At 42.5% G+C, this 81,206-nt stretch carries 76 protein-coding genes and 3 pseudogenes (1 of these 79 running past the window's edge); 43 read left to right on the forward strand and 36 right to left on the reverse strand.

From position 1 onward, the window contains the following. Positions 1-102: the 3' end of a sugar porter family MFS transporter gene (locus AC07VD_RS10105; RefSeq protein ID WP_167559652.1), read on the forward strand. It extends 1,314 nt beyond the left edge of the window; the window shows 102 of its 1,416 coding nt (coding positions 1,315-1,416); its start codon lies beyond the left edge, outside the window; it ends in the stop codon at positions 100-102. Positions 103-203: 101 nt separating this feature from the next. On the opposite strand, the gene alr is transcribed toward AC07VD_RS10105, so the two are convergent. Then, a complete protein-coding gene (gene alr / locus AC07VD_RS10110; protein ID WP_021479223.1) occupies positions 204-1,388 on the reverse strand; it encodes an alanine racemase in 1,185 nt (394 codons plus the stop codon). Between the two features lie 463 nt (positions 1,389-1,851). On the opposite strand from alr, the gene AC07VD_RS10115 reads away from it, so the two are divergent. Together AC07VD_RS10115 and dutA are read left to right on the forward strand one after the other, a co-directional pair. Next, entirely contained in the window at positions 1,852-2,313 is a 462-nt protein-coding gene (locus tag AC07VD_RS10115; protein ID WP_003231652.1) for a DUF2691 family protein, read from the forward strand. Positions 2,314-2,342: 29 nt separating this feature from the next. Further along, the gene (dutA, locus tag AC07VD_RS10120; protein ID WP_003245820.1) at positions 2,343-2,777 is read left to right on the forward strand and encodes a dUTP diphosphatase DutA; all 435 of its coding nucleotides are present in this window, start codon (positions 2,343-2,345) and stop codon (positions 2,775-2,777) included. 600 nt (positions 2,778-3,377) lie between these two features. Here the strand turns inward: dutA and cotU are convergent. Continuing rightward, a complete protein-coding gene (gene cotU / locus AC07VD_RS10125; RefSeq protein WP_128737887.1) occupies positions 3,378-3,638 on the reverse strand; it encodes a spore coat protein CotU in 261 nt (86 codons plus the stop codon). Positions 3,639-4,041: 403 nt separating this feature from the next. Between cotU and AC07VD_RS10130 the strand changes: the two genes are divergently transcribed. Both AC07VD_RS10130 and AC07VD_RS10135 read left to right on the forward strand, forming a co-directional pair. Beyond that, on the forward strand, positions 4,042-4,206 hold the full coding sequence (locus tag AC07VD_RS10130) for a hypothetical protein (protein ID WP_003231643.1): 165 nt from the start codon (positions 4,042-4,044) through the stop codon (positions 4,204-4,206). Between the two features lie 274 nt (positions 4,207-4,480). Next, complete coding sequence (locus tag AC07VD_RS10135; RefSeq protein WP_217017853.1) at positions 4,481-5,320, forward strand: thymidylate synthase; 840 nt, start codon at positions 4,481-4,483, stop codon at positions 5,318-5,320. A 122-nt stretch (positions 5,321-5,442) separates the two neighbouring features. On the opposite strand, the gene AC07VD_RS10140 is transcribed toward AC07VD_RS10135, so the two are convergent. The 5 genes from AC07VD_RS10140 to tatAC form a co-directional block, all read right to left on the reverse strand. Next, positions 5,443-5,730 carry a hypothetical protein gene (locus AC07VD_RS10140; protein ID WP_119123060.1) on the reverse strand — a complete coding sequence of 96 codons (288 nt, stop codon included), beginning with the start codon at positions 5,728-5,730 and terminating at the stop codon, positions 5,443-5,445. A gap of 42 nt (positions 5,731-5,772) precedes the next feature. Beyond that, complete coding sequence (locus tag AC07VD_RS10145; RefSeq protein ID WP_124059904.1) at positions 5,773-6,492, reverse strand: YrpD family protein; 720 nt, start codon at positions 6,490-6,492, stop codon at positions 5,773-5,775. A 160-nt stretch (positions 6,493-6,652) separates the two neighbouring features. Further along, positions 6,653-7,009: a YoqO family protein gene (locus tag AC07VD_RS10150; RefSeq protein WP_494721734.1), complete on the reverse strand. Its 357-nt coding sequence runs from the start codon at positions 7,007-7,009 to the stop codon at positions 6,653-6,655. 245 nt (positions 7,010-7,254) lie between these two features. After that, complete coding sequence (locus AC07VD_RS10155) at positions 7,255-7,479, reverse strand: hypothetical protein (protein WP_015483277.1); 225 nt, start codon at positions 7,477-7,479, stop codon at positions 7,255-7,257. Positions 7,480-7,653: 174 nt separating this feature from the next. Then, on the reverse strand, positions 7,654-7,842 hold the full coding sequence (gene tatAC / locus AC07VD_RS10160; protein ID WP_003231634.1) for a twin-arginine translocase TatAC: 189 nt from the start codon (positions 7,840-7,842) through the stop codon (positions 7,654-7,656). Positions 7,843-7,920: 78 nt separating this feature from the next. Here tatAC and AC07VD_RS10165 point away from each other — a divergent pair. Continuing rightward, positions 7,921-8,079: pseudogene (locus tag AC07VD_RS10165) on the forward strand (hypothetical protein). 16 nt (positions 8,080-8,095) lie between these two features. Next, positions 8,096-8,494, forward strand: a complete 399-nt coding sequence (locus AC07VD_RS10170; protein ID WP_009967329.1) for a YndA family protein — start codon at positions 8,096-8,098, stop codon at positions 8,492-8,494. A gap of 64 nt (positions 8,495-8,558) precedes the next feature. On the opposite strand, the gene AC07VD_RS10175 is transcribed toward AC07VD_RS10170, so the two are convergent. Then, on the reverse strand, positions 8,559-8,993 hold the full coding sequence (locus AC07VD_RS10175; RefSeq protein ID WP_129092438.1) for an SRPBCC family protein: 435 nt from the start codon (positions 8,991-8,993) through the stop codon (positions 8,559-8,561). Positions 8,994-9,298: 305 nt separating this feature from the next. On the opposite strand from AC07VD_RS10175, the gene AC07VD_RS10180 reads away from it, so the two are divergent. The 9 genes from AC07VD_RS10180 to pghL all read left to right on the forward strand — a co-directional run bounded on the left by AC07VD_RS10180 (position 9,299) and on the right by pghL (position 18,268). Continuing rightward, positions 9,299-9,487, forward strand: a complete 189-nt coding sequence (locus tag AC07VD_RS10180) for a hypothetical protein (protein WP_088326101.1) — start codon at positions 9,299-9,301, stop codon at positions 9,485-9,487. A gap of 296 nt (positions 9,488-9,783) precedes the next feature. Next, a complete protein-coding gene (locus tag AC07VD_RS10185) occupies positions 9,784-11,346 on the forward strand; it encodes a spore germination protein (protein ID WP_129092439.1) in 1,563 nt (520 codons plus the stop codon). Positions 11,347-11,375: 29 nt separating this feature from the next. Then, on the forward strand, positions 11,376-12,467 hold the full coding sequence (locus AC07VD_RS10190; RefSeq protein WP_129092440.1) for a spore germination protein: 1,092 nt from the start codon (positions 11,376-11,378) through the stop codon (positions 12,465-12,467). Continuing rightward, complete coding sequence (locus tag AC07VD_RS10195; RefSeq protein ID WP_129092441.1) at positions 12,457-13,671, forward strand: Ger(x)C family spore germination protein; 1,215 nt, start codon at positions 12,457-12,459, stop codon at positions 13,669-13,671. The genes AC07VD_RS10190 and AC07VD_RS10195 overlap by 11 nt, the downstream gene beginning before the upstream one ends. Before the next feature lie 145 nt (positions 13,672-13,816). Beyond that, the gene (locus AC07VD_RS10200) at positions 13,817-14,623 is read left to right on the forward strand and encodes a hypothetical protein (protein WP_129092442.1); all 807 of its coding nucleotides are present in this window, start codon (positions 13,817-13,819) and stop codon (positions 14,621-14,623) included. A 4-nt stretch (positions 14,624-14,627) separates the two neighbouring features. Beyond that, the gene (locus AC07VD_RS10205; RefSeq protein ID WP_024573200.1) at positions 14,628-15,245 is read left to right on the forward strand and encodes a DUF4166 domain-containing protein; all 618 of its coding nucleotides are present in this window, start codon (positions 14,628-14,630) and stop codon (positions 15,243-15,245) included. Beyond that, positions 15,242-16,882 carry a YndJ family protein gene (locus tag AC07VD_RS10210; RefSeq protein WP_129092443.1) on the forward strand — a complete coding sequence of 547 codons (1,641 nt, stop codon included), beginning with the start codon at positions 15,242-15,244 and terminating at the stop codon, positions 16,880-16,882. The genes AC07VD_RS10205 and AC07VD_RS10210 overlap by 4 nt, the downstream gene beginning before the upstream one ends. A gap of 87 nt (positions 16,883-16,969) precedes the next feature. Next, complete coding sequence (locus AC07VD_RS10215) at positions 16,970-17,284, forward strand: hypothetical protein (RefSeq protein WP_003245621.1); 315 nt, start codon at positions 16,970-16,972, stop codon at positions 17,282-17,284. A gap of 225 nt (positions 17,285-17,509) precedes the next feature. Then, the gene (pghL, locus tag AC07VD_RS10220) at positions 17,510-18,268 is read left to right on the forward strand and encodes a gamma-polyglutamate hydrolase PghL (RefSeq protein ID WP_129092444.1); all 759 of its coding nucleotides are present in this window, start codon (positions 17,510-17,512) and stop codon (positions 18,266-18,268) included. Positions 18,269-18,294: 26 nt separating this feature from the next. Here the strand turns inward: pghL and AC07VD_RS10225 are convergent, their stop codons facing one another. Further along, entirely contained in the window at positions 18,295-18,744 is a 450-nt protein-coding gene (locus AC07VD_RS10225; RefSeq protein WP_003245454.1) for a YndM family protein, read from the reverse strand. A 206-nt stretch (positions 18,745-18,950) separates the two neighbouring features. Here AC07VD_RS10225 and fosM point away from each other — a divergent pair, with 206 nt between their 5' ends. Continuing rightward, entirely contained in the window at positions 18,951-19,385 is a 435-nt protein-coding gene (gene fosM, locus AC07VD_RS10230) for a FosM family fosfomycin resistance protein (protein WP_024573196.1), read from the forward strand. Beyond that, positions 19,294-19,636 (forward strand): annotated as a pseudogene (locus AC07VD_RS10235) (hypothetical protein). The gene fosM and the pseudogene AC07VD_RS10235 overlap by 92 nt, the downstream one beginning before the upstream one ends. 286 nt (positions 19,637-19,922) lie before the next feature. Here AC07VD_RS10235 and lexA read toward each other — a convergent pair. Further along, the gene (gene lexA, locus AC07VD_RS10240) at positions 19,923-20,540 is read right to left on the reverse strand and encodes a transcriptional repressor LexA (protein WP_024573195.1); all 618 of its coding nucleotides are present in this window, start codon (positions 20,538-20,540) and stop codon (positions 19,923-19,925) included. Positions 20,541-20,689: 149 nt separating this feature from the next. Here lexA and yneA point away from each other — a divergent pair, with 149 nt between their 5' ends. The 6 genes from yneA to AC07VD_RS10270 all read left to right on the forward strand — a co-directional run bounded on the left by yneA (position 20,690) and on the right by AC07VD_RS10270 (position 25,051). Beyond that, positions 20,690-21,007: a cell division suppressor protein YneA gene (gene yneA / locus AC07VD_RS10245; protein ID WP_003231598.1), complete on the forward strand. Its 318-nt coding sequence runs from the start codon at positions 20,690-20,692 to the stop codon at positions 21,005-21,007. An 18-nt stretch (positions 21,008-21,025) separates the two neighbouring features. Beyond that, positions 21,026-21,679, forward strand: a complete 654-nt coding sequence (locus tag AC07VD_RS10250) for a YneB family resolvase-like protein (RefSeq protein WP_024573194.1) — start codon at positions 21,026-21,028, stop codon at positions 21,677-21,679. Positions 21,680-21,742: 63 nt separating this feature from the next. Continuing rightward, positions 21,743-21,976 carry a DUF896 domain-containing protein gene (locus AC07VD_RS10255; protein WP_024573193.1) on the forward strand — a complete coding sequence of 78 codons (234 nt, stop codon included), beginning with the start codon at positions 21,743-21,745 and terminating at the stop codon, positions 21,974-21,976. Positions 21,977-22,144: 168 nt separating this feature from the next. Further along, positions 22,145-24,148, forward strand: a complete 2,004-nt coding sequence (tkt, locus tag AC07VD_RS10260) for a transketolase (protein WP_003231593.1) — start codon at positions 22,145-22,147, stop codon at positions 24,146-24,148. 152 nt (positions 24,149-24,300) lie between these two features. After that, a complete protein-coding gene (gene sirA, locus AC07VD_RS10265; RefSeq protein ID WP_003231591.1) occupies positions 24,301-24,747 on the forward strand; it encodes a sporulation inhibitor of replication protein SirA in 447 nt (148 codons plus the stop codon). 85 nt (positions 24,748-24,832) lie between these two features. Beyond that, positions 24,833-25,051: a YneF family protein gene (locus tag AC07VD_RS10270; protein ID WP_003221221.1), complete on the forward strand. Its 219-nt coding sequence runs from the start codon at positions 24,833-24,835 to the stop codon at positions 25,049-25,051. Between the two features lie 73 nt (positions 25,052-25,124). Here AC07VD_RS10270 and ynzD read toward each other — a convergent pair whose 3' ends face one another. Next, positions 25,125-25,298 (reverse strand): aspartyl-phosphate phosphatase YnzD, encoded by a 174-nt coding sequence (gene ynzD, locus AC07VD_RS10275; protein ID WP_010886518.1) that lies wholly within the window; start codon positions 25,296-25,298, stop codon positions 25,125-25,127. Between the two features lie 219 nt (positions 25,299-25,517). Here ynzD and ccdA point away from each other — a divergent pair, with 219 nt between their 5' ends. From ccdA to AC07VD_RS10290, 3 genes are all read left to right on the forward strand, one after another. Beyond that, entirely contained in the window at positions 25,518-26,225 is a 708-nt protein-coding gene (gene ccdA, locus AC07VD_RS10280; RefSeq protein WP_063335412.1) for a cytochrome c-type biogenesis protein CcdA, read from the forward strand. Positions 26,226-26,313: 88 nt separating this feature from the next. Further along, positions 26,314-26,676: a response regulator gene (locus AC07VD_RS10285; protein WP_185184383.1), complete on the forward strand. Its 363-nt coding sequence runs from the start codon at positions 26,314-26,316 to the stop codon at positions 26,674-26,676. A gap of 78 nt (positions 26,677-26,754) precedes the next feature. Beyond that, a complete protein-coding gene (locus tag AC07VD_RS10290) occupies positions 26,755-27,246 on the forward strand; it encodes a CcdC family protein (protein WP_072174017.1) in 492 nt (163 codons plus the stop codon). A 30-nt stretch (positions 27,247-27,276) separates the two neighbouring features. Here the strand turns inward: AC07VD_RS10290 and yneK are convergent, their stop codons facing one another. From yneK to sspO, 4 genes are all read right to left on the reverse strand, one after another. Further along, positions 27,277-27,705: a DynA interaction protein YneK gene (gene yneK, locus AC07VD_RS10295; RefSeq protein ID WP_003231580.1), complete on the reverse strand. Its 429-nt coding sequence runs from the start codon at positions 27,703-27,705 to the stop codon at positions 27,277-27,279. 233 nt (positions 27,706-27,938) lie between these two features. Further along, a complete protein-coding gene (gene cotM, locus AC07VD_RS10300; RefSeq protein WP_015251997.1) occupies positions 27,939-28,331 on the reverse strand; it encodes an outer spore coat protein CotM in 393 nt (130 codons plus the stop codon). Between the two features lie 80 nt (positions 28,332-28,411). Further along, positions 28,412-28,558: a small acid-soluble spore protein P gene (locus AC07VD_RS10305; protein WP_003221237.1), complete on the reverse strand. Its 147-nt coding sequence runs from the start codon at positions 28,556-28,558 to the stop codon at positions 28,412-28,414. Positions 28,559-28,588: 30 nt separating this feature from the next. Continuing rightward, complete coding sequence (gene sspO, locus AC07VD_RS10310) at positions 28,589-28,735, reverse strand: small acid-soluble spore protein SspO (RefSeq protein WP_003244839.1); 147 nt, start codon at positions 28,733-28,735, stop codon at positions 28,589-28,591. A 227-nt stretch (positions 28,736-28,962) separates the two neighbouring features. Between sspO and acnA the strand changes: the two genes are divergently transcribed. The 7 genes from acnA (at position 28,963) to AC07VD_RS10345 (ending at position 33,798) form a co-directional block, all read left to right on the forward strand. Further along, positions 28,963-31,692, forward strand: coding sequence for an aconitate hydratase AcnA (gene acnA, locus AC07VD_RS10315; RefSeq protein WP_003231573.1), 2,730 nt, complete (start codon positions 28,963-28,965; stop codon positions 31,690-31,692). A 71-nt stretch (positions 31,693-31,763) separates the two neighbouring features. Beyond that, positions 31,764-32,276 carry a redoxin domain-containing protein gene (locus tag AC07VD_RS10320; RefSeq protein WP_024571428.1) on the forward strand — a complete coding sequence of 171 codons (513 nt, stop codon included), beginning with the start codon at positions 31,764-31,766 and terminating at the stop codon, positions 32,274-32,276. An 80-nt stretch (positions 32,277-32,356) separates the two neighbouring features. Then, positions 32,357-32,482 carry an FbpB family small basic protein gene (locus tag AC07VD_RS10325; RefSeq protein ID WP_003244964.1) on the forward strand — a complete coding sequence of 42 codons (126 nt, stop codon included), beginning with the start codon at positions 32,357-32,359 and terminating at the stop codon, positions 32,480-32,482. A 64-nt stretch (positions 32,483-32,546) separates the two neighbouring features. Continuing rightward, a complete protein-coding gene (gene sspN, locus AC07VD_RS10330) occupies positions 32,547-32,693 on the forward strand; it encodes an acid-soluble spore protein SspN (protein ID WP_003231569.1) in 147 nt (48 codons plus the stop codon). A gap of 36 nt (positions 32,694-32,729) precedes the next feature. Continuing rightward, complete coding sequence (gene tlp, locus AC07VD_RS10335) at positions 32,730-32,981, forward strand: small acid-soluble spore protein Tlp (RefSeq protein ID WP_134982967.1); 252 nt, start codon at positions 32,730-32,732, stop codon at positions 32,979-32,981. A gap of 85 nt (positions 32,982-33,066) precedes the next feature. Next, the gene (locus tag AC07VD_RS10340; protein WP_017696516.1) at positions 33,067-33,483 is read left to right on the forward strand and encodes a YbgC/FadM family acyl-CoA thioesterase; all 417 of its coding nucleotides are present in this window, start codon (positions 33,067-33,069) and stop codon (positions 33,481-33,483) included. Positions 33,484-33,498: 15 nt separating this feature from the next. Further along, positions 33,499-33,798: a hypothetical protein gene (locus tag AC07VD_RS10345; RefSeq protein ID WP_021479774.1), complete on the forward strand. Its 300-nt coding sequence runs from the start codon at positions 33,499-33,501 to the stop codon at positions 33,796-33,798. A gap of 30 nt (positions 33,799-33,828) precedes the next feature. On the opposite strand, the gene AC07VD_RS10350 is transcribed toward AC07VD_RS10345, so the two are convergent. Then, on the reverse strand, positions 33,829-34,116 hold the full coding sequence (locus AC07VD_RS10350; RefSeq protein ID WP_003231562.1) for a HesB/YadR/YfhF family protein: 288 nt from the start codon (positions 34,114-34,116) through the stop codon (positions 33,829-33,831). 87 nt (positions 34,117-34,203) lie between these two features. Next, positions 34,204-34,785: a glycerol-3-phosphate 1-O-acyltransferase PlsY gene (plsY, locus tag AC07VD_RS10355; RefSeq protein WP_003231560.1), complete on the reverse strand. Its 582-nt coding sequence runs from the start codon at positions 34,783-34,785 to the stop codon at positions 34,204-34,206. 169 nt (positions 34,786-34,954) lie between these two features. Between plsY and AC07VD_RS10360 the strand changes: the two genes are divergently transcribed. The 3 genes from AC07VD_RS10360 to parC all read left to right on the forward strand — a co-directional run bounded on the left by AC07VD_RS10360 (position 34,955) and on the right by parC (position 40,152). Continuing rightward, the gene (locus tag AC07VD_RS10360; protein WP_003245606.1) at positions 34,955-35,362 is read left to right on the forward strand and encodes a CoA-binding protein; all 408 of its coding nucleotides are present in this window, start codon (positions 34,955-34,957) and stop codon (positions 35,360-35,362) included. Between the two features lie 398 nt (positions 35,363-35,760). After that, entirely contained in the window at positions 35,761-37,728 is a 1,968-nt protein-coding gene (gene parE, locus AC07VD_RS10365; protein WP_003231552.1) for a DNA topoisomerase IV subunit B, read from the forward strand. A gap of 3 nt (positions 37,729-37,731) precedes the next feature. Continuing rightward, positions 37,732-40,152, forward strand: coding sequence for a DNA topoisomerase IV subunit A (gene parC, locus AC07VD_RS10370; RefSeq protein ID WP_217017862.1), 2,421 nt, complete (start codon positions 37,732-37,734; stop codon positions 40,150-40,152). Positions 40,153-40,198: 46 nt separating this feature from the next. Here the strand turns inward: parC and AC07VD_RS10375 are convergent, their stop codons facing one another. Both AC07VD_RS10375 and AC07VD_RS10380 read right to left on the reverse strand, forming a co-directional pair. Further along, positions 40,199-40,324, reverse strand: a complete 126-nt coding sequence (locus AC07VD_RS10375; RefSeq protein ID WP_003231548.1) for a hypothetical protein — start codon at positions 40,322-40,324, stop codon at positions 40,199-40,201. Between the two features lie 25 nt (positions 40,325-40,349). After that, on the reverse strand, positions 40,350-40,703 hold the full coding sequence (locus AC07VD_RS10380; protein WP_003245190.1) for a hypothetical protein: 354 nt from the start codon (positions 40,701-40,703) through the stop codon (positions 40,350-40,352). Between the two features lie 510 nt (positions 40,704-41,213). Between AC07VD_RS10380 and AC07VD_RS10385 the strand changes: the two genes are divergently transcribed. The 3 genes from AC07VD_RS10385 to AC07VD_RS10395 all read left to right on the forward strand — a co-directional run bounded on the left by AC07VD_RS10385 (position 41,214) and on the right by AC07VD_RS10395 (position 44,742). Next, complete coding sequence (locus AC07VD_RS10385) at positions 41,214-42,611, forward strand: alanine/glycine:cation symporter family protein (RefSeq protein WP_130572418.1); 1,398 nt, start codon at positions 41,214-41,216, stop codon at positions 42,609-42,611. A gap of 302 nt (positions 42,612-42,913) precedes the next feature. Continuing rightward, positions 42,914-44,413: an endo-1,4-beta-glucanase EglS gene (gene eglS, locus AC07VD_RS10390; protein ID WP_124059919.1), complete on the forward strand. Its 1,500-nt coding sequence runs from the start codon at positions 42,914-42,916 to the stop codon at positions 44,411-44,413. 65 nt (positions 44,414-44,478) lie between these two features. Then, positions 44,479-44,742 (forward strand): YnfE family protein, encoded by a 264-nt coding sequence (locus tag AC07VD_RS10395; protein WP_003231535.1) that lies wholly within the window; start codon positions 44,479-44,481, stop codon positions 44,740-44,742. 266 nt (positions 44,743-45,008) lie between these two features. On the opposite strand, the gene xynC is transcribed toward AC07VD_RS10395, so the two are convergent. Both xynC and xynD read right to left on the reverse strand, forming a co-directional pair. Further along, complete coding sequence (gene xynC / locus AC07VD_RS10400; RefSeq protein WP_217017865.1) at positions 45,009-46,277, reverse strand: glucuronoarabinoxylan endo-1,4-beta-xylanase XynC; 1,269 nt, start codon at positions 46,275-46,277, stop codon at positions 45,009-45,011. 132 nt (positions 46,278-46,409) lie between these two features. Continuing rightward, on the reverse strand, positions 46,410-47,951 hold the full coding sequence (xynD, locus tag AC07VD_RS10405) for an alpha-L-arabinofuranosidase (RefSeq protein ID WP_217017867.1): 1,542 nt from the start codon (positions 47,949-47,951) through the stop codon (positions 46,410-46,412). Between the two features lie 600 nt (positions 47,952-48,551). Between xynD and AC07VD_RS10410 the strand changes: the two genes are divergently transcribed. The 3 genes from AC07VD_RS10410 (at position 48,552) to uptA (ending at position 50,567) form a co-directional block, all read left to right on the forward strand. Continuing rightward, entirely contained in the window at positions 48,552-48,998 is a 447-nt protein-coding gene (locus AC07VD_RS10410) for a GtrA family protein (protein ID WP_046381058.1), read from the forward strand. 6 nt (positions 48,999-49,004) lie between these two features. Then, on the forward strand, positions 49,005-49,898 hold the full coding sequence (gene galU, locus AC07VD_RS10415; protein WP_014479952.1) for a UTP--glucose-1-phosphate uridylyltransferase GalU: 894 nt from the start codon (positions 49,005-49,007) through the stop codon (positions 49,896-49,898). A gap of 72 nt (positions 49,899-49,970) precedes the next feature. Further along, positions 49,971-50,567 carry an undecaprenyl phosphate transporter UptA gene (gene uptA / locus AC07VD_RS10420; RefSeq protein WP_003231529.1) on the forward strand — a complete coding sequence of 199 codons (597 nt, stop codon included), beginning with the start codon at positions 49,971-49,973 and terminating at the stop codon, positions 50,565-50,567. 48 nt (positions 50,568-50,615) lie between these two features. Here the strand turns inward: uptA and nrnB are convergent, their stop codons facing one another. From nrnB to ppsC, 15 genes and pseudogenes are all read right to left on the reverse strand, one after another. Then, positions 50,616-51,815, reverse strand: a complete 1,200-nt coding sequence (nrnB, locus tag AC07VD_RS10425) for an oligoribonuclease NrnB (protein WP_021479781.1) — start codon at positions 51,813-51,815, stop codon at positions 50,616-50,618. Positions 51,816-51,984: 169 nt separating this feature from the next. After that, the gene (locus AC07VD_RS10430) at positions 51,985-53,520 is read right to left on the reverse strand and encodes an acyl-CoA carboxylase subunit beta (RefSeq protein ID WP_348710365.1); all 1,536 of its coding nucleotides are present in this window, start codon (positions 53,518-53,520) and stop codon (positions 51,985-51,987) included. 10 nt (positions 53,521-53,530) lie between these two features. Continuing rightward, complete coding sequence (locus tag AC07VD_RS10435) at positions 53,531-54,313, reverse strand: enoyl-CoA hydratase (protein ID WP_494721735.1); 783 nt, start codon at positions 54,311-54,313, stop codon at positions 53,531-53,533. Between the two features lie 20 nt (positions 54,314-54,333). After that, positions 54,334-55,233, reverse strand: a complete 900-nt coding sequence (gene ldeG / locus AC07VD_RS10440; RefSeq protein WP_017696501.1) for a hydroxymethylglutaryl-CoA lyase — start codon at positions 55,231-55,233, stop codon at positions 54,334-54,336. Between the two features lie 14 nt (positions 55,234-55,247). Then, the gene (locus tag AC07VD_RS10445) at positions 55,248-55,469 is read right to left on the reverse strand and encodes an acetyl-CoA carboxylase biotin carboxyl carrier protein subunit (protein ID WP_014476962.1); all 222 of its coding nucleotides are present in this window, start codon (positions 55,467-55,469) and stop codon (positions 55,248-55,250) included. Between the two features lie 14 nt (positions 55,470-55,483). Then, the gene (locus AC07VD_RS10450) at positions 55,484-56,818 is read right to left on the reverse strand and encodes an acetyl-CoA carboxylase biotin carboxylase subunit (RefSeq protein ID WP_024573041.1); all 1,335 of its coding nucleotides are present in this window, start codon (positions 56,816-56,818) and stop codon (positions 55,484-55,486) included. A gap of 9 nt (positions 56,819-56,827) precedes the next feature. Next, the gene (locus tag AC07VD_RS10455) at positions 56,828-58,477 is read right to left on the reverse strand and encodes an AMP-binding protein (protein ID WP_494721736.1); all 1,650 of its coding nucleotides are present in this window, start codon (positions 58,475-58,477) and stop codon (positions 56,828-56,830) included. A gap of 43 nt (positions 58,478-58,520) precedes the next feature. Further along, positions 58,521-59,663, reverse strand: a complete 1,143-nt coding sequence (locus AC07VD_RS10460; protein ID WP_024572330.1) for an acyl-CoA dehydrogenase — start codon at positions 59,661-59,663, stop codon at positions 58,521-58,523. A 90-nt stretch (positions 59,664-59,753) separates the two neighbouring features. After that, a complete protein-coding gene (locus AC07VD_RS10465) occupies positions 59,754-60,059 on the reverse strand; it encodes a DUF5367 family protein (protein WP_213379429.1) in 306 nt (101 codons plus the stop codon). Continuing rightward, positions 60,049-60,216: a hypothetical protein gene (locus tag AC07VD_RS10470; RefSeq protein ID WP_032680566.1), complete on the reverse strand. Its 168-nt coding sequence runs from the start codon at positions 60,214-60,216 to the stop codon at positions 60,049-60,051. Before AC07VD_RS10470 ends, AC07VD_RS10465 begins: the two co-directional genes overlap by 11 nt. A 108-nt stretch (positions 60,217-60,324) precedes the next feature. Continuing rightward, positions 60,325-61,857 (reverse strand): glycoside hydrolase family 10-like protein, encoded by a 1,533-nt coding sequence (locus AC07VD_RS10475; protein ID WP_024572328.1) that lies wholly within the window; start codon positions 61,855-61,857, stop codon positions 60,325-60,327. Between the two features lie 135 nt (positions 61,858-61,992). Continuing rightward, positions 61,993-62,385, reverse strand: a complete 393-nt coding sequence (locus AC07VD_RS10480; RefSeq protein WP_015251983.1) for a DUF1360 domain-containing protein — start codon at positions 62,383-62,385, stop codon at positions 61,993-61,995. Between the two features lie 107 nt (positions 62,386-62,492). Beyond that, entirely contained in the window at positions 62,493-66,332 is a 3,840-nt protein-coding gene (gene ppsE, locus AC07VD_RS10485; RefSeq protein ID WP_494721737.1) for a plipastatin non-ribosomal peptide synthetase PpsE, read from the reverse strand. Positions 66,333-66,339: 7 nt separating this feature from the next. Continuing rightward, on the reverse strand, positions 66,340-77,139 hold the full coding sequence (ppsD, locus tag AC07VD_RS10490) for a plipastatin non-ribosomal peptide synthetase PpsD (RefSeq protein WP_494724394.1): 10,800 nt from the start codon (positions 77,137-77,139) through the stop codon (positions 66,340-66,342). Between the two features lie 25 nt (positions 77,140-77,164). Continuing rightward, positions 77,165-81,206, reverse strand: a pseudogene (gene ppsC, locus AC07VD_RS10495) (plipastatin non-ribosomal peptide synthetase PpsC); the annotation flags it as partial.

The following is an 81,206-nucleotide window of genomic DNA, read 5'->3' on the forward strand; positions in this document are numbered from 1 at the left end:
TTCATGCCGGAAACAAAGGGGCGTACACTTGAAGAGTTAGAAGAGCATTTTCGTTCTCGACACGATCATAATACTCCTGAACAATCAGTTATTGAGGTATAAATATGTTGAAAATCTCTCTTCTTATAGGAGGGATTTTTTTAGTTTCAGAAAAAACAAGATCCCTCTGGTAGAGGGATCTTGATTCAGCATTTTAAGATGTTCTACACGTATAATACTGGAGTTGATACTTTAAAAATCTCGCCATCTCTTATATAAAAACGAGGGATGCGGCGGCTTAATGTAGACACGACTTCATAGTTAATCGTATTGAGCATTTCAGCCACTTCATCAACGGAAATCTCGGCTCCTTTTTGCTTACCGTAAATCACGACTTCTTCTCCTTGTTTACCTTCACCGTTTTCTCCTAAACTGACCATGATCATATCCATTGTTACTCTTCCCGCCACTGGCACTCTTTTTCCGCGATGAAGAACAAACCCGCGATTGGAAAGGGCACGAGAATAGCCGTCAGCATAGCCAATCGGGAGTGTAGCAATTACTTCATTAGGTTCTGCGACGTATGTAGCACCATAGCTAACGGTTCGGGGTTCTGTCCGCATGGTTTTCACATAAGCGATGCGTGCCTTTAAACTTAACGCAGGTTCAAGCTTAACGAGATTTAGTTGTTTAATATAGGCTGAAGGATATAAACCATACAAGCCGATACCTAAACGGATCATATCAGCGCTAAATTCCGGAAATGCGATAGCTGCAGCAGTGTTGCACATATGCACGGTGGGCAGCTCAATCCCCTGTTTTTTTAAAAAGCTGAGAAAACTGATGAATTTTTCGTGCTGCAGCTTTGTGAGTGTTGTGTCCGGTTCATCAGCTGTCGAAAAATGTGTGAAAATCCCTGTCCATCTGAGGAATTTACTTGCCTTTAAGGCTTTCACTACTTCTAAAAGTTCTTCCTTTGTGCGTACACCTAATCGTCCCATGCCGGTATCCACGTTAATATGAATGGCCAGCCGGTTAGCACTCGCTTCTTTTTCCAATATCTCGTTTGCTTCTTTCATCCAATCAACCTGGAATGCTGATAATGTTATATTCCAAGCTGCTGACTTCTTTACACAACTAAGGGATGTAAAACCAAGCACAAGGATAGGTGCTGTAATCCCAGCTTTTCGTAAAACGATTCCTTCCTCCACACTGGCAACAGCGAGCTCACTCGCCCCGTGTTCCAGTGCATGGCGTGCCACTTCTATAGACCCGTGACCATAACCGTTCGCTTTTACGACAGCCATAATTTTGCTCTTATGTGGAATATGACGGCGGATCGCTCGCAAATTCTTTTTAACGGCATCAAGATTGACTTCGATCCAAACTTCTCGGCAAAGCTTTATCATCAACGCTTCCTTCCTTCTTATGGATTATAAATACCACCTATTTCCGCAAGTAAATGTTAATTGTTGGATGATTCGATCTTATTTTATTCAACTTTATTTGAAATCATTCAACAGCAAATCCATGTGATACGAGAAGGTGCCTATCAATGTTCGAATAATAGCAAGTACGGGATACATGAGGCTTGTAAGTGGGGTGTTAATGGGTACGGCGACCGAGGATTACAAAAATGATTATTTGTTTTGGGACATTTTTTTCTAAGGGTAGATGATAACGAGAAATCTAATCAGGAAATACTTACCGTTGTTATGAACATTGGAAGAACCTTTTAAATGAGAAGGGCTGAGGAAATTCTGTAAAAAGATAATCGGTTGAAAAGGCAGTCGATTCCTTGTTCCATAAACCTAACATTAGAGTATATAATTAAACTCGTATTCACAAAAATCGTTTAAGTAAGGGGTATACATGAATAGGGGAGTTAGTTTTCAAATACCGAATGAATATGGAAATTTTCTATGGAGAATACTGCAGCCGGTAGAAATAGCTAATTATAGGTGGCAAACGAGTGGGGAATCTTATTTTGTTGTAGAAGGAGAGCTCGATGATGAGGAGCTTTTTCATGACTATGCAATTGTTGAAGGGGCAGTTTTTGAGCAACAATTAAAAACGAATCAGTACTATACCATTTTTGTTGAACTGAAAGCATTTCCATATGGAAAAATGGTTAATCAAGTCAATATATATGAAGAGTTTGCTGACAGTGATTGCGAACTTGTCCTTTTGATAGCAGATAATAGCTACGTTTCGATTTACTGTAAAAACAAAAAAATCATTGAAAAACTGTACTTCAATGCTTTACAGAATGATTTTGAAGACGTTCAATTTATAACTGATGAAAATGACACAAGAACAAGCCTTACTGTATGATAGTCAATAAAAATTAAAGGAGCTAGTACATGACAATGCAAATTAAAATCAAGTATCTAGATGAAACACAAACAAGAATCAGCAAAATTGAGCAGGGAGACTGGATTGATCTTCGGGCAGCTGAAGATGTAACAATCAAAAAAGATGAATTTAAGCTTGTCCCATTAGGTGTTGCAATGGAGCTGCCTGAAGGTTACGAAGCACATGTCGTCCCTCGTTCAAGTACATACAAGAACTTTGGCGTTATTCAAACAAATTCAATGGGTGTTATCGATGAGTCATATAAGGGAGACAACGATTTCTGGTTCTTTCCTGCTTATGCATTGCGTGATACTGAAATTAAGAAGGGTGATCGTATCTGCCAGTTTAGAATCATGAAGAAAATGCCGGCGGTTGAATTGGTTGAAGTCGAGCATTTGGGAAACGAGGATAGAGGAGGACTCGGTTCAACAGGTACGAAGTAAACAAAATAAATCCTTGGCTGTCTTCATACTGTGTGATTGATCAATGGAGGTTTCAGCCAAGGTGCATATAAATATTATGTATAAAATGAATATTTTAATACGAAGGATTTAATTAAAAACAAATTTTAAAAAGGGAAGTTTTGAAAAAGTGAAATAGTAATAACTAAAGTCGATAAAGAACCTAAAGATGTCAAAGAAACAATTTTTCTGGTGCTTTGCTTTTTTGAAGGTTTACTTAGCTCGTGGATAACTGCCCCCCATAAAAGCATGGATGCTAAAATTATAATACTTATATACATATAGATGCTCCTTTTATTATATTTACAGTTTTTACATTTTTATCAATTTTACCACTTTAGGATTGAGTTGTCGATGAAACAAGCATCTCTATAAAGAAATACTTTTATCTAAATTTTTATAAATAGGGGAAGGCAACTAAAAACTAGTAATGCCACTAATAATAAGCCAAGTTAAATGACTTGTGTTCATTAATAATTGAATTTACAGCAGCCATGAGCACAAAAAAATCTGAGTTCGTCGATAAATATCATAAAAAAGCCCCCGGTATGTCGTCGGGGAATAAATAGACGTTTAAGAGATTTAGTAATGTTTTTTATATGATTCGACAAAATCATAATAATGATCATCGTCATCATGATACTTTTTTTCGTAATGATAATCGTGATCATCGTAATACTTTTTATCATGGTCATCATACTTTTTGTCGTAATCATAATGTTTTTTATCATGATCATAATACTTGTCGCAATCATAATGCTTCTTATCATTGTCGTAATACTTTTTGTAATATGTTTTTTTCCAAGTGTAATACTCTTCTTTATATTTTTTATAATAACCCAATTAAATTCCTCCTTTATGTTATTCGAATTTAATTTATGAAGTTTAAATGATATGGTATGGTCAAATGAAATAAGAATTGTAAAAAGAGGCTGTTTAAAACACTTTCTGAAAAACAAAACGGATAGCTGTTTATGAAAATAAGAGCGAGAGAGAGCACTCAATCACTGTAAAATAATAGTAAAGTGTATAGAGAGATTAGTATACGTAAAAAGGGACTTTCTCATTGAAGAATATTTGAACGTTATGGTTAAGATTCAAGAGCTCTATGATGTAATTTTTAACACTGCTTTTGAAGGATTTAGAGTTAGACATCAAAAACAAACAGCAAAACCGGTTAGAAACAGATCATATAAGGAATGAACTGCTGCCAAATATCATAAAAAAGTTGTTAATGATCAAATGAATGAAATTAGAGAGAATTTATTTTAAAGAAAGCCCAATTGCACATGGACAAATGACAATTGATATTGAGGTAAAATACAATGCATTAAATCAGAAAAAGCTATTGGAGGATTTAATGTGTTTAGACAATTTCCAATTTGGTATACACAAACACCTGACTATTTGAATTTTTATGTGCCGCAATATCAAACCATTTCTTATAATCCTCAACAATGTTATCAACGGTGTATGTACCAAACTGGCGGTAACTATGAGCTATGTGACAGACTATGTTATGGAGAAATACAGGTGTAAAAGAGGGGGGATTAACTCCTCTTTAAACACACAGTGATTGGAATAAGAATCTCATTTTATCTGCAAGTGCTTAGTATTTGCGATAATATTGCATTCGTAATAAATTATGCTTAGCAACTGAAAATGAAAGAAGGATATGAATAGTCATGACGCAATTCGATAAACAATACAATTCAATTATAAAGGATATTATCAATAATGGAATCTCAGACGAAGAGTTTGATGTAAGAACCAAGTGGGACTCAGATGGAACACCGGCACATACTCTAAGTGTAATGAGTAAGCAAATGAGATTCGACAACTCAGAGGTTCCGATTTTAACGACAAAAAAGGTTGCCTGGAAAACAGCCATTAAAGAGTTGCTCTGGATTTGGCAGCTGAAATCTAATGATGTTAATGATTTAAACAAGATGGGCGTACATATTTGGGATCAGTGGAAACAAGAAGACGGCACCATCGGACATGCATATGGATTTCAGCTGGGGAAGAAAAACAGAAGTCTAAATGGAGAAAAAGTGGATCAGGTAGACTATCTTCTTCATCAATTGAAGAACAACCCGTCTTCACGCAGACACATTACAATGCTGTGGAATCCTGATGATTTAGACGCAATGGCCTTAACGCCATGTGTATACGAAACTCAATGGTATGTTAAGCAAGGTAAGCTCCACCTCGAGGTAAGAGCACGGAGCAATGATATGGCGTTGGGGAATCCATTCAATGTATTCCAGTATAATGTGTTGCAGCGCATGATTGCTCAAGTGACTGGTTGTGAGCTTGGTGAATATATCTTTAACATTGGGGATTGCCATGTGTACACACGTCATATAGACAATTTGAAAATTCAAATGGAAAGAGAACAGTTTGAAGCACCTGAACTATGGATCAATCCTGAAGTGAAAGATTTTTATAACTTTACCATTGATGATTTCAAGTTAATCAACTATAAACATGGGGACAAGCTTTTATTTGAGGTAGCGGTTTAATGCTGCCTTTTTATTGTGCAGTGAATAGATAGCAGGTATCCTAATTTCATTAAGCAATCTGGAAGATGAATAAAAATTGAAGGACAAACACGTATAATACATAAAAAAGATTAACTCTACAGTTAATCTTTTTTATTCAGAAGAAAATATCCTAACTTTGAAACTAAATACAAAGTAAAAGCAATCATTACAGTTCTAGATATTACAATTCCATGAATAGCTAGATCATATCCAGCAGGTATCAACGCATTTGTATTACACATAAAATATATAGATATTAGAAGTGCTACAATAACTAAAATCATTCCAAAAAGACTTGTTTTTTCATATTTCATACCAATTTCCACCCTTATTAAAGTTAGGTTTAAACAAAAGAGCTGAAGAAACGAACTATGACCAGTATGCTCCAAGGAAAACCGCCAGACAATGCTGGCGGCTTTTTGCTGCTTCGTTTATTTATTAACAGAGATCGTAACGTTATTTCCTGCAACAGAAACCTTTGCGAAATCCTGTGTATCTACCACAGGAGTGACGGCTTTATTGTCGATTGTGATGTTGTTAAAAGATGTCGAAAAGGTTGCTTTGATCGCATCACGCTGGCTTTCATACGAAACAGCCGCGGTAGCAAGGGTTTTCCATTTTGAAATCGTGCCGATGTTGGTTCCTTGAATTTCTGTGATAATCCGTCCGGTGTAGCCGTCATTGTTCGTTCCCCAAAGGGTCATGCGCGTATTGCCGCTTAAATTTTTATAGATTGTCATTTGGACTGTGCTTCCAGGGCGGAAGCCTTTATTGTATGTGAATTTGTCTTTTCCTTCGATGTACGTTTCTTCATTTTTGGACCCCACCTTCATGAGGGGCTTCCAGACGTTGTATTGTTTGCTGTACTGAAGCCCGATATCGGCCTCAGTTCCGCTTGTTGCCCTAAATCCTGAATAAATATAAGGAGTAGAGACCGTATCATATTTTACAGTGTCAGGAAGATTGATTTTAGCTGTAAAAACGGCGCCTGTACTATTCAGATAGGCGCGGCCGCCGATTCCCTTAGGCAGCTGTGATGCTGCTTTTGCGACTTGAGCATCTGCCTCGGGCAAGCCTGGTATACCTGATGGAAGTGTTCCGAAAAGAATGGCTGTTCCTACTGCACCTGCAATCAATACTTTTTTCACCAAAATTCCCCCTTTAGATAGTGGTTTCGCCATTTATTATACCTTATTTTGGAACTGGATTGATGTATATAAATAGACAAAATATTTCATTTTGAATGAAGTAAGGGACGAAACGGTTCGCCAATCTGAAAGCTATATACCTTTATCAGAGGAAAGAATGAGATCAAAATCGTTTTAACCGATTTGAAATTTTCCTCAAAATAAAAGTACAAATGCTTAAAGAAACGATTATTAAAAGGAAGCCCGCTATCGTTTCCCAGCCTGTAAAAAAGAGGTGACGTTTCATCAATGTCTGTCCTTGTAAAATGATAAAAGCACAGATACCGACTAAGAAAAGAAAACAAATACTTAGGATTGCTAACGCTTTACGTGAGTATGTTTTCATTTCATCTTTAAAATACAGCAATACGAAAACAAAGCAGATAACATTGGCTATTGTGCTTATCACCTCAAAGCTTTTCATGACAACTGATATAAATAGACAAAGTAAAATGAGATAAAATACGATGTTTCTATACAAAAAACCTCTCCTTTTATGTAGGATCCTCAAAGAGTTTATAAAAGTTTCTTTGTAACTGCAATAAATTGAATGCGCTCACTTATGAACTAACTAAACTATGTACTAAATATTCATTATTCTTTTTTAGACTCAGTCACCAAGGTTTTCATAGAAAGGGAAGCTTCAGAAATATACATATAGTGCACAAACAAAAAAGACCCGGCAATAGCCGGGGGAAAGTAAAAACGAGGAGATGTTAATGGCGTTTAGTAGTGTTTTTTATGCTTTTTATACTCTACAACATAATCATAGTCTTTTTTATCGTGATCATAATATTTTTTATCATAGTCATCATATTTTTTGTCGTAATCACAGTCATAATATTTTTTATCATGGTGGTCATAGTATTTTTTATCATATTCGTAATACTTCTTATAATACGTTTTTTTGACCGTATAATACTCTTCTTTGTATTTTTTGTAATAACCCATATATACTCCTCCTTTATTTTTACTACGCTTTATTATACGGCGAGTAGATTTTGCGGCTTGGACAGTTAAAATCATAGAAGGAAAAAAGGGCTGTCCAAATGATAAAAAAAGAAAGATGACACAAAAATAAATCAAAATAAAGAGCCGATTTTTCATCGGCCCAAACGATTTATCCTACATTTGTTTATCTTCTTTGTTTTCTGAGTCATTTTTTCTGATATCCTGAGTCAGTCCGCTTGTTGCTTGTTTAAATTCTGATAAGGCTTTTCCTGCTGCACGGCCAAGAGCCGGCAGTTTATCAGGCCCAAATACTAAAAAACCCACAAACAAAATAACGAGTATTTTTGTGAAGCTTAATTCCATATCCTTTTCCCCCTGATTGAAGTACAACCTTTTAAACAAATTATAAGAGATAGCAGTACAAATGGGAATGCATTTATTTTGAACATTTTAAAACCAGACAAAGACGGATTCATAAAACGGCTGCTGCTGAATATAATGTCCAATGCCACCTGCCTAAGAAGCAGGGAGGCAGGCTGGATCAATTATGTAGCTCTGCCGGAAATGATACAAACGTATCTGCGGCTATCATTGAAATAGAGGAGTGGTGTAGCTGATGAGATTCACTAAGGTAGTTGGATTTTTGTCTGTTTTAGGGTTGGCTGCGGTTTTTCCATTAACGGCACAAGCAGAAAAAGCCGGAACTGCGGGGGCTGGAGAGTGGGATAAGTTGGGGACTTACACATATACTTACTCAAGTCCGACGGTATACTCAACCGGAGGAGATTTTAGAGTGTGCCTTTCAGGAAGCACACCTTTTTCTGTTTCACTGCACTTATATGAGGATGATCCCGGTGACAATCCTGATGATTATGTAGGGGCAAACTATTTTTCACCCGGAGAATGCCACACATTTGGCAGTATTGGAAAATTTGTAGATGGGAGCAATAACAAGGCCGAGTTCTTTGTTACCGATTACTCTGGTAAATCTAAAACTGTTACGTTTTATGATTGATGGACTCAAATTGTGAAGTATAACCCTTGGAAAAAAACAAAAAAGAGAGATACCTCTCTCTTTTTTATTCTTCGACAGCCTTACGAAGCCGTTCATTTACAATGCCAGTCCAGCCGCCATCCATCTTACCGCGAACGACGGAGCTTTTCTCGTTTGCTTTGCCGATCACTTCATTCGGCTCTTTCCAGCCGCTGTGAATAAGGGTAAACCCTGTCTTTTCCCCCAAGTCTTCTAATTGAAAGGTAACGACCCATCCTTCTGTATCCCATTTAAAAGAAAGTTCAGTTGGAGCTTGAACAGCCAAAACTTTACAAGGGGACGGCCCAAACGGCGATTGTAAGTGAAATTCTTGTCCTTCTTTGAGCTGAAAGTCATTGGGCATAAACCACTTGGCAATGCCTTCTGAAGTAGAGACTGTCTCCCAGACTTTCTGAATGGGAGCCTCCAGGGTAATGCTTTTTGTAATATCCGGTAATGCATTTTCGTTGTTTTGAGCCATTTCGTTTACCTCTTGACATATGATGTTTTTTTCAATTCAATCATATAATAACTAATAAGATCATGTCCATAGCGTGCATTATTTATGCTAGAGCTGCTGTTGAACAGCGTGTCAGTCGCCAGTCTGATCTGTGAATGGGAGAATTCTGCATGCGCGAAAAAGAGAGAGGTGTATGTTGTCATTTCGTTCATTCTTGTTTGCAGCCGCAACTGCTATGTTTGAACCGGAATTCCTGTTCAGGCAATTTATTTTGCGATTTTTGTTTTAATAGTAAATGTGCCATTTTCTAAAACAGGAGGTTTTTTATGCTTGGAAAAATCAAAGCAGCCATTGATAACAGTCCAGGGAAGCCGGCCAGAATTATAGTTAGTGAAAAAGTGTTTCAGCAATTAGAGGAAGAAATGCGCTTTGTTTACGTATCCAAACCGAAAACGATAATGGGGATTCCTGTGGAAGTTTCAGATCAGGCAGAAAGCTTCAAGCTGGAATTGTAGTTTATCCCAGACTGCTAAAAGGCTCATTTTGTGTTTAATAATGCAAAATGGTCAGGTTGATTTCTTTGGAAAGCATGATGAAATGTTCATCATGCTTTTTTTATTGAGAAAAAAGACGAACATAAAAAATAGGTATACGGGAAAAATAATCCTATTAGAGAGAGGGGAAATGACAGATGGATAACATGATATCAACACTTACTGATTGGAATGTGTGGTTTCAAGCGTTAGTTGTATTTCTCGTTCCATATGTAATCTATAAAGTGTTTACTTGGATTCATGTATAAGAAGGTGCAATGATGAGGTGGCGGAACAATCAGTACAAAACACAGAAGCAGCATAAATCAGATTATTCTACAGCTGAAAAGCAGGATCAGGATGTGTTAACCGGTAACATCGGATACGACTTAGAACATGTAAAAAGAAAAATAGGACATAACGGGGACGTTCATTTCCGTGAGCTTGAAATCACTCAATTACATGTGAAAGCTGCATTGATCTTTGTTGAAGGACTGTCTGATCAGGACTTGATTAATAAAGGACTATCAGTGTTAGTCATGAATCAACCTAATCAGGTAAGCGATGAAATTTCTCAATCCAGCAAAGGTATTTTAACTTCGAAACAGATAAAAAATCAAATCGTATCAATCGGTGATGTCATAGAATCAGAGAAAATCAGTGATATCGTGTTGAATGTTTTCATGGGTTCGACAGCGCTTCTCATTGATGGAATACCGCAGGCCTTTCTTCTGGGAACTGTAAAAAAACAAAATCGAAGTATCGAGGAGCCGCTTTCAGAAGCGCTTGTCAGAGGGCCGCGCACAGGCTTTACAGAAGAGTTGAGTACGAATACAGCTCTTTTGAGACAGCAAGGAAAAAATGATCAATTAACATTGCAGAGATTTGAAGTAGGATCACGATTAAAAAAGGATTTAATCATCGCTTTTATGAATGACATTGCAGATCCAAAAGTAGTCGGGGAAGTAAGAAAAAGAGTGAGAGGGATTGAGATCGATCATTTGCCGGAGTCAGGCTACGTTGAACAGTTAATTGAGGATAATTATTTGAGCCCGTTCCCGCAAGTACAGAGTACAGAACGTCCTGATCGCGTCATAAGCGGATTAATGGAAGGAAGAGTAGCCATTCTGCTTGACGGCACTCCGTTTGCTTTGATTGTTCCAGTCACTTTCAGCATGATGCTTCAATCGCCTGAAGATTATTATGAACGGTGGTTCCCGAGCTCGCTCATCAGATTGCTGAGGTTCATCGCAGCAATGATAACGTTATTTGCACCCGCTTTATATATATCATTTATTTCTTTTCATCCTGGGTTAATTCCGACCAAGCTGGCGATTTCAATTTCCGGGACGCGCCAGGGTGTTCCGTTCCCATCCCTCATTGAAGCCTTATTTATGGAAGTCGCGATCGAAATTTTAAGAGAAGCGGGGCTTCGTCTGCCAAAACCGATTGGACCCGCAATTGGCATAGTTGGCGGATTAATCATCGGGGAAGCAGCTGTGCAGGCGGGGATTGTCAGTCCAATCATGGTCATTGTTGTTGCGCTCACAGCAATTTCTTCATTTGCCATCCCGCATTATAGCACAGGTATAGCACTTCGGATGCTTCGGTTTGGCGCGATGTTTTGTGCGGCGGTGTTTGGATTGTTTGGAGTCATTATGTATTATCTGCTGCTAAGCAGCCATGTCGTAAAGCTAAAGAGCTTTGGTGTGCCATACGCAAGTCCGGCAGTGCCCTATCACTTAAAAGATTGGAAAGACTTTGTTATCAGAATGCCTCTTTTAGTCATGAAGCGCCGGCCTAAAATGATGAATACAGATAATACAAAACGGGTGAAGTGATGAACTCGACAGGATGGTGATAAAGTCTCATGTTCAGCCCAACCAGTAAAATCACAACCGCTCAGGCAACGATTATCATCATTAATTATATGCTTGCTGCCGGAGTTCTTACGCTCCCTCGGACAGTAACAGAACAAACACAATCTCCTGATGGATGGATTTCAATTTTATTAGGCGGGGTCCTAGCGGTAATAGCCGGGATGATTATAGTTAAATTAAGCCAGCAGTATCCTAAGGAGACCTTTTATGAATACTCCCGACATATTGTAGGAAAATGGCTCGGGCATCTGATCAGTATTGTTTTTATTGCTTATTTTCTGGCACTCGGTGCATTTGAAGTCAGAGTCATGTCCGAAATCGTGGATTTTTTTCTCCTCGAAGGGACACCGTCTTGGGCCATCATTATGACAGTTCTTTGGATTGGGCTTTATTCAATTACACAAGGCCTAGATCCGATTGCACGGCTTTTTGAAATGATTTTTCCGATTACGGTCATCATCTTTTTAACGATAGCCCTCATGAGTTTAGGCATATTTGAAATCAACAATTTGCGCCCTGTATTAGGAGATGGAATCATGCCGGTTCTCAGAGGAGTAAAGACAACGAACCTTTCATTTACATGTTCAGAAATTATGCTCATTTTAGTAGCATTTATGAAAAAGCCGAAAAATGCGGTGAAAGCGGTTGTGATTGGGACAGGCGTTGTGACCAGTTTTTATATGATTACGCTGATTATGGTCATCGGTGCACTATCAGTTGAGGGAGTTGTGACGAGAACATGGCCGGGGCTTGATCTGATGAGAAGTTTTGAAATACCTGGTTTAATATTTGAACGGTTTGAATCATTTCTGCTTGTGATTTGGATTATGCAGCTTTTTGCCACGTTTATTATCACTTTTTATGCAGCTTCCCTGGGAGTCTCACAGGTTTTTAAAAAGAAACCCCTTTCATGTATGTTTGGGCTGCTTCCTGTTATTTATATCCTCTCTTGCATGCCGAAAAATGAAAATGACGTCTTTATATTGGGCGATACGGTCAGTCATATCGCTTTGTATATATTTGGCGCTTTGCCGATTTTGCTGTTAGTCATTTCGAAATGGAGGAAAAGAGGTGAAAAGTAAACTAAAACGTCAATTGCCTGCTATGGTCACGGTATGTCTGCTGATGATTTGCGTAACAGGATGCTGGAGCAGCCGGGAAATAGAAGATCTGGGTCTCACATTCGCTATCGCAATTGATAAAGGAAAAGAAACGAACACTGAAAAAGAGTTAAAAGAAGAGGGCGGGAGCTATCCGAAAAAAGACAACATTACGCTGACCTATCAATTTGTTAATGAAAAAGCGGCAGGCGCGGGCACAAGCGGGGGAGGCGGTAGCGGACAAGGAGCGCAAAAAGCGTATATTAATATAAGTGAAACAGGGGATTCATTACAGCAGATCGGAAGTGAGGTTGCATTAAGACGGGACCGAGAAGTGTTTAGCCCGCATTTAAAAGTTGTTGTCATGAGTGAAGATGTGCTGCACACATTTCCTATCGACGAAATGCTGGATCAATTTTTTCGTGATAATGAAATCAGGCTAAGCTGTCTTGTTTTATCTGCTAAAGGGGAAGCAAGAGAAGCTCTCCAGCTGAAAGAGAACGGAGAAATTCCGGCTTTTCGGCTGATTGGATTAGGTGAAAATGAACATAAGGTTTCCAAAATTCTTCCCCCTGTGACACTCGCGAAACTAATTGGAAAACTGCATTCTGGCAACAGTTTTTTGCTGCAAAATGTGGTCGCGGCGAATGGAGCGATCAAGTATTCCGGAGCAGCTGTAATCAACGGAAAATCGAAAAAAATGATCGGCACCTTAAATGAATATGAAACTGAGGGGATTACATGGATTAGAGGGGAAGGAAAAGGCGGAGTTGTCAAAAGTCATGATAAAAAGAGCCAACAGACGTTAGCGTACGATATCAATAAAATCAAAAGCAAAATTCAGCCAGTCGTAAAAGGGACGGATATTTCATTCCATGTCGATATTGAATCAGAAGGCGATTTGGTTGAAAACTGGAACACAAAAGAGGCGTTGGACACCCAGTTTATAGATCGTCTCGAAACGACTATTGAAAACGAGGTAAAGAAAATAGTTGGTCAGGTATTAAAAAAAATTCAGCATGATTATAAAGCAGATGTTGCTGGTTTTGATGAATCTTTAAGACTTACATATCCTCACTTATGGAAAAGGGTGAAAAATAACTGGGATGACACCTTCAGTAAAGCCGACATCACATACAGTGTGAACGTCACAATTACTCATTACGGCACGGTTAAAACTCAGTAATGAATCCCAAGGAAGAGAAGGAAACCTCTCTTCTTTTTTTATGCATTTTTTAGGATAAAGATACTTTTTTTGGAGAGATATACACTTTTCAAATCGACCAATATGCTAATATAGGAATTGCTTGAAATAGAAGGGAGGAGGGGCTGTGAGGCAGAAACCGATTTATGTAGAAATCGAAATGAAATCTGATCTGGATACACTCTGGGAATATACACAAAACCCATCACTGCATACGGAATGGGATCTCCGGTTTTCAAATATCACGTATTTGAATAGACAGCCATGCGAAAAACAGAGGTTTCTTTACGAAACAAAAATAGGCTTTGGATTAAAGGTGTCAGGTACTGGAGAAACCGTCGGTGTTTTCAACAAATGTTCATCTGAGAGGTCTTCTTCACTGGCTTTTGGCTCTGATCATCCATTATCTCTGATTCGGCATGGAAGCGGCTACTGGAAGTATATACAGAGAGAAAATGGGAAAATGACGTTTTTAACACAGTACCAATACAAAACAGCCTACGGACTGCCGGGAAGATGGATCGATCGTTTATTATTTCGGCCGCTGCTTGGCTGGGCGACTGCCTGGAGCTTTGATGCATTAAGGCTTTGGGTTGAGCAAAATAAACATCCGAAGCGCTTCATTCGATCCTCTATCATCTATGTGTTCATGTGTCTGTTTTTCAGCCTGTTTTGGTTCTATCAAGGCTTTGCAGGTGTTGAGACAAGCATATTGGCAGGAACAGCGGAGATAGGCTTAGCTATTTTGTGGCTGATTCCTTTAAAAAGAAAATGGATCATTCATGGTGTCCAGGCTTGTATCTTTGCGGGGTTTGCTTGTCTAGGTTCCGAAATATTCATGTGGGTTCTGTTGAGTGTGTTTTCCGCAGCAAGCGGCGCTCTTAGCCTGCAGCTCCCCAGTGCCAGGCGCACAAAACGAAAGAGAAAGAAGTGACATTGTGAGTTCGATTTATGAAAAATCAATTATTAACTATCATTTGCTGCATCCCAAGCTGCGGAAACGGTACCAATTAGACGGGTCTCAAACATTCAGCGGGACGGGAACGATGTCAGAAATAAGCGGAGGCTCTTTTCTGGTTAGAATGCTGTTAAAGCTGGGTGTTTTTTTCAGATGCTTCTTTTCAGAAAGAGGCAAAGACATTCCATTTACAATACAAAATAGAACTTGTCTTTTGAAATCGCAACATACAGGAATAGAATGGAATCGTACATTTTTCTTTAAAGGCAAAAAACGTTTCTTTGACGCGATAATGATATATGACGAGAAAGAAAATAGAATACTTGATTTCTTCGGCAAACCTCATCTGCTGCTGTCTGTTTTGACGTTCGAGGCATCTCATGACGGCTCTCTTACGATCACATCGGGAAAGCAATGGCTATTGATATGCGGAAAAAGAATCCCGCTGCCGAAATGGCTGACCGGTACATCCGAAGTTTGCGAAACGTTTGATGAAAAAAAGAATTGTTTCACCATTGAAGTGCATGTGCAAAATACAATTCTTGGCACTCTTTTCTTTTATAAAGGAACGTTTCAGGAGAAAGAGAGAGAATCATGAAACGAAATGGCATAGTCAGTGCGCTTTGTTTTATAGGATTTCTTGCAGCGGAAGCACCGGATATTTCAGTGGCAGAGGCACTCGTTTTGTTATCCATTCTATTTTTCGTGCCGGGAATTTTTCCTTTTGTTTTTCGTCAATCTCCGGTTCGTGCTGCTCAGTTTATGGAATATGGGCTAATCCAGTGCTACCCTGTAGCCGCATTCTTTGCAGTGTTGGCTCTTGTGACGGAGGTTGGAGTTTTCGCACTTATCTGGTGGATGTACACAGTTTTTATTGCATTGTATGCGATCCTCCGCCTTTGGGAAACAAAGATACATAGAATCGAAGAGACATCAGTTTTGTTCGGTCTTATTTATTTGGCGGGAGGAGGATTTTGGTTTTTTGCTTATGCTGCCCATTTGCAGATCATGCAATTTGGCCCTCTCATCATTTTGCTGACTGCTGTCCACTTTCACTATTCTGCTTTTCTGATCCCGATCTTTAACGGCTTACTCGGCAGAACCATTAGAAAACATCGGATGTTGTACAGTTGGATAACATGGGTGATTTTGCTTTCGCCCCTTCTTATCGCACTGGGCATCACATATTCAAAAACACTTGATGTCATTGCGGTTAGCATTTATATGGCGGCGATTTATCTTCATGCATTTTTGGTGTTCACGGCAGTCTTTCGCACCAAGACGGGGACATTTCTTATTCGGCTTTCTTCCGCTGTTTTAATGATAACGATTGCTTTCTCGCTGATTTACTCATTTGGTGTATTTCGGCAAGAAGTTACATTGACCATCAATCAGATGATTTGGATTCACGGTTTTGTCAACGCGTTTGGTGTTATCTTGCCCGCTCTCATAGGGTGGAGAATAGAGGATCCGAAGCCTTTTGATGCAGACAGTATAAAGACATTCAGCCGTATCTACGGAAAAAGAAAGATGGGAGAAGAATTTTTAGCTAACATTCAAGCTGAAAATAACGCTCGGTACAGCGGACTTGTGGATGATATGGGCAGCCTGCGTTCAAAAGATTTTTCACCAGAAAAACTGGCGCCGCTCATTCTTTCGTTTTATGAACAAACCATCGAATATAATATTAAAGCAAAAGTAACATGGAGCACGTGGTTTCGGCCGCTTTCAATTATTTACGAATGGTTCAGCAGAAGAATCGGCCAAATACATCTTTCGACGTACCCTGACTGGTACAGGATGTACAGCAAGATAAAAGGTGTTCATTCTAAAAAAGACGGAAGGGAAAGAGTACGTGCCTGGATTAGAACAAATGAAAAAAACGAAACCATTTTTACCGCTCTTTATTCAGTGTATCGTTCAAATGGAGAAGGGTATATGAATATTTCTTTACCGCTTCCATTCAGCAGCATGACAGGTATTTTAAAACCATATCATCATCAGGAGAAGCTGGTTTTAACAAGCAGGCGGAGAAAAAGCAGAGCGGGGGATGAGGGGATTTATCTGCAAACAAGAGCGGGAACTTGTCCGCTTCCTTTATCTGAAACCTTTCTGATAGAAGCTGTACATGACAACAAATTAACCGCTGTTCATCATATGTGGCTGTTTGGAATAAAATTTCTAACTGTTCATTACAGCATTACACATATTAACCAGCCTATTGAAAGAACCTAACACAAAGAAGAAGCTTCGTCTGCCAGTTGTAATGAGATGAACTGTTTTAAAATTCTGCACCGCATCAAGACAGGAAAGGAAGGGTTTATGGTGTTTTATATCAGTTTATTTCTGATTCTTTGGCTGGCTGCTGGGTTTGCAGTGGGAATGAAACAAGTGTATGTCGATCAGCTGTTTGATAAAGCTGTGATCGAAAGACTGGAAAAAGAAGCGAATGATCATGGACATGCTGACCGGATGATCAAACAGCGCGTCCTTTATATTGCAGCAGTGACAGTAAGCGGGTTTATTTCTGTTTATTATGAAATGAAAACAATCCCGCAAAGGCGAAACATAAGAAAAATTGAAAAAAACATCATGAAATTAAATCAAGCAAAAAAACGAAGAATGAAGAGAAAATAAAAAGTGCACAGGCCAAAGGGCAGGTGCATTTTTGTTTTGTATGGAAAATGGGGGAGGTGGTGCCAGCTTACTTTTCATAAATTCAAAAATGAGAAGAACAGCGCCCGGGCTAATGGTATATAATATTGTGAATTTAACAAAAATTTAACAAGGAGGACGAGAGAATTCGTGCTAAAGCCTCAAAGAGACCTACATTCTGTTGATTTGGACTTAGAGGCGGAGTAGATGAAACCGGCCAAAGTATCCCTGCTCCGCCGTTTGCTCCATTCCTTGAAGCATGTTGATTGTAACATAGCCAAACGTTTTCCATCAACTATTAAAATTGTAAAATTATTGTTGATTTTTATGGTGTTTACTCCGATTTCTTCAATTTATGCTGAAGATGTATATCAGAATTTTGAGGAATTAAAAAACAATGAAGATCCTTCTGATTATGGCGTTGTTACGAAAGAAACCGGAAGCCCTGTTCTTGTTTTAGCTATTCACGGAGGAGGTATTGAAGGCGGGACAAGTGAAGTAGCGAGAGAGCTCAGCAAAGAGTACTCGATGTATTTATTTGAAGGCTTAAAATCGACAGGAAACTCAGTCCTGCACATTACGAGTACGCACTTTGATGAACCTCGGGCCCTTAAAATGACGGGAAACCATGAATATGTCATTTCATTACACGGGTACGCAGAAGAAGATCAGCAGATCGAAGTCGGCGGTACAGATCGCGTAAGAGCGGCAGATTTAGTTGAGAAATTGCAGCATGCCGGTTTTCCTGCTGTATTACTCAATACGGACCATCCGCATGCGGGCGTTAGTCCGAATAACATTGCAAATAAATCAAAAACAGGTTTAAGTATTCAGATAGAAATGAGCACAGGGTTTCGAAAGTCTTTGTTCGGCATCTTTTCTTTAAAAAGCAGAGCTGTTACTCAAAATGAGAGGTTTTATGAGTTTACAGAAGTGATGTTCCGTTTTCTCAAAAATAGCTACTGAAAAATAGGAGGCGATAAGACAGCCTCCTATTCCTTATGCTTCTCTTTCGTTTCGGGAAACAGCTCGTCCGCGGCTTCCGTTTGATACTGCAACGTGTTATCTCTCGCTGACAGTTCATTTCGGAAATTTTCATCAAGGACATTTTTCAGTAAATACCGATGAAAAAAGTATTCAAAAACAGTAAGACAGGCAGCGGAAAGGAGAGCTGCTCCAAATGGTGAGAAATCGTTTCTTGTTTGGGTTAAAACAAATACCCAAAGAATAACGAATGAAAGGCCAAAGTCAGCCAATGAAGCTGTAATATTGTTTGTTCTGGGTAAGACGAGCATGTCACCAGAAAGATAGGAAACAAAACCTAAGAAAAGTGCAATAAACATCACACTTAAGAAGGATGCGTGATAGACTCTGTCCAAAATCACATATAAAAGGGCGAGAGTGAAAGCAATCTTTGAAGCAAGCGCAATGATATGTTTCATTTGACCACCTAAATTGTTATTTTTTGAAGAAAATTATTGGGCGTAAACAAACGATAAATAATGCAATTCAAAACCATTCATAATGGTCATGTTACTATTTTAAACAGTCCGTTTTTGTTTACACTGGTATTTTTTTCAGCTGTATGAATCTTTTTATGAAAAAAGTCGTATATGTGGATGATCAGCTACCAAGGGGGGAATGATTTGTGGAGATAAAAGGAATCAATCACTTGCTATTTTCAGTTTCGCATTTGGATACATCGATTGATTTTTATCAAAAAGTGTTTGGTGCAAAGCTTTTGGTAAAGGGAAGAACAACTGCATATTTTGATATGAACGGCATCTGGCTAGCTCTTAATGAAGAACCAGACATCCCGAGAAATGACATTAAGCTTTCTTATACCCATATTGCTTTTACAATTGAAGATCATGAATTTGAGGAGGTATCAGCTAAATTAAAAAGACTTCATGTCAATATTCTGCCTGGCAGAGAACGAGATGAACGCGATCGAAAATCAATTTATTTTACCGACCCTGACGGCCACAAATTTGAATTTCATACCGGAACCCTTCAAGACAGGCTTCGATATTACAAACAAGAAAAAACGCATATGCACTTTTATGATGAAACGGCCTTTTGATAGCACAACCATATTTCATATAAGGTTAAATTTAAAGAAGGGTGTTGGTGGAGACTTTATGTTTGGGGAAGGTTTCTACCCGACTTGTTCAACGATGCCATATATTTTGAACTGCACAAGTGATTGGGTGAAGGTGAAATTGAAATACACATTACATTTTATATGAAGAAAGCGAGCTGTTTTATCAGAATGTTGAACTAATTAAACTATGTACTAAATTTTCAGTATATTTCAATTGCTTCGCCCCTTAATAAATATAAAACCGCATCCTTCCACGACCTAAAAAATGAAACGTTTTTAAGAAGATAGCGTCTAATATTCTAAACGTTCATATTTTGATAAAAGTTTCCTGAAGGAAAGAAAATTTCTTGACTTCAACAATCTTTTGGTGGATAATTATGGTGTAAACATGATGTTCTTTTTCCTCCTATTCAGGCTCGCACCCAAAAGTCAGGGCGAGCCTGCTTTTTTTGAACAACAAACCCCCTCTCCGTAAAGGAAGAGGGGGTTATTTTATGCATCTGATAGATCAATAGATTAATGGACGGTTCTGAACACGCCAATCACTTTCCCTAGAATGCTGACATTCTGCAAAATGATAGGTTCCATCGTTGGGTTCTCAGGCTGCAAGCGAATGTGGGTATCCTCTTTATAGAATCGTTTTACAGTTGCTTCATCCTCTTCTGTCATCGCAACTACAATTTCCCCATTGTTCGCTGTGTTTTGCTGTTTAACGATGACATAGTCCTTATCGAGAATACCAGCATCTATCATACTGTCTCCCATAATCTCCAGCATAAATACATGCTCGTCTGGAGGAACCATGCGGTCAGGGAGCGGAAAATATTCTTCAATATTTTCTACTGCTGTAATAGGAGATCCCGCCGTGACTTTCCCGATGACCGGTACATTAACGACCTGGCTTTGCGGAATGTCTACTTCTTCATCAAGAATTTCTATTGCTCTTGGTTTTGTCGGATCTCGTCTGATCAGCCCTTTTGTTTCCAAACGGGCCAAATGGCCGTGGACAGTAGAGCTGGACGCAAGCCCGACAGCCTCTCCGATCTCTCTCACGGAAGGCGGATATCCTTTTGATTTAACCTCTGCTTTAATAAAACGGAGGATATCAAGTTGCCTTTTTGATAGCTTCGTCATTTTTCGCACCTCAAAACGTCGATTTTAAGAAGATTATAGCATGATTTTCCTTACAGTACAAACATAGGTTCGAAAAAACAATTGACAGAAACGTTTGTTCGTATATACTGAAATTATAAAAATGCGAACAAACATTCCTGTTGGAGGTTATGATCATGAGTAAAGAATCTATTATTTTTGTCGGTCTGTTCACAGTGATTTTGAGCGCGGTTATCCTTATGCTGTCATATACAAGCAGCGGCCAGGAGCTTAATCAGTATGTTAAAATAGAAGTCCAGCAAGGCGACACACTTTGGTCAATTGCTGATCAGGTAGCAGATACAAAAAAGATAAACAAAAATGATTTTATTGAATGGGTAGCTGATAAAAATCAACTACAAACATCTGATATCCAGCCGGGTGATGAGTTAGTGATCCCATTGAAAAAGAAGCATCAGGATGCATATGAATTGGCAACTGTAAGATAGAGAGGAAAGAGAGATAAAATGAAAGCACTCATTTATGCCCGTGTAAGCACAAATAAAGAACAGCAGGAAACGTCATTAAAGCGGCAGGAAGAGGAGCTTACGGCCATTGCTGCGGAGAACGGCATGGAAGTCGTCAAAGTGATTTCAGAAAAAGCCAGCGGATATGAAATGGATCGGGATGGTGTATTTGAGCTGCTTGATGAGATTAAGATCGCTGGAATTGATGTCATTTTGGTTCAGGACGAGACAAGGCTCGGGCGGGGAAACGCAAAAATCGCACTGCTTCATTGTATTTACAGAGAAGGTGTGAAAGTCTATACAACGGCTCACAGAGGTGAACTGGAGTTATCGGAGGCTGACTCAATGGTCTTGGAAATCGTCAGCATTGTGGAAGAGTATCAGCGAAAGATTCACAACATGAAAATCAGACGGGGAATGAAGCGTGCAGTAAAAAACGGTTTTAAACCGCAAAAAAACTTAAAAAACCAACATGAGAACAGTGGAAAAGAAAAAATAGAGGTGCCAATCTCTGAGATCGTCCGCCTAAGAGCGAATAAACTAACGTTTGCTGAAATCGCGGCTACCCTAAGAGGGTTTGGCTATGATGTCTCTAAAGCAACCGTTCACCGGCGTTTTCAGGAATACATAGAGAATGTAGAGACAGCAGAGTGAATCAGTTGTAAAACTTTTTTTGATCTAGTACTATATAGACAAAATGCAATAAAGGAGTTTAACATGATTTCAAACGCGAAAATTGCCAGAATTAATGAGCTTGCTGCCAAAGCTAAAGCTGGCGTTATTACAGAAGAAGAAAAAGCCGAACAGCAAAAGCTCCGTCAAGAGTACTTGAAAGGTTTTCGTTCTTCTATGAAGAACACGTTAAAAAGCGTGAAAATCATTGACCCAGAAGGCAATGATGTAACACCAGAAAAGCTAAAAAGAGAAAAAAGAAATAACAAACTTCACTAATATAAGAGGAATACGGCAATATCGTATTCCTCTTTTGCATATACTATAATCAAAACTCTTATGTGACAAAATTCAACAAGTTTCTCTCAAATTTAAGCTGAAACAGTTGAGAAAAAGTCGTCAGACATTTATGATGTAAGGGTACAACACATAAGGAAGGGGATTTTTATGGATACAATTGAAAAGAAATCAGTTGCTACCATTCGCACACTGTCAATAGACGCTATTGAAAAAGCAAATTCTGGTCATCCAGGGATGCCGATGGGAGCCGCTCCAATGGCATACACGCTGTGGACAAAATTTATGAACGTAAGTCCGGCAAACCCTGGCTGGTTTAACCGTGACCGTTTTGTTTTATCTGCTGGACACGGGTCAGCACTATTATACAGCATGCTTCATTTAAGCGGGTTTGATCTTAGTATTGAAGATCTTAAGGGATTCCGCCAGTGGGGCAGCAAAACACCTGGACACCCGGAATTCGGACATACTGCCGGTGTTGATGCTACAACAGGTCCGCTTGGCCAAGGAATTGCCATGGCAGTCGGTATGGCAATTGCTGAACGCCATTTAGCGGAAACATACAACCGCGATTCATTTAACGTAGTCGATCATTATACATACAGTATTTGCGGTGATGGTGATTTAATGGAAGGTATTTCTTCTGAAGCCGCTTCACTCGCAGGCCATCTTCAGCTTGGCCGTCTGATCGTACTATACGATTCTAATGACATCTCTCTTGATGGAGACCTCGACCGTTCATTTTCTGAAAACGTGAAACAGCGTTTTGAAGCAATGAATTGGGAAGTTCTTTATGTTGAGGATGGAAACAATATTGAAGAATTAACAGCGGCTATCGAAAAAGCACGCCAAAATGAAAAGAAACCTACATTAATTGAAGTGAAAACGACAATCGGATTCGGTTCACCTAACCGTGCCGGTACATCCGGTGTTCACGGTGCGCCGCTTGGTAAAGAGGAAAGCAAATTAACAAAAGAAGCTTACGCGTGGACATATGAAGAAGACTTCTACGTTCCGTCAGAAGTTTATGAGCATTTCGCTGCAGCTGTTAAAGAATCAGGTGAGAAAAAAGAACAAGAATGGAATGCTCAATTCGCTAAGTATAAAGAAGTTTATCCTGAACTTGCTGAACAGCTTGAACTGGCAATCAAAGGAGAGCTTCCGAAGGACTGGGATCAAGAGGTTCCTGTGTATGAAAAAGGAAGCAGCCTGGCATCCCGTGCATCTTCCGGTGAAGTTCTCAACGGACTTGCGAAAAAAATTCCTTTCTTTGTCGGAGGTTCTGCTGACCTAGCGGGATCGAACAAAACGACAATTAAAAATGCCGGTGATTTTACAGCGGTTGATTACTCAGGCAAGAACTTCTGGTTTGGTGTACGTGAATTTGCGATGGGTGCAGCCTTAAACGGTATGGCGCTTCATGGCGGTCTTCGTGTATTCGGCGGAACTTTCTTTGTCTTCTCTGATTACCTGCGTCCTGCGATTCGCCTTGCAGCGTTAATGGGCCTTCCTGTGACATATGTCTTCACACATGACAGTATTGCGGTTGGTGAAGACGGTCCGACGCACGAGCCTGTTGAACAGCTTGCTTCACTCCGTGCGATGCCTAATCTTTCTTTGATCCGTCCAGCAGACGGCAATGAGACAGCAGCAGCATGGAAGCTTGCAGTTCAAAGCACTGACCACCCAACAGCGCTAGTGCTTACACGTCAAAACCTTCCTACCATCGATCAAACATCTGAAGAAGCATTGGCAGGAGTAGAAAAAGGTGCATATGTCGTTTCTAAATCTAAAAACGAAACACCTGACGCTCTTCTCATCGCTTCCGGATCAGAGGTAGGTCTTGCAATTGAAGCGCAGGCTGAATTGGCAAAAGAAAATATTGATGTTTCTGTTGTCAGCATGCCTTCAATGGACCGTTTTGAGAAACAATCTGATGAATACAAAAACGAAGTCCTTCCTGCAGATGTGAAAAAACGTCTTGCAATTGAAATGGGCTCATCATTTGGATGGGGCAAATACACGGGGCTTGAAGGTGACGTTCTCGGCATAGACCGATTCGGTGCATCTGCTCCAGGTGAAACCATCATTAACGAATACGGCTTCTCAGTTCCGAACGTAGTGAATCGAGTTAAGGCATTAATCAATAAGTAAGCTTTTGAAAGAGGATGAGCCAAATCATCCTCTTTTTCTTGTTTATCCGACAAAAATAGTATTGGCTGTTTAACAGTAATAGACAATTCTTTCTTTTCTTCTTTTGTATAATAGAGAGCAAATGAAATGCTGCTGGAAAAGGGGATGAAAAGATGGAACGTCACTACTATACGTACCTTATCAAAGAGGAATTTGCCAATCACTATTTCGGCCGGGAATCGGTTATGTTTGAGCTGTTTCAAGACTATCATTGGACAAGCCTTGAAAAGCAGCAGTATGAAATGACAGAGAAACAGATTCAATATATTACACAACCAATCCCGATTTTACATATGCATCAGCGGTTAAAAATGAATTTAAACAAGACGGATTACAGGCAGCTGGATTATATTTATAGAATAGCTTTGCCGAAAGCAAAAGGCCACGCGACGTTTATGATGAAGGAGCACATGATAGAAATTGTGGCTTCGGGAGATTACGAGGCAGAAACGATATTCTTTGAAGTGTTAAGAAAAGTTAGCCCTTGCTTTTTAGCAATGGATTTCAATTCGAAGCGTTACGGATGGCTAAATCCGGTGAAAGAAAGAAATTTTGTCTAAAACCGAAGAAAAAGAGATGTAAATGTTGTATAATAGCTTTTGGTTTAGTACACTTTAAACTAGACAACATGAAGGAGGAAATAAAATGACTTTATGGGTTGGCATCCTAGTGGGCGTTGTTGCATTGCTCATAGGTGTTGCACTCGGGTTTTTTATTGCTCGTAAATATATGATGAGCTACCTGAAAAAGAATCCGCCTATTAATGAACAAATGTTACGCATGATGATGATGCAAATGGGAATGAAACCTTCTCAAAAGAAAATCAATCAAATGATGAAAGCCATGAATAATCAAACGAAATAATACGTAAAGATTATGATATAGAGAAACATGGTTATAAAATAAAAAACCCTTATACGGGTTTTTTATTTTGCAATCATTCATCACCCGCTACTGCTCGAAGGCGCTGCTTTTGATATTGTATGAGAAGATGGTCAAGCTCCTGACTGAGCTCTATCGTAATATGAGATGTCATTCCGTTCGCCATGACAATTTGCAGCAGCTCTGCTCTTTTTTTTTCAATTTCTTTTAATAGATGCTCTCTAATCACAGGGATGTATCCTTTCATACATTAGATCTTCAAAGTGAATGTTTATATTATATCCATATTTATACTAATTTTCAAATGAGAAGGAGTATAATGTCTCAATGTCAAATTAAATTATATAAGTTTTTTCTGAAAATAGAAATCCTTCAAGTGAAAGTGTTAAAAAAATGAAATGATTTTGTCATAACTTGAAGGAATGTCAAATCATGAAGGGATGATGACATGGGAGACGTGAATTATTTTTTGACATTCGGAGCGGGGTTTTTATCCTTTATTTCGCCTTGCTGCCTGCCGCTTTACCCAGCTTTTTTGTCATATATTACAGGGGTCAGCATGGACGATGTAAAAACAGAAAAGCTGCTGCTGCAGAAAAGAAGCCTGTTTCATACTTTGTGTTTTTTGCTTGGCTTTTCAGTCATTTTTATTGCTTTAGGCTATGGAACATCTTTTATTGGCAGCCTGTTTAGGGATTATCATGATGCGATTCGGCAAATTGGCGCGTTGCTTATTATTTTGTTCGGTTTCATTACACTCGGTGTGTTCCGGCCTGAGGCTATGATGAAAGAGCGGAGAATCCATTTTAAGCATAAACCAAGCGGGTTTTTAGGGTCGGTCTTAATCGGAATGGCATTTGCAGCTGGATGGACACCATGTACCGGTCCGATATTAGGTGCTGTTATCACACTTGCAGGCACCAATCCGGGCTCAGCGGTGCCATACATGATGTTATATGTACTCGGTTTTGCGGTACCGTTTCTTTTATTGTCTTTTTTTATCACAAAGCTGAAGTGGATAAGGAAGAACCAGCTTTTAATTATGAAAGCTGGCGGCGTTTTGATGATTGTGATTGGTGTGCTGTTATTCTTTAATTGGATGAGCCTGATCATTATTTTGCTGTCAGATCTTTTTGGAGGCTTTACTGGTTTTTGACGGTAAATTACTTTCGTACTACTACTAATCCTTTTGTTTTTGGTACAATAAGACTATTATCTGTGGAAATCGATTGTTGGAGGGGAATATGACAAGAGTTTTAGTTGTAGACGACGCCAAGTTCATGAGAGTGAAAATCAGAGAGATCTTGGAAGAGGCAAATTACATAATCGCAGGCGAAGCGGCGGACGGTGAACAAGCAGCGCACCTGTATAAAAAACTGCGCCCGGACCTTGTGACAATGGATATTACAATGCCGGTGAAAAACGGCATAAAAGCGCTTCGTGATATCTTAACCTTTGATCCTAAAGCGAAGGTCATCATGTGCACCGCCATGCGCCAGCAAAGAATTGTAACGGAAGCAATTGAGCTGGGGGCAAAGGATTTTATTGTTAAGCCGTTTGAGGAAACAAAAGTGCTGGAAGCTGTAAGCCGCGTTATGGGACATTAAAGTCATTTCTTTTCAAAATGGTTTTTTTTATTGTTTTGGAGTATAGTATATAGTATCAACACTCCGAGAAACAAAGGAATGATAAGTATGATGATTATAGTTTCATCGATTATTGCTGTGTTAATGGCTGTAGCTGTGATGGTGGTCAGAATAAAGTCCTCTGACAAGCCTGTTTCACCAAAAAAAATCATTCTTCCGCCGATTTTTATGAGTACGGGAGCGTTAATGTTTTTATTTCCGGTATTTTGGGTAACTGGTGCAGAGTTTTTGGAAGCATTCACTTTAGGTGTGATTTTCTCTATTTTTCTAATCAAAACTTCTAAGTTCGAAATTAAAAATAATGAAATTTACATGAAACGCTCTAAAGCATTTGTTTTTATATTAGTCGGTCTTTTGGTGATCAGAATCGTGATGAAATCGATCTTGAGCACATCAATCGATTATGGTGCACTGAGCGGAATGTTTTGGATTCTGGCTTTCGGTATGATTGTGCCTTGGAGAATCGCCATGTATTTATCATATCGAAAACTTCATAACGAGCTGCAGTCAGCTAATATTCAAATGAATTAAAAAACCTTTCCTCTTGTCAGGAAAGGTTTTTTATTTGAGAAGGGTCTGATAAGGTTCCAAATCGATTTTTTTGTCCCGCAGATGCCTTTTTAAGAAGGTATGGTCTCTTTTAGGAGTTGCGAGAATATAGCCTTTGATCATAAGTTGCTGATCAATCTTTGCTACCTTTTCTTTTAATGCAAGCTCACCGATTTTGCCTGCGATTTTGGCTTTTGCTGCATCTCTGAACAGTTCTGGCACCGGCGCAGTCAATTCATCTAGAAACTGTTTGTTTTCATCGTTCCATAAATGTCTGCTGTTTTCAATATAGTAATCCTGCCAATCAAGCTCTGATCTGCCGTCCTCTTTTGGTAAACGCTTTAAAAACTTTCGAAACATGAAAAAACCGCCGATTGATAATAAGACTACCATCATGATCACCCAAAACAGAATAAACCATAAAAACCATCCTTCCAGCATCAATCATTCCCCCTTATTCTAACCATATTGTATACGAAGAGAGATTAGAAGAACACAGTAAAAAAAGAATAGAAAAAAGTGATAGACGTCTAGTCAAAAGAGATAGTAGATCATATTCTATTGTATAGTGAATCTGCTATTTGGCCATGGGAGAGTCACTAGAGGGTATTTGACGATAAATGGACGGAAAAAAAGTCACTTTCATAATAGGGGATGAAAGTGACTTTTTATGTTTAGCTGAGAGGAAATTGAAGAGAAAAAGAAGAGCCATCTTCTGTTTCTTTATTGACGGCGACTGTGAGTATTTGATTTTCGCATTCGGCTTGAATGGTTTTGTCATTAAAATAAAAAGGAAGCATCATTTGTTTTTCAAAAGTCTGTCCTGACGATTTGACAGTTAAGATGAACTCGCATCCAGAAAGGGTAACTGTTACTTGTGTAGGCTGTAAAAAAGTCAGATCCGCTTCTATAATATACTGCTGACTTGTTTCATATAAATCAATAGGCAATGTTTCGTCGTACCAGGCGAAGGGGTCTTCAAAAAATTGCCGAAGCCATTCATCCATACTATCGAAATCATTCGCATCGTTGCGTTTTGAATGGTTCATGGAAGCATTCCTCCACATATCAACCTTGCTTTACATCATATGCGGTGGATTATAAATGGGTGAACGCATAAAAAAACAGACACTAAGGTCTGCTTTTCTTACATATCATGGCTTGAGTTGTGCTTTTGTCTTGTATGGTTTCGGTTCTTTACTTTTTTGCTTCCGCTTAGAGGCTCAGGTTGGCCGGGATTGTGTCCTTTAGGGGCGTTTTTATGCATATCTTTACTTGTATTCTTATTGGTCATAAAATGAGAACCTCCTTAAAGAGTTCGGTGTTATTGATTGGTTTTTCTTTTTTTGTTATTTTGGCGTTCTGCTTCAGTCAGTACAAGCTGGTCGTTTTCAATGTAGCCGGCGCCTTTGCCTTGGCTTTTTGCGTCATTCATTCCGTTAATGACGTGATTCGCTTTTCTTTTGACCATCATTATCACCTCAATCATAATATGGCTTCTTTTATTGTGTTATATGAGAGAGCGTAAACAGTAAAAATTACCGGTACATTTTTCTCATAAGTCGAACTTATTGTATTTAATAAAAACATTGATATTTACTTATGTATGATTTTGTTTTAATATGAAATTGTGAGAAAATTGTGATGGAATGTAATGTTCATCTGAGAATGATCTGATCTGAAGGGGGATTTTGGAGAATGGCAAACGAGCAAAAAACTGCAGCAAAAGACGTTTTCCAAGCGAGAAAAACGTTTACTACAAATGGGAAAACATATCATTACTACTCTTTAAAAGCGTTAGAAGATTCAGGTATAGGAAAGGTTTCGAAGCTTCCTTATTCCATCAAAGTTCTTTTAGAATCAGTATTGCGTCAAGTTGACGGCTTCGTTATCAAAAAAGAACACGTGGAAAATTTGGCAAAATGGGGAACTGCCGAATTAAAGGATATCGACGTTCCGTTCAAACCGTCTCGTGTTATTTTACAAGACTTCACAGGGGTTCCGGCAGTAGTAGATCTGGCTTCACTGCGTAAAGCAATGGCAGCTGTCGGCGGAGATCCTGATAAAATCAACCCTGAAATTCCTGTTGATCTCGTTATCGACCACTCTGTACAGGTAGATAAAGCGGGTACAGAAGATGCATTAGCAGTAAATATGGACTTGGAATTCGAAAGAAATGCAGAGCGCTACAAATTTTTAAGCTGGGCAAAGAAAGCGTTTAACAATTATCAGGCAGTGCCGCCTGCAACAGGTATTGTGCACCAGGTCAACCTTGAGTTCTTGGCAAGTGTTGTCCATGCCATTGAAGAAGACGGCGAGCTTGTAACGTATCCTGATACGCTTGTCGGAACAGACTCACACACAACAATGATTAACGGTATCGGTGTTCTCGGCTGGGGTGTCGGTGGAATTGAAGCTGAAGCGGGAATGCTTGGACAGCCTTCTTACTTCCCAGTTCCAGAGGTAATCGGCGCGAAACTTGTCGGCAAGCTTCCAAACGGAACAACAGCTACTGACTTGGCGTTAAAAGTAACACAAGTGCTGCGTGAAAAAGGCGTTGTCGGTAAATTTGTTGAATTCTTCGGTCCGGGAATTGCTGAACTGCCGCTTGCAGATCGCGCAACAATTGCGAATATGGCTCCGGAATACGGCGCTACATGCGGATTCTTCCCAGTAGATGAAGAAGCGCTTAACTACCTGCGCCTGACAGGCCGTGATCCTGAACATATTGATGTTGTTGAAGCATACTGCAGAAGCAATGGCTTGTTCTACACTCCAGATGCGGAAGACCCTCAATTTACTGATGTGGTTGAAATTGACCTGTCTCAAATTGAAGCAAACTTATCGGGTCCAAAGCGTCCTCAGGATTTGATCCCGCTATCTGCTATGCAGGAAACGTTTAAAAAGCAATTAGTCAGCCCTGCAGGTAACCAAGGATTCGGTTTAAATGCTGAGGAAGAAAATAAAGAAATTAAGTTTAAACTCCTTAACGGCGAAGAAACAGTTATGAAAACGGGTGCGATCGCCATTGCTGCGATTACAAGCTGTACAAATACATCAAACCCATACGTTCTGATCGGCGCCGGACTGGTAGCGAAAAAAGCGGTTGAGTTAGGGCTTAAGGTGCCTAATTACGTGAAAACGTCACTTGCACCGGGTTCTAAAGTTGTTACAGGATATCTTGTGAATTCAGGCCTTCTTCCATACATGAAAGAGCTTGGCTTTAACCTCGTTGGGTACGGCTGTACAACATGTATCGGGAACTCAGGCCCGCTTTCACCGGAAATCGAAGAAGCGGTTGCGAAAAATGATCTTCTGATTACGTCTGTCCTTTCCGGAAACCGTAACTTTGAAGGACGTATTCACCCGCTTGTTAAAGGCAACTATCTTGCTTCACCGCCGCTTGTTGTGGCATATGCGCTGGCTGGAACGGTAAACATTAACCTGAAAACCGATCCAATCGGTGTGGGCAAGGATGGTCAAAACGTATACTTTAATGATATTTGGCCGTCAATGGACGAAATCAATGCACTTGTTAAGCAAACTGTTACGCCAGAGCTATTCCGCAAAGAGTATGAAACAGTATTTGATGACAACAAGCGCTGGAACGAAATTGAAACAACAGATGAAGCATTATATAAATGGGATAGCGAGTCAACTTACATTCAAAACCCGCCATTCTTCGAAGAAATGTCTGTTGAGCCAGGCAAGGTTGAACCATTAAAAGGTTTGCGTGTTGTCGGTAAATTCGGCGATTCAGTCACAACTGACCATATTTCTCCTGCGGGGGCAATCGGAAAAGATACGCCTGCCGGAAAGTACTTGCAAGAAAAAGGTGTTTCTCCTCGCGACTTTAACTCCTACGGTTCCCGCCGCGGAAACCATGAAGTCATGATGAGAGGAACATTTGCAAACATTCGGATCAAAAACCAAATTGCACCGGGTACAGAAGGCGGATTTACGACGTACTGGCCGACTGGTGAAGTAACATCCATCTATGATGCGTGCATGAAATACAAAGAAGATAAAACTGGTCTTGTCGTATTAGCAGGAAAAGACTATGGTATGGGATCTTCACGTGACTGGGCTGCAAAAGGAACAAACCTTCTCGGCATCAGAACGGTCATTGCAGAGAGCTTTGAAAGAATCCACAGAAGCAACCTTGTATTCATGGGTGTGCTGCCGCTTCAGTTTAAACAAGGTGAAAATGCGGATACACTCGGCTTAACGGGTAAAGAAGTCATCGAGGTAGATGTTGATGAAACAGTTCGTCCTCGTGACCTTGTGACTGTAAGAGCAATCAATGAAGACGGCAATGTAACAACTTTTGAAGCAGTCGTCCGCTTTGATAGTGAAGTTGAAATTGATTACTACCGCCATGGCGGCATCCTTCAAATGGTGCTTCGTGAAAAAATGAAGCAGTCCTGATGAATTAATAGGAAGAGAAGGCATTTCGCTTTCTCTTCTTTTTATGACACAATGTGCTGCGGAGGTGGCATATGCTGAAAAAATGGCTCGCAGGGATCCTGCTTATCATGCTTGCCGGTTATACGGGATGGAATTTATATCAAACATACAGCAAAAAAGAAGTCGGAATTCAAGAGGGGAAACAAGCACCTGATTTTTCTTTGAAAACGCTGTCAGGGAAGAAAAGCTCTTTACAGGATGCAAAAGGCAAAAAAGTGCTGCTCAATTTTTGGGCAACTTGGTGTAAGCCGTGCCGTCAGGAAATGCCTGCGATGGAAAAGCTGCAAAAAGAATACCCCGACAAACTTGCGGTTGTTGCGGTAAATTTCACTTCAGCTGAGAAAAGTGAGAAACAGGTCCGAGCGTTTGCTGATACGTATGACTTAACGTTCCCCATTCTGATTGATAAAAAAGGGATCAATGCTGACTATAACGTGATGTCATATCCAACGACATATATCTTAGATGAAAAAGGTGTTATCCAAGACATACACGTTGGCACCATGACAAAAAAAGAAATGGAACAAAAACTGGATCTTGATTAGATTCAGTTTTTTTTATGCTCAAATATGCTTACAAATTTTCAGAATTGGAAAAAATAAAAGAATATGCGGAGGTGAGAAGCGTGAAGAAGATGAGAAAACGTTCTTTTCATGAGCTCGTCATGGAAAACAAAAAAGAGCTGATGACCAATACAGAGTATTTAAATCAGCTTGAGGAAAAGCTTGAACAGCGATTTAAGCAAAAATAACCTTTAATTTGTATTCATGTTTACCCCTCCTTTTGAGAAACCTATCTGTTGAGGAGGGATAAACATGGGAAACAACAAGAAAAACGGTCAGCCTCAATATGCTCCAAGCCACTTGGGTACAAAGCCTGTAAAATATAAAGCCAATAAAGGGGAAAAAATGCATGATACTTCAGGTCAGCGGCCGATCATCATGCAGACAAAAGGCGAGTAGCGAAAAATCGAGTTTATTTCTAGGAGGTACATCCGAATGACAAAGAACCAAAATCAATATCAGAAGCCTAATCCTGATGATCGTTCTGACAATGTGGAAAAATTGCAGGATATGGTTCAAAATACAATTGAAAATATAGAAGAAGCAGAAGCATCAATGGAGTTTGCTTCAGGAGAAGATAAACAGCGTATCAAAGAAAAAAATGCAAGGCGCGAACAGAGCATTGAAGCGTTTCGTAATGAAATACAGGACGAATCTGCAGCGAGACAAAACGGATACCGTTCTTAAAAAACCAGGGAAACCTGGTTTTTTTTCTTTCTGATTTGATTATGGTAAAATGGGGCTAAATTGACGTTAAGGGAGCAGAGTAATCTTGCATGTATCAAAAAAAGAAATAGAAGTGCGTTATGCAGAAACAGATCAAATGGGAATTGTCTATCACGCAAATTATCTTGTGTGGATGGAGGTCGGCAGAACGGCCTTAATTAAGGACTTAGGCTTTTTATATAGTGATATGGAAAAAAGAGGCGTTCTGTCCCCAGTTGTTGATATCAATATTTCCTATAAAAAGCCGCTTCATTACGGAGAAACCGCGGTTGTACATACATGGATAGAGGAATATAACGGCTTTAAAACCGTCTATGGTTATCACATTTATAATCCGGCCGGTGAGCTTTCCATCAAAGCCACCTCATCTCATATTTGTGTGGATAAAGAAAGCTTTAAGCCAATTCAATTCCGCAAAGCTTTTCCTGATTGGCACACAGCATATGAAAAGGCCAAAAAATAGGGAAGTGAACGGAATATGGCGTTTGGTGTGAAACGGGAGGAACTTAACCGGTGGAAACAAGCAGTAAAAAGAGGAGAAATCGCATTTTTAACACATTACTGGCTGGATGACCGATTTCCGGAAGCAAGGACTGTGACAAAAGCCGGCTGTGCAGACATTGATAAGCTGGTTCAGTGGGGAGCGGCGTACGGGTTAAAAAAAGAATGGATCCATAAGAAAAGTGAATTTCCTCACTTTGATCTGCTGGGTGAAACACAAAAATATGTTTTGGAACAAGAAAACCTAACCGATCATCTTATACGATTTCATTTGTAAAAAAAGAACGCACATGATGTGCGTTCTTTTTTATTGGTATTCAAAAACCGGTTCATCAGCGTCTTCTGAATAGCTGACGAGAAGGTCGTGGTTATCAAAGTACCATAAATCACTTTCTTCAATAAAGAAGGTAATGCCGTCAGCTTCTGCAGTGACTCCAGCCTCTTGTGGGGCATCTTTCGCTACACCGAGAGAAAAACCCTTTTGAACGTTGCTGCAGCCTCCATAGCGGACGAAAAAGCGAACCTGGTCTCCGCTTTCCAAATCGAGTTCTTCTTTATACCAGTTCAATGCGTCTTCGTTAATTGTCATATTCATAACAGAACACCCCTTTGTTCTTCATTTGAATTTTCTCTATTATAAACGTATTAGGCTATTCTGTGTCAAAAGAGAAGTTTTTTAAGCTTATAACCATTTTACTTTAGGTTCTGTTTTATTGATAATTCGTTTAATGTTCGCTCGGTGTCTGTATATCACAAAAATAGTGAGCAGGGTAACGACAATCAATAAATACGTATCATGGACAAAGAAGCTATATATAACAGTATAGATCCCTGTTAACATCGATGAGAGAGAAACAAATTTAGTCAAGTATAAAAAGATGAAGAATACCGCAACCATCGTGATAAATAACAGGGGTGCGTAAAACAGCAAAACGCCTCCTGATGTCGCCACGGCTTTACCGCCTTTAAATTTGGCGAAGATGGGAAACACGTGGCCTAAAACCGCAAAGACTCCTGCAAGAAGCGGGTGAATATCAACATGCATGAGAAAAGGCAATGCAGTTGCCAGTGTCCCTTTCAAAATATCTCCGGCTATGACGACCGAACCAGCTTTTACACCCAATGTACGGAATGCATTGGTAGCGCCTAAATTGCCGCTTCCGTGCTCCCGAATATCAATTCCCTTGGCAAGCTTGCCCACAATTAAGCCAGATGGAATGCTGCCTATCAAGTAGGCCAAAATAATCAATAAAGCAATTAACATCTACATTTCTCCTTTTTCAAATTCCCTTCTTTTTATTTTAACATGAGATGTCATGATCTGATGATAAGTTTTTTTGTAAAGTTTGCTTACAAATCCAATCAAACATGCATCATATTTTGATTTCTCCTGTTTTGATCGTGTAAAATAAGTGAAAAAGGAGTGACACACGATGCAAAACCCTTCTAAAGCGGAAATTAAAGAGATTCTTCAAAGAAGCAAACGTATAGCGGTAGTAGGGCTTTCAGACCGTCCGGATAGAACGTCACATATGGTTTCAAAAGCAATGCAGGACGCGGGTTATGAAATTATCCCTGTGAATCCTACAATTGATGAGGCGCTAGGTGTCAAAGCCGTTTCATCTTTAAAAGAGATAGACGGTCCGATTGACATCGTAAATGTATTCCGGCGCTCAGAACAGCTTCCTGGAGTGGCGGAAGAGTTTTTAGAGACAGATGCGCCAGTATTTTGGGCACAGCAAGGGCTAGTTAATGAGGAAGCATACCAGATGCTAAAAGAAAAAGGCAGAACGGTTATCATGGATCTGTGCATAAAAGTGGCACACGCTGTAACAAAATAGGTGCAGAACTGCAAAAATCCTTGTAAATTCAAGGATTTTTGCTTTTTAATTTTAAGATATTGTTTGCGTATTACGGTGAAACAGATACAATAAAGCTTGAACAGCTTTTTTTGAATACCTTGTCCAGCTGGGTTTCGGCCGTTCGATTTGCGAAGGTCTGCTGCTTTATATATAATAAACAAACATACGTTCTCATAGTGTAAAAACAGCACTAGCCGATGTTTTGAGAAGAACTGATTCGTTAGCTCTATGTTGCGATTGCAAACATATTGGTTATAATGAGGAGTCCAAGGCAGTACTGGCTCGAGGCGAGGTTTATAAAAAATATCTTATATACAAATGATGTGTAACACTGAAAAGAGAAAGACAATGTTAGTTTTTGAAAGGGGTTTGTACGTTTGGCTAGAAAACAGCAATTTGATTACAACGAAGATGCCATACAGGTGCTCGAAGGCCTTGAGGCTGTCAGGAAAAGGCCGGGTATGTATATTGGCTCTACTGACGCGCGGGGTTTGCACCACTTGGTTTATGAAATTGTAGATAACTCTGTCGACGAGGTGCTTGCCGGCCATGGAGATCACATAATCGTCAAAATACATAAAGACAATAGTATTTCTGTACAGGATAGAGGCCGCGGCATGCCGACCGGAATGCATAAGCTCGGCAAACCAACCCCTGAAGTGATTTTAACGGTGCTTCATGCCGGAGGAAAATTCGGCCAAGGCGGCTATAAGACAAGCGGCGGGCTCCACGGAGTTGGTGCATCAGTCGTGAATGCTTTATCTGAATGGCTGACGGTTACCATTGAGCGGGACGGTTTTGTCTATCAGCAGCGATTTGAAAATGGAGGAAAACCGGTTACATCTCTCGAAAAGATCGGCAAAACAAAAAAGACGGGAACTCTTACACACTTTAAGCCAGATCCAACGATGTTCAGCACAACCACTTATAATTTTGAAACGCTCTCTGAGCGCTTAAGAGAGTCTGCGTTTTTGTTAAAAGGACTGAAAATTGAGCTGATTGATGAACGCAATGACCAGCGTGAGGTCTTTTATTATGAAAACGGCATAGAAGCGTTTGTTGCTTACTTAAATGAAGAAAAAGACGTCTTGTCTGAAGTGGTCTCGTTTGAGGGTGAGCATCATTCTATAGAAGTGGACTTTGCGTTCCAGTTTAACGATGGTTATTCTGAAAATATTTTGTCGTTTGTCAACAATGTCAGAACAAAAGACGGCGGGACGCATGAGTCAGGTGCAAAAACTGCGATGACGCGTGCTTTTAATGAATATGCGCGAAAAGTGGCTTTGCTGAAAGAAAAGGATAAGAACCTTGAAGGCACCGATATAAGGGAAGGGCTTTCAGCCATTATTTCTGTCCGCATTCCTGAGGAGCTTCTTCAATTTGAGGGACAAACAAAAGGAAAGCTCGGTACCAGTGAAGCAAGATCAGCGGTGGATGCGATTGTTTCAGAGCAGCTTGCTTACTTTTTAGAGGAAAATCGGGACACCGCAACGCTTCTTGTCAAAAAAGCAATCAAGGCGAGTCAGGCGCGCGAAGCGGCACGCAAAGCCCGTGAAGAAGCAAGAAGCGGCAAAAAACGAAAAAAATCAGAAGCGACTTTAAGCGGAAAGCTGACGCCTGCGGGTTCAAGAAACCCGGCAAAAAATGAATTGTATCTCGTTGAGGGAGATTCAGCAGGCGGGTCAGCCAAGCAGGGAAGAGACCGCAGATTCCAGGCGGTTCTGCCTTTACGCGGTAAAGTCATTAATACAGAAAAAGCTAAGCTTGCTGATATCTTTAAAAATGAAGAGATCAATACGATCATTCATGCGATCGGCGGGGGAGTCGGGGCAGATTTCTCAATCGATGACATCAACTACGACAAAATCATCATTATGACTGATGCCGATACTGACGGCGCCCATATTCAAGTGCTGCTTCTTACCTTTTTCTATCGCTATATGAAACCGCTCATTGAGCATGGCAAGGTGTTCATTGCGCTGCCACCTTTATATAAGGTCAGTAAAGGAAGCGGGAAAAAGGAAATCATTGAATATGCATGGTCTGATGAAGAGATGGGTGATGTCCTGAAAAAAGTCGGCAAAGGCTATACCATTCAACGATATAAGGGTCTTGGAGAGATGAACGCAGACCAGCTGTGGGAAACGACGATGAATCCGGAGTCCCGCACACTTGTTAGGGTCAAAATTGACGATGCGGCACGTGTAGAGAGACGTGTGACGACGTTAATGGGAGACAAAGTAGAGCCGCGCAGAAAGTGGATTGAGAAAAACGTCGCTTTCGGCTTAGATGAAGAAAGCAATATTTTAGAAAATGAAAACTTATCGGTCGCTGAGGAGGTTTAATGATTGTCACAGCCAGAATTATTTCATGATTTACCATTAGAAGAGGTGATCGGCGACCGTTTTGGACGCTACAGTAAATATATTATTCAAGACAGGGCGCTGCCCGATGCGAGAGACGGATTAAAGCCGGTACAGCGCAGAATTCTGTATGCGATGCATACAGATGGAAACACGTTTGATAAAAACTTCAGAAAAGCGGCCAAAACGGTCGGTAACGTCATCGGTAACTATCATCCGCACGGTGACAGCTCGGTTTATGAAGCAATGGTGCGGATGAGCCAGGATTGGAAAGTTCGTAATGTGTTAATCGAAATGCATGGAAACAATGGAAGCATCGACGGAGATCCCCCGGCAGCCATGCGTTATACAGAGGCACGATTATCTCCGATTGCATCTGAGCTTCTTCGGGATATTGACAAAAACACGGTTGAATTTGTGCCGAACTTTGATGATACAAGCAAGGAGCCTGTCGTACTCCCGGCGATGTTTCCTAACCTATTGGTCAACGGATCTACCGGGATTTCAGCAGGATACGCGACCGACATTCCCCCTCATCATCTGGGAGAAGTCATTGATGCTGTCATTAAGCGTATTCAAATGCCATCTTGTTCTGTTGATGAACTTATGGAAGTCATTAAAGGACCTGATTTTCCGACAGGCGGTATTATTCAGGGCGTTGACGGGATAAGAAAAGCTTACGAAACCGGAAAAGGAAAAATCATTATCCGCGGAAATGCTGAAATTGAAACAATCAGAGGCGGACGAGAACAAATTGTCATTACTGAAATTCCATTTGAAGTAAATAAAGCAAACCTTGTAAAAAAAATGGACGAGTTCCGTATTGATAAAAAGGTTGAAGGCATCTCAGAGGTTCGTGATGAAACGGATCGAACAGGGCTGAGAGTGGTCATTGAACTGAAAAAAGAAGCTGATGCCAAAGGTATTTTGAATTTCTTATACAAAAACACTGATTTGCAGATCACATATAACTTCAATATGGTGGCTATCCATAACCGCCGTCCGATGCTGATGAGCCTGCCGTCTATTTTGGATGCATATATCGGACACCAAAAGGAAGTTGTCACAAACCGTTCCGTTTACGAGCTTCAAAAAGCAAAAGACAGACATCATATCGTAGAAGGACTCATGAAAGCTTTGTCTATTTTGGATGAAGTGATTGCAACAATCCGTTCTTCTAGCGATAAACGTGACGCTAAAAACAATTTGATCGCGAAATATGAATTTACGGAGCCTCAGGCTGAAGCCATCGTGTCATTGCAGCTATATCGTTTAACCAATACCGATATCACAGCGCTTAAGGAAGAGGCAGAAGAGCTCGGTAAAAAAATTGAAGAGCTCGAATCTATTCTGAGCAATGATAAAAAACTGCTAAAAGTGATTACAAACAGCTTAAAAGCACTGAAAAAGAAATATGCAGATACGAGACGCTCCGTGATTGAAGAAAAAATTGAAGAAATTAAAATCAATCTCGAAGTCATGGTTGCATCTGAGGATGTATATGTAACCGTTACGAAGGATGGTTACCTAAAACGGACGAGCCAGCGCTCATTTGCCGCTTCCAACGGTCAGGACTTCGGAATGAAAGATACGGACAGGATGCTGCATCAGTTTGAAATGAATACGACAGACGTGCTGCTGCTCTTTACGAACAAAGGAAGCTACATCTATTGTCCTGTTCACCAGCTGCCTGATATCAGATGGAAGGACATGGGCCAGCATTTTTCAAATCTGATCACTATTGACCGTGATGAAACGATTGTAAAGGCCATACCGATAAAAGAATTTGATCCGTCGGCATATCTTCTATTCTTTACGAAAAACGGGATGGTGAAAAAGACAGAGCTCACCCATTATAAAGCACAGCGTTATTCTAAGGCGCTTGTGGCCTTAAATCTGAAGGGTGAAGATGAACTGATTGATGTACATGTAACAAATGGGGAAAGCCAGATCTTTATGGCCACTCACTTAGGGTACGGTCTATGGTTTGGAGAAGACGAAGTGAATGTAGTTGGCGCGCGTGCGGCAGGTGTCAAAGGGATTAACTTAAAAGAGGATGACTTTGTTGTCTCCGGTGAGATCCTTCAGCAATCTGATTCAATTGTCTTGTTCACACAGCGGGGAGCGGTAAAACGCATGAGTCTTTCTGAGTTCGAGAAGACATCCCGCGCAAAACGCGGTGTCGTAATGCTAAGGGAACTGAAAAAGAATCCTCACCGTGTTGTAGCACTGTTCGCTTGCGGTCTTGAACAGCGACTAATGGCAGAAACAGAAAAAGGCGACAGAAAAGAACTGCAGGCAAAAGAGTTGCGGACAAACGACAGATACAGCAATGGCTCTTTCTTTTTTGATGAAGAGGAATCAGGCAAGGTTACAGCTGTTTGGCGCCTTCATACAGAACAATAATAAAAAACCCGCTCATACTATATGAGCGGGTTTCGTTTGTTTTTTATCAGCTTTCATGGTTGGTGAATAGATCTGTTACAGCATGAATGACTTCAATCCCCTGCCATACAAATAAATTCAGCGCTGTGAAAGAAAATAAGCCTAAAATCACCATTCTTAAGATAAACAACATGTTTAACAGCCTCCTCATATTTTCGTTACATAATCGGGTGATGTTGAACATGAAGTTTGCCGAAATAAGACGATTGATAAAATTTGGCCAGTATAAAGCTTTTTTTCCGCTGACGTCTGCGGGAGTATCCCGTACTTTTGCTTTCAGCGGTCAGCAGCAGAACAGCCATTGCCCATAAAGCGGTCAGCGTAAATGCCCCTGTGATGGATTTCTTCTCATCATCAGCATTTTGGCCGGCTTTCATCTCATGCATTTCCTGCTGGTCGGCTACGGCTTTATAATGATGGCCGATATCAAAGGCGTGGGGAATTGAGAACAAATGAAAACTGGCAATCGCCAAGAATAAGATGGATGCTTTCAATATCGTTACTTTTTTCAAATGATCTCCCCCTCCTTTAATATTACTGAATATTTTTATAATAATACCCCAATCCATCCTAAAAGTAAACCTGATTTATTAAATTTAAAAATAAATTTAACCTTGTTAAGTATATATCTTTTTGCTTATTTTTGAAAGAGAAAACTTCTTTTATTAGCGTATGTATACCCGGTTTATGGTGTGAATAAAAACATATTTTAGATGATATGTTTGTTGTTTAGGGTTTATTACTTTATTTATGTGCTAAATCAAAGGGAAAGGCAAGAGAATGGGAAGAAATGATTACATTGTTAATAGGGCACTTTTTTTAAAAAGCCAGCTTGCAAGGAATGTTTTTATTCGTAGGAAAATAATAGAGAAGGGATCGACAGAGTAACATCTGGCTATGACAATATTCTTCTCGAAAAAACTTCCTAATTCGTCATATTGTGATATAATAAAACTCGTTATGTTAAAAAATCTAACATCAAAATCGAATTCGTGTTGAATTGATGAAAACGGGAGGTAAATATGGAGTCTTTTTTCAATAGTTTAATTAATATTCCAAGTGATTTCATCTGGAATTACCTATTTTATATTTTAATAGGGCTTGGATTATTTTTTACCATACGTTTTGGTTTTATCCAATTCCGTTATTTTATTGAAATGTTCAGAATAGTAGGGGAGAAGCCGGAAGGAAATAAAGGTGTTTCATCTATGCAGGCATTCTTTATTTCGGCCGCATCCCGAGTCGGCACAGGGAATTTGACTGGTGTAGCCTTAGCAATTGCGACAGGCGGACCAGGCGCTGTATTTTGGATGTGGGTAGTAGCTGCAGTAGGTATGGCTTCAAGCTTTGTTGAGAGTACGTTAGCGCAGCTTTATAAGGTGAGAGACGGGGAGGATTTCCGCGGAGGCCCGGCTTACTACATTCAAAAGGGTCTTGGAGCGAGATGGCTTGGCATCGTTTTTGCTGTCTTAATTACCGTCTCATTCGGCTTGATTTTTAATGCTGTTCAAACAAATACAATTGCTGGAGCATTGGATGGCGCATTCCATGTGAATAAAATAGTTGTAGCCATAGTTCTGGCGGTTTTAACTGCGTTTATCATTTTCGGCGGTTTAAAACGTGTTGTCGCTGTTTCACAGTTAATTGTGCCGGTTATGGCAGGCATTTATATCCTTATCGCTTTATTTGTTGTCATCACGAATATTACGGCTTTCCCTGGCGTGATCGCTACAATTGTTAAAAATGCTTTAGGTTTTGAACAAGTCGTCGGCGGCGGAATAGGCGGCATCATCGTTATCGGTGCGCAGCGCGGACTTTTTTCAAACGAAGCAGGAATGGGGAGCGCACCAAACGCGGCTGCGACGGCTCATGTATCCCATCCGGCAAAGCAAGGCTTTATTCAAACATTAGGCGTATTTTTCGATACATTTATCATATGTACGTCCACAGCATTTATTATTTTGCTGTACAGTGTAACACCAAAAGGCGACGGCATCCAAGTCACACAGGCTGCTCTTAACCATCACATTGGAGGCTGGGCGCCGACTTTCATCGCAGTCGCAATGTTCTTGTTTGCATTCAGTTCAGTTGTCGGCAACTATTATTATGGCGAGACAAACATTGAATTTATTAAAACAAGCAAAACATGGCTGAACATTTACCGTATCGCTGTAATTGCTATGGTTGTGTATGGATCTTTATCAGGCTTCCAAATCGTTTGGGATATGGCGGACCTCTTTATGGGTATCATGGCGCTGATCAACTTAATTGTGATTACGCTGCTGTCAAACGTTGCCTACAAAGTGTATAAAGATTACGCGAAACAGCGTAAGCAAGGACTTGATCCTGTGTTTAAAGCGAAAAACATCCCAGGGCTGAAAAACGCTGAAACATGGGAAGATGAGAAACAAGAAGCATAATTTAAATATAAAACAAAGCTGCATTCAATAGTTGAATGCAGCTTTTTCATTATTGGAAATAAATTTAATTTTTCGACTCGAATGAAAAATGACGTGTAAAGTCCCAATTCAGTCCAGTTTTCTTTGTTCTATATGTGTCATGTGTGTCTTATTCAATGGAGATAGAGCAAATTGACAGGCTTTTAAACCTCCCAAAAACAAGAAATTAGGTTGATAGACAATCATGAGAAAGATTTTTACAATGAGTTCGTGCTCATAAGAAGTGGAGAGCCAAAATGATGCGAAGGAGGAAAAGATCAGATATGAAACGGTCAATCTCTATTTTTATTACGTGTTTATTGATTACGTTATTGACAATGGGCGGCATGATGGCTTCGCCGGCATCAGCAGCAGGGACAAAAACGCCAGTAGCCAAGAATGGCCAGCTTAGCATAAAAGGTACACAGCTCGTTAACCGAGACGGTAAAGCGGTACAGCTGAAGGGGATCAGTTCACACGGATTGCAATGGTATGGAGAATATGTCAATAAAGACAGCTTAAAATGGCTGAGGGACGATTGGGGTATCACCGTTTTCCGTGCAGCGATGTATACGGCAGATGGCGGTTATATTGACAACCCGTCCGTGAAAAATAAAGTAAAAGAAGCGGTTGAAGCGGCAAAAGAGCTTGGGATATATGTCATCATTGACTGGCATATCTTAAATGACGGTAATCCAAACCAAAATAAAGAGAAGGCAAAAGAATTCTTCAAGGAAATGTCAAGTCTTTACGGTAACACGCCAAACGTCATTTATGAAATTGCAAACGAACCAAACGGTGATGTGAACTGGAAGCGTGATATTAAACCGTATGCGGAAGAAGTGATTTCCGTTATCCGCAAAAATGATCCAGACAACATCATCATTGTCGGAACCGGTACATGGAGCCAGGATGTAAATGATGCTGCCGATGACCAGCTAAAAGATGCAAACGTTATGTACGCACTTCATTTTTATGCCGGCACACACGGCCAATTTTTACGGGATAAAGCAAACTATGCACTCAGCAAAGGAGCACCTGTTTTTGTGACAGAATGGGGAACAAGCGACGCGTCTGGCAATGGCGGTGTATTCCTGGACCAGTCGCGGGAATGGCTGAATTATCTCGACAGCAAGACCATCAGCTGGGTGAACTGGAATCTTTCTGATAAGCAGGAATCATCCTCAGCTTTAAAGCCGGGGGCATCTAAAACAGGCGGCTGGCGGTTGTCAGATTTATCTGCTTCAGGAACATTCGTTAGAGAAAACATTCTCGGCACCAAAGATTCGACGAGGGATATTCCTGAAACGCCAGCAAAAGATAAACCCACACAGGAAAACGGTATTTCTGTACAATACAGAGCAGGGGATGGGAGTATGAACAGCAACCAAATCCGTCCGCAGCTTCAAATAAAAAATAACGGCAATACCACGGTTGATTTAAAAGATGTCACTGCCCGTTACTGGTATAAAGCGAAAAACAAAGGCCAAAACTTTGACTGTGACTACGCGCAGATTGGATGCGGCAATGTGACACACAAGTTTGTGACGTTGCATAAGCCAAAGCAAGGTGCAGATACCTATCTGGAACTTGGATTTAAAAACGGAACGTTGGCACCGGGAGCAAGCACAGGGAATATTCAGCTTCGTCTTCACAATGATGACTGGAGCAATTATGAACAAAGCGGCGATTATTCCTTTTTCAAATCAAATACGTTTAAAACAACGAAAAAAATCACATTATATGATCAAGGAAAACTGATTTGGGGAACAGAACCAAATTAGTTAAGCTTTTTTGGCGGACATCAGTAACGATGTCCGTTTTTATCATCTAATAGGAGGTTTGCGTTGTGGATGAAATACTGAAACAGTATATGGTGCTGTACAAAAAAATGAGTAATATGATAAATGGTCCGGACTATCCAGGTAAGGAAAAAGACATCCAGCATCAAAAAGATCAGATCGAAGTTTACGAAAAACAGCTGCAGCAAGGATTTTCTACAGATTATGACTATGATGTGTTTGCTGATTCTGTTATCAAATGCGCATATGGCGATATGACGCTGGAGGATTTAGAAGCAGTTTATTATGGATTGACAACACCATTTTTTTGATTTGTCATTCAGCAGTAAAATTTCAAAATTTCAATTTCTGTCTCACTAACTTAAGTATACTTTGATATTGAGACAGAAATTTATTTATTTTAATTACTTCCTAGAATATATATTATGTAAACTAGGAAAGATGAAGATTAAACCTTTGCTGTTTTTATGTACATCCTTTCTTCTTCCTGTAATTCAGCAACAAAATAAAAAAGCGATTTCCCAATCGGAAAATCGCCAATTCAGACACTCTATTATTTATGTGTGTCTTTGTGCTCTTAACGATTTACAACAAATGTTGTCACGCTTTGAGCTGGAAGATGGGCCCAAAAATGATTGCCTGATACAGTGAGATTCGTTCCAGGTTGTAGATTGCTGCTGCTGCTCGTGATCCATCTAGATACGTTTGAAGCAGATCCATTCTGCAAAACAAAGTTTTGGTTGACTCCTGTGTTGCTTTTATTGATGGCAACAATAACGACCTTGTTGTCACCTTTATAGGCTGACACGTAAACGTTCGCATTAGGGTTTTTCGTTGCATCAATCCTTACATAGCCGGGACGCACAAACTTTGAGAAATGAGCCATATTGTAGCCGCGTTTGCTGATCGTGCCGTCTTCTTTCATAGGACCGTATGATCTTCGGATGTACCACCAAACATAAGCTTGAAAATCTCCCTCTACCATCGAACTGTGAATATGATGTGAAACATCCAATGCCTCAGGCCATCGATCCGCCGAGTTGTTATCACTGTTCGGATAGTATACTTCCGTCATCCAAAGATCCTTCCCTGCTCCTTTTTGTTTGAAAAGAGGATAAGGGAATTGGCTGACCTGAGTGCCGTACAGGTGAGTTCCGAGAATATCCATATTGCCAAGAGCCTGCGGATCGTTTAAAATTGGGTCCGACAAATTCTTCAAGTATTGAAATGACTCAGGCGCAATGACGCGGGCATTGATCGAGCCGGCGTTTTCTCTCATAAAGCGAAGTATTTCTTGCGGCGTCCACCACGTCCACTCGTGAGCGTAATCAGGCTCGTTTTGTACCGAAATCGCGTAAAGATTCACACCATTATTCTTCATGAAGGTAACAAAATCGTTAAGATGCTGCGCGTATGCTGCGTACTTGTTGTATTTCAGCCGTTTAGCCGATGTGTCACCATTACGATTAAAGGTCTCAACCATATCACTTGGAGGATTCCAAGGAGAAGCAAAAACGATTGCTCCATGTTTGACCGCACTCTTTGCAGTCTCCACCTCTTTATACCAATTATTTCGATTTTCATCTACATGAATTCTTAAGATTGAAAATCCTAACTGGTTCTGTCCATTGCCAAAAGCAGTTTCTCTTTGGGCTGCTGTAAGATCCCCAATCCAAGCCGGGTGATTCATCCCTCCAAAACCGCGAATCACTTGTTTCTCTGCAGATACATTAACTGTTACATCACTAGCTGCCAAAACTTCAGTAGCGCCTAGCCCTAACATGACTGGCAACATAGTGAAACATACTAATAATACACAAATTGTTTTTTTAATGCGTGGAATCATTTATTCCTCTCCTTCGTAATGTGTCTTTTACTGTATTAGAAAATCTGACCGGCATATCCATAATGGCGGGCTGCTCCGGTATGTTGGCCGGTGCATCAACCCGTCTGTTTTTAAACGGTCCCATTATCCGTGCTATCGTTGCGTAAACTGCCAGTAATCGAAATTAAGCAAGTTTCCTGTACCTGTTCCGGTAAATACAAAGAATACTTTGTGCACGCCGGTTGCCCCGCTTACCGCAGTTTCTATTTCCCTCCACGTTTGCGCTCCACCTGTTGAAGGTACATTTAGGGTTCCTACAAGTTTACCGTCTGCACTGTCGAGGCGCACTTCTATTTTCCCGCCTATAGTGGATGCTACATTTGCTTTAAATGTCCTGGCACCGCCCGCTCCGAAGTCTGCATTTCCTACAGCAATCCAGTCTCCATTTTGAATACTTGTTACATGCTGATTATTTACTGGCCCGCCGGGTGCTGTCGATTTCTCTGTCAAAATGCGTCCATTCCAAGCAAACGTTTCAGCTTCTACCCGGTTATATGGGTTTAAATTGGAAAACTGTGTTACACCTGCATAATTTGCCGCTACCTCTTGAATAGATCCATCTGCATTATGCACCAGCTTATTAATATGGGGAGAACGGTATCCTTTGCCGGCCCCGAACAAAGCGGAACTGACAGTTTGAGCATGGTACACTGCATACCACTCGTTTTTAAAATTGAAAACAGCATGATGGTTGTTTCCGCCGCCTCCGAAAAATGCACCCGGATTTTTCAGGAAATGCCCTCTATATGTAAAGGGGCCCATGGGACTTGAACTTGTCATGTAGCCGATCTCACCCGGGGGTTTATCGGCCGGATGCGTGCCGCCGAAATTGATGCAATAGGAATAGTAATATGTTCCGTTATACTTGTGCAATCCCGAATCTTCAAACATGAAAGGCGCATCAATTGTAGATGCACTTCCAACAACACTCGTCATATCAGGCCCTAATTTTATGACTCTAGCCGTTTTAGGATTGGCCCATTGTGCCTGCGTTGGATTTGAACCGCCAGGAACGCCTCCCCCGGCATACAGGTAACCGGTTCCGTCATCATCTACAAATACTGCCGGATCAAAAAGCCATACAACACCAGACATTCCTGGCGTACTTGGCGTTACGAGCGGTTTTCCGATTGGGTCGGTCCATGGACCAATCGGGCTGTCTGCGGTGAGAACTCCGATACCTCCGCCGCTGTTTGCGAAATAAAGGAAGAATTTATCCTTGCCATTGATTTTTTTAACTGCGATTGACGGTGCCCAGGATGCACCTGCCCATTTTGCAATTCCACGGCCTCCATTAGCTCCATTGGCACCTGCTACCGGAATGGCTCCGTGGTCTGTCCAGTTCACCATATCCGCTGAAGATATGACGAATACTCTATTCAAATTGGCAAATGAATTATCTTTAATTGTTCCGTTGCTATTATATTCATAGTCATCACTTGACATATAGATGTAGACTCTTCCGTTATAGGTCAGCGCAACCGGATCCGCTCCCAAATGATGGTCGATAAGCGGGTTTGAATTCCCTATATGTTTTGCAATTGTAGTACTAGTGGCAGCATACGCAGACTTCCCAGATAAGCAGCTCAATAATAAAACTAGAATCCATAAACATACGCTACACTTTTTCCTCATCACTTCACATCCTCCTTTTTCCTTAAAATGGGGGATTTTCTTTTTGATAACAACAGGTCATGAAGATCGCACGCATAAAGTAGCCGGAAGCTGTTTAGCAATGTTCCCAGTTCCTGTTCTGAAAGCTCATCTTCATGTGTTTCCATTCTCTCCTTCCTTCGAGGAGATCGCACCACTCCTTCAAAATTGTTCAAAAAAATTTCCCCATTCCTAGCGACCATTGTCCAGAAAATAAAAAGACAGGATTGTTCATGGCCTCCCACTAATCACATCGAACGTAGATTACATCATTATCCAAGATATCCCTTTATCTAACATCCTACATCATTAAAAAAATTGTGTATAGAAACTTTTGGAGGAGTTAGTGTTCGATTCTACAAAGGAACTGGATACATTTATTCATTGATAAGATGGGGCTAACACTCCGTTTATATTTTTATGTAAAGATAGTTTTCAGACACAAAAAAACAGCCGTCAATGCGGCTGTTTTTTCAAGAGTATAAGAACTATTGAGCGGTATACCCGCTTTTTCATGTTTTGTTCATATTTTATTAATTGTTTATTCAACACTGTCCGCTATAGTAATCCATATCAACAAATATGACTGCCACTCGCATCTTTTATGAAGGGAGGTTCGTTACGCTGAAAGAAAAAATAAAGACATTAGGCCGTTTTTGCACCGTAGGCGTCGGCAATACGCTGATAGATTTTGGTGTCTTCTTTCTTCTTACCGCTTGTCATGTCTCTTATCTGCCGGCGCAGATCTGCTCCTATACTGCAGGTATCGTCAACAGCTATGTGTGGAACCGGAATTGGACGTTTTGTGTGAAAGGTAAGGCTGACGGGAAAGAGATCGTGCGTTTTCTCATGATTAATATTGCCGCGTCGGGGATCACCTTTTTGCTGCTTTATTTGTTTCAAAATTGCGGCTGCTCGCTTTTGGTGAGTAAGCTCGCCGCCACTATCGGCGGAATGATGATGAATTTTATCGGAAACCGAATCTGGGTATTTGGAGATTCGCTGAAAAACATACAGGATCAGGAGTGAAGATGAATGAGAAAAAAAGTGAGAAAAGCGGTTATACCCGCAGCGGGTTTAGGAACGAGATTTCTGCCGGCGACAAAGGCGCAGCCTAAAGAAATGCTCCCAATCGTCGACAAACCAGCAATCCAATATATTGTAGAAGAGGCCGCAGAGTCAGGAATTGAAGATATACTGATTATTACAGGGAGAAACAAACGCTCGATTGAAGATCATTTTGATCGGTCGGCGGAATTGGAATTCAATCTCCGGGAAAAAGGCAAGACGGAGACACTTAAGGAAATGCAGCAGATTGCCGATTTGGCCAACATTCATTACATCCGCCAGAAAGAACCGCTCGGATTAGGCCATGCGGTGCTGTGTGCGGAGCATTTTATCGGAGATGAGCCTTTTGCCGTTCTCTTAGGTGATGATATTATGGTGTCTGAAACACCGGCTCTTCGGCAATTAATGGATGTATATGACGTTTATGGCACAGAGGTTGTCGGTGTACAGTCAGTTCTCCCTGAGGATGTCAGCAAATATGGTATTATAAATACATCAGGGTCTCAAGGGCATGTATACGAAGTGAACGATTTAGTGGAAAAGCCTTCTCCTGAAGAAGCACCTTCGGAAATCGCAGTAATGGGACGTTATGTGCTGAATTCTTCGATCTTCTCCGTTTTGAAGACAATTGGCAGAGGCGCGGGCAACGAAATTCAGCTGACAGATGCGCTTCGTGAGGTTTGCCGTAAGGAGCCGATCCACGCCCGGCTGCTGGAAGGAAATCGATATGACATTGGCGATAAGCTAGGCTGTTTTAAAGCGAGCACCGAAATCGGCTTAATGCGTTCCGAAATGAGATCTCAGCTTTTGGCCTATTTAGAAGATGTGATCAAACGGGAAACGAAAGAAATGCTGCGGTAAAAAAATTGTAACCATCTTGCTCGTCAATCAGTCATATAATAGTGAAAAAGATTAGGACAGGTTGTGAAGAATGTGGGCAGTTTGATAAGCGAAATTTTAACATGGCTGACGAACATGGGATATGCGGGTATTGCGATTGGGTTAATGATTGAAATCATTCCGAGTGAGATTGTATTAGCTTATGGCGGCTATATGGTATCGGAAGGCACGATTGGATTTATTGGCGCAATTATTGCGGGTGTTATCGGGGGTACCATTGCCCAGATCTTTATTTACTGGATCGGCCGCTATGGCGGCAGGCCATTTCTGGACAAATACGGGAAGTATTTATTGATTAAAAAGCATCATATCGACATGTCGGAAAACTGGTTTCAGAAATACGGCGCCGGAGTTGTCTTCTCGGCTCGTTTTATACCGGTTGTCAGACATGCCATATCCATTCCGGCAGGTATTGCCAGAATGCCTTTTCTCAAATTTGTGGTACTGACTGTGCTTGCTATCATTCCATGGTCTATTCTGTTTGTTTATTTAGGCATACAGCTAGGAAGCCAGTGGGATGATGTTGAGAATATAGCGGGCACTTATACAACACCGATTATGATATTGGCTGTTGTCGTGATAGCCCTTTATTTTGTGATTAAGAAACGTACAGCCATATTTAAACGATAGTTAGCGGATATGCATAGGGGTGACTGACGCTCCCCTATGCATATTTTTTTACTTCCGATGTTGATTTGCCAGCTTCAGATTCTCCGCTAAAAATGCGACAAACACTTCATCCCGCACGAGCGATGCGGCATAATTTCTCTTAATAAACCATTCTGCCTCTTCAAACGCTGCGAATGTTTCGTCTTGGGTTTCTCCGTTAATTTGAATATTCCATTCGTTGTCTAAAGGGAAAAGAAAAAATCTCATTTGTGCGCGATTTTCATATAATGATCCATTCGCAGATCCCTTTAGATTATAGATATTACGGAAGGCATCCGGCCGTACAGGATCAATACGGAAAGCTTCAGCTACAAACAACTCGTATACTTCATCGGTTATTGAACAGCCGGACGCTTTTGCATGCCCTCCGCCGCCATATCGGCCGGCGATTTCTGACACATCGATGTAATCATGAATGGTGCGGAGACTGACTCGTTTTGACCCCATGCTCAAAATCGCAATGTAATCGAGGTGCGGATTATCTTTCCCTAGCCTGTTCCCCAGCTCTGAATGGTACGATTCAGCGTGAACGATGCCTACACAGTGTTCGTGAACAAAGGTTTGTACCATTTCCCTTTTCTTTCTGCGGAGGTAGCGCTCGATTTTTTCGTCTTCTAAATCAAGCAGTTTTTCTTCAAAATCATCGAAGAAAAATTCGTCATGCGCGGAAAGGCGCTGGATCATTTTTGCTTCAAATTCATCGATTGACAGCAAAAAGAAAAGATCATTAAGCCGCTTCGCCTGTTTTTGATCGTACCGCTCCCACTCCCATGTATCGTATTGGCGGACGAGCTCTGTGAATTGATCTAAGGCATTTGTCGGTTTCATGAAGCCATTTTCAACGAGATAGCCATATAAAAGCGATGTCGCGGATGTGAGCCTTCCATCATCGTATTCCACCTGGACAAATCCCCATTCATGCTCATTCAAATGAAGGGCTGTTTTATGATGGTCTATGAGCTTCACTTTGCCCCCTGCATGAACATACTCATTCAATCTCTCTTCGTTTTCTTCATTGACGGCGAGATCGGTGATGAATAACGTGTCCTGTCTGTTGCTCTCCTTCGCTTTTTCTAAAAAGTACTGCACCTGTGCGTTTAAGCCGTTGACAGAGTTATACCGGACCTCTACGTCTTTTCCGAACGCCAATTTTGCTACGATTCCGCACCCTACTCCGTCCAAGTCGTTATGTGAATATAAATGATACATAATGTAGGCCCCTTTTTATGATAAACTGACAATTGCCGCTAGAGGTGCGGCAGCCTTTATTTACTATTCTAAAAAACCAAGCGTTTTATGCAAAGGTAATGAGTTGACATAATGTTGTTATTGTAAATATATAAAGGAGCGCTTTTTTTGCGCTCCTAAGTTCTTGCTTTTACACTGGATAAACCGGATGCTTTCGATTGGTAAATGTCATTTCCTTTGTCATGTATGCCTTGAGCCGTTTGGCCAGCTCATCACGCAGCGAATTGGCTGGGATAACAGCATCAATGATCATTTCTGAAGCCAGACGGTAGATATTGATGTCCTCTTTGTATTCCTCCCGTTTGCTGCTGATAAATGCGGCTCTCTCTTCTTCTGGCAGCTCGGCGATTTTTTTAGCGTAGACAGCGTTTACAGCTGCCTCAGGGCCCATGACGGCGATTTGGGCGGTTGGGAGCGCTAGACAGCAATCCGGTTCAAATGCCGGCCCTGCCATTGCATACAACCCCGCCCCGTAAGCTTTTCGGACAATGACAGAGAGTTTTGGAACAGTTGCCTCCGACATCGCAGAAATCATTTTTGCTCCGTGTCTGATAATCCCAGCCTGTTCTACTTTTGTGCCAATCATAAAACCGGGGATATCCGCTAAGAACAGCAATGGGATATGAAAAGCGTCACATAAGGTAATAAACTTAGCCGCTTTGTCTGCTGAATCGTGGAATAAGACGCCTCCTTTTACCTTCGGCTGGTTTGCAACAATGCCGACAGGCTGTCCTTGGATTCGTGCGAGGCCCGTCAATAATTCCGGTGCAAATAAGGCTTTGATCTCAAAAAATGAGTCTTCATCTATGACCCGCTCAATCAGCTCATACATATCAAAAGGCGCGTTTTGATTTTGCGGAATGACGTCGGCAAGCGGAGTGTCGAAGTGTTTTGGCGGGCGTTTCTCATGAATGGGCGCTTTTTCTTGAAAATTTGCCGGAAAGTAAGACAAATAAGCCCGCGCCAGCTGTATGGCTTCTTCTTCAGTCTCTGCAAGAATATCTCCGCAGCCGGAGATTGAGCAATGCATACGGGCGCCACCCATTTCTTCGAGAGACACTTTTTCTCCAATAACCATTTCCGCCATCCTTGGCGAGCCTAAATACATGGAGGCGTTACCGTCTACCATAACGACGATATCACAGAAGGCCGGAATATAAGCGCCTCCTGCCGCAGATGGTCCGAAAAGCAGACAGATTTGCGGAATGCGTCCCGATAATTTGACTTGATTGTAAAAAATTCTTCCTGCACCGCGTCTCCCTGGAAAGACATTGATTTGGTCGGTAATTCGGGCGCCTGCCGAATCGACTAAATAAATGAGCGGACAGTTTAATTTTTCGGCGGTTTCTTGAATTCTGATGATTTTTTCAACTGTTTTTGCTCCCCATGACCCCGCTTTCACTGTTGAATCATTCGCCATGACGCAAACGGTATGGCCGCCGATTTTGCCGATAGCGGTTACAACTCCGTCAGCGGGAAGCCCGTCTGACATACATTCCGCAAAAAAAGCGTCTTCTAGCTCAATGTCATCGTCAAAGAGAAGGGAAAGCCGCTCTCTGACAAAGAGCTTGCCTTTTTCCCGATTGCTTTGATGATACTTTTCCGCTCCGCCTTTTCGAATCCGTTCAGCCCGTTCTGTTCGTTCCTTTTCATAATCCATGAGCATTGCCTCCCTTTTATATTCCCTTGTATACGGCCCGTCTTTTTTCTTGAAAGGCCTGAAGCCCTTCTCTCCTGTCTTTTGTCGGGATGGTTTGTTCATACGCTTTTTGTTCAATCGCAAGACCTGTAGCGAGATCTGTCTCCAATCCTTTATTGATTGCAAATTTAGCCTGACGGACAGCGATCGGCCCGTTGGCAGAAATGGCTGCGGCCAGTTCCTCTGCTTTTGGCATAAGGTCATAAGGAGCCGTGACATGCTCTACAAGGCCGATTTCTTTTGCTTCGTGTGCGGTCACGCGTCTGCCTGTATAAATGAATTCTTTTGCTTTTCCTCTGCCAATCAGCCGGGGCAGCCTTTGGGTCCCTCCAGCGCCCGGGATAATAGCTAACCCTGTTTCCGGAAGTCCCAGCACAGCTGATTCAGTTGCGATTCGAAGGTCGCATGCCAATGTCAATTCTAGTCCGCCGCCTAATGCGCTTCCATTTATCGCAGCTATGACCGGCTGCGGCAAGGCATCAAGTAAAGCCGCCGTTCTTTGAATGAGAGATACACTTGCCAGAACCTGATCTTCTTTCAGTTTTATCCGTTCCTTCAGGTCTGCCCCTGCACAAAACGCTTTTTCACCGGTGCCTGTGAGGATGACACAGCGGATGTTTGAGTTGAATTCAATTTCCTGAAGAATCATTTGCAGGTTTCTAAGCATTTCCGCTGAAAGAGCATTTGCTGCCTGAGGCCTGTTTAAGGTGATCAACGCAATATGTTCATTTTTAACAGTAAAAAGAATAGAGTCTCCCATTGTATGCGTCCTCCCTTTTATCAAGATGATTTAAACACCTGTAAATTTCTGCTCGGCAGCGGTTTGCCCATTTTTTCTTCTATCCATTTGGCCGCAGATAGCAGTTTTTCGAGCTTTACATTTGTTTTGATATCCATCTGTTCAAGCATGTACACGATATCCTCAGTTGCGGCGTTTCCTGATGAACCTGGCGCATATGGGCATCCCCCAAGCCCGCCTGCCGAGCCGTCGAACACCGTGATGCCCATTTGGAGTGCTGTGACCATGTTGGCCAGAGCGGTTCCTCTCGTATCATGAAAATGCAGGGCAATTTGATTAGCCGGGAATCGTGCCAAAAGAGCTTCAAGTACAGTTTCCACTTGGGCGGGATTAGCCGCTCCAATCGTATCTCCAAGCGACAGTTCAGAAATTCCAAATTCAAATAGAGCTTCTGAAAGGCGAATGACTTGTTCAATGGGGACATCTTTTTCGTACGGACAGCCGAATACAGTCGAGAGGTAGGCTCTTGTTGTGAGGTTTGCTTTTTGTGCGTCGTTGTTTACTTGTTTGAGTATATGAAGGGACTCAGAAGTGGATTTATTGATGTTTTTTCTGTTGTGCGTCTCGCTGGCGGACATAAAAACGCAAGCTTCGTCAATGCCTCCTTCAAGCGCATTCTCCAGTCCTCTTTGATTCGGGACAAGTGCCGCGTACGTTACCCCTTTTTCACGGTTGATGCCCTTTGCTACGTCGATAGCATCTCGAAGCGCCGGAATCCATTTCGGGTGAACGAAGGATGTGATTTCAATATACGAAAGCCCTGTCCGGGAAAGCTGGTTGATCCAGGTTATTTTATCCTCTGTTGCGATCCATACGGGCTCGTTTTGTAAGCCGTCACGCGGGCCGACTTCTTTGATTGTCACTTTTTTAGGATATGACATGGTCTTCCTCCAAATTATTGAGTGGAATCGCTCAGTTCGAGCAGTACGTCTCCTTCATTTACAAAGTCGCCTTCATTTTTTTTGACTTCTTTTACGATTCCGCTTCTATCTGCAACGATCGGGATTTCCATTTTCATCGATTCCAAAATGGCTACCTCCTGGCCCTTTTCGATTTGGTCGCCGGCTTTGACGTGGACTTTCCACAGGTTTCCTGCCATTTGTATGCTAACCGTCATGACAACTGCCTCCTTTATAGGTGTTGTTTCAAAAAGTCAGTCGTGACATCCCCTTCTTTAAATGCCTTTGTTGCCGCAGCCTGTATGAGAAGCGGAAGATTTGTTTTGATTCCCTCTACACGATAGTCGCGAAGCGCTGTCTCTAGTTTTTCAATTGCTTCTGTTCTGGTTTGGCCTTTGACAATCATCTTAGCGATCATCGGGTCATAAAAAGGGGTAACGGTGCTGTCTTTTGCTACCGCACATTCGTGTCTGACTCCTTTTTGGTCAGGAAGTGAAAACGCAGTGATCGTACCTGGTGACGGGAAGAAGGTCTTGGGATCTTCCGCGTATATTCGAACCTCTATCGCATGCCCGTTCCGTTGGATGTCTTTTTGGGAGAATGTGAGTGTATGGCCCGCAGCAATTCGCAGCTGCTGCTCAACTAAGTCCAGGCCTGTTATTTCTTCAGTCACGGGGTGTTCAACTTGCAGTCTCGTATTCATTTCGAGGAAATAAAAATTTTGCTTCTGGTCAACTATAAATTCGATGGTGCCTGCGTTCGTATAGCCGATTGCCTTCGCTGCTTTTACCGCTGTTTGCCCGATCTTCATTCTTAGTTCATCGTCTACAAATGGAGACGGTGCTTCTTCAATGACTTTTTGGTGGCGCCTCTGAACAGAGCAATCACGTTCAAACAGATGTACTGTATGGCCGTGTTGATCGGCCAAAAGCTGAACCTCGATGTGACGCGCATGTTCAATAACTTTTTCTATATACATCGACCCGTCACCGAAAAAATCTGCTGCGCGCTTTTTGTTTCCCTCGTACGCTTTTTTTAATGCTTCTTCATTTTCAACACGCTGCATTCCGATGCCCCCTCCGCCCGCTGAAGCTTTCAGCATGACAGGATAGCCGATTTGACTTGCGGTGCGGCAGGCTGCCTCTATATCTCCGAGGGATTCAGAAACGCCCGGCACCACAGGGACACCTGCAGCCTCCATTGCTTTTCGCGCTTCAATTTTGCTGCCCATCTTTGCGATGATATCAGGGGAAGGTCCGATAAACACGATGTTTTCTTGCTTGCAGCGTTCAGCGAATCGGCTGTTTTCTGATAACAATCCATATCCAGGGTGGATCGCGTCGGCATTTGCTTTTTTCGCCGTCTTTATGATTCTCTCTATATTTAAATAACTTTCACTGACTCTCGATTCCCCGATCAAATAAGCCTCTGTAGCGGCTTTTGTATGGAGCGCGTCCTTGTCTGCTTCTGAATAAACCGCGACCGTTTTAATGCCGAGACGGCTGCATGTTCGGATAATTCTCATTGCAATTTCTCCGCGGTTGGCGATCAGTACTTTTGTAAACATGATTTCACCTCATTGACTTGATGATAGGTTGAACATTTCAATCGTTTTTTCTCGCAGTTTATATTTTTGAATTTTGCCTGAGGCCGTCATCGGATAGTCATCCGTAAAAATAACATAACGCGGAATTTTGTGGCGGGCGATTTTCCCTTTGCAATAGGCTTTAAGCTCATCAGGTGAAACGCTTTTACCGTCTTTCAGTTTAATCCAGGCTGCAGCTTCCTCCCCGAATTTGGCGTCAGGCACACCAACGACCTGTACATCTAAAACAGCGGGATGCCGGTATAAAAATTCTTCAATTTCCCGCGGATAAATGTTCTCGCCGCCTCTGATGAGCATATCTTTTAATCTTCCGGTAATGCGGCAGTACCCGTCTTCATCCATGACAGCAAGATCTCCGGTAAACAGCCATTCGTCGTGATTGATTGCTTTTCTGGTCGCTTCTTTGTCTTTATAATAGCCTTTCATGACGTGATAGCCGCGGGTGCACAGTTCTCCCTGCATGCCTCTTTGAACTTCTTGACATGTCCCGGGTTCTACAATTTTCACTTCAGTATGTGGCAGGGCGCGGCCGGTTGTTTCGACTCTTCTTATGAAGGAATCATTTGCTCTCGTTTGCGTAATGACTGGCGAGGCTTCGGTTTGTCCATAGGCGATCGTAATGTCTTTCATGCCCATCCTTTCAATCACAGCTTTCATCACTTCACTTGGACAAGGAGAGCCGGCCATGATTCCTGTTCGGAGCGTCGATAGATCATATGCATCAAAATCCGGATGATGCAGCTCGGCGATAAACATGGTAGGCACACCATGGAGCGCCGTGCATTTCTCTTTTTCTACCGTTTTAAGGACGGTAACGGGATCAAATTCTTGCACGGGTATCATGGCTGCCCCGACGGATACACATGCTAAAACCCCAAGTACGCATCCAAAGCAGTGAAAAAACGGAACCGGGATGCACATGCGGTCTTGAGAGGTTAAAACCATACATTCAGCGATATTAGCAGCGTTATTGATGACATTGAAATGGGTCAGCATCACGCCTTTTGGAAACCCTGTCGTTCCTGATGTGTATTGCATATTAATCACATCGTCTTTATCCAGGCTGTTCATTCTCTCTTCAAGCTCAGCATCTGTCACTGTTTTCGCCAATATCTCTGTATCGTCCCAATGATACATGCCAGGCAACCGTTTATTGCCAATATAGATCAGCGTTTTTAAAAAGGGATAGCGTTCAGATTTCAGTTGGCCGGGCATTGCTTCTTGCAGTTCTGGTATTAAACTGTTCACGATGTCTGGATAAGAAGTGCCTCTGTATGAATCCATGATGATAAGTGCCGCGGCATCCGATTGCTTTAACAAGTAATCAAGCTCGTGTGCTTGATAATTGGTATTGACGGTTACGAGCACGGCTCCGATCTTTGCAGTTGCGAACTGGACGGCAAGCCATTCAGGGATATTAGAAGCCCATATGGCGACGTGATCTCCTTTTCCAATCCCCATCCGCATGAGACCTTTAGCGGTTTGACGGCACAGACTGTCAAATTGAGCGTACGTATAGCGGATATTTCGGTCTGGATACACAACAGCATCTCGATCGGGATACGCATCAGCTGTTTGTTCCAGCAGCCTGCCGATTGTGGAATGGATGAGTTCAGCCATTGCTTGTTCCTCCTTTCTTAATGATGGGAAAGCGTTTACATTTTTATTTTAATAGCTGTCTGGCGATCACGAGACGCTGAATTTCAGATGTGCCTTCACCGATTTCCATTAATTTTGCGTCCCGCAGCATCCGTTCCACCCCATACTCTTTCATATAGCCTGAACCTCCATGGATTTGAATGGCTTGATTGCAAGCTCTTGTCGCCATTTCAGATGCGAATAGCTTGGCGTACGCCGCTTCTTTGGTGAACGGGCGGTTATGGTCTTTCAGCCAGGCGGCTTTTAACACCATTTGCCGTGCCAGATCAATTTCCATCGCCATGTCAGCAAGCTTAAATTGAATCGCTTGAAAGGAAGAAATCGGCTGTCCAAACTGCTTTCGTTCTTTCGCATATGCCAATGATGCGTCAAGGGCCGCTTGAGCAATGCCGACTGCAAGAGCAGCGATGGAGATTCGACCACCGTCCAGCGTATATAGAAACTGTTTAAACCCTTTTGTTGGATCGCCGAGTAAGTTGGCCGCAGGCACTCTTACATCCTCAAGCAAAATTTCCGCTGTATTCGAACCGCGGACGCCCATTTTATCGTACGGGCTCGTAATCGTAAGTCCTGGTGTGTCAGTTGGCACGATTAATGCGGAGATGATGTTTTTTCCATCTTTGTTTTTGCCTGTTACTGCAGTCACAATAACTGTGCGTGCGTAGCTTGCATTAGTGATCCAGCACTTTTCGCCGTTGATTACATACTCGTCACCATTTGAAATCGCTTTTGTTTGAGTGCCTCCTGCATCTGAGCCTGCATTTGGCTCCGTCAGGCCGAATGATCCGAGTGCTGTGCCTGAAGCCAGCGGCGTCAAATGCGTCCGTTTTTGCTCTTCTGTTCCGAAGTAGTATAGAGGGCTTGCGCCTAGCGAGACCGCTGCAGCATAGCTTAATCCAGTACTGCCGCAGGCTTTGCCGACTTCTTCAACCGCTAAGGCATATGAAATCGTATCACCGCCAGATCCGCCGTATTCTTCTGGAAATGGAATACCCATCAGACCGAGTTCACCCATTTTTTTAAATGTTTGCATCGGGAACTCGCCTGTTTGATCTACATGTTCAGCGTGAGGAGCAATTTCTTTTTTCGCAAAATCTTTTACCATTTCACGCACCATTTGTTGTTCTTTTGTCAGCTCAAAATTCACATCGTTTCCTCCTTCACATCTTTGTAACATCCTATTAGGCGAGTTCTATAATCATTCCCTGACAAGAAAAGTCTGAAAATTAAAACTGGATCATTTTTTATGTGATAATTTCAGCGGAATGAGCAAATACATGCAGTAGGCGCATACCATCCATATCGCAAACGCAATAACTTGGCCCTTTGATAAAGCCGGGACGATGAGGGGATGATTCCAAAGGGAAATCGTATCCATCAATAAACCGACCGCTGATCCCCATATACCTAGCTTGATCACCGCGAACTGTGATTGATCGAGTTTTTGATAGAGAAAGAACACAAGGCATAAAACAAGAGCGGTGCCCGCTCCCAAGAGAAGAAAGTTCGGCAAAAAGGCTTCTTCAGCCGGATCAGTCAACACAGCATCTCCGAACAGCACAAAAAATAATGTGGCACCTAACCAGACGAGAAATGAAAACGTAAAACACGTCCTGTACGTGTTTCTCTTCGATTTTATTTAGTACTAGTTTCTCAGATTCCAATACTGGAAAAAGTCCAAAAACCGCCTCCATATTCATGTGAATCTCTCCTTTGTTTTTTAAAAAATTCAGCGGTTTACCATCGTTTCCTGTCTCCAAAATCACTTTTAAAAAAAAGACGACTTAGAAAGCCGTCCTTCTCATTTCTTATTTTGTTGTTCGTTTGGAAGCCTTGCTTTCGTTATGAAGCCGGTCTGCTGAAGTGACATAATACGTATATTTCTTGTTAGGATCTGCCGTGTTATCTAAGAAGGTTTGCTGCTCATGTGTTTTTCTTTGCGTTGCCAGCAATGTTCTCTGCTTTTTCCCTTCGGCTCTGTATATCGCATAATAGGCTGTTTCTTTCGTTTTTTGATTTGATGGGTGATCTTTAATCTGCAGAAGATTGCCGTTTTTGTCTTCGGTGACTTTCGTAAGCTTCGGTTTTTTTGGGGCGGTATTGTCAAGCCAAGGCATTTGCGGAACCAGTGCCGGCTTGCTGTAAAGATCGGCGATGAGCCTGTCTTTGATGCCAAGCGGATTTTTGTTGAGATCCTTGAGACTGAAATGCATGCTTCCTTTCACCAGTTCAAGCTGGCGGTTCAAAGTGATTTGCCGCACATATTCCTCAGGGTCGGACCAAGGCGGATCAAAATTGTTATTGATTTTATATGCTGCCTGGCCAATATATAAGTGAACAGGCCTATTTTTGACTTCATTGCTCCACCAATCAGCCAGCACGTCGTAAGCCGCTGCGTTAAAGCCGATACTCCAATAAATTTGCGGAGCAATATAATCGATGTCGCCTTCTTGGATCCAATGTCTTGTGTCTGCATATAGATCGTCATAATTTCTGACGCCTGCTTTTGTATTCGATCCGGTCGGGTCATCTGCTGCGTTTCTCCATACTCCAAAGGGACTGATGCCGAATTTGACATACGGTTTTGCAGCTTTAATTGTTTGGTTGATTTGTTTGACAAGCTGGTTCACATTGTCCCGCCGCCAGTCATCGATATTAGAAAAAGCGTTTTTTCCGTATTGTTCATACTGTGCTTGATCAGGAAATTCCTGTCCTGCTATTTTATAAGGGTAAAAATAATCATCCATATGAACAGCATCGATATCATAATGTTTTACGACTTCTTCAATGCCTTTGACGATAAAATCTCTCGCTTCTGGAATGCCTGGATGATAATACAGCTGGTTTCCATAGGCGGCAACCCAATCTGGATGTTTTCTTGCCGGGTGATCCTCAGACAATTTATTAAGATCTGTATGATTCATTGTAATACGGTAAGGATTAAACCACGCGTGAAATTCCAAATTTCGTTTATGGGTTTCTTCAATCATAAATGCAAGAGGATCATAGCCCGGGTCCTTCCCTTGGACACCGGTTAAGTATTCCGACCAAGGCCCGTAAGCTGACGGATAAAAGGCATCAGCCGTCGGTTTTATCTGAACGATAACGGCATTCATTCCCATTTTTTGCACATCGTCCAGCAGTTTGATATACTCCTGTTTTTGCTCTTTCACAGATAACCCTTTTTTGGACGGCCAATCAATATTTAATACGGAAGCAATCCATACGGCTCTCAGCTCCCTGTCAGACTGCGCATTGGCCATAAACGGAACGGAAATGACAAACGTTCCGATGATCAAGCTGACAAGGAAACGGACAATCGACTTTTGGCAAACCTTCATTCTGTTTCTTCTCCCCCATTACATCACTTTCACTATTCGCTATTACGGTATTCCCGGGCTATAAAAGGGTGATTAACAGAATGTCTATCTCACTAAATAAACGAAAAAAGTCCTAAAGCATGTTGTGAACCGCTTTTAGGACTTTTTATCATTCATCATGGTTTGCAGACTTTTTAACACGTCAATAAGTTTTACGCCGACACCGACAGCCGTTTCAAGGATCGCTTGTGCTCCGGCAATGGCTAAAATAAAGATCAGCGGTATTGCAATACGAGGCAAAAAAAGATAGCCAAGTCCGATCAAGATGGCACACCAAACACCGGCACACCAGTAGCAATTGAGCATGTATCCAAAGTTAGAAGCCGGCACGCTTTTTTCATCTACATGCCCGTTTTGATCAACAATCCTTTTCTTTTTCATAAAAGGTTTTCGGATAAATTCTGTGATTTTGTCAAATACAATCAAATGTGTCAGCCTGTAACTGGCTAGAATCAGCATGATAAACGTAAGAAAAGATAAATGCTCCATGACAAGCCTCCAAGAAAAAGGATGATGTTATCATTCCCTAGTGTCATCGATCCATTCTTTGATACAAAAAGAAGCGGACAAAGAATGCTTTTGTCCGCGAATCCGCTCTATTGTTTGTGCGGGATTGCTTTATTTGAAGTGATCTTTTCTAAAATGTCGAGGATGATGTCAGCATTCTTTTCAGCATATGTTCCTTCCAGCATGTCTTTATGAGCGCCAAAACCCGTGTACTCACTATAGTTTCCACAGGCGCCTTCCCATTTCGTTAAGCCTGTATTCTCGCTGGTTTCGGGGTGGATTCCAGCTTCGATGAAATGAATGCTTGCTTTGATGTGGCCTTCATTCAGCAATTGTGCCCAATATTCCTGATAGTTTCTTTTTTTCTTCATCACCTTTTCTCTGACTGCTTCAGGCAGATATGCTGCAGATTCGTCATTCCCGGTATCGATAGGCAAAGACTGTTCCTTTAGATAAGCGTCCACGATAATGAAGTCGCTGACTTCCAATCCTTTGCGCTCCAAAGCCTTTGCCACTTCAAAAGCCAGGTTTCCGCCTGCAGAGTAGCCTAATAAAACGTATGGGCCCTCAGGCTGTATGTCCGTCATGCAATTAACATATTGTTCAATGCGGGTGTCTTGTTCAATAAAGTGAAACCCGTATACGGCTGCCTTCTCATTCAGTAATAAAGCAAGGTCTTTAAAATAAATGCCAAATCCTGATATCGGCGGGAAGCAGAAAAGATTTTGCGCGCCGTGCTGGTTCAGTTTGATCACATGCTGTTCATCTGCCGCTCTCAGCTGTTTAGAATAAAGTTTTTCGGCAAGCTGAGCGATTGTCGGATGTTCGAACAAGAAATCAATCGGTATGTCAATGTTCTGCTGATGTTTTAGTGTATGTATGACTTGCAGTGCTTTTAGTGAATGTCCGCCAATAGCAAAGAAGTCATCATCAATACTGATTGTGTTAACACCGAGGACTTGCTTCCAAATGTTCGCTAATTCTTCTTCAACCAAGTTTCTTGGCAATATGATGTCCTGTCGTTTGGCAGGCTTATTTTCTGGAATAGGCAGCGCGCTGCGGTCTATTTTTCCGTTTCCGGTAAGCGGCATCCGTTCCACACGCACCCAGTGCTGCGGGATCATATAGTCTGGAAGCACACGCGCCAAATCGGCGCGAAAATCCGTATCTGTTTTTTTGTGATCACCGACGTAATGAGTGTACAGCTGCGCCTCTCCATCTTTTTCTCTCAATGTCACTGCTGCTTCTTGAACGCCTTCCATTTCTAACAGGCGCGCTTCTATTTCGGCAGGCTCAATTCGTTTTCCGCGAATTTTCATTTGCCTGTCAATTCTGCTGATGTATTCTAAGTTTCCATCAGGCAGCCAGCGCGCCAAATCACCGGTACGGTATATTCTTTCTCCAGGCAAGAAAGGATGAGGAGAAAAAACAGCATTTGTCAGGTCATCTCTGTTCAAATAGCCTTTAGCGACACCATCACTGCCAACACAAAGCTCGCCGGGAACGCCTATTGGCAAAAGACGTCCTTTTGTATCTAAGATGTAAGCGGTGCTATTGCTGATTGGTTTTCCAATCGGAATCGGCCCCGCATAGTCTCTCTTCATTTCAAAAAAGGTTGAAAAAGTCGTGTTTTCCGTAGGCCCGTAAATATTATGAAGCGCGAGATCTGGACAGGCGTGCCTGACAGCATTCATCAGAGCAGGAGAGAGTGCTTCTCCTCCGACATATAACATATGGAGTCCGCGAAACATGTCAGCTCGTACCTGTGCCAGCTGATTAAAAAGAGCTGTCGTTAAAAATAGCACTGTAATGTCATTTTCAAGCAAATACGCTCCAAACCGATCAGGTGCCAGCATTGTCGATTTATCAATGATATGAAGGCTTGCGCCATTTAAAAGTGCCCCGAACATTTCAAAGGTGACGGCGTCAAAGCTGATAGATCCAGTCATAATAAACCGGTCATCACCGGACGCAGACGTGTAATTGCTGTTGCTGACAAGGGACACGACATTGCGATTCGTGATCATGACCCCTTTCGGCCGGCCTGTTGATCCTGAGGTATACATGATGTACGCAAGATCATCCGGGCTGGAGCTGATATTAATAGGGATATCGTTCTCTTCCATCAATCCCTGCGCATCTGAAATGATACATGTTCCTGAGAACGTAGCGTTTTGCTCCAATCCCTTTTGAACAATCAGCATTTTTGCTTGCGTTTCCTCAAGCATAAAGCTGACTCGTTCAGGCGGAAGCTCCGCATCAAGCGGGAGGTATGCTCCCCCTGCTTTTAATACGGCAAGCACACTGATCATGAATTCGGGAGAATGTGCAGCCAATATTCCGGCTGTCTCGTTTTGCCGAAATCCCTTTTGAATTAACTCTCTGGCGAGCGCATTAGAGCGTTTATCAAGCTCTTTATACGAAATAGACATATTGCCATACACAAGTGCGGTATGGTCTGGCGTTTTTTCTGCTTGTTCGCGAAATAAATCGATAATTGTATGATTCTTTGGATACTCCGTTTTTGTATTGTTGAACTGTGTGACAATCTGCTCTTTTTCTGTTGCATCAAGAAAAGAAAAATCAGCAATTGGCATATGAGGGTGCTGTGCCGCTGTGCTAAGCGCTTGCGTAAATTGCCTCTTGATACAGCTGATCCAGGCAGCATCGTAAACAAACGCATTATAGCTGAACTTGACGACAAGCTCTTCGCCGGGAGCAACGACAAGATTAAAGTTATATCCTGATTGCTCGGATACTTGAACTTGATCGATTTGCAGCGGTGAATCGGTTTGATCAGCGAAATCGGCGATTTTCTGCTGTAACGGATAGTTTTCAAAGACGATAATGTGATCAATCAGTTCCTGTTTTAATGCGGTGTTTGCCTGAATATCAAATAAAGGCTGGCAGGTAAACGGCTCAGCTTCCAGCATTTCTTTCTGGCATCGTATGAGCAGTTCTTGAAACGTTTCGTCTTGATGTGTTTTAATTCGAATCGGTATGGTATTGATAAACAATCCTATCATTTGCTCCACGCCCGGGATTTCTGACGGTCTTCCTGATACAACTGCGCCAAACACAACGTCGTCTGTGCGGTTATATTGCTGCAGCATCACACCCCAGACCGTCTGAATAAGGGTAGCGAGCGTGACGCCGTGTTGTTTGGCAGTCTCTTTCAGCTTGTCTGTCAGTGGTTTATTTAATGAAAATATCAAATCTTCACGGTGATAACCTTCTTTTGTTTCTTTATCAGACACACGAGGCAGAGGTGATGGAGTGCTGTAGTTTTTTAAATAGGTATCCCAGTAGGCCGCTGCTTTTTCTTTGTCTCGGTTTGTCAGCCAGGAAATATAGGTGCTGTACGGACGGACAGGGTCTAATGAAAGCGGCTTTCCTGCATGAATCGATTGATAAATTTGCATAAATTCCTGCATAACAATACCTAGGCACCATCCGTCCATTAAAATATGATGGTGACTCCAGATACAGACATGCTCATCTTTAGCTGTTTTGAATAGAGAAATCCGCATCAGCATGTCTTTTTGCAGATCAAAGCCTTTTTGCTTGTCCTTCTCTTTAAAGCGTTCAATATACTCATTCTGGTCGTTTGTTGACAGATGAGAAATGTCTTCGCTGTTCAAATGGAATTCACGTTCTGTCATCACGACTTGCCGAGGTCCCGACAAATGCGGGACGTGCGGCAAAAACACGGTTCTGAAAATATCATGGCGGTCGATAATGGCTTGAATGCTGCGCTGAAACCATTCATAGCTGAGGCTTCCTTTAATGGTGAAGAGCGACTGCTCAACGTATGCCCCCTCCTCTTTACGGAGGAAGGAATGAAACAGCATCCCCTCCTGCATGTGACTCAGAGGATAAATGTTCTTGATTTTTTTAATGTTATCCATAGTGTCTGCACCTTTCTTCACGGATTCATTAGTGAAAACTGAGCATATCAGCGATCTCTTGCAGCGCGTCCTCGGTCAGTTCTTGATCATCATAATCGCTGATCGTCTTTTCTGTTTCTCTTTTGTTCTGGCAGTGTTCGATCAGCTGTAATAAAAATTGACGGCATGTTTCGCTAAGCTGTTCGATGGTTTTGCGCTGAAAGCGGGCATTGTCATAAGTCATATTGACAGTCAATTTTCCTTCTGCAGCGATTGCGCTGATATCCAGCGACTGTTCACGGTTCCATGTTGTGCTGATATCACCTCCGGCACCCAGCGGAGAGAATGAGAAGGCGTCCTCCTCAGGTACTTCAGCTGTGCGGCCGCTTTCAAATTGACCAAGATAATTAAAGCTGATTTCTGGTGCACCTGTGAAATTGATGTCTTTTTTGCCGAGCGGAGTCAAATATTTGATGACACCGTAGCCGAATCCTTTGTCAGGTACACGTCTCAATGTATCTTTTGTTGTTTTTAGCACATGAACCATGCTTTCTTCCGAATCTGGCAAGTCTGCGTTCAGTTTAATCAATAACGGATAAATGGCGGTAAACCATCCAATCGTCCGGCTCACATCTATTCCTTTTAATACATCCTCTCGCCCGTGGCCCTCTAATGATAGTTTGAAGGCGGATTGATTGGTCCAATGGCGCAGCGCAAGAATGACAGAAGCGAGCAGCATGTCCTGCGTATCAGTGTTATATGCGCTGTTGGCGTCTTTTAAGAGTACTGCTGTCTCTTTATCGTTTAAGGTAAACGAAATTGTGGACCGTTGTCCCTCGTGTGCTCTAGTTCCATCGATTTGATCAAAAGGCAATGCCTCTGTTTGATACTCTTCGGCTTCGCGCCAATACTTGAGCTGTTTCATTAGCTGCTGGCTTTCAGCGTAGTCAGAGAGCTTTTTCGCATACGCTTTAAACGAGCTTGTTTTAGGCGGCAGTTTGATATCCTCCCCGCCAGCAGCTTGGCGATACCCTAAAGCCAAATCTTCAAGCAGAACCCGCCATGAGATGCCGTCAACGACGAGGTGATGAGCCGATAAAAATAAGAAATCACCGTCAATTGTGTGGAAAAGACCGGCTTGCAGCAGCGGACCATTCTTCAAATCCATTTTCTGCTGAATATCAAGTACATGGCGTTTGATAATAGGCTCATACGCTCTATTTCCATCAGTGCATAAATCAATCATCTGAAGGCCGTACAACGCGTCGTCCGAATGACTGAGCGGCCGATTATATTGATCCCACTTTCCTTGTTCATTCTGTGTAAACACCATTCGCAGCGCATCATGATGACACGTTATTGCTTTTAACGTTTTTCGCAGTGCGTCTTCTTGTACAGAGGTGCTTCGATGCAGCATTACGGACTGATTAAAATGGTGTTTTTCTCTTATATCTTGAGAAAGAAACCATTTTTGAACAGGCGACCATTGTACGTCTCCCTCAACCGCAGCTTGGCTGGAACTTGTATCTGAATCACGGATATAAGCTGCCAATTCTTGAATGGTCGGATGGCTAAACAAATCTTTCACTGCCATTTGCTTGCCTATCCGGTGAAGCCGCGCAGATACCTGTAACGCTTTGATCGAATCTCCTCCAAGTTCAAAGAACGAATCAGCTGTTCCGATTTTTTCTGCACCCAGTACATCCTTCCATATATCCGCCAGTATTTGTTCCATTTTGCTGGCTGGCGGGAGGAATGGACGTTCACCTTCGCGATTGTGTACAGGTCTTGGAAGTGCTCCGCGATCCAGCTTGCCGTTTGGTGACAATGGAAGTGAGTCCAGTTTTTCAATAAACGCAGGGTGCATAAACACCGGCAGCTTGTTTTGTAATTCTGAGCGTACAGCATTTGTGCTCAACTCTGGTTTTGTCACCACATAAGCACTTAATTCGGTTTGTCCTGACGCTGTTACATGAGCAACTACTGCGGCGTCTTTTACACCATTTATACACCGGATGACCGATTCAATTTCTTTCGTTTCTACACGGTATCCTCTGATTTTGACTTGATCATCGATTCTTCCGAGATATTCGAGTGTACCGTCGGCCATCCATCTGGCGGCGTCTCCTGTTCGGTACATTCGTGCTTCGGGTTTAAATGGATTCTGCGTGAATGCTCTCTCTGTCAGTTCTGGAAGATTAACGTACCCTCTTGCAAGCCCTGTTCCTGCTATACAAAGCTCTCCCGCAACACCGATTGGCTGAAGCTGATGATTGCTATTTAAAATCAGCACTTGAGTCCCGTCTATCGGCTGGCCGATGCTTACGTATGCCTGCTTTTCCATATGTCTCATGACGGTAGTCGCCACGCTGTTTTCTGTCGGTCCATATTCGTTGGCGAGTTCGGTATGCGGACATATAGCTAAGCTGCGGTCGATCAATTCGCGGTCAGCCGCTTCTCCCGCCAGTGTGACGACTCTAAGTGTCTTTACATCTTTCGGCTGCACTATGTCCAAAAGCGCTCGATATAAAACAGGCACAATAATCATATGTGTAATCCGTTGACGAGACAGCTGATGCTTAATGGCCAGAATATCCTTCGCTTCCTCTTCATGAAGCAAAACGGCTTTTGCACCTGACAAAAGCGGTGTAAACATACTAGTTATAAAGCCGTCAAATGAGAAAGAAAAGAGCTGCAGAATGGTATCTGTCTCGTTGAATGCATAAGCGTTTCTCCGCCACTGAAGAGTGTTGGCAATACCTTTATGCTCGACCATTACCCCTTTTGGACGGCCCGTCGTTCCAGAAGTATAAATGATATAAGCCAAATGATGGGCAGACGACATTTGCGGCAGCGGCGATTTGTCGTCTTCCTCTACGCTTTCTATCGTCAAGATCTCTCCTTCAAAGTCAGCAATTACTCCCCGATCCGCTTCATTTATTGTCATCAGCAGTTTCGTTCCGCTGTCGCTGAGGATATAGCGTTTCCGTTCTGTCGGGTATTCAGGATCAATGGGAACGTAACAGCCTCCGGCTTTCCACACGCCAAGTATGGATGCTATCATACTGAACGAACGATGCATCATGATGCCTACTGGTGTGTCCGGCTTAACACCTCGGCTGCGCAATGCACGTGCGATTCCATTGGACCACTCGTCCAACTCTTGATACGTCAGTGTTTTGTCTCCGCTGACAAGTGCAGAAGCTTTTGGTGTTCGTGCAGCTTGCTGCTCAAACAATTGACTGATTGTTTGAACTCCGTATTGATTCGCTTGCCCGGTGTTAAACTCATTAAGCAGCTGGTGCCGCTCTTCTTGGGTCAGGATGTCGATCTGGTTAAGTGTCACCTCCGGGTTTTTACCGATGATGCTAAGTACATTTGTTAAATGCGATGCCCAGCGTTCAATGGTGGTTTTCTCGAACAATGCGGTTGAATATTCAAAAAGGAAATGAATATTTTCGTCGCCCTCAGATGCCTGTAGTGTCAAATCGAATTTAGAAACGAGATGAGAAACTTGTGCCGGCTTCATTTGCAAATCATGAAGATCCAATGGCTCGTAATCATTATTTTGAACAACTAACATCGCATCAAACACTGGATTTCGGCTCATATCCCGTGTCAATTCAAGCTTATCGACAAGCTCTTCGAACGGGTAATCCTGATGCTCAAAGGCTTCCAATGCTGTCTCACGCACTTCCTGCAAATACTGTACAAACGGCTTCCCGCCCTCCGGGCGTGTCCGAAGCGCCAGCGTGTTCACAAACATGCCGAGTATCGGCTCAAGATCCTTGTGCGGACGGCCGGCAATTGGCGAGCCGACGATGATATCTTCCTGTCCGCTTAAGCGTGACAAGAACGCGGTGTAAGCTGCAAGGAGCACCATGTACAGTGTGCTTCCGTTTTCTCGTGCCAGCTTGTAAAGGCCTGATGTAACCTCTTGATCCAGCGTAAATGAGACCTTGTCACCCGCGAAGCTTCGCACAGGCGGGCGGGCATGATCAGCCGGAAGATCCAGCACAGGCAGCTCGCCCTCGAGCTGCTTCAGCCAGTACGCCCCCTGCGTTTTGTACGCGTCTCCTGTTTTGAATCCTTCTTGCCATACGGCATAATCTTTATATTGAATGCGCAGTTCCGGAAGCTTCCGATTATTGTACAGCTCGCCGAATTCCCGAATCAGAATGTTGACGGAAACACCGTCTGAAATGATGTGATGCATATCAACCAGCAACAGGTGCCGCTCATCTGATACCTTTACGATTTGGGCACGGAACAGCGGCGCTTGGCTGAGATCAAACGGTTTGATAAATGCGGCTGCGGCCTCCTGTTCGGTTCGTGCGCCGAGAACTGTAGTCTGTAACGTAAACGGCGCCTCGTCATGGATGCGCTGCACCGGATCGCCTCCTGCGTCCTGTTCGAAGGAGGTCCGAAGCGACTCGTGGCGCTTGATCAGCTCTTTGAAAGCTCTGTCCATCCTTTCAGGGTTGAGCTTCCCTTCGAGCTCTAACACAGCCGGCATATTGTAGCCTGTCCCTCCGTCCTCCAGCTGCTGAAGGACATAAATCCGCTTTTGGGCAGAGGAAACCGGATAGGTTTCCTGTTTTTCAGCGGGCTTAATCGCTTCATATGGACTGTCCGTTCCTTCACGGATAACGGTAGCCAGCCCTTCTACTGTCGGATGGGCAAACACCTCTTTTAGCGGCACCTGTACATCGAATTCTTTTGAGATCCGTGAGACAAGCGCCGTTGCTTTTAAGGAATGTCCCCCGCGGTCAAAAAAGTTGTCGTGAATCCCGACAGGGCCATTTTTCAGCACGTCCTCCCACAGCTGAGAAAGCTTCATCTCAGTCACGTTTCTCGGCGCTGTGTAGGTCTCCGCATCTGCCGCTCCGTCAGGAGCTGGCAGGGCGTTTCGGTCGAGCTTTCCGCTTGGCGTAACCGGCCACTGTTCCATCTCTATCATATAGGCTGGGACCATGTAGCCCGGCAACAGTCTCTCAAGCTGTGCCCGCACTTCGTTTCTTTGGAGCCCTTCTACATAAGCGCATAATTCCGGCTCGCCGCTGTCTGTCCGTACGGTAACGGCCGCCTCCCTTACGCCTTCTATGCTTCTTAGTGCCGCTTCAATCTCTCCCGGCTCAATCCGGTAGCCGCGGATTTTCACCTGATCATCCGTACGCCCGAGGAATTCAACATTCCCGTCAGGGAGCCAGCGCGCCACGTCTCCTGTTTTGTACATGCGTTCACCCGGGTAAAACGGGTCGTCAAGAAAACGCTCCTCCGTTAATGCCGGCCGATTCAAATAACCTCTGGCAACACCCGCTCCGGCAATGTATAGTTCGCCGATACATCCAACAGGCAGCATCCGCTGATTCTGATTCAGGATATATAATCTGACATGATGAACAGGTTTTCCAATTGGAATCCGTTCAAGTTTTTCATGTGGCGGACAATCAAAGAATGCAGCTTCTACGGTTGCTTCCGTTGGCCCATAGGAATTGGTTATTGAAACATTTGGAAGCAACTCGTAAAATCGGGAGACAAGATGGGTCCCCAGCTGTTCTCCCCCAGAAAACACTCGCTTGAGTCTGTTTGTCTTAATCGGTACAGAGCGATATTTTATATGTTCTAAAAATGCATGGAGCATTGAAGGCACAAAATGCATAGCTGTGATCTTTTGTTCTTCTATGGCCTTCACGATCACTTCAGGTTCTTTTTCGCCTCCCTGAGGAAGCAGATAAACAGAAGCTCCGGCATAAGGCCACCAAAACAGCTCCCATATTGAAGCATCGAATGAATAGGATGTTTTGTGCATAATCATGTCTGAATGCTTTAGCTGATAGCGGGACTGTAGGGAATTCAAAAAATTCACCGCTGATCGATGTTCAATTTCAACACCCTTAGGCATCCCGGTAGAGCCGGATGTATAGATGACATAGGCTAAAGATTGCGGGAGAACGTTCACATTCGGATTGGACAAACGATGTGCCAGTCCGCTATTTGTCTGATTGAGATAGACAATCTCTCCTGTAAATGCCGGAATATGAAGGCTGGCAGACTGAAGCAGGAGAATGTTTGTACCGCTGTCCTCCAGCAGAAAGCTGATTCGTTCTTCCGGATAATCCGGGTCGATGGGCAGATAAGCGCCGCCAGCTTTAAGAATGCCATAAATGCCAAGCAGCATTTCAGGTGAACGCTTTCCTATAATGGCAACAGTCGTTTCGGGTTTTACCCCCCGTCCAATTAGCTCCCAGGCGATACGGTTAGCCTGTTCGTTCAATTCTTTATAGGTCATCACTCCATCTTCGAAGATAACGGCCGCCTGATCAGGCGTTTTTGCTGCCTGCTGTTCGAGTGCATAGTGGAGCGTTTGATTCATTGAATAGCCCGTCTCCTCATACGGATGGCATGATTCAATGAAATCTCTCTCTTCTTCTTTTGTTAAGATTGGAATATCGTCCAATTCTGTTTCAGGGCTGGCAGCTGTATGTTCCACAAGCGTGGTGAAAAGGCTGGCCCACCTTTGGATGGTTTCTTTCTCAAACAAAGCTGTACTGTATTCAAACTGACAGAAAAGCTCGGAATCATGCTCTGTAACGTATAGGGAAATATCAAATTTTGATATTGGGTGCTCCAAGTCGTTCCACTGAAGCTGTACATCATTCATTTTTAGCTTTTGCTGTTCCATATTCTGAAGGACTAGCGTTGTGTCAAACAAAGGATTCCGGCTCATTTCCCGCTGCACACCGAGTTTGTCCACAAGCTCTTCAAACGGGTAATCCTGATGCTCATACGCTTCTAGTGCCGTCTGTCTGACTTCTTTTAGAAATTCCTCAAATGTCTTATTACCCGCCGGGCGTGTGCGGAGAGCCAATGTATTGACGAACATCCCAAGAACAGCTTCAAGGTCGGCATGGGGCCGCCCGGCGATAGGTGAACCAATCACGATATCATCCTGACCGCTTAACCGAGACAAAAAGGCTGAATACAAAGCGAGAAGCGTCATATAAAGCGTGCTTCTGTTTTTATGGGCGAGCCGCTTTATGCGGGCCGTGATCTCTTTGTCCAATTGAAAGGTTACTTTTCCGCCTATGAATTGCCGTTCTGCCGGACGTTGTTTATCTGTCGGAAGCTCCAGTATAGGAAGGTCCCCGCTAAACTGCTGCTGCCAGTAAGTCTCCTGCTTTTGGTACGAGTCTCCCTTTTTAAATTTCTGCTGCCATACGGCGTAATCTTTATACTGGATCCGCAATGGCTTAAGCTGCCGGTTTGCATAAAGATCGGTAAATTCTCGGATTAGGTGCTGAACGGATACACCATCTGAAATGATATGGTGCATATCTACCAGCAATACATGCTTCTCGTTTGACACTTCTATAAGGCCTGCTCTAAATAATGGCGCCTGGCTGAGATCAAAGGGACGGACAAATCCCTCGATAGTGGTCTCTTTACTTAACGTAAACGGCACTTCGGTGTGGATACGCTGAACCGGCTCGTCATCAGCTCCGGATACAAAGGAAGTTCGAAGCGGCTCATGCCGATTGATCAGTTCTTTACATACAGCAGACAGTTTGGCGACATCCAGTGCACCTTCCAGTTCTAAGACCGCAGGCATGTTATAGGCGACACCCTCATCAAGCTGTTGAAGCACATACATTCGTTTTTGGGCCGAAGATACAGGATATGTACCCCTTTCTTCTGCTGGTTCAATTGCTGCATACGGATTTTGTTCTGCCTCTCGAATGATTGAAGCTAATCCTTCAACAGTCGGATGAGCAAAGATGTCCTTAAGCGAAACTTGCACATGGAATTCCTTTGCGATCCGTGACATAAGCACTGTTGCTTTTAACGAGTGGCCGCCATGGTCAAAAAAGTTGTCTTGGATGCCTATATGGCCATTATTCAGTACATCTTCAAATAGTTGTGAAAGCTTTGCCTCTAACAGATTTCGAGGGGCAGTATATGGGTTTCCGCTGATTGAAGCATCTGGCCCCGGAAGTGCTGCGCGATCTACTTTTCCATTTGGGGTAAGAGGTATGCTGTCAACCCATATCCATTTCGCCGGTATCATGTATTCTGGGAGCTCACTAGCCATATAACTGCGTAAATCTATTGCGTTCAGCTTTTGTACACTGCAATAGTAAGCGCATAATTCATGTTCACCGTTTTGATCTTGCCAGATGAGAATGGCAGCCTCACTAATGTCCGGGTGATTCATTAACGTGACTTCGATTTCTTGCGGCTCAATTCGATAACCTCTGATTTTCACTTGATTGTCTGCCCGTCCGATATATTCGATGTTGCCGTCTTCAAGCCGTCTGGCCAAATCACCTGTCCGGTACATGATCACACCAGGCTTGAATGGATCGGATGAAAATTTGTCGCTTGTCAGTTTATCGTGATTGACATATCCTCTGGCAACACTTGCGCCGGAAATATAGAGTTCGCCTGGTACGCCGCATGGCTGAAGCTGTTTTTGATGATTCAAAATATATAGATCAGTACAGCCTATCGGTTTACCGATTGGCGGAAGCTCAGGAATAGGGTCTCCAGGATGAATGGTATACGTAGATACCACATGAGTTTCTGAAGGTCCGTAATGATTGTGCAGGTGTATGCCGCGTTCACGCAACACATCTTGGAAAAGGTCTGAAATCATTAATTGTTCCCCGGCTGCGATCAGGTGTTTGACGCCATCAGGAAACGAGTTCGCAAGTTCTCGCTCGCTGAAAATCATTTTGATAAAAGCAGTTGGGAGAAACACAATATTCGTCTGATGCTTGTTTATAAATGCAAACAGCTGAGGCACATCTCTTTTTATGGCTTCTGGCACGATGTGGAGTGTGCCGCCTTTCAGAAGCGCAGAAAATATTTCTTGATAGCAGACGTCGAAGGAAGGTGTAGCAAATTGCAGAACATCTGCTTCAAAGTCAATGCCGGAGTGAGTATATTCGAACTTCAGCAAGTTAGCCATGTTTCGATGCTCAAATTGAACACCCTTTGGTTTACCTGTTGTGCCTGATGTATAAATCATATACAGCAGATCGTCAGCATTGTTGACTGACTTTATGTTACTGCCGTCTACTTTGCTTTCGATATCTTCTGGATGAGTGATAATGTAATTGTCTTCTAACGATGAGGAAAGATGCGCTTGTGAAACAACATGCGAACAGCCGCAATCATGCAGAATATAACGGATTCTGTCAGCCGGGTAATGCGGATCAACCGGAACAATGGCGCCGCCTGCTTTCAAGATTCCAAGAACGCCGGTGATAAACGCTGCAGAGCGTTCCATCATAATCGCAACGGGTTCCTGTCTCACAACGCCTTTCATTCGTAAATGCCGTGCCAATCTGTTAGCCGCTTTATTCAGTTCTTTGTATGTTAATGAGCAGGCTTGATCAATTACAGCATGAGCATCTGGTGTCTTTTCCGCTTGCTTTTCAAACATGGCATGGATGGTTTCGTAAACTGGTGTTCGATCTGTGATTTCTCCAATCAGCTGCCGCTTTTCAGTATCTGTCGTGATATCGATTTCTTCAGGTGGAAGATTCGGATTATTTAAGATTTGTGATACAGCATTCAGAAGATGCTCTTTGACAGAAAGCACAAAAGACCGATCGTGCCGCTCCGCATCATAGTTCATTTTGATATGAATTTCTTCCCCTGGCGCCACCATAAGATAAAAGCTGTAGTTGGTTTCATCTGCGACAGTGAAATTATGAATCTGAAAAAGATCAGAAGCATGTTCCTGTTTGTTCAGCATTTGAATCTCTTGCTGCACCGGATAGTTTTCAAATACGAGAATATGATCAATCAGCCCTTGCTTAACAGCTGAGCGGGATTGAATCTCATATAAAGGGTGGTAGCTGTACGCTTCAGCGGCAAGACGGTCTTTTTGCATATCTTTTATAAGTTGAAGAAAAGGCGTTTTTGCCCCCTGTACCCGAACCGGCATCGTATTAATGAAAAGACCTACCATATGTTCAATGCCTTCGATTTCTGCGGGTCTTCCTGAAATGACAGAACCGAATACGGCGTCATCGTTATTATTATATTTTTGTAGCAGAATGCCCCAAATGGTATGAAAAATCGTACTGAGTGTCACTTCTTCTCTAGCAGCAAGCTCTGAAAGCCTGCTGCTTTCTTCCTTAGAGAATGAAAATGTAACGTGTTCCTGCCTGCTTTTTCCCTTTGTTTTTTTCTGCTTCGGGAGCACGGTTTGCTGTTCGTGGCCGGAAAGATAATGGTCCCAATAAGAAACTGCCTGCTCTTTGTCTTGCTCCATCAGCCATTTGATATACTTTCCGTATGGCTGGACCGGCTCCAATGTTATTGGGGATGCATTTACATAAGATGCGTAAATATGCAGAAACTCCTTTAGCACAATGCTGAGGCACCAACCGTCCATCATGATATGATGAAAGGTCCAAATGCAAGAGTACTGGCTCTCTCCTGTTTGAATCACAGCGATGCGCATGAGCACATCCTTTTGCAAATGAAACCCCTGGTCCCGGTCCTTTTCTTTCCATTGCTCGATAAACTGTGATTGCTCCGCCTCGTTTAAATGAGTAATGTCTTCTTCCAGTACGATGACATTTCGTTCTCTCAGAACAACCTGCTGAGGGGAGGAAACATTTTGGCTGATAAAAATCGTTCTGAAAATATCATGTCTTTCTACAAGAGCGTTGATGCTGTTTTGAAAAAACTGCGGGTTGACTTTTCCTTCTATTGTAAAAGAAGCTTGCTCAACATACGCCTGTGAATCTTTTTGCAGGAGGGAATGGAAAAGCATCCCTTCCTGCATGTAAGACAGCGGATAAATATCCTGAATTGAATTCGCTTTTGTCATGTTCATGTCTCCCTGTCACGATTTTCTACAATTCTTCCACCAAGCTGGATATGCTGTCCAAGTCCTCAGCCGTTAATGATTGACTGCTGAAATCGCTCAGTGTCTTTTCTGCTTTCTGTTGACCGGCGCAGTGTTTCATAATGTCCAGCAAAAAGTGTTCAATCCTGTTAATAAGCTGCTCCATTGTGTTTCTGTGAAAGCGGGCTGGCGGATAACTAAGATTGAAATGGAGCTTTTTGTCTGCTGCCATTGCGCTCATCTCGATGATTTGCTCGCGCTTCCATGTATGAGTGATATCCTTTCCGCTACCAAGGCTTGATGGGCGGAAGGTGTCCTGTCTTTCGATGTCGTTGAACTGGCCCAAATAGTTAAAGCTGATTTCAGGTGTTTTTGAAAACGTAATGCTTTTATTTTCAGGGTGTGTAAGGTATTTCAGCATACCGTAACCTACCCCTTTGTTTGGTATCCGGCCCAGTGTATCTTTAACGGTTTTTACTGCGGTTCCGAGCTCATCCCTATGATTTTCAAAGCTTATGAGGGCCGGATACATGGATGTAAACCAGCCGACCGTCCTGCTGATATCTAACTCTGGCAGAATGTGTTCTCTCCCGTGTCCTTCCATAGCGATACGGAGCATACTTCCTCCTGTCCATTCACAAATCGCCAAGGATGCTGCGGTTAACAGAATATCTTGTGTATCTGTGCCATAGGCGTTATTGACGTTTTGCAGCAAGACGGCGGTGTCTGCTTCAGTCAGTGAAAAGCTTAATGAATCCCTTTTGCTGGAGTCGATGTTCAGATGATGCGGTATTTCATATGGCAGTTCTGCGGCTTGCTGTTCTTCTACTGTTCGCCAATACGCCTCTTCGCGAATCAGCTTACTGCTTTGGGCATATTCCTGTATGCGTCTTGCGTATTCCTGGTAGGAATCCGTTTTAGGCGGAAGCTGGATCGTCTGGCCTGCAACAGCTTGTTGATATCCGGCTGACAAATCCTCCAGCAAAATCCGCCATGAGACACCATCAACGACAAGATGATGGATCGCAAGGAACAAGTAATCTCCGGTCAGTGTTTTAAACAAAGCGGCGTGCAACAATGGCCCTTCCTGCAAATTGATGCTTTGCTGAAGATCTGCAACTTCTTGTTTGATTTGCGTCTCCCAGCCGCTTTCTGACTGTGAAAGATCAGAGGTTCTTAAGCTGTATAGCTGTGACTCATGAATGCCTTGGTTGATTTGAATCCATCGCCTGCCATCGTTGCGATAAACCATCCGAAGCGCATCATGATGCTCCGCCAGTTTTTTCAAGGCTGGTCTAAGGGCGTTTTCAGACAAACGTCCAGAATGGAATAGCATGACAGACTGATTGAAATGGTGTCTTTCTTCAATATCTTGTGAAAAAAACCATTGCTGAACAGGCGTCCAAGGAACGTCTCCCTGAACGGGTCCTTGCTCTATGATTCTCTCTGACTTACGGATAAATGGTGATAAGTCCTTTATCTTTGGATGACGGAATAAATCACTTACCTGCAAGCTTAGCCCATAGCGCCCAAGGCGTGCAGAAACTTGAAGCGCTTTGATTGAATCTCCGCCCAATTCAAAAAACGAATCCTCTATTCCGATCCTCTGGATGCCGAGAACCTCCTGCCAGATCAACACAAGTTGGTCTTCAAGGTCATTTCGAGGCGGAGCGTACGTTTGTTTAGATGTGAAATTTGGTTCAGGAAGTGCTTTTCGGTTCAATTTGCCGTTTGATGTGAGCGGAAGAGTCTCCATTTCAATAATGTACGCCGGGATCATATAGTTTGGCAGCGAACGCGCGAGAAGTGAACGCACTTGTTCAGCATTCGTGCCTGCTTTTACGCTGATATAGCCAAACAGCTCTTTGCTCCCGGTCTGGGCTGTACGTGCTAACACTGCGGCTTCTTTGACCCCGTCTATTTGACGAAGTGCTGATTCGATCTCACCCAGCTCCACCCGATAGCCTCTGACTTTTACTTGATCATCAATACGGCCAACGTACTCAATTGTGCCATCAGGAAGCCAGCGTGCCAGATCACCTGTGCGATACAGTCGATCGCCAGGTGCAAATGGATGTGGGACAAATTTCTCTTTCGTTAAATCAGGACGGCCCAAATATCCTCTGGCGACGCCATCTCCGCCGACACAAAGTTCACCGACAGCTCCGACCGGCTGCAGCACTCCCCATTGATTTAAGATATAAGCGGTGGAATTACCAACCGGCCGCCCGATCGGAATGGAAAGTTCATATGTTTTTTGAATGTGAAGGCATGTCGAAAAAGTTGTATTTTCGGTAGGGCCATATCCATTCCATATAGATACTTCAGGGCAGACATTTCTGATTCGATTGACGTGGCTCGGCGACAAAGCTTCTCCGCCAATAATCAAATGTTTCAGCTGTGAAAATGTTTGTTCATTTTGCTCTGTCAAATGATTGAATAGAGAAGATGTCAGCCAAATCGTTGTGATTCCTTGATGTTCTATGTACCTCTTAAGCTGATGGGAATCGAGAAATGTTTGTTGATCGGACAGATGCAAAGCGGCACCATTTAGCAGCGGTCCAAAAATTTCAAATGACCCAACGTCGAAACCGATTGATGATGTCATCAGAAGGCGGTCTTCAGGTGTAAATGTAATATAATTGCTGTTTTTAACAAGACGAATTACACTTCGCTGCTCAATCATGACACCCTTTGGTTTACCGGTTGATCCAGAGGTATAAATGATATATGCGAGTGAATGTGGCCCTGCTGAAGAATCAACGTTCTTCGTTTTTCCTTGCTTTTGAATATCTTCGATTATGATTTGTTCGCATTCAATGTCTAATAGTTGTTTTTCTGTTTTTTCAGATTGAAGGAGTAATGCCGCCCCGCTGTCTGACAGCATATAAGCTATTCGTTCAACAGGCAGATCAGAAGCAATAGGCAGATAGGCTCCCCCGGCTTTCAGAATGCCCAGCATTCCTGCAATGAGTTCTGGTGTTCTGCCTGTCAACAAGGCTACAACACTATCAGGCCCTACGCCCTTAATCTGTAGAACTGAGGCAATTTGATTTGCCCAGCTGTTCAGGTCCTCGTAAGTAAATACTTGGGTGTCGCTGACAATTGCTACAGCATTAGGCGTTTGTTCAGCCTGCATTTCAAAGAGTCTGCTGATGGTTTCATTTCTTGGATAATCTATTTTTGTACGATTGAGCTCGTGGATAAGGTAATGGGTCTCATCCTCATTCAGGATATTTATTGTTCCGAGAGCGGCTTTGTTGTCTTTGATGATGGAGAGTAACATATTGATGAAGTATTGAAGCCACTTTTCTATCGTTTTTTTCTTATATAAGTCAGTACTAAACTCCATTTGGAACGTCAGCAAACCGTGGGGCTGTTCCTGGGCATATAGGGTTAAATCAAATTTGGACGTTTGATGCCCATTGTTTGCTGCAGGTTTGAGACAAAGTTCATCCAGCTCCAACGATTCCTGATCCATGTTTTGAAGAACAAACATTACGTCAAACAGCGGATTTCTGCTCATATCCCGTGTCAATTCAAGCTTATCAACAAGCTCTTCGAACGGGTAATCTTGGTGCTCAAAGGCTTCCAATGCTGTCTCACGCACTTCCTGCAAATACTGTACAAACGGCTTCCCGCCCTCCGGGCGCGTCCGAAGCGCCAGCGTGTTCACAAACATGCCGAGTATCGGCTCAAGATCCTTGTGCGGCCGGCCGGCAATTGGCGAGCCGACGATGATATCTTCCTGTCCGCTTAAGCGTGACAAGAACGCGGTGTAAGCCGCAAGGAGCACCATGTACAGTGTGCTTCCGTTTTCTCGTGCCAGCTTGTGAAGGTCTGATGTAACCTCTTGATCCAGCGTAAATGAGACCTTGTCACCCGTGAAGCTTCGCACAGGCGGGCGGGCATGATCAGCCGGAAGATCCAGCACAGGCAGCTCGCCCTCGAGCTGCTTCAGCCAGTACGCCCCCTGCGTTTTGTACGCATCTCCTGTTTTAAATCCTTCTTGCCATACGGCATAGTCTTTATATTGAATGCGCAGTCCC

It is taken from the genome of Bacillus sp. GW821-FHT01G09, assembly GCF_059422205.1.

What these genes read in the sequence shown, in the direction of transcription:
- alr (WP_021479223.1), bottom strand. Translation starts at nt 1,388, where the DNA reads ATGATAAAGCTTTGCCGAGAAGTTTGGATCGAAGTCAATCTTGATGCC.
- AC07VD_RS10115 (WP_003231652.1), top strand. Translation starts at nt 1,852, where the DNA reads ATGAATAGGGGAGTTAGTTTTCAAATACCGAATGAATATGGAAATTTT.
- dutA (WP_003245820.1), top strand. Translation starts at nt 2,343, where the DNA reads ATGACAATGCAAATTAAAATCAAGTATCTAGATGAAACACAAACAAGA.
- AC07VD_RS10130 (WP_003231643.1), top strand. Translation starts at nt 4,042, where the DNA reads ATGAAATTAGAGAGAATTTATTTTAAAGAAAGCCCAATTGCACATGGA.
- AC07VD_RS10135 (WP_217017853.1), top strand. Translation starts at nt 4,481, where the DNA reads ATGACGCAATTCGATAAACAATACAATTCAATTATAAAGGATATTATC.
- AC07VD_RS10155 (WP_015483277.1), bottom strand. Translation starts at nt 7,479, where the DNA reads ATGGGTTATTACAAAAAATACAAAGAAGAGTATTATACGGTCAAAAAA.
- tatAC (WP_003231634.1), bottom strand. Translation starts at nt 7,842, where the DNA reads ATGGAATTAAGCTTCACAAAAATACTCGTTATTTTGTTTGTGGGTTTT.
- AC07VD_RS10170 (WP_009967329.1), top strand. Translation starts at nt 8,096, where the DNA reads ATGAGATTCACTAAGGTAGTTGGATTTTTGTCTGTTTTAGGGTTGGCT.
- AC07VD_RS10175 (WP_129092438.1), bottom strand. Translation starts at nt 8,993, where the DNA reads ATGGCTCAAAACAACGAAAATGCATTACCGGATATTACAAAAAGCATT.
- AC07VD_RS10180 (WP_088326101.1), top strand. Translation starts at nt 9,299, where the DNA reads ATGCTTGGAAAAATCAAAGCAGCCATTGATAACAGTCCAGGGAAGCCG.
- AC07VD_RS10185 (WP_129092439.1), top strand. Translation starts at nt 9,784, where the DNA reads ATGATGAGGTGGCGGAACAATCAGTACAAAACACAGAAGCAGCATAAA.
- AC07VD_RS10190 (WP_129092440.1), top strand. Translation starts at nt 11,376, where the DNA reads ATGTTCAGCCCAACCAGTAAAATCACAACCGCTCAGGCAACGATTATC.
- AC07VD_RS10210 (WP_129092443.1), top strand. Translation starts at nt 15,242, where the DNA reads ATGAAACGAAATGGCATAGTCAGTGCGCTTTGTTTTATAGGATTTCTT.
- AC07VD_RS10215 (WP_003245621.1), top strand. Translation starts at nt 16,970, where the DNA reads ATGGTGTTTTATATCAGTTTATTTCTGATTCTTTGGCTGGCTGCTGGG.
- pghL (WP_129092444.1), top strand. Translation starts at nt 17,510, where the DNA reads ATGAAACCGGCCAAAGTATCCCTGCTCCGCCGTTTGCTCCATTCCTTG.
- AC07VD_RS10225 (WP_003245454.1), bottom strand. Translation starts at nt 18,744, where the DNA reads ATGAAACATATCATTGCGCTTGCTTCAAAGATTGCTTTCACTCTCGCC.
- lexA (WP_024573195.1), bottom strand. Translation starts at nt 20,540, where the DNA reads ATGACGAAGCTATCAAAAAGGCAACTTGATATCCTCCGTTTTATTAAA.
- yneA (WP_003231598.1), top strand. Translation starts at nt 20,690, where the DNA reads ATGATCATGAGTAAAGAATCTATTATTTTTGTCGGTCTGTTCACAGTG.
- AC07VD_RS10250 (WP_024573194.1), top strand. Translation starts at nt 21,026, where the DNA reads ATGAAAGCACTCATTTATGCCCGTGTAAGCACAAATAAAGAACAGCAG.
- AC07VD_RS10255 (WP_024573193.1), top strand. Translation starts at nt 21,743, where the DNA reads ATGATTTCAAACGCGAAAATTGCCAGAATTAATGAGCTTGCTGCCAAA.
- tkt (WP_003231593.1), top strand. Translation starts at nt 22,145, where the DNA reads ATGGATACAATTGAAAAGAAATCAGTTGCTACCATTCGCACACTGTCA.
- sirA (WP_003231591.1), top strand. Translation starts at nt 24,301, where the DNA reads ATGGAACGTCACTACTATACGTACCTTATCAAAGAGGAATTTGCCAAT.
- AC07VD_RS10270 (WP_003221221.1), top strand. Translation starts at nt 24,833, where the DNA reads ATGACTTTATGGGTTGGCATCCTAGTGGGCGTTGTTGCATTGCTCATA.
- ccdA (WP_063335412.1), top strand. Translation starts at nt 25,518, where the DNA reads ATGGGAGACGTGAATTATTTTTTGACATTCGGAGCGGGGTTTTTATCC.
- AC07VD_RS10285 (WP_185184383.1), top strand. Translation starts at nt 26,314, where the DNA reads ATGACAAGAGTTTTAGTTGTAGACGACGCCAAGTTCATGAGAGTGAAA.
- AC07VD_RS10290 (WP_072174017.1), top strand. Translation starts at nt 26,755, where the DNA reads ATGATAAGTATGATGATTATAGTTTCATCGATTATTGCTGTGTTAATG.
- yneK (WP_003231580.1), bottom strand. Translation starts at nt 27,705, where the DNA reads ATGCTGGAAGGATGGTTTTTATGGTTTATTCTGTTTTGGGTGATCATG.
- cotM (WP_015251997.1), bottom strand. Translation starts at nt 28,331, where the DNA reads ATGTGGAGGAATGCTTCCATGAACCATTCAAAACGCAACGATGCGAAT.
- AC07VD_RS10305 (WP_003221237.1), bottom strand. Translation starts at nt 28,558, where the DNA reads ATGACCAATAAGAATACAAGTAAAGATATGCATAAAAACGCCCCTAAA.
- sspO (WP_003244839.1), bottom strand. Translation starts at nt 28,735, where the DNA reads ATGGTCAAAAGAAAAGCGAATCACGTCATTAACGGAATGAATGACGCA.
- acnA (WP_003231573.1), top strand. Translation starts at nt 28,963, where the DNA reads ATGGCAAACGAGCAAAAAACTGCAGCAAAAGACGTTTTCCAAGCGAGA.
- AC07VD_RS10320 (WP_024571428.1), top strand. Translation starts at nt 31,764, where the DNA reads ATGCTGAAAAAATGGCTCGCAGGGATCCTGCTTATCATGCTTGCCGGT.
- sspN (WP_003231569.1), top strand. Translation starts at nt 32,547, where the DNA reads ATGGGAAACAACAAGAAAAACGGTCAGCCTCAATATGCTCCAAGCCAC.
- tlp (WP_134982967.1), top strand. Translation starts at nt 32,730, where the DNA reads ATGACAAAGAACCAAAATCAATATCAGAAGCCTAATCCTGATGATCGT.
- AC07VD_RS10345 (WP_021479774.1), top strand. Translation starts at nt 33,499, where the DNA reads ATGGCGTTTGGTGTGAAACGGGAGGAACTTAACCGGTGGAAACAAGCA.
- AC07VD_RS10350 (WP_003231562.1), bottom strand. Translation starts at nt 34,116, where the DNA reads ATGAATATGACAATTAACGAAGACGCATTGAACTGGTATAAAGAAGAA.
- plsY (WP_003231560.1), bottom strand. Translation starts at nt 34,785, where the DNA reads ATGTTAATTGCTTTATTGATTATTTTGGCCTACTTGATAGGCAGCATT.
- AC07VD_RS10360 (WP_003245606.1), top strand. Translation starts at nt 34,955, where the DNA reads ATGCAAAACCCTTCTAAAGCGGAAATTAAAGAGATTCTTCAAAGAAGC.
- AC07VD_RS10375 (WP_003231548.1), bottom strand. Translation starts at nt 40,324, where the DNA reads ATGTTGTTTATCTTAAGAATGGTGATTTTAGGCTTATTTTCTTTCACA.
- AC07VD_RS10385 (WP_130572418.1), top strand. Translation starts at nt 41,214, where the DNA reads ATGGAGTCTTTTTTCAATAGTTTAATTAATATTCCAAGTGATTTCATC.
- eglS (WP_124059919.1), top strand. Translation starts at nt 42,914, where the DNA reads ATGAAACGGTCAATCTCTATTTTTATTACGTGTTTATTGATTACGTTA.
- xynC (WP_217017865.1), bottom strand. Translation starts at nt 46,277, where the DNA reads ATGATTCCACGCATTAAAAAAACAATTTGTGTATTATTAGTATGTTTC.
- xynD (WP_217017867.1), bottom strand. Translation starts at nt 47,951, where the DNA reads ATGAGGAAAAAGTGTAGCGTATGTTTATGGATTCTAGTTTTATTATTG.
- AC07VD_RS10410 (WP_046381058.1), top strand. Translation starts at nt 48,552, where the DNA reads ATGACTGCCACTCGCATCTTTTATGAAGGGAGGTTCGTTACGCTGAAA.
- galU (WP_014479952.1), top strand. Translation starts at nt 49,005, where the DNA reads ATGAGAAAAAAAGTGAGAAAAGCGGTTATACCCGCAGCGGGTTTAGGA.
- nrnB (WP_021479781.1), bottom strand. Translation starts at nt 51,815, where the DNA reads ATGTATCATTTATATTCACATAACGACTTGGACGGAGTAGGGTGCGGA.
- AC07VD_RS10430 (WP_348710365.1), bottom strand. Translation starts at nt 53,520, where the DNA reads ATGCTCATGGATTATGAAAAGGAACGAACAGAACGGGCTGAACGGATT.
- AC07VD_RS10435 (WP_494721735.1), bottom strand. Translation starts at nt 54,313, where the DNA reads ATGGGAGACTCTATTCTTTTTACTGTTAAAAATGAACATATTGCGTTG.
- ldeG (WP_017696501.1), bottom strand. Translation starts at nt 55,233, where the DNA reads ATGTCATATCCTAAAAAAGTGACAATCAAAGAAGTCGGCCCGCGTGAC.
- AC07VD_RS10445 (WP_014476962.1), bottom strand. Translation starts at nt 55,469, where the DNA reads ATGACGGTTAGCATACAAATGGCAGGAAACCTGTGGAAAGTCCACGTC.
- AC07VD_RS10450 (WP_024573041.1), bottom strand. Translation starts at nt 56,818, where the DNA reads ATGTTTACAAAAGTACTGATCGCCAACCGCGGAGAAATTGCAATGAGA.
- AC07VD_RS10455 (WP_494721736.1), bottom strand. Translation starts at nt 58,477, where the DNA reads ATGGCTGAACTCATCCATTCCACAATCGGCAGGCTGCTGGAACAAACA.
- AC07VD_RS10470 (WP_032680566.1), bottom strand. Translation starts at nt 60,216, where the DNA reads ATGAATATGGAGGCGGTTTTTGGACTTTTTCCAGTATTGGAATCTGAG.
- AC07VD_RS10475 (WP_024572328.1), bottom strand. Translation starts at nt 61,857, where the DNA reads ATGAAGGTTTGCCAAAAGTCGATTGTCCGTTTCCTTGTCAGCTTGATC.
- AC07VD_RS10480 (WP_015251983.1), bottom strand. Translation starts at nt 62,385, where the DNA reads ATGGAGCATTTATCTTTTCTTACGTTTATCATGCTGATTCTAGCCAGT.
- ppsD (WP_494724394.1), bottom strand. Translation starts at nt 77,139, where the DNA reads ATGACAAAAGCGAATTCAATTCAGGATATTTATCCGCTGTCTTACATG.